The following is a 113,963-nucleotide window of genomic DNA, read 5'->3' on the forward strand; positions in this document are numbered from 1 at the left end:
CCGCCCGCAGGGCGTGACCACGATGGCGGCGGGCCAGTCGGCAGGGACCGACACAGTTGCGGGCGCAGTGGCGATGACTCATGAGCACGACCGGTCGTGAAGTGGGGATGACGCGGTGAGCGTGACACGGCCGGACGCACCGCGTGCCCGAACCCGGACGAATGACCCGTTCGGGTCACCCGTCAGTGGGTCACGCGGTAGGCGTCGAAGACGCCGGGGACCGAGCGGACCGCACGTAGCACGCTGTCGAGGTGCTTGGCGTCGGCCATCTCGAAGGTGAACCGGCTCTTCGCGACCCGGTCCCGGGTGGTGCTCAGCGAGGCGCTGAGGATGTTCACGTGGGTGTCCGAGAGCACCATCGTGATGTCGGAGAGCAGGCGGGACCGGTCCAGCGCCTCCACCTGGATGTTCACCAGGAACGTCGACTTCGCCGTGGGGGCCCAGGCGACGTCGACCAGGCGCTCGCGCTGGGCGGTGAGGCTGGAGGCGTTCGTGCAGTCGCAGCGGTGGACCGAGACGCCGCCGCCCTTGGTCACGAAGCCCAGGATCTCGTCGGGGGGCACGGGCGTGCAGCACTTGGCGAGCTTCACCCAGAGGCCGTCGGCGCCCTTGACGACGACCCCGGTGTCGTCGCCGGAGGCGACCCGGCCGCGGTGGCTGCGACCGGTGATCGTGACCCCCTCGGCGAGGTCCTCCGCCGCCCCCTGGTCGCCGCCGTGCAGGTCGATGACCTTGCGGACGACGGTCTGGGCGCCGAGGTTGCCCTCCCCCACCGCGGCGTACAGCGCGCTGACGTCGGCCAGCTTGAGCTGGACGGCGACCACGGTGAGCGACTCGTGCGAGAGCAGCCGCTTCAGCGGGAGGCCCTCCTTGCGCATGAGCTTGGCGATCTGCTCCTTGCCCTGCTCGATCGCCTCCTCCCGGCGCTCCTTGGTGAAGAAGTGCCGGATCTTCGAGCGGGCCCGCGGCGAGCGGACGAACGTCAGCCAGTCCCGCGACGGCCCGGCGGTGGGCGACTTGGAGGTGAACACCTCGACCACGTCGCCGTTGTCGAGGGTCGACTCGAGCGGCAGCAGCCGGCCGTTCACGCGGGAGCCGATGGTGCGGTGCCCGACCTCGGTGTGCACCGCGTAGGCGAAGTCGACGGGGGTGGAGCCGGTGGGCAGCGCGATCACGTCGCCGCGGGGGGTGAAGACGTAGACCTCGGCGCGGTTGATCTCGAAGCGCAGGCTCTCCAGGAACTCGCCGGGGTCCTCGACGTCGTTCTGCCAGTCGAGGAGCTGCCGCACCCACGTCATGTCGCCGGTGTCGTCCTCGGCGCGGCGGTCGGTGTCGACGCCGTTGCGCCCGTCCTCCTTGTACTTCCAGTGCGCGGCGACGCCGTACTCGGCGCGGCGGTGCATGGCGAAGGTGCGGATCTGCAGCTCGACCGGCTTGCCCTGCGGTCCGATGACGGTCGTGTGCAGCGACTGGTACATGTTGAACTTCGGCATCGCGACGTAGTCCTTGAACCGGCCGAGGACCGGGTTCCACCGGGCGTGCAGCACCCCGAGGGCGCTGTAGCAGTCGCGGTCGTCGTCGACCAGGATCCGGATGCCGACCAGGTCGTAGATGTCGGAGAAGTCCCGGCCGCCGACGATCATCTTCTGGTAGATCGAGTAGTAGTGCTTGGGCCGGCCGGTCACCCGCGCCTTGATCCGGGCCTCCTTGAGGTCGCTCTCGACCCCCGTGATCACCTCGGCGAGGAACTGGTCGCGCGAGGGCGCCCGCTCGGCGACCATCCGGACGATCTCGTCGTAGATCTTCGGGTGCAGGGTGGCGAACGCGAGGTCCTCGAGCTCCCACTTGAGGGTGTTCATGCCGAGCCGGTGCGCCAGCGGCGCGTAGATGTCGAGCGTCTCGCGGGCCTTGCGCTCCTGGGTCTCCTGCTTGACGTAGCGCAGCGTCCGCATGTTGTGCAGCCGGTCCGCGAGCTTGATGACCAGCACCCGGATGTCGCGGCTCATCGCGACGATCATCTTGCGGATCGTCTCGGCCTGCGCGGAGTCGCCGTACTTCACCTTGTCGAGCTTGGTGACGCCGTCGACGAGCCGGGCGACCTCGTCGCCGAAGTCGGTGCGGAGCTGCTCCAGCGTGTACGGCGTGTCCTCGACCGTGTCGTGCAGCAGCGACGCGACCAGGGTCGGCTCGGTCATGCCGATGTCGGCCAGGATCGTGGTCACCGCGAGCGGGTGGGTGATGTAGGGGTCGCCGCTCTTGCGCATCTGCCCGTCGTGCATGCGCTCCGCGACGGCGTAGGCGCGCTCGAGGAGGGCCAGGTCGGCCTTCGGGTGGTTGGCGCGGACCGACCGGAAGAGCGGCTCGAGAACCGGGTTGCCGCCGGTCGGGCGGGCACCGATGCGAGCCAGCCGGGCCCGCATCCGCCGGCCAGACGGCGCACCGGAGGGTTCGGCAGCGGCCCGCTCCGGCTGCTCCGGGCGGCCGGTGTCGACACCGGTGCCGGAGGAGGCGGAGGGCAGGTCCTCGCTCATTCGCCCAGTGTAGGAGGACCGGCCGGACGATGCCGCACCCAGTGCGTCCGTGGGTGCCGTCGGAGGGGCGGTCCTAGACCTGGCCGAGCGCCAGCAGCGGCAGGTCGCCGATCGCCTCGCGCCCGGGGAGGAAGCTCAGCTCAAGCAGCACGGCGGCGCCGTGCGCGACGCCGCCGCAGGACTCGACGAGCCGTCGGGTGGCGGCCATCGTGCCCCCGGTGGCCAGCACGTCGTCGACCAGCAGCACTCGGCTGCCGGGGGCGATCGCGTCGGTGTGGATCTCCAGGGTCGCCTCGCCGTACTCCAGCGAGTAGCTCTCGGTGTGCGTCTCCCGCGGCAGCTTGCCCTCCTTGCGGACCGGGACGAAGCCCACGCCGAGCTCGAGGGCGACCGGGGCGCCGAGGATGAAGCCGCGCGACTCCATGCCGAGCACCAGGTCGACCGCGGTGCGACCGTCGTCGTCGCGGCCGGCCGCCGCGAGCGCGTGCACGACGGCGGTCAGCGCCCCGTGGTCGGCGAGCAGCGGGGTGATGTCCTTGTAGACGATCCCCGGCTCGGGGTAGTCGGGCACGTCGCGGACCAGTCGGGACAGGGCCTCGGTGACGTCGCTCATCGCTTGCCTCGCTTGGCTCGGGTCTGACGGGAGGGCTGGGTGCGCTTCGCCGAGGCGCTGGCCCGCACCGGACGGGCCGGCGCGGGCTCGGGCCGGGACGTGGCGCCTGACGTGCCGCCCGTCTTGGCGGGGGCCTGCGCGGCCTTCCCCGCCCGGGGGCGCCGGGAGCCGGCTCGCTTCTCGGCCAGCCGGATCTCCTTCTCCCCCGACTTCAGCTGCACCAGCAGGGGGGTGGCGATGAAGATCGAGGAGTACGCACCGGCCGCCATGCCCACGAACAGCGCCAGGGCGAGGTCCTTGAGCGAGCCGGAGCCGAGCTGGACCACGCCGACCCAGAGGATCGCCGCCACCGGCAGCAGCGCCACGACGGTGGTGTTGATCGAGCGGACCAGGGTCTGGTTCACCGCCAGGTTGGCCGCCCGGGCGTACGTCGTGCGCCGGGCCCGCAGGTCGGCGGTGTTCTCCCGGACCTTGTCGAAGACCACCACGGTGTCGTAGAGCGAGAAGCCGAGGATCGTGAGCAGGCCGGTCACCGTGGCCGGTGAGACCTCGAAGCCGGACAGCGCGTAGATGCCGACCGTGATCACCACGTCGTGGCCGAGCGCCACCAGCGACGCCACCGAGGCCTTCCACTCGCGGAAGTAGGCCCAGATGAACAGCACGACGAGGACCAGGAAGACGACCAGGCCCAGCACCGCGCGCTCGATGATGTCGCGGCCCCAGCTCGCCCCGATGTTGCTGAGCGACAGGTCGTCGGCGGTGGCGCCGGTGACCTCCTGGATGACGGCGGAGACCCGGTCCACCTCGTCGAGCTCGAGGCTCTCGGTCTGGACCAGGATCGCCTCGGCGCCGCTGGTCGTGACCACCGGCTGCTCCGCGTCCTCGATGCCGAGGGCGGCGATCTCCTCGCGGAGCCGGTCCGCGGTGTCCTGGGTGACCTGGTCGGCCGGCAGGGTGACGGCGTACTCGGTGCCGCCCTCGAACTCGATGCCGAAGTTGAGCCCCTTGGCGAACAGGCCGAACATCGCGATCACGATCAGCACCGCGGAGACGGCGTACCAGGTGCGCCGCCGGCCGACGAAGTCGACCGAGACCTCGCCCTCGTAGAGCGCGCTGCCGAGACGGGAGAAGCGGCTCATCGGGCACCGCCTGCGGCGACGCCGGGCAGTCGGTCGAGGCCGAGGTTCTCCGCGTCCAGGCCCGAGAGCCGGTGGCCGCGGTGGAAGAAGGCGAACCGCCCGAGCCAGGTGACCAGCGGCTTGGTGAAGAAGAAGAACACCACCAGGTCGATCAGCGTCACCAGGCCGAGGGTGAACGCGAAGCCGCGCACCTCGTCGATGGCGAAGATGTAGAGCACCAGCGCGGCGAGCAGCGAGACCGTGTCGGCGGCCAGGCAGGTGTTGCGGGCCCGGAGCCAGCCGGCCTCGACCGCGACCCGCATCGACTTGCCCTCGCGCATCTCGTCGCGGATCCGCTCGAAGAAGACGATGAACGAGTCCGCGGTGATGCCGACGGCCACGATCAGTCCGGCGATGCCGGGCAGCGAGACGGTGAACCCGGCGCCCTGGCTGAGCAGCAGCACCATGCCGTAGGTGATCACGCCGGCGGTGAGCAGCGAGGCGATGACCACGGTGCCGAGGCCGCGGTAGTAGAGCAGGCAGTAGAGCATCACGACGAGCAGGCCGACGACGCCCGCCCAGATGCCGGCGCTGAGCTGGTTGCCGGCCAGCGAGGGGCCGATCGTGTCGTTCTTCGGGTCGTCCTCGAAGGCGACCGGCAGCGCTCCGAACTTGAGGCTGGTGGCCAGGTCGGTGGCGGTCTGCTCGTTGAAGTCACCGCTGATGCTCGCCCGGCCGTCGGTGATCACCGCCTCCATCGTGGGGGCGGAGATGACGGTGCCGTCGAGCACGATCGCGAACTGCTGGCGGCCGTTCACGAGCGCCTGCGAGACGGTGCCGAAGGCGCGGGCGCCGGCGTCGTCGAGCCCGAGCTGGACCTGCCAGTCGATGGCCCGGGCGTCCTGGCCGGCCTCGGCGCTGGTGAGCTGGGTGCCCTCGACCACGGACGGGGAGAGGAGGTACTTCACGCCGTCGTCGTCACAGGTGACCAACGGCTCGCCCGGGCCGTCGTCCGGCCGCTCCTCCAGGGGGCAGGTGGCCTGGCTGAACGCGGTGATCGACGGCTGGCCGGGGGCGTCCTTGAAGGCGAGCGCCTCCTCGACGTCGGCGGGCGCCTGTCGGCCGCCCTCCTGGGTGCCGTCCTGCGGGGAGCCGGTGGGGTCCTCGGTGGGCGTCGTCTCGTCGTCGGCGGCGAGGGCCGGTGCCGGCCGGTTGGCGCTGCCGGTGGGGTCGTCGGGGTTCTGGCCGTCCGGGTTCTGGCCGTCCGGGTTCTGGCCGTCCGGGTTCTGGCCGTCGGGGGCCTGGTCACCCGGGGCCGGCTCCTGCGCCCCGGCGCACGGGCCCTGCCGCACGGTGCTGCAGGCGACCAGGCGGAACCGCAGCTGGGCCTGGCGCCGGACCACCTCGACCAGGGCCTGGTTCGACTCCCCCGGGATCTCGACGACGATGTTGGTGTCGCCCTGGGTGGTCACGTCCGCCTCGGCCACCCCGGACCCGTTGACGCGGCGATTGACGATGTCGGCGGCCTCGTCGAGCGCCTCGGAGCTGACGTCGTCGTCGGCGGCGCGCAGCGTGATCCGCTGGCCGCCCTGGAGGTCGAGCCCGAGGGCGGGCTTCCAGCTGCCGGCGAGCGCGACCAGCCCGAAGAGGACGGCGACGCCGATGCCGAACACCACCAGGGTGCGGCCGGCGGACCGAGATGTGCCGGCCACGCGGTCAGCGGTCCTGGCCGGGTGCCTGCCCCGGGCCGGTGTCGGTGCCGGTGTCGGGGCCGGTCTCGGGGTCGGTCCCGGCCTCGCCCGGCTCGATGGCCTCGTGGTCGGTCAGGGACGCGGCGGGATCGGGGACCCCGACGATGGCCTGGCGGGCGGCGGTGACGACGACGCCGTCGGCGATCAGCAGGCCGACCTTGTCGTCGTCGAGGCTGGCGATGGTGCCGAAGAAGCCACTGCTGGTGATCACCCGGTCCCCCACGGACAGCCCGCGCTGGATGGCCTGCGTCTGCTTCTGGCGCTTGGACGCCGGTCGGATGACCAGCAGCCAGAAGACCAGGAAGATGCCGACGATCGGCAGCAGGGATGCGATGTCTGCCACGGGAATTGACCTCTCGAGGAGTGGATGGACGACCAACCGGGGAGTGTAGCCGTCGTCACTCCTCGAACAGCGTGGCCTCCCCCGGTGCGCCACCGAACGCCGTGGCCGGGGCCGTCAGCCCGAGGTGCCGCCAGGCGGTGGCGGTGGCGACCCGGCCGCGCGGCGTACGCGCCAGCAGCCCGAGTCGCACCAGGAAGGGCTCGGCGACCTCCTCGACGGTCTCGCGCTCCTCGCCGACCGCGACCGCGAGCGTGGAGAGGCCGACCGGGCCGCCGCCGAAGCGCCGGCAGAGCGCGTCGAGGACGCCTCGGTCGAGACGGTCGAGACCCGACGCGTCGACCTCGTACAGCTCGAGCGCCTTGCGGGCCACGTCGTGGGAGACCACCCCGTCGGCACGGACCTGGGCGTAGTCGCGGACCCGACGAAGGAGACGGTTCGCGATCCGCGGCGTGCCGCGAGATCGGGAGGCGATCTCGCGGGAGCCCTCGTCGGTGAGGCGTACCTCGAGGAGGCCGGCGCTGCGGTGCACGATCTGGTCGAGCTCGGCCGGCTCGTAGAACTCGAGGTGCGCGGTGAAGCCGAAGCGGTCACGCAACGGCCCCGGGAGCAGCCCGGCACGGGTGGTGGCACCGACGAGGGTGAAGGAGGGGATCTCGAGTGGGATCGCGGTGGCGCCCGGGCCCTTGCCGATGACCACGTCGACCCGGAAGTCCTCCATGGCCATGTAGAGCATCTCCTCGGCGGCCCGGGACATCCGGTGGATCTCGTCGACGAAGAGGACGTCGCCCTCCTGCAGCCCGGACAGGATCGCCGCGAGGTCGCCGGCGTGGGTGATGGCCGGACCGCTGGTGAGCCGCAGCGGGGCGCCGAGCTCGCCGGCGATGATCATGGCCAGCGTGGTCTTGCCGAGCCCCGGGGGGCCGGAGAGCAGCACGTGGTCGGGAGCCCGGCCGCGGGCGCGGGCGGCGTCGAGCACCAGGCCGAGCTGTTCGCGCACCCGGTGCTGGCCGACGACCTCCGCCAGCGATCGCGGCCGGAGCGCGGCCTCGACGGCCCGCTCGTCGCTGTCCGCGTCGGCGGCGGTGAGCCGGGCCAGGTGCTCCTCTTCGGCAGCGTCGAGGTGGTTCATGGGCTCAGCCCTTCCTCATGGTCTGGAGCGCGGCCCTCAGGAGCGCGCCGACGTCGGGCTCCTTGCCTGCCTGGCCCGCGGCGCCCGCCTGGCCGGCCACGTCGTCGACGGCGCGCTCGGCCTCCTTGGCCGACCAGCCGAGCCCGACCAGGCCCTGGTGCACCTGGTCCCGCCACGGGGCCCCGGTGGAGGGTACGCCGGTGCGGGTGGCCGGCGCGGAGCCGACGGGGGCACCGAGCCTGTCGCGAAGCTCGAGGATGATCCGCTGGGCACCCTTCTGGCCGATGCCGGGGACCGAGGTGAGGGTCTTGACGTCCTCGGCCGCCACGGCCGCGCGCAGGTCGTCGGGGCCGAGGACGGCGAGCATTGCCTGGGCCAGCTTGGGCCCCACGCCGCTCGCGGTCTGCAGGAGCTCGAAGGACGCCTTCTCGTCGTCGTCGAGGAACCCGAACAGCGTGAGGGACTCCTCCCGGACCACCATGCTGGTCGGCAGGGTCGCCTGCTCGCCGGCGCGGAGGGTGGCCAGCGTGCCGGGCGTGCACATCAGCTCGAGGCCCACTCCCCCGACCTCGAGGACGGCGCTGTTCAGGGTGACTCCGGCGACGGTGCCGCTGACGAACGCGATCATGTCCTGCCTTCCTTCGGCTGCTTCCTGTCGGGCGGCTGCTGGGTCATGTCCGGCCGGCTCGCGCCAGGGCGGCGTCGATCCGCGACTGGGCACCGCCGCGCCAGATGTGGGTGATCGCGAGCGCCAGGGCATCCGCGGCGTCGGCCGGGCGCGGCGCCTCCTGGAGGCGCAGCAGGCGGGTGACCATGGCGCCCACCTGGGCCTTGTCGGCCCGGCCACTGCCCGAGACGGCGGCCTTGACCTCGCTGGGCGTGTGCAGCGCCACCGGCAGCCCACGGCGGGCGGCGACGAGCAGCGCGATCCCACTGGCCTGGGCGGTGCCCATGACCGTGCGCAGGTTGTGCTGGGCGAAGACCCGCTCGACGGCGACCGCGTCGGGACGGAGCCGGTCGAGACACTCCTCGACACCGGCCTCGATCGCTACCAGACGTTGCGCGAGCGGGAGGTCCGCCGAGGTGCGGACGACGCCGACGTCCACCAGGGACAGCGGTCGGCCCGGCGAGCCGTCGACCACGCCCCACCCGCACCGGGTCAGGCCAGGGTCGATGCCGAGCACCCGCATGGATCCACCTTCGTCGTCCGAACACCTGTTCGCCCCAACGTATCCGCCGCACTCCCCTCCCACGCCCCCGACACGCGCGCAGCCCTGCGGATGCCCGTCGGGTCGGCCGCGAGCTTCGGCGAGGCCCCTCGGCACGCGGCGTTGCCCCTTGCGCCGGTCTGGCGTGCGGAACGACGTGCAGCGACCACCAGGTTCGGGTGCACCCGGCCCCGGACACGGGGTGCTGCACGTAGTCCTGCCAGGCACCGGGGATCGACGCGGTCCTCGGTGGTTGAGGAGCGAGCGCCAGCGATCTCCGGTGGTTGAGGAGCGAGCGCCAGCGATCTCCGGTGGTTGAGGAGCGAGCACCAGCGAGCGTCTCGAAACCACCCCCAACCACCGGTGGACATGCCACTGTCCCCACCCGATGCCGCCTGGGGTGGGGTGTGGGGCGGTGTCCTCAATGCTCGGGCGGGGAACCAGCCGGGCGGGCCGGGTCGGAGATGTCCAGGGTGCCGGTGCGGTCGCGTCGGAACCGCAGCCCGTGCGGGGAGGTCCACTCGAACACCCCCGGGACCGGGGTGGCGCACCTCCAGGCGCCGTGGGTCTTCAGCCGGTGGTGCCGCCGACACAACGCGCCCAGCTTGCCGGTCGCGGTCTGCCCCGGTGGGCCGTCGGGGTCGTAGGCGACCACGTGGTCGGCATCGCAGGACCGGGCCGGGCGGGTGCACCACGGGAACACACACGTCCCATCCCGCAGCCGGATCGCCTCGCCCATCCGCTCCGGCACCTCGTAGGCATCGACCGGGACCAACCCCTGATGGTCGAGCACCGGCTTGACCACCACCTGGGCATCGGGGTGGGCCAACCAGGCCCGGATCTGGTCGGCGGTCACCGGGGACCGGGACAGCTCACACCGCCCCACCACCCCGCCACGACCCTCTCCGGAGTCGGCGCCGCCGTCGGTGGTGCCGGTGGTGCTGGCCGCGCCACCGCCGGTGGCACGAGTTCCGCTGTGGATGCCGGAGATCGCGTCCGCGGCCAGGTGCAGGTAGAGCACCGCCTGCCGCGGCTTCACCACCCCACCGGTCCGGCCACCGCCGGCACCGGAGGTACGGGTCGGCACAGGCTCGTCGCCGATGCCGCCGCCCGCCGTGCTCTTTGTCTCGCCCGAACCCGCGTCGGTGTCGCCGATGCCGGCGGCGCCTGAGGTGTCGGGGGTGCCAGTGGTGGGGGTGTCGGGGGTGTCGGGGTTGAGGTCCAGGGCCAGCTGGCGGCGGGCCAGCCCACCGAGTGCGGTGGCCCGGCGGGCGTCGAGGTCCTCGGTGGACCCGAGGGCCTTGAGCTGTGCGGCACCGTTGGCGACGGCGGTGTCGAGGTCCAACGCGTCGGCCAGGTCCAGGATCCCGTGGACCTGGCTGGTGCCGTCGAAGGAGACCTGGCCGTGGGTGATCGTCACGTGCCGGCCCGCGACCGCCCGGTCCGCCCGCTCCTGGGCCAGCTGCGGGTCGCACCGGCCGATCGCCTCCGCAACCAGCCGGTCCACCTGGCCGGGGGTGACCTTGTGCGCCACCGGCGTGACCGCCACGTCCACGAACTCCACCGCTGCCGGGGACAGGACGATGGTGGCGGCCGCGACCCGACGGGCCTTCCAGGCGGCCAGCTCACCGGACATCACCCGGGTCCACAGGTTCGGCAACCGGTGCCGCAACTCCAGGGCCTCCCCGATCAGCGCCTTCCCGGACTCGGTGCCCAACCCCACACTCGCGGCGAACTCGGCCACGCAGAACTCCGCCACCGCAGGGGCACCCTCACCTGCCAACGGGAGGCCGGTGTCGCCGAACAACGCCGTCGTGACCGTGGCCGCCGGACCGATGCCCTCCGGGGGATGCAGGTCCGCCCAGGCGCAGGCCTCCACCAGCAGGTCGGCCTCGGCCCGGTCCGCGGTCCGGCGAAGACCCATGGCCCGACCCAACACCGCGTCCGCGGTGTCGGTGCCCGCGGTGCCGGCGGCCGGCATCCCGGGGTTCGGGGTGGTCTTCGTCCTCATGGCAACCACGCTAGCCGTGCCCACTGACAGTCGGCCCGGGGCGAGAACCGGTTGTGCACAAGGGGTTTCGACACGCTCGCCAGGGCTCGCGGCTCAACCAGCGGAGGGGCGCCGGCGGCGGGTTTCGACACGCTCGCTGACACTCGCGGCTCAACCGGCGGCGGGTGTCCGGCGGCGGGTTTCGAGACGGTCGCTGCGCGACCTCCTCAACCGGCGAAGGCGGGCGGGGCGTGGTTTCGAGACGGTCGCTGCGCGACCTCCTCAACCACCGACGGCGCGGCCGGGGCATGTTTCGACTCGCTCGCTGACGCTCGCGGCTCAACCGGCGAGAGGCACCGGCAGTTGGTTTCGAGACGGTCGCTGCGCGACCTCCTCAACCAACGGGGGCCTTGGTTTCGAGACGGTCGCTGCGCGACCTCCTCAACCGGCGGGGCGGCGGACGGGTCAGTCGTCGAGCGAGGCCATGACGTCGTCGGGGACGTCGAAGTTGGCGAAGAGGTTCTGCACGTCGTCGAGGTCCTCGAGCACGTCGATCAGCCGCAGGACGGCGCCGGCCGACTGGGCGTCCTCGAGCTGGACGACCATGTCCGGCACGAACGACGCCTCGGCGGAGTCGTAGTCCAGCCCCGCGGCCTGCAGGGCGGTGCGGACGCCGACGAGGTCGGTCGCCTCGGAGATCACCTCGAAGGCCTCGCCCAGGTCGTTGACGTCCTCGGCGCCGGCGTCGAGCGTCGCCTCGAGGACGTCGTCCTCGGTGACCTTGCGGTCGTCCTGCTCGGTGGGGACCACGACGACGCCCTTGCGGTGGAACAGGAACGAGACCGAGCCCGGGTCCGCGAGGGAGCCGCCGTTGCGGGTCATCGCCGTCCGGACCTCCATGGCGGCGCGGTTCCGGTTGTCGGTGAGGCACTCGATCAGCATCGCGACGCCGGAAGGGCCGTAGCCCTCGTACATGATCGTCTGGTAGTCCGCGCCACCCGACTCGGCGCCCGAGCCACGCTTCACGGCACGGTCGATGTTGTCGTTGGGGACCGAGGACTTCTTCGCCTTCTGGATGGCGTCGTAGAGGGTCGGGTTGCCCGTGGGGTCGCCGCCGCCCATGCGGGCCGCGACCTCGACGTTCTTGATCAACTTGGCGAACAGCTTGCCGCGCTTGGCGTCGACGACCGCCTTCTTGTGCTTGGTGGTCGCCCATTTCGAGTGGCCGGACATTCGCTCTCTTCCCGTGGTGCGTACGTCGTCGCGGAGCCATCGGCGGCGTGCCGCGGTCGGAACCTGCGGTCAGCGCGCCGTGACCAGGTCCACGAACAGCTGGTGGATCCGGGCGTCGCCGGTGATCTCCGGGTGGAACGACGTGGCCAGCAGGCAGCCGCGCCGGACTCCGACGATCCTATCCCCGCCGTCGGCGGTCGCGGCACGGGCGACGATCTCCACGCCGTCGCCGACCTTCTCCACCCAGGGCGCCCGGATGAACGTCGCGGGGAACGTGAACGGCTCGGCCCAGGACGGCGTGAACTCCACCGGCTCCTCGAAGGAGTCGACCTGGCGGCCGAAGGCGTTGCGGCGCACGACGACGTCGAGTCCGCCGAACGTCTCCTGCCCCACGATCCCCGCCTCGATATGGTCGGCGAGCATGATCATCCCCGCGCAGGTGCCGAACGCCGGCAGCCCGTCCCGCAGCGCCGACCGCAGCGGCTCGAACAGGTCGAAGGTCCGCGCCAGCTTGTACATCGTCGTCGACTCGCCCCCCGGCAGCACGATGCCGTCGAGGCCGTCCAGCTCGGCCGGACGGCGTACGGCGCGGCTCGCGACGCCGCACGCCTCGAGCATCGCGCGGTGCTCCCGGACGTCGCCCTGGAGGGCGAGGACGCCGATCGTCGGGCCGGAGCCCACCGGGCTCACCAGCCGCGCTCGGCGAGCCGGTGCGGCTGCGGGATCTCCTCGACGTTGATGCCGACCATGGCCTCACCGAGACCGCGCGAGACCTTGGCGACCACGTCGGGGTCGTCGTGGAAGGTGGTGGCCTTGACGATGGCCTCGGCGCGCTCGGCGGGGTTGCCGGCCTTGAAGATGCCGGAGCCGACGAAGACGCCCTCGGCGCCGAGCTGCATCATCATCGCGGCGTCGGCCGGGGTGGCGATGCCACCGGCGGTGAACAGCACGACCGGCAGCTTGCCGTTGGCGGCGACCTCCTTGACCAGCTCGTACGGCGCCTGCAGCTCCTTCGCCGCGACGTACAGCTCGTCGGCCTCGAGGGCCGCCAGCCGGCGGATCTCGGCGCGGATCGTGCGCATGTGGGTGACCGCGTTGGAGACGTCGCCGGTGCCGGCCTCGCCCTTGGAGCGGATCATCGCCGCGCCCTCGGTGATCCGGCGCAGCGCCTCACCGAGGTTGGTCGCACCGCACACGAACGGGACGGTGAAGGACCACTTGTCGATGTGGTTGGCGTAGTCCGCGGGGGTCAGCACCTCGGACTCGTCGATGTAGTCGACGCCGAGGCTCTGCAGCACCTGCGCCTCGGCGAAGTGGCCGATGCGGGCCTTGGCCATCACCGGGATCGAGACCGCCTCGATGATGCCGTCGATCATGTCCGGGTCGCTCATCCGCGAGACGCCGCCCTGGGCCCGGATGTCGGCGGGCACCCGCTCGAGGGCCATGACGGCCACGGCGCCGGCGTCCTCGGCGATCTTGGCCTGCTCGGCGGTGACGACGTCCATGATCACGCCGCCCTTGAGCATCTCCGCCATGCCGCGCTTGACGGCGGACGTGCCCGTGGTGGGGTTCTGGTTCTCCATACCCCGATCCTACGTCCCGGCGTAGGCCTGCTGACGCACGACCCAGACCCGCTGGACGACGGTGACCGTGCTGGCCAGCGCCAGCGCCCAGAGGGTGAGGTGCATCAGCACCGGCAGACCCAGCAGGGCACCGAGTCCGGTCATCACGAGGATCGCGACGAGCCGGTCGGCGCGCTCGGCGATGCCGACCTTGGCGGTGAAGCCCAGCCCCTCGGCCTTGGACCGGGCGTAGGAGGTCACCCCGCCCATCACCAGGCAGACCAGGGTCAGCACGAGGTAGAGGTCGCTGTCCCCCGGGCCGGCGAAGTAGAGCGCCAGACCGGCGAAGATCGCGCCGTCGCCGATCCGGTCCAGCGTCGAGTCCAGGAACGCCCCGAACTTGTTGGTCTTGCCGGTCAGCCGCGCCATGTGCCCGTCGACAAGGTCGCTGAACACGAACGCCGTGATCACCAGCACGCCGGTCAGCAGCATGCCCTGCGGGAAGAAGATCAGGGCTCCGGCGCTGACCCCGAGGGTGCCGACGACGGTGACCGCGTCGGCGCTCACGCCGAGCCGGATCAGCAGGTGGGCGACCGGGGAGATGACCTTCGTCCAGAAGGCGCGGAAACGTTCCATCATGGCGGGAGCAGGCTACCGGCCCGTGAGCGCGGCGCAGACCTCGGCCACGGCCGTCGGCGCGCCGGCCACCGACCACACGACCCCGCCGGCGGTGACCTGCCGGGTGGTGCCGCCGGCGCCGCGGATCAGCCCGGCGCCCGGGAGCCGGTCGTGGTCGGGCACCGTGTGCTGGAAGAGCACGCCGAAGCGTCCCTGTGCCACGGCCGTCGCGTCGAGGCTCCCGGAGCCGAGCATCCGCAGCGTCGCCGCCCCCGACGCCGCGCGGCGCCAGGCGTCACCGACGACGGTGCCGTGGAAGGGCGGGTGCAGGTACGTCGCGGCTGACGAGGTGGCGAGCGACCGGTCCTCGAGCCGCGGGACCGGCCGGCCGTCCCGGGTCGTGGGCAGCCCGGGCCCGCCGACGTACGTCGTCCGCTCGGCCGGGTGGTGGACGGCGCCGAGCAGCACGTCGTCGGGCCCGGTGAGGGCGATCGCGCAGCACCACCAGGACATCCCGGCGACGAAGTTGTAGGTGCCGTCGACCGGGTCGATCACCCAGGTCCGGCCGCTCGTCCCGGAGTGGGCGGCCCCCTCCTCCCCCACGATCGCGTCGTGGGGCCGGGCCGCGCGGAGCCGCTCGACGACCAGGGCCTCGGCGGCCCGGTCGGCGGCGGTGACCAGGTCGGAGACGGAGGTCTTCTGCTCGGCCTCCAGCCCCTCGGCCCGCATGGCCAGGGCCAGCTCACCGGCCTCGCGGACGACGCCGGCGGCGAGGTCGGCGTCGGCGCGCAGGTCGCTCATGCCGGGCTCAGGCCTGCCATGCCTGGGCCAGCAGCGCCCGGGTCTCGGTCAGCACCTCGGGCAGGGTCTTGGTGCGGCCGATGATCGGCATGAAGTTCTGGTCGCCGGACCAGCGCGGCACGACGTGCTGGTGCAGGTGCGCGGAGATGCCGGCGCCGGCGATCGCGCCCTGGTTCATCCCGATGTTGAAGCCGTGCGCCCCGGAGACCGACCGGATCACCGACATCGCCCGGCGGGTCAGGTCGGCCATCTCGGCCGCCTCCTCGTCGGTGGTCTCGGTGTAGTCGGCGATGTGCCGGAACGGGCAGAGCATCAGGTGGCCGGGCGCGTAGGGGTAGAGGTTGAGCACCGCGTAGGCCAGCTCCCCGCGGTGCACGACGAGCCCCTCCTCGTCGCCCATCGCCGGGATCCGGCAGAAGGGGCACTCCCCCTCGGTGCGGTCGGTGGGCTTGTTCTCCCCGCGGATGTAGGCCATCCGGTGCGGGGTCCACAGCCGCTCGAGGTCGTCGGACTCGCCGATGCCGTCCTGGTGCAGGTCCTCCCCCACGTCAGACCTGCTCGCGCGACTCGACCGCCTCGACGACCCGGGCGATCGCCTCCTCGATCGGCACGCCGTTGTCCTGGCGGCCGTCGCGGTAGCGGAACGAGACGGCACCGGCCTCGATGTCGTCGTCGCCGGCGATCATCATGAAGGGGACCTTCTGGAGCTGGGCGTTGCGGATCTTCTTCTGCATCCGCTCGTCGGAGTCGTCGACCTCGACCCGCAGCCCCGCGGCCCTCATCCGGCGCGCCACGTCGTGGAGGTGGTCGGCATGGCGCTCGGCCACCGGGATCGCCTGCACCTGGACGGGGGCCAGCCAGGGCGGGAAGGCGCCGGCGTAGTGCTCGACGAGCACACCGAGGAACCGCTCCATGGAGCCGAACTTGGCCGAGTGGATCATCACCGGCCGCTGGCGGGTGCCGTCGGCGGCCTGGTACTCGAGCTCGAACCCGCGGGGCTGGTTGAAGTCGTACTGGATCGTCGACATCTGCCAGGTGCGGCCGATGGCGTCCCGGGCCTGCACCGAGATCTTCGGTCCGTAGTACGCCGCGCCGCCCGGGTCGGGCACCAGCTCGAGGCCGGACTCCCGGGCCGCGTCCTCGAGCACCCGGGTGGCCGCCGCCCACTCCTCGTCCGACCCGACGAACTTGTCCAGGTTCGTGTCGTCGCGGGTGGACAGCTCGAGGTAGAAGTCGTCGAGCCCGAAGTCGCGGAAGAGGCTCAGGCAGAAGTCGAGCAGGTGCGTGATCTCGGCCGGCGCCTGCTCGCGGGTGACGTAGGAGTGCGAGTCGTCCATGGTCAGACCGCGCACCCGGGTCAGGCCGTGGACCACACCGGACTTCTCGTTGCGGTACACCGAGCCGAGCTCGAAGAGCCGTAGCGGCAGCTCGCGGTAGGACCGCCCGCGGGAGGAGAAGATCAGGTTGTGCATCGGGCAGTTCATGGCCTTGAGGTAGTAGTTCGACCCCTCCATCTCCATGGGCGGGAACATGCCGTCGGCGTAGTACGGCAGGTGCCCGGAGGTGTGGAACAGCCCCTCCTTGGTGATGTGGGGGGTCGCGACGTACTCGAAGCCCTCCTCGATGTGCCGCTGCTTGACGTAGTCCTCCATCACCCGGCGCAGCACCCCGCCCTTGGGGTGGAAGACGGCCAGGCCGGAGCCGAGCTCGTCGGGGAAGCTGAACAGGTCGAGGTCACGGCCGAGCTTGCGGTGGTCGCGGCGCTCGGCCTCCTCGATCCGGTGCAGGTGCTCCGCGAGCGCCTCCTTGGACTCCCAGGCGGTGCCGTAGATGCGCTGGAGCTGCTTGTTCCGCTCGTCGCCGCGCCAGTACGCCGCGGCCGAGCGCATCAGCTTGAACGCCGGGATCCGCTTCGTGGTCGGCAGGTGCGGGCCACGGCACAGGTCACTCCAGGTCACCTCGCCCCTGCGGTCGAGGTTGTCGTAGATCGTCAGCTCGCCGCCGCCGACCTCGACCGACGCGCCCTCGGCGGCGTCCTCGGCGTTGCCGGTCCCCTTGAGACCGATCAGCTCGAGCTTGTAGGGCTCGTCCTGCAGCTCGGTGAGGGCGTCGGCGTCGGTGGTGACCCGCCGGGAGAACTTCTGGCCCTCCTTGACGATCTTGCGCATCCGAGTCTCGATCTTCTCGAGGTCGGCCGGGGTGAACGGGGTCTCGACGTCGAAGTCGTAGTAGAAGCCGTCCACCACGGGTGGGCCGATGCCGAGCCGGGCGTCGGGGAAGAGGTCCTGCACCGCCTGGGCGAGGACGTGCGCGGTCGAGTGCCGCAGGATGTCGCGGCCGTCGGCGGAGTCGATGGCGACCGCCTCGACGTCCGAGCCGTCGGTGAGCTCGTGGGCGAGGTCGCGCAACTGCCCGTCGACGCGGGCGGCGATCACCTCGGGGGTGTCGGTGAAGAGCTCCCAGGCCCGGGTGCCGGACGTCACCGTCTGCTGCGCCTTCGCGTCGGCGGTGACGACGGTGACCTGGATCTCGGACACGGGGACACTCCTGGAGGATCGGGGCGGCGCGCTGGCACCGGGGCTCTACGATCGTATCCGTACCTCGGGCCGCGCCGCGCCCGGGATTGACCCGCCCCGAAGGAACCGGATTGCTCACCGACAAGCGCCCGTGGCTCATGGCCATGCTGCTGGTCGTGCTCGGGGCCGGCGGCTACGTCGCCCTCGATCGGTCCGGTGTCGTCGACGGGGTCGACGGTGGCAGCGACGGGCCGGTCGGGATCACCATCCCCGAGGAGCCGACCACCCGGGGCTCGGACGAGCCGATGACGACCCGGGTCTCGGTGGAGAACTCCGGCACCCGGGTCAGCGTGGCCGTGCACACGGGCGAGCGACCGTGGTCGGAGAAGCTGGCGGTGACGCTCAACGGGGAGCGGATCGTGCTCCGGCGTGGCGAGCCCGCCCCCGACGGCTCGTGCCGCCCGGAGGTGCGGGCCGTGCGGTCGTCGCTGCTGACCCGGCTGACCTACGACCGTGCCTGCGTCCCGGACCGCGACGACGAGACCAGCGCGCGCTCGGGGACGGTCCGGGCCTCGGTCCGGGTCGACGGCGGCGAGCGGGTGCGAGCGAGGGCGGCGCTGAGCGAGCGGCCGAACGTCGTGATGATCATGGTCGACGACATGCGCACCGACGAGCTGCGCTGGATGCCCAACGTGCGCAAGCTCATCGGCAAGCAGGGAGTCACCTTCACGAACGGCTTCTCGGGCTTCCCGCTGTGCTGCCCGGCCCGGGCCTCGGTGCTGAGCGGGCAGCTCCCCCACAACCACGGCGTGTGGTCGCACCAGCCGCCGTGGGGGTTCTCCTCGTTCGAGGACGCCTCGACGTTCCCGGTGTGGTTGCAGCAGAGCGGCTACACCACGACGTACCTGGGGAAGTACCTCAACGGGTACGGCCGGGAGCCGCGGCCGGGCAACAACACCGGCACGTCGACGCAGTACGTCCCGCCCGGGTGGGACCGGTGGCTCGGCTCCGTGGACGGCGGGATGCCGCCCGGCCACCCCGACGACGGGGGCACCTACCGGTTCTACGACACGACGCTGAACGACAACGGCTTCGGCTACCTGCCGCTGCAGGGCGAGTACCAGTCCCGGGCCTACGCCCGGCTGACCGGCGAGACGCTGGAGGAGCTGTCCGGGCAGGACGACCCGTTCTTCAGCTACGTCTCGTTCACGGCCCCGCACCACGGCGGCCCGCGCGAGTCCGACGACCCCGAGGGGATCGTGACCCCGGCCCGCCCGAAGTCCCTGTGGGGCGCCTTCGACGACGTCATCACCGAGGCGCCGGGGGCGGACTGGGACGACCCGGACCGCAGCGACAAGCCGAAGATCCTGCGCCGCGACCTGTCCGAGGCGACACTGCGGAAGGTGCTCGCGGCGACCCGGCAGCGGGCCGAGGCGCTGACGGTGGTCGACGAGTCGGTCGGGCGGATCATCGGGACGCTGCGCCGGACCGGCGAGCTGGACGACACGATGGTGCTGTTCACCAGCGACAACGGCTACTTCCAGGGTGAGCAGGGCCGGCCGCAGGGCAAGATCCTCCCCTACGAGCCGTCGCTGCGGGTGCCGGTGCTGATGCGCGGCCCGGGCATCCCGCGGGACGAGGTGCGGACCGACCCGTTCCTCTCGGTCGACTACGCCTCCACGTTCGCCGACCTGGCCGACGTCGACCCGACCACCTCGGTCGACGGCCGCTCGCTGCTCGACGTGGCCCGGCTCGGCGACGAGTCGGACGGCGACACGTGGAGCCGGGTGGTGCTGACCGAGACCCAGCCGACCAGGGCGGTCCAGGCCGCGACCGCCGCGGTCGACCCGGTCGGCTCTCAGACCGACGACATGCTGCTGGCGAAGATCTCCGGGCTGCGGACCGGGCGCTACCTCTACACCGAGCACCAGCCGGAGCCCGGGGACGCGAAGCCGGGCATCCTGGTGGAGTTGTACGACGTGCTCGAGGACCCCGAGCAGTACGACAACCTGGCGATCGACCCGGAGTACGCCGACCTGGTCGACGAGCTGTCCGGGGTGCTGGCGAAGGCCCGGACCTGCGTCGGCTCGGAGTGCACCGAGCAGCTGCTGCCGGCGAACCTGCGCTGAGCCTCCCCGGTCCCCTGCCGGTTCACGGGCTACGGCGCGAGACGGCGCCGAGTCGGCAGTTCCTCGGCCGGGCCTATCTCGGTCATGGCCTCCGTCTCGGCGGCCAGCCGGCGTCCGAGCCGCCCGGCCCACGGGGAGGCGGTCATGCCGTGGGCGAAGACGCTGACCAGGACGGTCCAGGCGGCGATCGTGAAGACCAGCTCCCCGCCCTCGGTCTCCAGACCCTCGGCGACGAGCAGTGCGAACAGGATCGAGGCCAGCCCGCGCGGCCCGAACCAGCCGAAGAACAGCCTGGTCTCGATCAGCGTCCCCGAGCCCGTGAGCGAGAGGAACACCGGGACCATCCGGACCACGGTGAGCGACGCCACGACGTACCCGGCGATCTGCCAGCTGAGGTCGCCGAGCACCGGGCCGACCACCGCGGCGCCGAAGATCAGGAAGGTGACCGCGCCGAGGAGCTCGCCCTCGTCCTCGGTGAAGTCCTGGACGCCGTGGCACTGGCGCCGGGCGACCTGGCCGAAGGCGAGGCCGGCGGTGAAGGCGGCGATGAAGCCGTTGCCGTCGAGGACGCCCGCCAGGGCGAACGCGGAGACGGCGATCGCGATCGTGGCCAGCTGCCGGTAGACGCCCTCCACGGCGCCGGCCGAGGCGCGGTGGTCGAGCAGCCGGCCGCCCAGGGCCCCGAGCGCCAGCCCGACGAGCACCCCGAACCCGACCTGTCGGGCGGCCAGCTCGAGCCAGTCACTCGCTCCCCCGACCTCCTCCGCGACCGTGACCGCGAGCAGCACCGTCACGACCGGGACCGCGATGCCGTCGTTGAGGCCGCTCTCGACGTTGAGGGCCTGCCGGATCCGGACCGGCAGCCGGCGGTCGCTCACCACGGCCTGCCCGAGCGCGGCGTCCGTGGGGGCGAGCACGGCGGCGAGCAGGGCGGCCTCGGCGATCCCGAGCTCGGGTACGACGAGGAGCGCGACGCCGGTGCCGGCGAGGATCGTCAGCGGCATCCCGATCCCGAGCATCCGGCCCGGCAGCGTGGCCTGGCGGCGCATGACCCGCAGGTCGATCCGGATGGCGTCGGTGAAGAGCACCAGCACCAGCGTGGCCTCGACCAGGATCGAGACCGCCTCGCCCTCCAGCTCGAGGTCGAACCAGCCGAGGCCACCGACGCCGACGACGAGGCCGATCGTGGTGAACACCATCGGTGCGGTGACCGGGGTCATCGCCAGCCTGCCGGAGACCAGCGCGAACGCCAGGACCGAGAGGGCGATGAGCAGGAGCTCGACCATCTGCCCAGTCTGCACGCAAAAGGCCGCCCGTGGCGGGGCGGCCAGTGACGCGATTCTGGTGGGCGACACTGGGTTCGCATCGCTTCCGACGTTCATCGACGGGCCGCTACCGAGGCCTCCGCGTGCACCGAGGATGACCCCGACCTGCCCGCTGAGTCGGTCGCACAGCTCCGCGCGTACGTCGAGGGCTTGGTCGAACCCCCTCGGGGACCACCTGTCACCGGTCTAGTCGTCTCCGCCGACCGAGTACCCCTGCAGGGCCGGGAGACGATTCTCCGGTCGAAGGCGCCTCCCGCCGGCGCCACCGACCCCTGAGGAGTAACCATGTCCCCCACGTTCTTGGGACGTGCCGTCGCCATCCTGGCAGTGGCCTGTCTCACCTTCGTCGGCCAACCGGCCGTAGCGGCGTCGGGCGCCAAGCATGTCGGCGACGTCCGCGCCAAGGCCATGAAGGTCCGCATCGACAAGCCCAACGGCAACCGTGGCTGGGCGGAGGTGTCCAAGCAGACCCGCGTCGTCCTCAAGAGCCGGGACGGCGAGCGGACCCGTGGTGACCTCAACGACCTCGCCCGCGGCGCCAAGGTCCTCCGCAAGAGGGGCACCAACGGTGAGCTGAGGCGGGTCGTCCTCGCGGCGAGCCCGACCGGCAACGCCGATTGTTCCTTCGACTCCTCCTCCGACGACGGCGACGACGTCTCCAACGACGAGTCGTTCGACTGCTCCAGCGACTACGACGACGGCGTGGTGGACACGAGCGAGGACTGCTCCTACGACGCATCCTCCGATGGTCCGGCCAGCGACTGGTCGATGGACACGTCGTGGGACTGCTCGTTCTCCGAGTCCGACGACCGAGCTGACTCCGACATCGACTGGGACTGCTCCTACTCGGCGTCCGCCGGTGGTTACGAGGACGCTGACGGCGGCGATGTCGACGCCGACCTCGACTTCGACTGCTCGTGGAGTGGCGCAGGCACGGGTTCGGCCCTGTGGGACTGCCGCTTCCTCCCCGGCGTCCTGGGGTTCAAGTGCGTCTCGCCGCAGCTGGGCCAGGAGTTCACGTACACGATCGACACCGAGTCGATGCAGTTCGTGGGCGGCATGGACTTCTCCAAGGATCTCATCACGAAGAAGCCCGGTGACAGGGGTCTGTCGTGCTCGGGCAGCGAGGTCGACGGCTATGACTGCGACTACGACGGCGGCTCGGAGAGCGGGAACTGCGGCGTCGACTGGTCCTTCGACGAGTCCAGAGGCACCGAGGACGGCGATGTCAGCGGCAGTCTCTCCTACGACTGCTCCTGGGACGCCTGACGGCAGCGGCCGCAGGCTCGCGATCGTGGCTCACGCCGCGGCCCGAGCCTGCGATCCGCCCGCTGCCGCGGATCCTTCGAGAGATCGGCAGACGTGGACGCGACAAGGCCCCACACTTCGCAGGTGCCCCCCACACAGTTCGCCCGCCTGCTGGCGGCAGCCTGCTGTGGGGAGCAGTGGGCGTTCACCGACCTGTGGGCCGCCTACGCGCCACGCATTCACGGCTTCGTCCGTGCCCGCGGCTCAGCGGACCCCGAGGCACTGACCAACGACGTCTTCCTCGCCGTGTTCTCCCGGATCGAGCAGTTCAACGGTGGACCGGACGCATTCGCAGCGCTGCTGTTCACCGTGACGCGGCGCCGGCTGGTCGACGAACAGCGGCGTCGAGGGCGACGACCCACCGAGCACGAATGGTGTCCCGAGGAGGACCTGCGCGTCACCGCGAGTGCGGAGGAATCAGTCCTCGACCGGGCAGCAGCAGCCGAGGCACGAGCTCTGCTCCAAGCACTGTCACCAGAACAGCGGGACGTGCTGCTGCTCCGCATCTACGGCGACCTCAGCATCGACCGCACTGCGCAGTCAGGACTCGCGCCGCTCGTCATCACCCGATCCGCACAGTCAGGAGGCGCGCTCATGAGGCCCACGAAGCACGAGCAGTTCGAGCAGCTCCACGAGCTGGCGCTGATCCTGGAGCGCGCTTACCCGGTGACCATGCCGCTGCCGAAGGACGCTTCCCTCGCCTACGTCGACGCCGAACGACTGACCGGACTGCCGCTACCCGCCCCAAGCCTCCCGGATCGGGGCCTCCCGGATCGCGGTCTCCCGTCCGTGGCGTCGGTGCGGGGCCGAGTGGTCCGCTGGCTCGCGGGACTCGGCCTCGTCGGCCAATCCTTGATCGGAACCTCCGTGGCCCTGGCGGCGGTCGGGGGCGCGGGCGTCCTCGACGTGCTGCCGGAGCCGATCCAGCGCGTGTTCGACCAGGCCTTCACGCAGGACATCCCGATCCTGGAGGAGGAGTCCGCCGAGCCGGCCCCCACCGTCCCCGCACCCGAGGACACCCCGGGCGGCCTCGACCAGGACCGAGCTGGCGACCCGCGACTTCGCGAGGATGGCCGGGGCAATCGAGACGGCCGAGGGGACCGATCCGAGGGTCGTGGCACTCCGTCGCCCTCCGACGGCGGCCCCAGCGCGACGGGCACCGGCGGTGCTACAACCTCTGAAGTCCCCGCATCGACCCAGCCCACTCCGCACCAGCCCGGCACCGGGTCCACGAGCCATCCCGACGGTCGCGATAGGGACAAGGACCGCGCTGAGGCGGAGAAGGACGCCGCCGAAGACGCAGCCGGCGACGCCAAGGACGCCGCCGAAGACGCAGCCGGTGACAACAAGGACGCCGCCGAGGATGCGGCCGGTGACGCCAAGGACGCCGCCGAGGAGGAGAGGGACCGCGAGGACCCGGCCGACGACTAGCGCTGCAGCCGCCTCGCACCTCACGGTCATCATCGATTCTTCGGGGCCGCGCAGCTCTTCGGGGTCCTCGCGATCTGGCGCGTAGATGACACGGGGCCGGTTCCCTTCGCGGGAAACCGGCCTCTGCCCTGCGGCTATCTCGGTGGGCGATACTGGGTTCGAACCAGTGACCTCTTCGGTGTGAACGAAGCGCGCTACCACTGCGCCAATCGCCCGCGTGGTGCGCCGGGAACTCTAGCGCAGACCCCCTCGGATCCTGAATCGGGGGCGCCGCGAAAGCTTTCTGTGATTTTCCCGTCATGGTTCCGTCACCGGCTCGTTTACCTGTCAAGAGGGCAACGAGGAGGTGCGAGATGCAGCAGGACCGGAAGACATGCACTGAACACGTCACGCAGACCATTGCGATGGAGTGCGTCGACGTGGACGGGCTGTCCATGACGCTGGCGGCCGAGCTGGGCTACTGCCCGGACGACCCCTACGCCGTGACCGCCACGTTCAAGTCACCTGGGGGGGATGTCTTGTGGACCTTCGCTCGCGACCTGCTCGCTCGGGGACTGACCGACCCGGTCGGGGATGGCGACGTGCACGTGTGGCCGTGCCTCGACACGTCCGGCCGGGCGGTCGTCATCGTCGAGCTGCACTCCCCTGAGGGCGAGCTCCTCGTCCAGGGTTCCACGCACGAGATCACCCGGTTCGTGAACCGGACGCTGGCCCTCGTGCCGGCCGGGCTCGAGTCCGACCGCGTCGACGTCGACCAGCTCATCGACCAGCTGCTCGGAGCCTGAGGGCTCCACACCGGAGCCCGCCCGTCAGGGGTCGGGGCTCTCCGACTCCCGGGCCGCCCAGGTGTGTGCCGCCTCGGTGGTGACCGGTCCCGGCGTGGGGAGGGACCGGCCATCACAGGCGTGCACGCCCTGGACGTCGCGGGTGGTCGAGGCCAGGAAGATCTCCGAGGCCTCCCCCAGCACCTCCACCGGCTCGTCCACCTCGCGGACGTCGCACCACTCCAGCAGCAGCGCCCGGGTCACCCCGGCCAGGCAGCCCGACGCCAGCGTCGGCGTCCGCAGCTCGCCGTCGACGACGTAGAAGACGTTCGTTCCCGTGCCCTCGCACAGGTTGCCCACCGTGTTGGCGAAGATCGCCTCGCTCGCGCCGGCCTCGGCCGCCCGCGCCAGGGCCAGCACGTTCTCCCCGTACGACGTGGTCTTGAGGCCGGCGAGCGCGCCCCGCTCGTTGCGGGGCCAGGGCACCGTGATCACGGCCGTCGTCGGCTCGAAGGGCGCCATCGGGGCCGCGACCACCACCAGCGTGGGGTCGGCGTCGCCGCGGTTGGAGCCGAGGGGCGCCGGGCCGCCGGAGTAGGTGATCCGGATCCGACCCCGAGGCAGCTCGTGGCCGTCGAGCACCGCCTCCACCCCGCGGCGTACCAGCGCGTCGTCGACGGGGGGCAGGCCCAGGCCGCGGGCGCTGCGGGCGAGCCGGTCGAGGTGCCGGGTGAGCGCGAACGGCCGGCCATCGACGACCTTGATCGCCTCGAAGACGGCGTCGCCGACGGTGAACCCGTGGTCGGTCACCGAGATCGCCGGTCCGGCCGGATCCGCCTGCAGCTGCCCGTTCACCCACGCTCGCATGGGGCCAATCTATGCGTCGAACCGCTCGGACACGCGCCGCCCGACCCGGATTTTGCCTCCCCCGGGAGGTCGGCTAGTGTTCTCACGCACGCCCGGTCAACGCCGGGATGCAGGCGGACGTAGCTCAGTTGGTAGAGCGCAACCTTGCCAAGGTTGAGGTCGCGAGTTCGAGCCTCGTCGTCCGCTCGGAGAGGTCTCTCCCCACGTTGGACCTCCACGGTGGGTTGGCCGAGAGGCGAGGCAACGGACTGCAAATCCGTGTACACGGGTTCAAATCCCGTACCCACCTCCACACCAGCACACCACAACTGAAGAGCACGGGCGATTGGCGCAGTGGTAGCGCGCTTCCTTGACACGGAAGAGGTCACTGGTTCAAACCCAGTATCGCCCACCAGCTTCACCGCCCAGGCACATCAGGTCGTGTGCCTCAGAGGGCGCCATAGCCCGGTCTCAGGCACACAACCGATCTCCGGGCAGGATGGCCCCATGGATCTGCTGCTCGTCGGCGCCGGCCACGCCCACCTCTACGTGGTCAAGCACGCCGCGGAGCTCCTGGCCGCGGGCTACCGCGTGACGCTGCTGTCCCCGCGCACCTTCCACTACAGCGGCGTCGCCTCGGCCGCCGCCGCCGGTGAGCTCCCCGCCGACACCGGGCGGATCGACGTCGCGGCGCTCGCCGGTCATGCCGGAGTCGAGCACCACGACGGGGTGCTCGCGGACCTCGACCTGGAGACGCGGACGGCGAGAGCCGGCGACGGGACCGAGCTCACCTACGACGTCATCTCCCTCAACATCGGCAGCGTCGTCGCTCCACCCGACATGACCGTCGACGACGCCGTGCTCCGGGTGAAGCCGCTCAGCGCGCTGGAGAGCCTCGGGGCCCACCTCGCCGACCCCCGGCTCCGAGGAGCGGCGCGGGTCACCGTCGTGGGCGGCGGCTCCAGCGGCGTCGAGCTCGCCGCTCAGCTGGCCTGCCACCCGGCGGTGTCCCAGGTGCGGCTGGTCGAGGCCGGTCGACGGCTGACCCCGGAGCTCCCGGAGGGCGCCGGCAGGCGGCTGGAGCGCCTGATGGGCAAGCGGGGCGTCGAGGTCCGCACCGGCTGCGCGATCACCCACCTCGGCGAGCGGGTGGCCCGCCGCACCGACGGCTCCGAGCTCGACCACGACCTCGCGATCCTCGCCACCGGCCTCGCGGCGCCGCCTCTGGTCGAGGAGCTCGACCTCGGCAGTCGCAACGGCATCCCGGTGCGCGCGACCCTGCTGCACCGTGCCCACGACGACCTGTACGCCGCCGGGGACTGCGCGCACTTCCTCCCGCGGCGACTCCCCCGGGTCGGCGTCCACGGCGTCCGCCAGGGACCGGTGCTGCACGCCAGCCTGCTCGCGCGTCGGGCCGGCGACCCGCTGCCGACGTACCAGCCGCAGGCCAAGGCCCTCGCGGTGCTCGACCTCGGTCAGGGCCTCGGCCTCGCCGCACGCGGCGACCGGTGGTGGCTGGGCCGTTCCGCGCTCTGGCTCAAGCGCCGGATCGACCGCCGTTGGCTGGCGCGCTACCGGACGACATGAGCCGAGGCCCCCGCTAGTCGTCCTCGTCGACGGTGGTGTCCTCGTTGTGGGTCCCTGGCCGCGGCGCCCACGGCAGCTCCTTGGCCGGGCGTACGACGATCAGCCGGTCACCGCGCGCCAGCTGGGTCACGACCGGGTCGAAGTAGCGGTAGACCTTCTCGTCCCGCACCACCGAGATCACCTGGTCCGGCAGCGACTGGGGCTGCTTGCCGACCTCGGTGACCAGCAGGTCGCGCTCGGCGACCTCGAGCCCGGTGCCGTAGGTGAGCAGGTCCTCCATCACCTCGCCCAGCGTCGGCGACACCGAGGAGAGCCCGAGCAGCCGGCCGACCGCCTCGCTGGAGGTGACCACCGCGTCGGCACCGCTCTGGCGCACCAGCGGCACGTTGTCCTGCTCGCGGACCGCCGCCACGATGTAGGCGTCCGGGTTGACCTGCCGCACAGTGAGGGTGGCCAGGATCGTGGAGTCGTCGCGGTCGGTGGTGATGATCACCTGGTTCGCGCGCTGGATGCCGGCCCGGCGCAGCACCTGCCGGCCGGTCGCGTCGCCGGTGACGACGGCGAGGCCGTCCTCGTGCGCGTCGTCGAGCGCCGCCGGGTTGGGGTCGACCACGACGATCGACTCCTTGCGCAGGCCGTTCTGCAGCAGCGTGCCGACGGCCGCCCGGCCCTTCGTGCCGTAGCCGATGACGACGACGTGCTCATCCATGTACTTCCTCCATCTGGCGACCCGGAACATCTCCCGCCCCTGCGAGGCGAGCACCTCGAGCGTGGTGCCGATCAGCAGCACCAGGAAGCCGATCCTGGCCGGGGTGACCACGAACGCGTTGATCAGCCGCGCCCGCTCGGTGACCGGTGCGATGTCGCCGTAGCCGGTCGTGCTCAGCGTGACCGTCGTGTAGTAGACGGCGTCCAGGAAGTCGACCTCGTTGGTCGGGTCGCTGTTGTCGTTGTAGCCGTCGGCGTCGAGCCAGACGATCAGCACCACCGTGACGATGATCCCCAGCGCCAGCAGCACGCGTCGGCCCAGCTGCCACCACGGCGAGTGCTGTGCCTCCGGCAGCGCGATCCGCTCGAAGGCGGACGGACGGGTCTCCTCGGCCACGGCTAGCGGTCGACTTCGCCGAAGATCGCGACCCGGTCGTCCTCGGGCCCCTCGAGGCCCTCGGTCAGGATCGAGACGAAGCGAAACTGGTCGCCCTCCTCCGGACGCGGGGAGTTGCCGGCCCGCTGCCAGATCCCGCAGAGCCGGCCGTCGTCGGCGCCCTCGTGCTCGTCGACGCCGTCACCGACCAGGCACATCCGCTGGGTGCTCGACTCGTAGCTCTCCACGACGCCGATGGTGCGCTCGGGGGTGTCCGGCCCGGCCACGACGCCCACGAGGTAGCCCCCGAGCAGGCAGAGACCCGCCCCCGCGAGGACGACCGGGGTCGGCAGGTTGACGTTTCCCACGCGGAGAAGTGTGACACGCGGGGGTCAGCCCTTCTCGACTCCCCGGGGCGGTTGGCGCGGCGTGTACCGGTCGGCTATCCGCGCGGGCAGCACCCCGCTCAGCCGCCGCAGCAGCTCGGTGCGCGCCCGCTCGGTCGAGTTCTGCGGGAAGACCTCGTCGACGGCGGCGTTCAGCGCGGCACCGATGAGCACCGCGATCGACACCACGTAGAGCCACAGCAGGACGGCGATCGGGGCGGCCAACGGTCCGTAGACCGAGGCCGACTCGGCGGCGGTGACGGTGAGGAACCACCGCAGCAGGTAGGAGCCGAAGATCCAGGCGACCAGGCTGAACGTCGCCCCCGGCAGGTTGTAGCGCCAGGCGGTCCGCACCGGCACCGACACGTGGTAGAGCGTCGCCAGGAAGCAGATGCAGAGCACGATGACGGTCGGCCAGTAGAGGTCGGCCAGGAAGTCGAGCCGCCCTGACAGCGCCGCGCCGACCAGGCTCGGGCCGGCCACCACGAGCGGCAGCGTGATCACGCCCGTGACCAGCCCCATCACGTAGAGGCCGAAGGACAGGGCCCGGGTCTTGACGATCCCCCGGTGGCCGCCGAGGCCGTGCATGATCGTGATGGTGTCGACGAAGACGTTCAGCGCGCGCGACCCGGACCACAGCGCGAGGATGAAGCCGATCGAGATGATGTCGAACCGGCCGCTCGAGAGCACGTCGTCCAGCGTCGGCACGATGATCTTGTCGACCGCGCTGTCGGTCAGCGCCTGGTTGGCCAGGTTGAGCACCGCCTGCCGGATCTCGATCACCTGGTCGTCGCTGAACCGCTCCCCCACGTAGCCGATCGCCCCGGCCAGCGCGAAGACCAGCGGCGGCATCGACAGCACCGCGAAGAACGCCGCCTCCGCGGCCAGCCCGGTCACCCGGTGCCGCATGCACGAGGCCACGGTGCGCACGATCAGCCGCCACAGGAGCCGGGCCGCCGTCCGGGCCAGCCCGTCACGCTCCCTGTCCGCGGCCATGGGGCCTACGGTATCGACATGGACACCGACTTCCGGGTAGCCACCAACCAGGCGCCGCCACTGGCCGGCCACAACGTCGTCACCGCCGACCGGGCCCTGGTCGAGGCGGTCGGTCGGCACGCCGAGCCGGCGGTCGTCGACGACCTCTCCGCCCTCGGCGAGGAGGCCGGCACCGCCGAGGCCCGCGAGCACGGGATGCTCGCCAACCGCTTCCACCCCGAGCTCACGCCGTACGACCGCTACGGCAACCGGATCGACGAGGTCGCCTTCCACCCGTCCTGGCACTGGCTGATGGAGCGGGCCGTCGGCCACGGCCTGGCCGCCACGCCGTGGGAGTCGGACTCCCCGCACGCCCACGTGCGCCGGGCGGCCGGGTTCCTCGCCTGGAGCCAGACCGAGCCCGGGCACGGCTGCCCGATCTCCATGACGTACGCCGCGGTGCCGGCGCTGCGTGCCGACGAGACGATTGCCAAGGAGTGGACCCCGCTGCTGGCGTCCACGACGTACGACCCCGGGCTGCGGCCGGCCGCCGACAAGCGCGGCGCGCTGGCCGGGATGGGGATGACCGAGAAGCAGGGCGGCTCCGACGTCCGCGCCAACCTCACCGAGGCCCGGCCCGCGGGCGACGGCGGCTACACGCTGCACGGACACAAGTGGTTCACCTCGGCGCCCATGAACGACGTGTTCCTCACCCTCGCCCAGGCCGAGGACGGGCTCACCTGCTTCGTGGTGCCCCGGGTGCTCGAGGACGGCACCCGCAACCGGCTCGACGTGGTCCGGCTCAAGGACAAGCTCGGCAACCGCTCCAACGCCTCCTCCGAGCTGGAGTTCCACGGCACCTGGGCGACGCGACTCGGGGACGAGGGCCGCGGCGTGCGCACGATCATCGAGATGGTCGCCGCCACCCGGCTCGACTGCGTGCTCGGCTCGGCCTCGCTGATGCGTCGGGCGCTGGCCGAGGCCTCGTGGCACGTGGCGCACCGCGCCGCCTTCGGCTCACCGCTCGCCGACAAGCCGCTCATGCAGAACGTCGTCGCCGACCTCGCCGTCGAGTCCGAGGCGGCCACCGCGCTCGCGATCCGGCTGGCGGCCGCCGTCGACGGCCGGGACGACCCGCACGAGGCCGCGCTGCGCCGGATCGCCCTGCCCCTGGCCAAGTTCTGGGTGTGCAAGCGCACCCCGGCCATGGTCGCCGAGGCGCTGGAGTGCCTGGGCGGCAACGGGTACGTCGAGGAGTCGGGGCTGCCGCTGCTCTTCCGCGAGTCGCCGCTGAACTCCGTGTGGGAGGGCTCGGGCAACGTCAACGCGCTCGACGTGCTCCGGGCGCTCGGCCGCGAGCCGGAGGTGCTGCAGGCCTGGATCACCGAGGTCGGTCAAGCCCGCGGCGCCGACCCGCGACTCGACCACGCGATCGACCGGGCGCTGGCGCTGCTCGGCGACGCCGGCGCTCTCGAGGTCGGCGCCCGGCGGCTGGCCGGCCAGATGGCCGCCTGCCTGCAGGGCGCGCTGCTGGTGCGCTTCGCGCCGCCCGAGGTGGCCGACGCGTTCTGCGCGAGCCGGCTCGACGGCGGCTATCAGGGGACGTTCGGCACCCTGCCGGGGGCGGACTTCCGGTCGATCGTCGAGCGGACCACCCCGGTCGTCTGACCGGTCGGACACGTCTGGACCGCTGCCGGTCGCGGGCGTTTCGTGCTTCCCGGGCGCCGAGACGCGCGCGTATCGTCGAGCACCAGGGGATGAGGGGGGATCATCATGGGGAGCTCGAGCACGATCTACACGATGGGGACGCTGCTCTCGCGGGCCGCGGAGGCCGGCACCGAGGTGCGGGTGCTGGTCGAGGGCTGCTGGCTCAGCGGGACGCCGGTCGCCCACGACGGGTACGGCGTGCTGCTGGAGACCGTCGACCACCAGCACTCACTCGTGCGGGTGGAGGCGATCAGTGCCGTCACCTACGCCCCGGCACCGTCCCGGCCGGTGCCCGCGCAGCGCCGGCCCGAGTGGGACGTCGCCCCGGCCATGTGACCGGGGGCCGGGCTCAGCCACGCATCTCCTCGACGGTGCGCGAGAGCAGGCAGAACTCGTTGCCCTCGGGGTCGCCGAGCACCACCCAGGAGACCTCGCTCCCCTGGCCCACGTCGACCGGCCGCGCACCCAGGGCGAGCAGCCGGTCCAGCTCCTCGCCGGTCGTCGTGCCCTCGGCGCGGAGGTCGAGGTGCAGTCGGTTCTTGACGGCCTTGCGCTCGGGCACCGCGAACACGTCGATGGTCGGCCACGAGCCGTCGGCCGCGCCGATGCTGATGCCGTCCTCGTCCTCCTCGACGACCTGCCAGCCGAGGGCCCGGCACCAGAAGTCGGCGACCACCCTGGGCTCGAGCGCGTCGATGACGATGGCCGCGAGCCGGCCGGTCACGCGCCCGCGACGCCCTGGTTCTTGGACAGCACCGTGATCCCGTCCTCGACGACGTACCCGGCCGCCCGGTCGGCCTCGGGGTCGACGCCGATCTGCACGCCCGGGGGCACCTCGACGTACTTGTCGAGGATCGCGTTGCGGACCACGGCGCCCTCGCAGACCCGGACCCCGGACAGCAGCACCGAGCCGGTGACCTCGGCCCCCGACTTCACCCACACCCCCGGCGACAGCACGGAGTTGCTCAGCGAGCCACCGGAGACCACCACGCCCGGCGACAGGATCGAGTTGTGCACGACCGGCTGCCGGCCGCCCTCCCCCTCGACCAGCTTGGCGGGAGGGTTCGGGCCGTAGTCGGTGTAGATCGGCCACGCGGAGTTGTAGAGGTTGAACGTCGGCAGCGGCGAGACCAGGTCCATGTGCGCGTCGTAGTAGGAGCGCATCGTCCCCACGTCGCGCCAGTAGTCCCGGTCGCGGTCGATCGAGCCGGCGACCTCGTTGTCCTTGAAGTCGTAGACGCCGGCGTCGCCCCGGGCCACGAACGACGGCATGATGTCGCCGCCCATGTCGTGGCGCGAGCCCTCCCGCTCGGCGTCGGCGGTGACCGCCTCCCGGAGGGCGACGGCGTCGAAGACGTAGTTGCCCATCGAGGCGAGCACCTCGTGCGGGGAGTCCGGCAGCCCGACCGGGTCGGTGGGCTTCTCGAGGAACGCGCGGATCCGGCTCGGGTCGTCCGGGTCGACGTCGATGACGCCGAACTGGTCGGCCAGGCCGATCGGCTGGCGGATCGCCGCGACGGTGGCGCCGCGGCCGGACTCGACGTGCGCCTCCACCATCTGCGCGAAGTCCATGCGGTAGACGTGGTCGGCGCCGACCACCACGACGATGTCGGGCCGCTCGTCGTTGAGCAGGTTCAGCGACTGGAAGATCGCATCGGCGCTGCCGAGGTACCAGCGCTTGCCCACCCGCTGCTGGGCCGGCACCGGGGTCACGTAGTTGCCGAGCAGCGTCGACATCCGCCAGGTGGTGGTGATGTGCCGGTCCAGGCTGTGCGACTTGTACTGCGTGAGCACGACCACCTTGAGGTAGCCGGAGTTCACGACGTTCGACAGTGCGTAGTCGATCAGCCGGTACGTGCCGCCGAAGGGCACCGCCGGTTTGGCCCGGTCGGCGGTGAGCGGCATCAGGCGCTTCCCCTCCCCGCCGGCCAGCACGATCGTCAGGACCTTCTTGCGCGCAGCGGGTGACATGTCACGAACCTAGCGAAGGTTCCGGCCCGCGGGCAGGGGGTGCGCCCAGGTCGAAGGGGAGTAGTTTCACCTCATGCGCGTCGACATCCTCAGCCGTGAGTACCCGCCGGAGATCTACGGAGGGGCCGGGGTGCACGTCGCCGAGCTGGTCCGGGCGCTGCGGGCCCGTCCCGACGTCGACGCCCGGGTGCACGCCTTCGGCGCGGCCCGCGACGAGGCCGGCACCACGTCGTACGCCGAGCCGGCGGAGCTGGTGGACGCCAACGGGGCCCTGCGCACGCTGGGCGTCGACCTGGCCATGGCCCAGGCCTGCGCCGGCGCCGACGTCGTCCACTCCCACACCTGGTACGCCAACATGGGCGGCCACCTGGCCTCGCTGCTGCACGGTGTGCCGCACGTGGTCACCGCCCACTCGCTGGAGCCGATGCGCCCGTGGAAGGCCGAGCAGCTCGGCGGTGGCTACGCCGTGTCCAGCTGGGCCGAGCGGACGGCGTACGAGGCGGCCGCGGCAGTGGTTGCGGTGAGCGGCGCCATGCGCGACGACGTGCTGCGCAGCTATCCCGACGTCGACCCGGGGCGCGTGCACGTGGTGCACAACGGCATCGACACCGAGCTGTGGTCGCCGGCCCCCGACCCCGACCGGGTCCGCGAGCTGGGTGTCGACCCGGACCGCCCGAGTGTGGTCTTCGTCGGCCGGATCACCCGTCAGAAGGGGCTCCCATTGTTCCTGCGCGCGGCGGCCGAGCTGCCGTCCGAGGTGCAGCTCGTGCTCTGCGCGGGCGCCCCGGACACCCGGGAGATCGAGGCCGAGGTGCGTGGCCTGGTCGACGGGCTGGCCGCCGCCCGGGACGGCGTCGTGTGGATCGACGAGATGCTGCCGCGGCGCGACGTGGTCGCCCTGCTCACCCAGGCCACGGTGTTCGCCTGCCCGTCGATCTACGAGCCCCTGGGCATCGTGAACCTCGAGGCGATGGCCTGCGAGACGGCCGTGGTGGCCACCGCGACGGGCGGCATCCCCGAGGTCGTGGTGGACGGCGAGACCGGCTGGCTGGTGCCGATCGAGCAGGCCACCGACGGCACCGGGACGCCGCTGGACCCCGAGCGCTACGTCGCCGACCTGGCCGCGGCACTGGTCGAGGCGGTCTCCGATCCCGACCGGGCCGCGGCGTACGGCCGGGCCGGACGGGACCGCGCCAGGTCCGCGTTCGGCTGGCCCGCGATCGCCGAGGAGACGATGCGGGTCTACCGCTCGCTCAGGTGAGCTCGAGCCCCGGGTAGAGCGGGTGCTTGTCGAGCATCTCGGCGGACGCCGCGCGGGTGCGGTCGGCGACCCCCTCCCCCAGCCGGTACGACGCCTTCGACGGCCCGCCCGCCTTCGTGGTCCCCGGCTCGGTGCCCTCGAGCACGTCCACGACCAGCTCCGCGACCCGGTCGAACTCGTCGTGCCCGAAGCCACGCGTGGTCAGCGCCGGGGTGCCGAACCGGATGCCGGAGGTGTACCAGGCGCCGTTCGGGTCGGCCGGCACCGAGTTGCGGTTGGTGACCACGCCGGCCTCGAGGAGCGCGGACTCGGCCTGCCGGCCGGTGAGGCCGAACGAGGAGACGTCGAGCAGCACCAGGTGGTTGTCGGTGCCGCCCGTGACCAGGGTGGCGCCCCGGCTGGTGAAGCCCTCGGCCAGTGACTTCGCGTTGTCCGCGATCCGCTGGGCGTAGTCGGCGAAGGCGGGCTGGCGCGCCTCGGCCAGGGCCACCGCCTTGGCGGCCATCACGTGCGAGAGCGGACCGCCCAGGACCATCGGGCAGCCGCGGTCGACCGAGGGCGCGTACTCCTCCTGCGCCAGGACCAGGCCGCCGCGCGGACCCCGCAGCGACTTGTGGGTGGTGGTGGTGGTGACGTGCGCGAACGGGACCGGGTCCTCGTCACCGGTGAACACCTTGCCGGCCACCAGGCCGGCGAAGTGCGCCATGTCGACCATGAGCGTGGCACCGACCTCGTCGGCGATCTCGCGCATCTTCGCGAAGTTCACCCGCCGCGGATAGGCGGAGTAGCCGGCGACGAGCACCAGCGGCTTGAACTCCTTGGCCTTGGCCCGCACCGCGTCGTAGTCGAGCAGCCCGGTCCCGGGGTCGGTGCCGTACTGCTGCTGGTGGAACATCTTGCCGCTGATGTTGGGCCGGAAGCCGTGGGTCAGGTGACCGCCGGCGTCCAGCGACATCCCGAGCAGCCGCTGGTTGCCGAACTCGCGGCGCAGCGTCTCCCAGTCCTCGTCGGAGAGCTCGTTGACGTTCTTCGCCGACAGTCGCTCCAGGGCGGGCCCCTCGATCCGGTGCGCCAGGATCGACCAGAAGGCGACCAGGTTGGCGTCGATCCCGGAGTGCGGCTGGGCATAGGCGTACGGCGCCCCGAACAGCTCGCGGGCGTGCTCGGCGGCCAACGACTCGACGGTGTCGACGTTCTGGCAGCCGGCGTAGAAGCGGTGACCGACCGTGCCCTCGGCGTACTTGTCGCTCAACCAGGTGCCCATTGTGAGCAGCACGGCCGGCGAGGCGTAGTTCTCGCTCGCGATCAGCTTGAGCGAGGAGCGCTGGTCGGCGAGCTCCTGGCGGGTGGCCTCGGCGATCCGCGGCTCGACCGAGCCGATCACCTCGAGGGCCTGGCTGTAGGCGGAGCTGATCAGTGCAGAGGTGTCGGTCATGCCGCACAGACTAGTGACCTGGCCCACGGGGGCGCTGGCGGCCCCGCGTGCGGGCCGCCGACGGTCTCACATCACGGACACGCGTCCCACATCACGAGATCCGCGCTTGTGGGTGGGGCGTCCGCACCGTGAGACTGCTCCCATGATCAGCGCCGCAACGCACACCTACCTCGTGGTCCGTCGCCACGTGGACTACGGGCGTACGCGCAGCATGATCTGTTGGCCTCACTGACCACCGGGCCCGAGCAACCCTCGGACCCGGCCGCCCGCCAGACCATTCATCCGATGGACACCCCGGGCGCCGGTCGCAGGCCGACCCGCATGCCCCAGCGTCGAGGCATCGGGGGTTGAGCGATTCGAGCGTCACCTGCCTCGAAGGAACCCGATGAACGACGTCCCCAGCACACCCTCCCCCGCCGTGATCCCGCGCCCCAAGCGCGGTGAGGGCCAGTGGGAGCTCGGCTACCGCGAGCCCCTCAACGCCAACGAGCAGGCCAAGAAGGACGACGACGCCCTCAACGTCCGGGCCCGCATCGAGAACATCTACTCCCGGCGCGGCTTCGCCTCGATCGACCCCAGCGACCTGCGCGGCCGGATGCGCTGGTGGGGGCTCTACACCCAGCGCCGGCCCGGCTTCGACGGCGGCAAGACCGCCACCCTCGAGCCCTGGGAGCTCGACGACGAGTTCTTCATGATGCGGGTCCGCAGCGACGGGGCCCTGCTCGGCGTCGACCAGCTCCGCACCCTCGGCGAGGTCTCCGAGACCTACGCCCGCGGCACCGCGGACGTCACCGACCGCAGCAACATCCAGTACCACTGGATCCGGATCGAGGACGTGCCCGCGATCTGGGAGCGGCTCGAGTCCGTCGGCCTCGAGACCCAGGAGGCCTGCGGCGACTCCCCGCGGCCGTTCCTTGGCTCCCCCGTCGCCGGCATCGCCAAGGACGAGCTGATCGACGGCTCGGAGGCCCTCGCCGAGATCAAGCGCCGGTTCATCGGCAACCCGGACTTCTCCAACCTGCCGCGCAAGTTCAAGACCGCGCTGACCGGGCACCCCAGCCACGACGTCGCGCCCGAGGTCAACGACGTCTCCTTCGTCGGCACCGTCCACCCCGAGCACGGCCCGGGCTTCGACCTGTGGGTCGGCGGCGGGCTGTCCACGAACCCGATGCTCGCCCAGAAGCTCGGTGTCTGGATCCCGCTGGAGGAGGTGGCCGACGCCTGGGAGGGCGTGGCCTCCATCTTCCGCGACTACGGCTACCGCCGGCTCCGCTCCCGGGCCCGCCTGAAGTTCCTGGTCGCCGACTGGGGGGTCGAGACGTTCCGCGAGGTCCTCGAGACCCGCTACCTGGGCCGGGCCCTGGTCTCGAACCCCTCTCCCGAGGTCCCGACCCGGCAGGGCGACCACATCGGCGTCCACGAGCAGAAGGACGGCCGGTTCTACGTGGGCGTCGCCCCGGTCGCCGGCCGGGTCGACGGGTCGACGCTGGTCGGCCTGGCCGACGTCGTCGAGCGGTACGGCGCCGCGGGCGCCCGGCTGACGGCGTACCAGAAGATCGTGGTGCTCGGCGTCGAGCCCGCAGACGTCGAGGCGCTGGTCGCCGACCTGGACGCGATCGGCCTCAGCGCCCGGCCGTCGAACTGGCGACGGAGCACGATGGCCTGCACCGGCCTGGAGTTCTGCAAGCTCGCGATCGTGGAGACCAAGGCCCGGGCCGCAGACCTCGTGGACGTGCTCGAGCAGCGGTTCCCCGAGCTCGACGTGCCGATCACCGTCAACGTGAACGGCTGCCCCAACGCCTGCGCCCGCACCCAGGTCGCCGACATCGGCCTGAAGGGGCAGCTGGTCATGGACTCCGACGGCCGACAGGTCGAGGGCTTCCAGGTGCACCTCGGAGGGGCGCTGGGGCTGGGCGCGAACTTCGGCCGCAAGCTGCGCGCCCACAAGGTCACCAGCACCGGCCTCGACGACTACATCACCAACGTGGTCGGCGCCTTCCTCGCCGACCGGCGAGACGGAGAGTCGTTCGCGGCGTGGGCGGCCCGCGCCGACGACGAGCTGCTCCGCGGCGACCGGGTGCTCGCCGGGACCCCGGCATGAGCGGCCGCGCGGTGCCGTTCCACTGCCCCTACTGCGGTGACGAGAACCTCTGGCCCCACGAGGCCACGCACGGCGCGTGGGAGTGCCGCTCGTGCCTGCGCGCGTTCACCGTGAAGATGCTGGGCCTGATCCGTCCGTCCGGGTCCGGAGGGCCGACCCCGTGACCGCCGCGACCACGGCCGCGGCGCGCGCCTACCGCGGCAGCCACACGCAGGACCGCTCCCCCGAGGAGCTGCGCGAGATCGTCTCCCACGTGGGCGCCGAGCTCGAGCTGGCGCCGGCCGAGCACATCATCGAGTGGGCGGTCGCGACCTTCGGCGACCGGTTCGCGATCACCTCCTCCATGGGGGACGCGGTGCTGGCGCACCTCGCGTCGCGGGTCGCACCCGGCATCGACGTGGTGTTCCTCGACACCGGCTACCACTTCGCGGAGACCATCGGCACCCGTGACGCCGTCGCGACGACATTGCCGGTCAACCTGCTCACGATCACGCCGAAGCAGACCGTCGCCGAGCAGGACGCCGAGCACGGCGCCGACCTCTACGCCCGGGACCCGGACCTGTGCTGCCAGCTGCGCAAGGTCCAGCCGCTGGCCGACGCGCTCTCGGGCTACCAGGCCTGGGCCACCGGGCTGCGCCGGGCCGAGACCCACAACCGGGTGATCGCGCCGGTCGTCGGCTGGGACGCCCGCAAGGGCAAGGTCAAGGTCTCCCCGCTGGCGCGGTGGAGCGACGAGCAGGTCGACCGCTACGTCGCCGAGCACCGGATCCTGGTCAACCCGCTCGTCGACGACGGCTACCCGTCGATCGGCTGCTGGCCCTGCACCCGGCGCGTCGCCCCCGGCGAGGACCCGCGCAGCGGCCGCTGGGCCGGCAGCACCAAGACCGAGTGCGGGATCCACGCATGAACCCCGCACCGCTTCCCGTCCACGCACGACCCACCCCAGCGCGGGCCGACACCGGCGTCGCCCCGCACCGCACCACCACCGAAGGGAGGCCGCACTGATGGCCGCTCCTGCCCTGGTCGCCCTGGCTCACGGAAGCCGGGACCCGCGATCCGCCGCCACCATCAAGTCGCTCGTCGCCGAGGTCCGAGGACTGCGCCCGGACCTGCGGGTCGAGGCCGCCTTCCTCGAGCTGTCCCGACCCACGTTCGGCACCGTCGTCGACCGGCTGGTCAAGGCCGGCCACGAGGAGATCGTGGTCGTGCCGCTCCTCCTCAGCGACGCCTACCACGCCCAGGTCGACGTCCCCGCCGCGATCGCCGAGCAGCTGGAGCGGCACCCGCAGCTGCGGATCCGGGCGAGCGGCATCCTCGGTCTCGAGAACGCCTTCCTCCAGGTGCTCGACGTCCGGATGCGCGAGGCCCTCAAGGACGCGCGGGTGCGTGAGCTCGACGCCCTCGTGCTGGCCGCCGCCGGCTCCAGCAACGCGCTGGCCAACCAGGCGGTCGGTCGGCTGGCCCGGGTCTGGGGCAGCCACCACAAGCTCCCGGTCAAGGCGGCGTTCGCCTCCAGCACGCCCCCGGCGACCGGCGAGGCGGTCCGCGCGTTCCGAGCCGAGGGTCGCCGCCACATCGCGGTCGCCTCGCTGTTCCTGGCGCCCGGCTTCCTGCCGGACCGGGCCGCCGAGCTCGCCGTCGAGGCCGGCGCGGTCGCGGTCTCGGCGCCGCTCGGGGCGCACCCGACGGTGGCCAGGACGATCCTGGCCCGGTACGCCGTCGGCGCGGTCGAGCTGGTGCCCGTCTGAGTGGCGGTCTGAGCGCCCGACCGAGTGCCCGCCCGAGTAACTGCCTGCGCGGCGGGTGCGGTCAGCCGACCAGCGTCGAGAGCAGCCGGTCCAGCTGACGGGCCGGTTCCGCGGTGAGACCACCGTGGACCGGCCCGGGCTGGAGCACGGTGCTGCGCGGAGCCTTGAGGAAGCCGAACCGGGTGCCGACCGGCTGCCGCCCGGCCAGCCCCGCCGCGGCGTCACCGGCGCAGACCCCCTCGACGAAGGCCAGGGCGTCGCACACCTGCTGGGGGTCCAGGCCCGGATCGAGCGCCCGCAGCCGGGAGGCGTCGACGCTCCACGCCACCTCGAGGAAGTCCGCCTCCTGGCAGTGCAGCACCACGCCGACGTTGAGGAACTCCTCTCGGTCGACGCGCGGCACGCAGCGCAGCACGATGTACTGGTAGGGGTACTGGTAGGGATGCTGATAGGGGTGCTGGTGACCCTGCGCCGGACCGCTCATGCCGCACCTCGCGGAAGCCAGGTCCGGCTGCCGAGCCGGGCGAGGAGGAAGTCGAGGTAGGCGGCCCGGACCGCGTCGGCGTCCTCCGCCCCCGGCATCGGGTCCAGCCAGAGGTCCGGCACCTGGGCGAGGACATCACGGAACACCTCGGCGCCCAGCGCGTCCGCGGCCGCCCGGTCCACCTGCGCCAGCAGCTCCGGCTGCGTCTCCAGCACGCGCCCCATCACGTGATCGGCCGGGTCCCACGGCTGGGCCGCGAACCGGTCCGGGTCGCCGGCGCCGCCGTGCCAGCCGTGGTGGAACCACAGGGCGGCACCGTGATCGATGGCCCACAGCTCCCCGTGCCAGACCAGCAGGTTCGGGTTGCGCCAGGTGCGGTCGACGTTCGCGGTGAAGGCGTCCAGCCAGAGGATCCGCGCCCCCAGCTCCCCGGCGTCGGCCAGGTCGCCGTCGACGCCGAACGCCCCCGGCAGGAAGTCCACCCCGAGGTTGCAGCCGATGCTGGCGCGCAACAGGTCCTGCACCTCCTCGTCGGCCTCGTAGCGTGCGATCGCGTCGCCGAGCTCCAGCGCCACCAGTCGCGGCGTCGGCACCCCGAGGCGCTCGGCGATGCCGGCGACCACCACCTCGGCCACCAGCACCCGCACGCCCTGGCCGGCGCCGCGGAACTTGCACACGTAGGTGCCCAGGTCGTCGGCCTCGACGAGCCCGGGGAGCGAGCCGCCCTCCCGCAGCGGGGCGACGTACCGGGTCACCGTGGCCGTAGGGATCATGCGACGGGTTCCTCCGCGACCAGCCTGGCCCGCTGCTCGGCGACGTCGAAGTCGGCCTCCGGCCACTGCAGGTCCAGTCGTTGCAGTGCGCCGAGGAGCAGGTGGCCGACGGCGAGGTTGCGGTACCACTTGCGGTCTCCCGGGATGACGTACCAGGGCGCCACCTCGGTGTGGGTGCGCTCCAGCGCGATCTCGTACGCCTCCCGGTAGGCCGGCCAGACCCGGCGCTCGTCGATGTCCCCGGGGTTGAACTTCCAGTGCTTCGTGGGGTCGTCCAGCCTGGCCAGCAGCCGCTCGCGCTGCTCCTCGGCGGAGATGTGCAGCATGCACTTGACCACCACGGTGCCCTGGTCGACCAGCTCGGCCTCGAAGTCGTTGATGGCGTCGTAGCGACGCTCCAGCTCCGCCGGGTCGGCCAGCTCGCGCACCCGGGCGATGAGGACGTCCTCGTAGTGGGAGCGGTCGAAGACGCCGACGAAGCCGGGCTCGGGCAGAGCCCTGCGGATCCGCCACAGGAAGTCGTGGGCCAGCTCCTCCTCGGTCGGTGCCTTGAAGCTGGTGATCGCCACCCCCTGCGGGTCCACCAGCCCGACCGTGTGTCGCAGCGTGCCGCCCTTGCCGGAGGTGTCCATCCCCTGCAGCACCAGCAGGATCCGGTGCCGGGCGCCGACGGCCCGGGTGGCGAACAGGCGCTCCTGCAGGTCCGCCAGCTCGTCGCCCAGCCCGGCCAGCGCCTTCTTGCCCGCCTTCTTGTCGCCGTCGAAGGCGGGCTTGCCGTGCGGGTCGATGGCGGTCAGGTCCGGTCGGCCGCCGCTGAGCCGGTGGGCCGACTCGAACGCCGCGGCGCCGGTGGGCTGGGAGGAGTCGGTCATGGGCTCACCCTAAGGGCCTCGCCCGGCGTCGGCGCCCGAGCCCGGGGCGCAGGAGCGGGCCGACACGGGTTTGCGACCCGGCGGTGCGGGCACCGGGCAGGAGACCCCCGGCCACCCTCTCGGAGGAACCCCATGACCAGCCCCCACGTCGACCCGCTGCAGGGAGTCGATGCCGTCATCCTCGACCTCGACGGGACCCTCGTCGACTCGGTCTACCCACACGTGGTGGCCTGGCGGCGCGCCCTGCTCGACGTCGGCGTCGACGTGGCCGCCTGGCAGATCCACCGGGCCATCGGCATGGGCGGCGACCGGCTGGTGACCGCGGTGGCCGGCGCGTCGGTCGAGACCGCACTCGGGGACCAGGTCCGCAAGCTCCACGACGAGCACTTCGAGGAGCTGCTGGACCAGGTCACCGCGCTCGACGGTGCCGCGGAGCTGCTCGAGGTCCTGCGCGGACGCGGGCTGCAGCTGCTGCTGGCCAGCTCCGGCGACGCCGGCACCGCCGACCGGCTGCTCGACCTGGTCGAGGGCCACTCCATGATCCGGGTCCGCGTGGCCGGGGGCGACGTCGAGCGCAGCAAGCCGGCGACCGACCTGCTCGACGCCGCGCTCGAGCGGGGCGGTGCGACCCGGGCGCTCGTGGTCGGGGACTCGGTGTGGGACGTCGAGGCGGCCCGAGCCCGGGACCTGCCCTGCGTGGCCCTGCGCACCGGCGGGGTCCCGGAAGCCGAGCTGCTCGAGGCCGGGGCCCTCGACGTGTTCGACGGCCCCGCCGAGCTGGCCAGGCGACTGGCGCCGTCGGGCTGACCCCAGCGTGGCCGTCACTGGGGTTGGCATGACCCACTGGTGCTATGCCGACTGGTCCAGTATGGTCACGAAAGAGCAACGAACACGCCCCCCGGGCGCGTGACCCACACCCGCTGAAGCCATCGGCAGGCATCGTTCGACTCCTTGGAGTGAACACGTGCACCCGACCGCTGAACGCCCCTCTCCCGTCGACACCCGCCCGTCCGGAACCGGGACCACCTCGCTGCCCCGCGCCGAGCGGATCACGCTCACCGACCAGCTCCTGCACCAGGCCGCGGCCACCGACGATCCGGAGCGCCGGCAGCGCAACCTCGACCGGGTCGTGCTGCTCAACATGGGCGTCGCCCGCAGCCTCGCCGGCCAGCACCGCGGCAAGGGGGTCGCCCAGGAGGACCTCGAGCAGGTCGCCTACCTGGCGCTGGTCCGGGCCGCGGCGCGCTTCGACCCGGGCCGGGACCGGGACTTCCTCAGCTACGCGGTCCCGACCGTGCGCGGCGAGCTCAAGAAGCACTTCCGGGACGCCGGCTGGATGGTGCGGCCGCCGCGGCGCACCCAGGAGATCCAGTCGCGCGTGATCCGCACCCGGGACACGCTCAGGCACACGCTCGACCGGACGCCGAGCACCGCCGAGATCGCGGCCGCGCTGGGCGAGCCCGAGCAGGCCGTCCTCGACGCGCTGACCGCGGAGGGGTGCTTCCACCCGACCTCCCTCGACCGCCCGGTCGGGGACGAGAGCGACTCCGGCACGGCGCTCGGCGACCTGCTGGCCCTGGAGGAGGACCGCGACCACGAGGCGGCCGAGGCCCGGCTGATGCTGCGCCCGGTGGTCCGCCGACTGCGCGAGCGGGACCGGCGGATCCTCGCCCTCCGCTTCTACGACGGCCGCACCCAGCAGGAGATCGCCGACGAGCTCGGAGTGACCCAGATGCAGGTGTCGCGGCTGCTGTCGCGGATCCTGCGCAACCTGCGGGACTCGCTCGAGGAGCCGGCCCGGGTCGGATGAGCACGGGACGCCCGAGCACAGGTCCTCGGGCGGACCGGGAGGGGTACGCTCCAGGCATGGCCGCGCCCGACCACCTGCCGTTGGACCACGATCCGGCGGCCTTCTTCGCCCGACTCAGCCACGAGCTGTTCGCCCAGGGCGAGGAGCATCCGACGCTGGAGGCCATCTGCCACGGCTCCCTGGCGGTGCTGCCGGCGGCCGAGTTCTGCGGCATCACCGTCCGCCGTCGCCGCCACCGGCTCGAGACGGTCTGCTCCAGCGACCCGCTCGCCGACGCCTGCGACGAGCTTCAGTACCAGCTCGACGAGGGGCCGTGCGTGGACTCGGCCCGCGAGGACGAGCCGTACCTCGTGCACGAGACCGGCGCCGACCCGCGCTGGCCACGCTGGGGGCCGCGGGTGGCGAAGCTCGGCGTGCACTCGATCGTCAGCGTCCAGCTGACGTCGTCGATCAGGACCGACCCCGACGACCCGCTCGGCGCGATCAACATCTACTCGCGCCGACCGGAGGCGTTCACCGAGGACGACCTCGCGCTGGCCCTGGTCTATGCCACGCACGCCGGCAACGCCCTCGCCTCGGTGCGTCAGGTGAGCGGGCTCCAGGCCGCCATGCACGGCCGGCACCTGATCGGGGTCGCCCAGGGGGTACTGATGCAGCGCTACGAGCTGACGATGGAGCAGGCCTTCGAGACGCTCCAGCGGTACTCCAGCCATGCGAACGTCAAGCTGCGCGAGGTGGCCGAGACCGTGATCGCCGAGGGCAGGCTGCCCTCGGGCTACGAGTCGATGTCCCGGGTCGAGCCGGACCCCGTCTGAGCCGAGCCCGCCGTGGTCCGGTAGGGCAGCCCGACGATCTCCAGCACGTGCTGGGCGATGCTGCCCGCCGCCGCGACCAGGGTCAGTCCGGAGCCGTGCTCCTCGCAGCGGTCCACGACCTCGGACAGTGACCGCACCGCCTCACCACCCAACCGGGTCACGTCGCTCAGGTCCACCACCCCGCTCCGACAGCCGGCCTGACAGCTCTGCAGGAGCACCTCCCGTAGGCCGGTGACCGAGCCCCCGACCAGGTCGCCGCTCACCACGACGCTGTTCCCGCTCAGCTCCCAGTGCGCCAACGTGCTGCCGGCCCCCTGACCGGTCCGCCCGGCCGGACCCGGCACGTCGCCCCGGCTGCCGGAGCGTCTCCGGGCCACCCGGAGCACCTCCGGGCGCCGTCTGAGTCGGTGCCGCAGCCGGACGGTCGTCCCCTCGGGTCGCCGGTCGACGTGGCAGCGATCCACGAGGGACCCCACGACGGCGAGTCCCTGGCCCGACGAGGCGTCGGCACCCTGGTGCCAGTGCCCGGTGTCGGCGACCGAGACCGCCAGCACGCCGTCGGACCCGAGCGCCCCGTGCACCCTGGCCGTGGGCCCGGACGGTGCCGGGCCGTCGGCGTAGGCGTGCTCGGCGGCGTTGGCCACCAGCTCGTCGACGGCGTGCAGCACCGCGACCCGGTCGACCAGGCCGGCCCCGAGGTCGCTGAGCCAGCCGGCCAGCCGGCTCCGCATGCGGTCCGGCCGTACCCCCGCGTCGACCTCGCCGTCGAAGACCGTGGAGTCGGCGCTGCGCCGGACCGCCACCAGGCTGATGTCGTCCTGGTGGTCGGCGCCGGCGACCAGTCGCTCCAGCGTCTCGGTGCACATGCGATCGAGGGCGTCGGGTCCGGCACCGGGCACCTGCCGCCGCCAGGCCTCCCCCGCCACGCTGGCGAGCCCGACGGTCATCTCCCCCACGCCCCGGCGGGGCCCGGACAGCAGCCCGTCGCTGTAGACGAGCAGCACCTCGGACTCGGAGAGCACGGCGCCCCCTTCCGTGCGCGGTCCGCCGGCGCCCAGCGGACGGCCGGCGACCGGGTCGAGGAAGCGGAACCCCCGTGCGTCGTCGACCACCAACGGCGGCGGGTGCCCCGCAAGGACGTAGCGCACCCCGCCGGTGTCAGGGTCGATCTCCGCGACGCCGACGGTCGCACCGGCGGCCTCCGGCCAGGCTCCGGCGAAGGCGTCGAGCCCCTCCACGGCCACGGCCAGCGAGGTGTCCTCGGCGAGCCTGGCCCGGAGTACGGACTGCAGGGTCGACATCGTGGACAGCGCCTCGACGCCGTGCCCGGCGACGTCGCCGACCACGACGGCCAGCCGACCGCTGGGCCGCACGAGGGCGTCGAACCAGTCGCCACCGCTCCCGGACTCGGCGGGGACGTGACGGGCAGCCACGTCCAGCGAGGGCAGCAGCGGCAGCTCCACGGGCAGGAGCACGTCCTGGAGCGCGGCGACCAGGCCCTGGGGCTCGCCGTCCCCGCCCGCCTGTCCCGCCTCCCGCGGCGGGACCTCCGTCACGTCCAGCGCGTAGCCCACCACGCCGTGCACGTCCCCGTCCGGCGTGTGCCACGGCTCCAGCACGACGTCGGTGAGGAAGCGGCGTGATCCGGCCTCCTCGTCGACGAGCCGGACCGGCCAGTCCGGGCCGGTGAAGGGCACGCCGGAGGCGTAGACCTGCTCCGCCTCGTCGCAGTAGCCGGCGCCCGCCAGTGGGGGGACGGTGGCCCTGGCCGGGCTGCCCAGCAGGTCGGCGCCCCACCAGTTGCGGGCCGCCCGGTTCATCGCCACCGCCACCAGGCCGGGGCCGGAGAAGACCGTGATCGGGATCGGGCTCTGCTCGAAGGCGACCGCGCTCGCCTCCGCGCGACCACCAGGACTCTCACGACCCAGCGCCATGCCGAACCTCCGTTCAGGTCGCTGCTCGGGTCGCGGTAACCATTGCGGCCACAATCATGCCGGTGCGTGGCATGCCGACTCACCCTCAGGGGTACCCCGGGTGGGAGGAACCCGAGCCGGGGCGCAGACGCCCGAAGGAGGCCGCATGGACCGCGTCGCCGATCGCAGCGAGTCGCCCGCGGAGAGGTCCGACCGGAACTGGGCGGACCTGCTCCAGGAGCTCAGGGTCTGCCAGACCGGGACCCAGCTGATCGCGGGATTCCTGCTGACGCTGCCCTTCACCGGGGAGTTCTCGGACCTCGACTCCTTCGGCCGCGGTCTCTACCTGGGGCTGGTCCTGCTGGCCGCGGTCACCACGGGGCTGACGCTGACCCCGATCAGCATCCACCGCCGGCTGTTCGGTCAGCAGGTCAAGGAGCGACTGGTCTCCTCCGCGCACGTGCTGGTCCACCTGGTGCTGGGCTGCATCGCCCTGCTGGTGACCGGCATCTGCGTGCTGGTCTTCGACAAGGTCACCGATCGGACCTCGGCGCTGGTGGTCGGTGCCGCGATGCTCACCACGATGGCGCTGCTGCTCGCCGTGGTGCCGCTCCGGGTCTCCCACCGGGCGACCTCCGGCGACCGTTCGGAGTGACCTGCGCGTCGTACGTCGCCCTCGACGTGCCCGCTCAGCGCCCGATCTCGGCCAGCTCGGCGCGCACCACGGCGTAGGCCGTCCCGGGCGAGTAGCCCTTGCGGGCCAGCATCCCGACCAGCCGGCGGGTGGCCCGCTCGGTCTCGACACCCTCGAGGGCGCGCAGCTTCTTGCGGACCAGCGCGCGGGCGGCCGCGTCCTCGTCGTCGGGGTCGATCTCGGCGAGCGCCTCGGCGGCCACCTCGTCGGCGATCCCCTTGCGTCGCAGCTCCACCGCCAGCGCCCGGCGGGCCAGCCCCTTCCCGGGCTGCCGCGAGGCGACCCAGGCGCGGGCGAAGGCGGCGTCGTCGACCAGACCCACCTCCTCGAACCGGTCGAGGAGGCGGGCGGCCAGGTCGTCGGGGACGTTCTTCGAGCGCAGCCGGGTCGCCAGCTCCTGCCGGCTCCGGGCCTGACCGGTGAGCATGTCCAGCAGGATCTTGCGGGCCACGGCCTCCTGGTCCGGCTCGGGGCCGAGCGGGTCGTCGGTGGCCGGTGCCGTCATCGTCAGAAGTCGATGTTGGCCGGCTCGGCCGGCGTCGCGGGCTGGTCGACGACCGGGCCCACCCCGAGCTTCTCGAGGATCCGCTTCTCCAGCTCGTTGGCCAGGTCGGGGTTGTCCTTGAGGAAGTTCCGGGAGTTCTCCTTGCCCTGCCCGAGCTGGTCGCCCTCGTAGGTGTACCAGGCGCCTGCCTTGCGGACCAGACCCGCCTCGACGCCGACGTCGATCAGTCCGCCCTCACGGCTGATCCCCTTGCCGTACATGATGTCGAACTCGGCCTGCTTGAACGGCGGCGCGACCTTGTTCTTCACGACCTTGACCCGGGTCCGGTTGCCGACCATGTCCTGGCCGTCCTTGAGGGTCTCGATCCGCCGGACGTCGAGCCGCACCGAGGAGTAGAACTTCAGCGCCCGGCCACCGGTCGTGGTCTCCGGCGAGCCGAACATGACGCCGATCTTCTCGCGCAGCTGGTTGATGAAGATCATCGTGGTGTTCGAGCCGCTGAGGGCACCGGTCATCTTGCGCAGCGCCTGGCTCATCAGCCTGGCCTGGAGGCCGACGTGGCTGTCGCCCATCTCGCCCTCGATCTCGGCCCGGGGCACCAGCGCGGCGACCGAGTCGATGACGATCAGGTCGAGGGCGCCCGAGCGGACCAGCATGTCCGCGATCTCGAGCGCCTGCTCGCCGGAGTCCGGCTGGGAGACCAGTAGGGAGTCGGTGTCGACGCCGAGGTTCTTGGCGTACTCCGGGTCGAGGGCGTGCTCGGCGTCGATGAAGGCCACGATCCCGCCGGCGCGCTGGGCGTTGGCCACCGCGTGCAGGGCAACCGTGGTCTTGCCGGAGGACTCGGGGCCGTAGATCTCCACGACCCGCCCCCGGGGCAGCCCGCCCAGGCCCAGGGCCACGTCGAGCGAGATCGACCCGGTCGGGATCACCTCGAGCGGCGCCCGGATCTCGTCGCCCAGACGCATCACCGATCCCTTGCCGAACTGCTTCTCGATGTTCGCGAGCGCTGCGTCGAGCGCCTTGCCGCGGTCTCCAGCCATGTCACCCATCCTTGTGAACGTCCCTGGTGCAGGGTCCCTGTGAAGTCTCTGTGCGGTGCCGTACGGCGCCGTTCCGGACGCTAGCCGGAGCCACCGACACCGAGCCAACGGCGCCCGGCCTGCCTGTGGACGACCCCGCCGAGAGCCCGGCCCGACGTGCCGACCAGCCTCTCGCGCAGACCCCACGCTATCCCGAACAGGTGTTCGATCCGCACCCGACACGCGGGCCGGGAGCGAGTTGCCTCGGTAGGCCGGGGAGCCGGGTCAGAGGGCGGGGTCAGAGGGCGGGGTCCGGAGCCGATGCCGGGAGCCGGACGACGAACCGGCAGCCGGGCTCGGCGTTCGCGACCGCGACCTGCCCACGGTGCGCCTCCACGAGACCCTTGACGATCGCCAGGCCGAGCCCGGCACCACGCTCCCCGGGCTGCCCGGACTGGGCCTGGGCCGGCTGGGTCGGCTGGGTCGGCTGGGGTGCGTGCGGCGTCCGGGCGGCGTCCCCCTGCCAGGCCACGTCGAACAGCCGGGGCAGGTCCTCCTCGGGGATGCCGCCGCACCCGTCGGTCACGGCGAGCTCGACCCCGGACCCGGCGTCGCGGCCGTGCACCTCGACCACCCCGTCGGCCGGGGTGTGCCGGATCGCGTTGAGGACGAGGTTCGAGACCACCCGGGAGAGGCCGGCCGGGTCGGCGGTCACCTGCAGGCCCTCGCTCACGCTGCCGCCCAGCCGCACCCCACGGGCCCGGGCGACCGGATCCGCCGCGGCGAGCGCCTCGCTCACGATGTCGCCGACCGCGACCGGCTGCAGGCTCAGCTGGAGCACCCCGGCGTGGATGCGGGAGAGCTCGAAGAGGTCGTCGACCATCCGCACCATCCGGTCCACCTCGGCCCGGATCTGCCGGTGGTAGCGCTCGGGGTCCTCGGCCAGTCCGTCCTCGAGGGCCTCGGTCATCGCCCTCAGCGCCGCCAACGGGCTGCGGAGGTCGTGGGAGACCCAGGAGACCAGCTCGCGACGCGACTCCTCCAGCCGCAGCTCCCGCGAGCGCGACTCCTGCAGCCGCTCGCCGGTCCGGGCCAGCTCCTCGGACAGCTCGCGCAGGTCGGCGGGCAGTCCCGGGTCGCTCACGAAGGTGCCGCTCTCACCGAACCGGACCGCCTCGGCCCGCAGGGTGCGGGACCAGTGCCCGAACGCCGCAGCCACGGTGAGCGCCAGCAGCAGCGCCACCACCCCGGAGACGCCGGCCACCAGCAGGACCACCTCGAAGTCGTGCGCGGAGAGGAACATCGCCCGGGCGGTGCCGACCGTGCCGGCGACCACGGCGGCCACCGCGACCAGGGCCACGAAGGCGGTCAGCACCCGCACCGAGCGCCGGCGCAGGAACCACGCGACGACCAGGGCCACGGCGCCGGTGCCGCCCGCCCACGCGGACACCACGACCACGATGTCGAGCTGGTCCCCCGTCGAGAGGCTCACGCCGCCTCCCACCGGTAGCCGACGCCCCACACCGTGACCAGCCGCACCGGGCGACGGGCGTCGTCCTCGACCTTCTCGCGGAGGCGGCGCACGTGCACGGTGACGGTGGACTGGTCCCCGAACGACCACCCCCACACCTGCTGGAGCAGCTCGTCGCGGGTGTAGGCCACCCCCGGGTGCCGCAGCAGGAACACCAGCAGGTCGAACTCGCGCGAGGTCAGGGCCAGCGGCGTCCCGGCGCGAGCCGCCTCGTGCCGGTCGCAGTCCACGACGAGGTCGCCGTCGTGGAGCATGCCGGTGGCGGCCTCCTCGGCCTCCCCCGCCCGCCGCAGCACCGACTCCACCCGGAGCACCAGCTCGCGGGGGCTGAACGGCTTGGTGACGTAGTCGTCGGCGCCGCGCTCGAGGCCCACCACCCGGTCGGCCTCGGACCCCAGGGCGGTCAGCATGATCACCGGCACGTCGCTGCGCTCGCGGAGCCGCCGACAGGTCTCGAGCCCGTCGGCGCCGGGCAGCATCAGGTCGAGCACGACCAGGTCGGCGCCCTGCTCGCGGTGGGCACGGAGTGCGGTCTCGCCGTCGGGCGCCTCGAGGACGTCGTGGCCGTGGGCGCGGAGGTAGGAGACCACCACCTCGCGGACGGTCGGGTCGTCGTCAACCACCAGCACGCGGGCCACGTGACCTCCTGGCGACGACGCGGAGCCCGGTGGCGGCGGCGACCCCGAGTGCGGTGAGCGCCGCCAGCACCACCCAGCCGGTCAGGTAGTCCCGGTCGAGCAGCGTGGGGTTGTCCGGACGGGCGCCGAAGCGGCCCAGCACCGGGACCGCCAGCAGGGTGGTCGCCCCGAGCACCAGGAACCCGGTCGCCAGCGGCGCCCGGAGCGGGCCGGGCACCCACCGGGCGACCAGCAGGCCGCTCACGATCGTGAGCGGCGCGAGCACGGCGTCGTGGACGAGCACCCCGACCGTCAGCCAGACCGCGATGTCCAGCAGGTCCGCGAGGTCCTGCCCGAGCAGCAGCACCGCGCCGTACGCCGCGACGCCGGCGCCCAGCCCGCCGAGCAGCAGCCGGCCGTTCACACGACCTCCAACCGGTCGACCCACTTGGTCTGGAGCACGCCGGGGCGGTTGGGCGCGATGATCCGGCACGGGTAGCCGTGGTCGATCGCCAGCGGCTCACCCTCCAGCTCCACCGCCAGCAGGGTCAGCGGATGGTCGGCGAAGTTGCCCTGGAGGAGCGAGCTGCGGAACGGCCCGGACTCCTGGAGGGAGTCGACCTTGACGTCGCTGCCTGCCGGCGCGTCGACCAGGTCGAGCAGGTCCCGGACCCGGACCCCGCCCCAGGTGCCGCTGGCACTCCAGCCCTCGACACAGGCGATCGGGAGCTCCTCGCGTCGCTGCGGCATCGCCAGCAGGTCCGCACGGGACAGGACCACCTCCCGGTCCCCGTTGACGACGGTGAGCCGGTAGGAGCTGCTGGTCGCCGAGCCCAGCACGTCGGCGGACTTCGCGGACTTGTTGATCGGGATCCCGGCCGGCCCGTCGCCGGACCGCACGCCGAACACCGAGATCCGGCGCAGCGCCGGGACCGTGCTGCCCGCGGTCGCGAGGACCGCGACGCCGGTGGCCAGCCAGGTGCTGCGCAGCAGCCCGCGACGGGTGAGGACGCCCCGGGACGAAGTGCGACCGGCCTCGGCCGGCTCCTCGCCGGTCGGTGAGCCGCCACCGCCGACTCCCCCGGCACCGCCCCCGTCGCGGTCCTGGTCGGTGGAGTCGACGTCCTCCCCGAGCGCCTTCCGGATCACCGGGAGCTGCACCGCCACGTGGATCACCAGGGAGCCGATCGCGACCCAGGCGATCGCGTAGTGGGTGGACCGGAAGCTGAACGACCACGGGTACCACTGCGCGGCGTTGGCCAGCCCGGTGACCAGCATGAAGATCGCGGAGGCCACCAGCACGCCGATGCTGACCCGCTCCAGCGCGTGCAGCAGCAGGGCGCGCGCGGCCCGCGGCGGTCGGGTGAAGAGCCGGTGGAAGACGGTCCAGAGCTTCACCAGCAGCAGCGGCACGGCCGCCGTACCGGCGGTCACGTGCAGCCCCTGGGTGACCCGGTAGCCCCAGGAGGGGCTGGCCGGGAACGGGATCACCTGGTCGGTGACCTGCGAGGCGTGGCTGATCAGGCCGGTGAGGAACGCCACGGCGAAGCAGACACCGAGCCAGACCCCGACGCGACTGGACACCGCCGGGCTCCGCAGCCGGGAGGAGAAGTCCTGCTCAGAGGGGAGCCGCACCTCGCGCTCCCTTCTCCAGGACCACGAACCAGCGGTCCTCGTGCTCGTGCAGCTCGGCCACCCGCAGTCCGGCGGCGACGGCGACGGCCCCGATGGCGTCGGCGCCCACCCAGGCCCAGTGGAAGGGCTTGCTCGGGCCGTCGTCGAGCTCGAGCCGCATGCGCTGGCGGTCGACGCCGACCCCGTGCTCGGACAGGTCCGCCACGATCCGGCCGTCCGGTGCGACGACCTCGGCCAGGCGGCGCAGCAACGCCACCGGGTCCCCGCCGATGCCGATGTTGCCGTCGGCGAGCAGCGCCGTGCACCAGCGGCCCTCGCCGGGCAACGGCTCGAACACGTCGCGGCGCAGCGCCACCGCGCCGCGCTCCCGGGTCTGGGCCACGGCCTCGGGGACCACGTCGATGCCCAGCACGCAGTGCCCCTCGGCGGCCAGGTGGGCGCTCATCCGGCCGGGTCCGCAGCCGACGTCCAGGGTGGCCCCCACGCAGTGCCGCAGGAGGACCCGGTCGGCAGTGTCCACGTGGCCGTTCCAGCGGTCCACGGGCAGCACCTGCTCGGCCGTCCGGTCGGACTCGCCCGACGGGTCGCCGGACGCCTCGACGCCGTCGATCCCCTCGATGCGGCCGACCACGCGGCACGGGCTCCCCTGGAGCGCGGCCGTGAACGCCTCCGAGAACGAGCGGTGCCTCTCCCCCGCCGGCCGGTCGTCGACCTGATCGCTCATCGGGCCACCGCCAGCTCGGCCCAGGCGGCGGCGAAGGCGCCGTCCGGTGCCTCCTGCGCGACCAGCCGGGCGTCCTCGAGCGTGTCCACGTCGCGCAGCGTCGCCGTCCCGGCCACCCGGAGGCCGGCCCTCTCGAGAGCGGTCCGGGTCGCGGCACCCGTCTCCCGCGTGGACATCGGCACGTCGCGGATGGCCGCCGCCTGGGCCGGGTCGCGCAGGCCCAGCACCCACCAGCCGCCGTCCTCGGCCGGCCCGAGCACGCCGTCGTGCTCCTCCAGCGCCTCCGCGGCGTCGAGCAGCATCCGCTCGGTCACCTGGGGGGTGTCCATGCCGATCTGGACGACCGGGCCGGGCAGGTCGCGGGCCGCGGACTCGTGCGCCTCGACCAGCCGGGCCGCGAAGTCCTCGCCGCGCTGCGGGACCACCGTCCACCCCGCGAGGGCCGCGCGCAGCTCGTCGGCACGCACGCCCTCGGTCAGGTCGCCCGCCAGCGCGAGCCGACAGCGGTCTGCGCCGAAGGCCCTCCGGCACGCGGCCAGTGTGTCGAGCAGTGCCGCGGCGGCCAGCCCGGCCGCCGCCTCCATGCCGATCTCCGCGCCAAGCCTGGTCTTGGCCAGTCCCGGCACCGGGGACTTCGCCAGGAGCAGCGCCCGAGCGCCGCCGCTCACGCGAGCACCTTGGCGAAGTCGCGGGCGGTGCGGACCGTGCCGCGCACGGTGCCGGACACCTTGGAGCGGGTGCCGGCGGCCCGGGGGTGGTAGGCCACGTCGTGCTCGCTGATGCGCCAGCCGGCGCGGGTGGCCCGGTCGAGCAGCTCCACCGGGTAGCCGAACCGGCGGTCGCGGACGTCGAGGTCCAGCAGGGCCTGGCGGCGGCAGACCCGCATCGGCGCGATGTCGTGGACGCCGAGGCCGCCGCGGCGGCGCATGAAGGCCACGATCAACGCGTTGCCGAGCCGGGCGTGCCAGGGCCAGACGCCCCGGCGCACCGGGCGTCGCCGGCCGACCGCCATGTCGGCGCCGTCGCGGACGGCGGCGAGCAGACGGTCGAGGTCCAGCGGGTCGAAGGATCCGTCCCCGTCCATCACCGCGAGGAACACCGCCTCGGACGCCTCGACGCCGGCGTGGACCGCGGCGCCGTACCCGGGCCGGGCCTCGGCGACCACCCTCGCCCCGTGCTCGCGGGCCACCGCGGCCGTGTCGTCGGTCGACCCGTTGTCGACCACGACCACGGACCAGGGCGCCGGCACGAGCGGCAGGAGCTGCCTCAGGGCCGGTCCCTCGTCCCGGCACGGGAGCACGAGATCACAGGTTTCCATGGGACCACCCTATGGACTCGGGCCACAGCGGCGGCATTCTCGACCTTACGGATCGCTGACGGACGATCCGTCCGGCCCGGGTTCGTCGTTGGCGGCTGGTGGCGCCACCTAGGCTCGGGCCCATGTCCACGAAGCCCGCGACCCTGCCCTCGGGCGAGCGGACCGGCCGCCGCCCGTCCGCGGAGACGCTGGGCCTGCTGGTCCCGGTGCTCCTCGTCGCGGTGGCGATCGCGGTGCCGGCCCTCACCGGCTGGGACGTGGGCGCCCGGTCCGACGACCGCGGGCTGGCGCCCACGCACGGCTACTGGGACCCGAAGCTGGGTCCGGGCACGCTCCCGGCCCTGGCCGTCGCGGTGGCCGGCTGGCGGCTGGCCGGCCGCGCCGAGCGGCTGCCGTGGCGCACCCTGCTGCTGACCTCGTACGCCGTCGGGCTGGCCTGGCTGCTCTCGCTGGCGCTGGTCGACGGCCCGTCCGGCCTGACCCGGGTGCTCGGCAACCCGTACGAGTACCTCGAGACCGCCCGCGCGATCACCGACGTCCCGGCGATGCTGGACGAGTTCGTGGACCGGATCCCGTACGCCCACCCGGACAACTGGGTCACCCACGTCGCCGGGCACCCGCCCGCGGCCCTGCTCTTCTTCGTGGCCCTGGACCGGATCGGTCTCGGTGGCGACCTCGCCGCCGCCCTGGTCGTCACCGCGGTCGCGGCCTCGGTCGCCCCCGCGGTGCTGGTCGCGCTGCGGGCGCTGCGCGCCGAGCGGGCCGCCCGCCGGGCGGCGCCGTTCCTGGTGCTGGCCCCGGCCGCGGTGTTCCTCGCGGTCTCCGCCGACGCGGTCTTCACGGCCGTCGCCGCGTGGGGGCTGGCGGCGCTGGCGCTGGGGGCCACCCGGACCGGCCTGCCGGCCAGGGTGGGCTGGTCGGTGCTGGCCGGGCTCCTGCTGGGCAGCTGCGTCCTGCTCTCCTACGGGCTCCCTCTGCTCGGCCTGCTGGCCGTGGCGGTGCTGGTGGTCGCCCGGAGCTGGCTGCCGCTCCCGGTCGCCGCGGCGACCGCCCTGATGCTGGTGCTCGGCTTCGCCGGCTACGGCTTCGCGCTGTGGGAGGCGCTGCCGGTGCTGCGCGAGCGGTACTGGGACGGGATCGCCTCCGAGCGGCCGGCGGCGTACTGGCTCTGGGGCAACCTGGCTGCCCTCACCGTCGCGGCCGGGCCAGCGGTGGGCGCCGGGCTGACCCGGCTCCGCCCGCGGCTCACCTCGGTGTCCTCCGAGGAGGACCGCACCGTGCGCTGGCTGGCCGGGGCCGCCGTGCTCACCGTGCTGGCCGCGAACCTGTCCTTGATGAGCAAGGGCGAGGTGGAGCGGATCTGGCTGCCGTTCGTGCCGTGGCTGCTGATCGCCTGCGCCCTGCTGCCCGGACACTGGCGACGGGTCGCGCTGGGGGTGCAGCTGGTGACGGCACTGCTGGTGCAGCACCTGCTCTACACGAGCTGGTGAGGTCGCCGAGCCCGACGTCCTGACCGCCCGGTCGACCGCGCGACTGACCGCCTGACGGGCGGGTGCGGCTCAGCGCAGCGGGTCGGTCGCGAAGCGGGCCAGGCCGTCGGCGGGGCGCACCGCGGCCCGGAAGCCGAGCCGGTCGGCGGCCAGCTCCGGGGAGGCCACCACGTGCCGCACGTCGCCGCTGCGGAACTGGCCGGTCACCTCGGGCCGGATCCCGGCGCCGTGCCCCTCGGCGACCATGGCGGCCACGTCGGCGATCGACACCGGCTCTCCGGAGCAGACGTTGTAGGACTCCAGCGACCCGGTGTCCGCCTCCCGGACCGCCCGGATCGCGAGCACGTTGGCGGTCGCGACGTCCTCGACGTGCACGAAGTCGCGCATCTGGCCGCCGTCCTCGAACACCCGCGGCGACTCGCCCCGCTCCAGCGAGGAGCGGAACATCGCCGCCACCCCGGAGTACGGCGTGTCCTTGGGCATCCCGGGGCCGTAGACGTTGTGGTACCTCAGCGCGACCGCGGCGGCGTCGGCCTGCCGGGCCCACGCCGCGGCGTAGTGCTCCTGCGCCACCTTGCTGGCCGCGTAGCTGCCGCGCGGGTCGAGCCGGGCGTCCTCGGGGACGGTGCGCCAGTCGAGCGGCGCGCCGCACTCCGGGCACGGGTTCTCGAACCTGCCGGCCTCGAGCGCCGCGACCGGGCGCGGACCGGGGGCCACCTCCCCGTGCTCCGGGCACGCGTAGCGACCCTCGCCGTAGACCACCATCGAGGACGCCAGCACCATCCGGTCGACGCCGGCCTCGTGCATGGCGGCCAGCAGGGCCGCCGTGCCCAGGTCGTTGTGGGCGGCGTACGCCGGCAGGTCGCCCACCCGGACCCCGGCGCCCACCAGGGCGCTCTGGTGGCAGACCACGTCGACGCCGGCCAGGAGGTCCGGCCACGACTCGGCGTCGCGGACGTCGACCCGGTGCGTGCCCTCGGGGAGGCTCGCGCCGTCCCCGTGCGCCTGTGCCAGCAGCGCGTCGACCCGCACCACCTCGTCGCCGGCCTCCTCCAGCCGGCGGGCGATCACGGACCCGATGAACCCGGCGCTGCCGGTGAGCAGGACCCTCACGGGACGTCGTAGGTGAGCTCGAGGTCGTCCGCCCAGGCCGAGCAGGCGCAGCCGGCCGGGTCGGGCAGGTCGGCCAGCACGGTGCCGAGCAGCGCCTTGACCCGCTCGATGCTGTGGCCGAACATCGCGAACACCTCGGCCTGACCCACGCCGCTGCCCTCGTCGACGCCGGCGTCCATGTCGGTGACGACGGCGATCGGGGCGTAGCAGAGCCGCTGCTCGCGGGCCAGCGCCGCCTCCGGGGCCCCGGTCATGTTGATCAGCGACCAGCCCTGGTCGGCGTAGTGCCGGGACTCGGCCCGGGTGGAGAAGCGCGGCCCCTCGACCACCACCATCGTGCCGCCGGAGGTCACCTCGTCCTCGGCCCCCAGCCGGCTCCGCAGCCGGGAGCAGTAGGGGTCCGCGAAGGGCAGGTGCACGGCACCGGTCTCCACGTAGCTGCCGACCCGGCCCCAGGTGCGGTCCACGAGCTGGTCCGGCACCACCAGCTCGCCGGGCTCGACGGCCGGGGAGAGCCCGCCGACCGCGCACGGGGCCAGCACCTGGCGGACCCCCACGCTGCGCAGCGCCCAGAGGTTGGCGCGGTAGTTGATCCGGTGCGGCGGGAAGGCATGGCCGACACCGTGCCGGGGCAGGAACGCCACCCGGCGCTCGCCGACGGTGCCGATGGTCACCGGCCCCGACGGGTCGCCGTACGGCGTCTCGACGTGGATCTCGTCGGCCCCGTCGAGGAAGGAGTAGAACCCGCTGCCGCCGATGACGGCCACGTCCGCAGTCGCTGTGCTCACGCGGTCACTCTGCCATGCCGGCCAACCCGCCCCGACGGGCCGTCAGCGGTCCCGGTCGGGCAGGTCGAGGGTCCGCCACACCTCGGCCCACACCTGCTTCGGCGGGGTGCCGGCGTCCAGCGCCTCCACCGTGGTGCGGCCCAGCGCGGTGATCACGTGCTGCTCGGCCCAGGCCCGGGCGTACGCCGGCCCCAGGGCCGCCTCCATCCGGGCCCAGAACTCGGTGTGCCTCATGTCCGCGGGCCCACGTCGTGGAGGTGGTGGACCACGTCGTGCAGGTGGTAGCGGCCGATCGTCGCGACGGTGAAGGCGCTGCCGTTGCTGCGTCGGCCGGGGCGCTCCCAGCGGTCGCCGACGCCGGCGTAGGTCGCCGCGACCGTCTCGGCCGCGCTGACCAGCTCGTCGGCCACCGTCGTCGGGTCCTGGTCCCAGTAGTCGGCCTCGACGGCGGCGGCGTCCTGGTCCCAGTTGGCGAAGACCGGGTCGTCCTCGCCCAGCATCCGGTGGACCCGCTCGTCGAAGACCCGGTGCACGTCGCGGACGTGGCAGGCGTACTCCAGCGCCGACCAGACGTGCTCGGCCGGGCGGACGGCGGCATCGGGTCCGGACAGGACGTCGGGCCAGGCCGCCGCGTTGGCGCGCAGCGCCCCCGGCAGGTCGTCCACGCCGGCGCCGTCGAAGCCACACTCGGGGCAGCGGGCGTCGATGACCCAGGTCCAGTCCTTCAGGTCGGGCTCGATCGGCATGCGGCCATCCTCTCAGCCGGTCCCGGGCGAGCGCACCTGGACCGGTGGGTCCCAGGCGGTCCAGCGGCCGGTCGCGGGAAGGTCAGCGGCCGGTCAGAGGTCGACCGGGGCGGTCCCGAAGGCCACGTTGAACCGGTCGCACCAGATCACCACGGAGCGCATCCCGCGCAGGTCGGCACCGTCGGGGACCAGGTAGTTCTGGTTGCCGCCGGTGGCCTTGAGCTCGCCCAGGCGGACGTAGCGGCCGTCGTCGTAGGAGCCCCAGGCGCCGCCGCTGGGCTGGTCGGTGACCCACACGTGCAGGTCCGGGCCGTCGCTGGTGTCGAGCCCCTCGAACCGGACGAAGCGCCGGCCGTCGGCCAGCCGCAGGACCCGGACCCGACCGGTGGTGGCGTGCTCGGCGTCCTCGAACCGGCCGGTGGCCAAGACCGAGTCGCGGGGCGTGACCGGCTCCTCGGGTGCCGTCGACTCGGCCACCGTGGCGTCGACCGGCTCGTCGGTGGGCTGCTCGGTCGGCCCATCAGTCGGCCCATCAGTCGGCCCGTCGGTCGCCTCGGCGGGCGTGGCCTCGCTGGTCGGCACCGCCTCGTCGACCTCGCTGCTGGTGAACGCCCGCCACGGCTCGAACGCCCACAGGCCGGCGACCAGCGCCACCGCGAGCAGCGGGGCACCGACCTTGAGCAGCAGGGGACGCATGCTGCGAGCCTAGCCGCGGCCCGGTCGCCGGCCGGTGTCCCGCCCGCCCAGCCGCCTCACCTCGTGTCAGGTCAGCAGCAGCGCGTCGAGCCGGCGGCGGGCGACCAGCAGCCCGACCACGCCCATCGCGACCAGGTAGACCACGGACACCGCCGAGTCCCAGCTCAGCGCCCCGGTGGTCAGCTCGCGGCACAGCACCACCGACCGGTAGAGCGGCGTCGCCTCCACGAGCCACCGCAGCACACCCGGGAAGGCGGTGACCGGGAAGAACGTCGCGGAGAACAGGAACATCGGCATCGTGGCGAGGGAGACGTACTCGAAGTCCTGCCAGCTGCGCATGTAGGTGGTCAGGGCCATCGCCGCCCCGGCGAACGCGAAGCCGACCAGCAGCGTCGCCGGCAGCGCGAGCACCGCCCACCACGAGGAGACCAGGCCCATGCCGGCCATCACGCCGAGGAAGCCGAAGGAGTAGATCCCGCCACGCAGGAGCGACCAGGCCAGCTCGCCGCGGGCCACGTCGAGGGTGGACATCGGGGTGGCCAGGATCTGGTCGTAGAGCTTCTCGAACTTGAGCTTGAAGAAGAAGTTGAACGTGGAGTCCAGCACCGCGCCGTTCATCGCCGAGGCGGCGAGCATGCCCGGCGCCACGAAGGCGGCGTACCCGATGGTCTCGCCGTTGAACTCGAAGGAGTCGATCAGCCGGCCGACCCCGACGCCGATCGAGAACAGGTAGAACACCGGCTCGAGGAAGCCGGTGAGGAAGATGTACCAGGCGGCCCGGTAGCTCAGGTAGTTGCGGTAGAGCAGGATCCGGGTCGCGGCCAGCGCCGAGGGCGTGGGACGCGGCTGGGCGACTCCCGGGACGGTGGCCATCAGTCCCCCAGCCGGCGGGTCAGCCGGCGGACCACCCAGAGGTAGCCGAGGCCGGCCATCGCGAGCAGGTAGCCGAGGTGGACCAGGGCCGGCCCTGCCTCCAGCGTGCCGAGGGTGAACATCCGGGTCAGGTCGACGCCGTGCCACAGCGGGGTGAGCCGGGCCAGCGTCTCCAGCGCCGGGGAGAGGTTGCCGACCGGGAAGAACGCGCCGGAGAACAGGAACATCGGGATGATCCCCAGCCGGAAGACCAGCGCGAACGCCGCCTCGTTGCGCAGACCCGCGCTGAGGCCGTAGATGGGCGTGGCGAAGGCGAGGCCGACCAGGATCTGGGTGAGGAAGGCACCGACCGCGCCGGCCGGCGAGGTGAGCACGCCGAAGGGTGCGAGCACCGCCAGGAACACCCCGGAGACCGTGGCCAGTCGGAACACCAGGAAGCCGAGGTGGGCGTTGACGACGTCGGCCGGACCGAGCGGGGTCGCGGTCATCCCGAAGGCGATCCGGTTCCACTTGACCATGCCCATCACGGGATAGGTCACCTCCCCGACCACCAGCTGCATCGACTGCGCCGCGACCAGCCCGGGCGCGACGAAGGCGAGGTACGACGTGGCGCCCTCGAGGCGCTCCGGCGCGACCTGGATGAAGCCGCCCAGCAGCACCCCCATCGCCAGCACGTAGAACAGGGGCGTGAGGAACGAGGTGATGACGCTCCCCCGCCAGGTGCGGCGGTAGACCGTCAGCCAGTAGTCGGACTGCCGCCAGGCCAGCTCCCAGCGCGAGGGCCGGGCCGAGGTGGCCGGCAGGTCGGGAGCCATCAGTCGACCAGCGTCCGGCCGGTGAGCCGGAGGAACACGTCCTCCAGCGTGGAGCGGCGCACCAGCACCGCGACCGGCGACAGCCCACGCTCGTGCACCCGGGCGATGACCTCCTCGCCGTCGTCGCTGTAGACCAGGAGCCGGTCCGGCAGCACCTCCACCCGCTCGCCGAGGTCCTCGACCTTCGCGGCGAGCGCCTCGTGCTCCCCGACACCGAAACGCAGCTCGGCGACCTCGCGGGTGGAGTGGCCGCGGATCAGCTCGAGAGGCGACCCCTCCGCGACGATCAGCCCCTTGTCCATGACCACGAGCCGGTCGCACAGCTGCTCGGCCTCGTCCATGTAGTGGGTGGTCAGCACCAGCGTCACGCCCTGCTGCTTGAGCCGGAACAGCCGGTCCCAGAGGACGTGCCGGGCCTGCGGGTCCAGCCCGGTGGTGGGCTCGTCGAGGAGCAGCAGGTCGGGCCGGTTGATCAGGGAGCGGGCGATCGTCAGCCGGCGCTTCATCCCCCCGGAGAGGCTCTCGACCTTGGCCTTCCCGCGCTCGGCCAGCTGCACGAACTCGAGCAGCTCGTCGGCGCGGCGGGCCACCTCGGAGCGGGGGATGCCGAAGTAGCGGCCGTAGACGACCAGGTTGTCGCGGACGGTCAGCTCGGTGTCGAGGGTGTCCTCCTGCGGGCACACCCCGAGCCGGGCCCGGATCGCCGGTCCGTCCTCGGCCGGGTCGCGGCCGAGGATCCGCAGGGAGCCGGAGGTGACCGGGGAGACGGCGGCGATCATCCGCATCGTCGAGGACTTGCCGGCCCCGTTGGGCCCGAGGAAGCCGAACGCCTCGCCGCGGCGCACCTCGACGTCGATGCCGCGCACCGCCTCGAAGTCCCCGAAGGCCTTGCGCAGGCCCACGGCCGAGATCATGGACTCGTTCACAGGACCGACCCTAGGGGCAGGCACCGACAGGCAGCCATCGGGATTCCGACGCCCGACCTCGGCCACGGGTGTGCCAACTCACCCGCCCCGGTCCGGCGGCCGGGGGCCCGGGATGGATAGCCTCGCGGACGTGTCCTCCCTCCTGCTCCGCCACGCGCGCCTCGTGCCGCTCGGCCCCGGCGCCGCAGCCCCGGAGGACCCGGTCGACCTGCTGCTCCGCGACGGTGAGGTGGCGGCCGTCGGTCGCGACCTGGCCGCGCCGGCCGGCACCGAGGTGCACGACGCCGAGGGTCGCTGGGTCTCGCCCGGCCTCTGGGACCAGCACGTGCACCTGGGTCAGTGGGCCCAGGTCGCGACCCGGCTCGACCTGAGCTCGGCGCGGTCCCCGGAGGACGCGGTCGCCATCGTCGAGCACCACCTCGCCGTCCAGCCCGGCGTCCCGCTGGTCGGCTGGGGCCACCGCTCGGTGACCTGGCACCGCGAGCCGCTCGTGGAGGACCTCGACCGGGTCGCCCGCGACGTGCCGGTGATCCTCATCAGCGGCGACGGCCACCACGCCTGGCTCAACTCCGCAGGGCTGGCGGTGCTGGACCTGCCGTGGCGCGACGACGTGGTGCGCGAGCAGGAGTGGTTCGCCGCCTACGAGAGGCTCCCCCGGCTGGTCGGCGACGAGGGCACCTCGCCCGCGGCGTACCGAGCCGTGCAGGAGCAGGCCGCCTCCCGCGGCATCGTCGGGGTGGTCGACTTCGAGTTCAGCGGCGGCGCCGCCGAGTGGGCGGAGCGCTGGTCGGTGGCCGGGCTGCTGCGGATCCGGATGGCGACCTACGCCGAGGGGCTGCCGACGGTGCTGGGTGCCGGGCTGCGCACCGGCGACCCCCTGCCCGGCTGCGACGACCGGGCCCTGATGGGGCCGCTGAAGATCATCTCCGACGGCTCGCTGAACACCCGGACCGCCTGGTGCTGCGCGCCGTACGCCGACGGCGACTTCCTCGAGCACCCCTCCGGCGCACCGAACCTCACCGGGCTGGAGCTGCGGGCACTGCTCCGGGAGGCGCACGGGCACGGACTCGAGATCGCGGTGCACGCCATCGGCGACGCCGCGGTGCGGGAGGCGCTCGACGCCTACGAGGAGACCGGGGCCACCGGCTCGATCGAGCACGCCCAGCTGATCGACCCGCGCGACGTGCCCCGGCTCGCCGAGCTCGGCATCCGGGCCAGCGTGCAGCCGGCGCACCTGCTCGACGACCGCGACGTCACCGAGCAGTGCTGGCCGGACCGGTCCGGCCGGAGCTTCGCGCTGCGCTGGCTGCTGGACGCCGGGGTCGAGGTGCGCCTCGGGTCGGACGCCCCGGTCGCCCCGCTGGACCCGTGGCTGGCGATGGCCGCCGCCGTGCACCGCAGCGGCGACGACCGGCCGGCCTGGCACCCCGAGCACGCGCTCACGGCGGCCGAGGCCCTCGCCGCCTCGACGGACGGCTGGGGCACGGTGGCGCCGGGTCACCCGGCCGACCTGGTGCTGCTCGACGCCGACCCGCTGGGCGGCACCGGTGAGCCGGAGAAGGTCGCCCGGCACCTGCTGGAGGTGCCCGCGGCCGCCACCTACATCGGCGGGAACCGGGTCTTCCTGCGGCCCTGACGCGCGGTCCCGGCACGGTTGTGGGTGCCGTCGGGCAGGATGAACGCGTGCCCCCCACCGGAGTGCCGGTCCTCGACCGGTTCAGCGAGCCGACCCGGGCCTGGTTCGCCGCGGCGTTCGCGGCGCCGACCCCGGCCCAGGAGGGTGCCTGGACCGCGATCGGCGAGGGTCGCAACGCGCTGGTCGTCGCGCCCACCGGCTCGGGCAAGACGCTCTCGGCGTTCCTGTGGGCCATCGACCGGCTGGTCTCCAGCACGCCGCCCGAGCAGAAGCAGCAGCGCTGCCGGGTCCTCTACGTCTCGCCACTGAAGGCCCTTGCCGTCGACGTCGAGCGCAACCTGCGCGCCCCGCTGACCGGCATCCGGCACACCGCCGACCGGTTGGGCGTCCCGGTCCCCGACGTCCGGGTGGGGGTCCGCTCGGGCGACACCAGCCCGGCCGAGCGACGCCGGCTGGCGACCACGCCGCCGGACATCATGATCACCACCCCCGAGTCCCTGTTCCTCATGCTCACCTCGCAGGCCCGGGAGTCCCTGCGCGGCGTGGAGACCGTGATCGTCGACGAGGTGCACGCGGTCGCCGGCACCAAGCGCGGCGCCCACCTGGCGCTGACCCTGGAGCGGCTCGACGAGCTGACCGGGCGCCGGTCGCAGCGGATCGGGCTCTCCGCGACCGTCCGGCCCCTGGACGAGGTGGCCCGGTTCCTCGGCGGCAGCGCGCCGGTGGAGGTGGTGGCTCCCGCGTCGGAGAAGCGCTGGGACCTCCAGGTCGTGGTGCCGGTCGAGGACATGACCGAGCTCGGCCAGCCGGTCGAGGAGCTCGACGGCCCGGCCGCCGGCGGCCCGCGGCACACCTCGCTGTGGCCGCACGTCGAGGAGCGGGTGGTCGACCTGGTCGAGGCGCACAGCTCCACCATCGTCTTCGCCAACTCCCGCCGCCTCGCCGAGCGGCTCACCGCCCGGCTCAACGAGATCGCCGCCGAGCGCGCCGGCGTCGAGACGCCCGCCGGCCAGCCGGGGGACGGCACCGAGGCGGGGCGGCCGGCCCAGGCGGAGGGCCAGGCCGGCGCGAGCCTCGGGGCGGCGCCCCTGATCGCGCGCGCCCACCACGGCTCGGTCAGCAAGGAGCAGCGCGCCCTCATCGAGGACGACCTGAAGCGCGGCCACCTCCCCTGCGTGGTCGCCACCAGCAGCCTCGAGCTCGGCATCGACATGGGTGCGGTCGACCTGGTGATCCAGATCGAGTCCCCGCCCAGCGTGGCCAGCGCGCTGCAACGGGTCGGCCGGTCCGGGCACCAGGTCGGGGAGATCTCCCGCGGCGTGCTGTTCCCCAAGCACCGCGGCGACCTGGCTCCCACCGCCGTGGCCGTGGAGCGGATGCGCACCGGGGCCATCGAGTCGCTCTCCGTGCCGGCCAACCCGCTCGACGTCCTCGCCCAGCAGGTGGTCGCCGCGACCTCCATCGAGGACTGGGACGTCGACGCGCTCTACGAGCTGGTCCGCCGCACCGCGTCGTTCTCGGCGCTGCCCCGCAGCGCCTACGACGCGACGCTGGACCTGCTCTCGGGTCGCTACCCCAGCGACGAGTTCGCCGAGCTGCGGCCCCGGCTGGTGTGGGACCGCGTGGCCGGTCGGCTGTCCGGCCGTCCGGGTGCCCAGCGGCTCGCGGTCACCAGCGGTGGCACGATCCCCGACCGCGGCCTGTTCGGGGTCTTCCTGGTCGGTGGCGACGGCCCCGGCAAGCGGGTCGGGGAGCTGGACGAGGAGATGGTCTACGAGTCACGGGTGGGCGACGTGTTCGCGCTCGGCGCCACCAGCTGGCGGATCGAGGACATCACCCACGACCGGGTCCTGGTGACCCCCGCCCCGGGGGTGCCGGGTCGTCTGCCGTTTTGGAAGGGCGACACCCTCGGCCGCCCGGCCGAGCTCGGCGAGGCGGTGGGTGGCTTCGCCCGCGAGCTCGCCGCGCTGCCCCGGGCCGACGCCGTACGCCGGGCGCGGGACCAGGGGCTGGACGCCTGGGCGGCGGACAACCTGGTCGGCTACCTGACCGAGCAGCGCGAGGCGATGGGGGTGGTCCCCGACGACCGCAGCATCGTGGTGGAGCGGTTCCGCGACGAGCTGGGTGACTGGCGGCTGGTCGTGCACTCCCCCTACGGCACCCCGGTGCACGCGCCGTGGGCGCTGGCGATCAACGTGCGGCTGCGCGAGCGGTTCGGCGTGGAGGCCTCCGCGGTGGCCTCCGACGACGGGATCGTGCTCCGGATCCCCGACGCCGAGGCGGACCCGCCGACCGGCGAGGTGGTGGTCTTCGAGGCCGACGAGATCGAGGACCTGGTCACCTCGGAGGTGGGTGGCTCGGCCCTCTTCGCCAGCCGGTTCCGGGAGTGCGCCGCCCGCGCACTGCTCCTGCCCCGGCGGGACCCGGGGCGTCGCTCGCCGCTGTGGCAGCAGCGCCAGCGCTCGGCCCAGCTGCTCGACGTGGCCTCGAGGTACCCGTCCTTCCCGATCGTCCTCGAGGCGGTCCGCGAGGTGGTCCGCGACGTCTACGACCTCCCGGCCTTGGTCACGCTGATGCGCCGGCTCGACCGCCGGGAGGTGCGGGTCCTCGACGTGACGACCCAGACCCCGTCGCCGTTCGCCCGGAGCCTGCTGTTCGGCTACGTCGCCCAGTTCGTCTACGAGGGCGACTCGCCGATCGCCGAGCGTCGGGCGGCCGCCCTCCAGCTGGACCAGGGGCTGCTCGCCGAGCTGCTGGGCCGGGCCGAGCTGCGCGAGCTGCTGGACCCCGACGTGCTGGCCGAGGTCGAGGCCGAGCTGCAACGCGTGGCCCCGGACCGGCGGGCCCGCGACGCGGAGGGCCTCGCCGACCTGCTCCGCCTGCTGGGCCCGCTGTCCCGGCAGGAGGTGGTCGAGCGGTCGGTCGAGGGGGCCGACGTCGACCACTGGCTCTCCGCGCTGACCGGGTCCCGGCGGGTGGTCGAGGTGCGCATGGCCGGCGTCGAGCGGTGGGCGGGGGTGGAGGACGTGGCCCGCCTGCGGGACGGCCTCGGCGTCCCGGTCCCCCCGGGCACCCCGGACGTCTTCGCCGACCCGGTCGAGGACCCCCTCGGCGACCTGGTCGCCCGCTTCGCGCGGACCCACGGCCCGTTCACGACCGCCGAGGTGGCGCAGCGGCTCGGGCTGGGGCCGGCGGTGGCCCGGCAGGCCCTGCAGCGGCTGGCCGGGCAGGGCAGGGTCCTCGAGGGCGAGTTCCGGCCGGCCGGCGCCGGCGCGGAGTGGTGCGACGCCGAGGTGCTGCGCCGGCTCCGGAGACGGTCCCTGGCCCGCCTGCGCAAGGAGGTGGAGCCGGTCGACCCGGAGGTCCTGGGCCGGTTCCTGCCGCCGTGGCAGCACCTGGTCACCGGTGACACCGGCCGCCGTTCGACACTGCGTGGCCTGGACGGGGTGGTCACCGCCGTCGACCAGCTCGCCGGTTGCCCGGTCCCGGCCTCGGCCCTCGAGCCCCTGGTGCTGGCGGCCCGGGTGGCCGACTACGCGCCGGCGATGCTCGACGAGCTGATGGCCACCGGCGAGATCACCTGGGCCGGCCACGCCGCGCTGCCCGGGAGCGACGGCTGGGTGTCGCTGCACCTGGCCGACCGGGCCCCGCTGACGCTGCCGCCCCCCGCCGAGCTGGACCTCGGGGAGCAGCACGCGGCCCTGCTGGCCGCCCTGGAGCCGGGTGGGGCCTGGTTCTTCCGGCAGCTCGCGGACTCGGTGGCCGCCTCGGTGGGCACCGCCGACGACCGGGCCACCTCGGCGGCGCTGTGGGACCTGGTCTGGTCCGGCCGGGTCACCAACGACACGCTGGCGCCACTGCGGGCCCTGGCCCGCTCCGGCTCCGGGTCGCACCGCACCCGGCGGCCGCCGGCCCGCGCCCGGGGGGTCCGGGCGCGGGGCGCCGGCCGGGGCCTGCCGAGCCGGGGCGGGCCGCCCGAGGCCAGCGGCCGCTGGTCCCTGGTGCCCGCCGTCGACCCCGACCCCACGCGTCGGGCGCACGCCGTGGCCGAGGGCCTGCTCGACCGGCACGGCGTGGTCACCAGGGGCGCGGTCCAGAGCGAGCGGGTCCCCGGCGGGTTCGCGGCGGTGTACAGGGTGCTGTCGGCGTTCGAGGAGCAGGGCAGGTGCCGGCGTGGCTACTTCGTGGCCGGCCTCGGCGCCGCCCAGTTCGGCACCGCCGGCGCCGTCGACCGGCTGCGCACCTTCACCGAGGCCCCTCCGGGGGCCAAGCCGTCCGCGGTCACCCTGGCCGCGACCGACCCGGCCAACCCGTTCGGCGCCGCCCTGCCGTGGCCCGAGCGGGCCACCGACGGGGCCGCGGGCCAGTCGTCCGGCCAGTCGTCCGGCCAGGCGTCCGGCCACCGGCCGGGGCGCAAGGCGGGGGGGCTGGTCGTGCTCGTCGAGGGGGCGCTGGCGGTGTACGTCGAGCGGGGCGGTCGCACGCTGCTCACGTTCACCGACGACCCCGAGGCGCTGGGTCCGGCCGCCGAGGCGCTCGCGACCGCGGCGCGTCGCGGTCAGCTGGGCCGGATGACCGTGGAGAAGGCCGACGGCGAGCACGTCCTCGGTGGCGGGGACGGCTCCACCCCGCTCCGGACTGCACTGGGCGCCGCCGGCTTCGTCGCCACACCGCGGGGGCTGAGGCTCCGTGCCTGAGGGGGACACCGTCTGGCGGACCGCGCGCTCGCTCGACCAGGCGCTCAGCGGCGCGACGCTGACCGGCACCGACTTCCGGGTGCCCGAGCTGGCCACGGTCGACCTGGCCGGCCAGGTGGTGCACGAGACCCTCGCCCGGGGCAAGCACCTGCTGACCCGGATCGGCGACGACGTCACCCTGCACACGCACCTGAAGATGGAGGGCTCGTGGCACCTCTACCGCCCCGAGTCGGCGTGGCGACGCCCGGCGCACGAGGCGCGGATCCTGCTGCGCACCCCGCGCTGGAAGGCGGTCGGCTTCGCACTCGGGATCGTGGAGCTGCTGCCCCGCGATGCGGAGGCCGACACCGTCGGGCACCTCGGTCCCGACCTGCTCGGGCCGGACTGGCGAGCGGGCGAGGCCCTCGCCCGGCTCCGCGTCGACGGCGACCGTGCTCTGGTGCAGGCCCTGCTCGACCAGCGCAACCTGGCCGGCCTCGGCAACCTCTACGCCAACGAGTTGTGCTTCCTGGCCGGGGTGCACCCCACCACCCCGGTCTCCTCGGTCCCGCGCCTGGATCGGCTCGTGGACCGCGCCCGGGTGCTGCTGGAGGCCAACAAGGAGCGCAGCGCGCAGACCACCACCGGCAACCTGCGGCACGGCCACCAGCACTGGGTCTACCGCCGGGACCGCAAGCCATGCCTGCGCTGCGGGCAGCGGATCCGGGTGGAGATGACCGGCGCGCCGGGCCGCGAGCGGGCGACGTACTGGTGCCCGCGCTGCCAGCCCGCCTGAGGTGCGCCCACGCGTGCGAGGCTGGGCGCCATGGACCACCACCGGATCGTCTCGCTGCTGCCCTCGACCACCGAGATCCTCTTCGCGATCGGCGCCGGTGACGCGGTCGTGGGCGTGACCTTCGAGTGCGACACCCCTGCCGAGGCGCGGACCCGGACGATCGTCTCCGGCACCACCCTCCCCGAGGGTCTCGACCCGGCGGGCATCGACGAGCACGTCGCGCGTGCGGTGCGCGAGGGCGCCGACCTCTACCACCTCGACCGCGGTGCCCTGAGCGGCCTGTCCGCCGACCTCGTGGTGACCCAGGACCTGTGCGCGGTCTGTGCGGTCGACGTCTCGGTGGTCGACGACGCGATGGCCCACCTCGGGGGCTCGGCCGAGGTGCTCACCGTCGACCCTCACACCCTCGACGAGGTCCTGGAATCGGTGGTCACCCTTGGCGCGGCCACGGGCACCGAGGAGCGGGCGGCGGCGCTGGTGGCCTCGCTCCGCGCGCGGCTGGACGCGGTGTCCCGTCGGGTGGCCGCCGCGGCACGGCCACGCACCCTGGTCCTGGAGTGGACCGACCCACCGTTCGCACCGGGCCACTGGGTCCCGGAGATGGTGGAGCACGCCGGAGGAACCTCGGCCCTGGGCGAGGCCGGACGGGCCTCCCGACGGACCACGTGGTCCGAGGTCGCGGAGGCGGCGCCGGAGGTGGTGGTGTGCGCGCCGTGCGGCTTCGACCTCCCCGCCTCAGCCCGCCTGGCCGAGGACGTCGTGGCCGCCGGCGTCCTGCCCGACGAGGTCCCCGTGTGGGCGGTGGACGCGAATGCGGCGTTCGCCCGGCCCGGCCCGCGGCTCGTCGACGGGGTCGAGACGCTGGCGGGCATCCTGCACCCCGGACCATGGGGTGCGCCGGAGCCCGGGTCCGCGGTGCGGGTCCGGTAGGCCCTGGCGCCGCCGCGGTCAGGCTGCGCGATCAGGCCGCGGAGGCCACCACGTCGCCGGAGCGGGAGCGGACCGTGATCGGGGTCGCCGCGAGCTCGAGCGCCTGCTCCTCCACCGCGATCGCATCGCTGACATCGCGCAGGACGTCGGCCAGCGAGACGTCGAGGGCGCTGCACAGCGAGGCCAGCAGCTCCGAGCTGGCCTCCTTCTGTCCGCGCTCGATCTCCGAGATGTAGCCCAGGCTCACGCGGGCGTCCGCAGAGACCTCGCGCAGGGTCAGGCCCCGGTGCATGCGCTGCGTGCGGAGCACCTCGCCGAGGAGGCGTCGGAAGAGCACCATGGGCCTGTCCTTTCTGCGGTGACCTGCCCAACGCTACCGGGTCGCCGATTCTTCCCGCGCGCCGCTACGCCGTGGGCGCCATCTCCATCACCAGGTCGAGCGCCGCGAGGCAGGCGGCCCGACGCACCCGGGCCCGGTCGCCGGGCAGGTCGTGCCTGCGGACCGCCACCCCCGTGGGGCCGGCCGCGGCCACCCACACGGTGCCGGCCGGCACCCCGTCCTGCTCCCCCGGCCCGGCGACGCCGCTCGTGGCCAGGCCCCACTCCGCCCCCGTGCGGGCCGCGACCCCACGGGCCATCGCCGAGACGCACTCGCCCGAGACCACCCCGTGCCGGGCGATCACCTCCTCCGGAACCCCGAGCAGGGTCACCTTGAGCCGGGTCGCGTAGGCCACCACCCCGCCGACGTACACCTCCGAGGCGCCGGGCACCGCCGTGAGCGTCGCCCCGAGCAGGCCGCCGGTGAGCGACTCGGCGGTGGCCAGGGTGCCGCCCCGCGCGGCCACGGCAGCCAGCACCGTCGCCGCGCGACCCTCCGGGGTACTGGGCTCGTCGAACTCGGCGGGCTCGTCGGGCTCGGCGGGGGTCATGTGGATACCTTGGCATGCATGACGACTCACGAGGCGAGGCAGCCCATCGAGGACTACGCCCTGCTCGGCGACCGGCACACCGCCGCGCTGGTGGGCAAGAACGGGTCGGTGGACTGGCTGTGCCTGCCGCGCTTCGACTCGGCCGCCTCGTTCGCCGCCCTGCTCGGGGACGACACGCACGGTCACTGGCAGATCTGCCCGGTCGAGGACTACACGGTCGAGCGCCGGTACCTCGGCCACTCCGCCGTGCTGGAGACCGTCTTCAGCACCGACTCGGGCCGCCTGCGGCTGGTGGACTCGATGCCCAGCGGCGACGGCCGGTCGGACCTGGTGCGCCGGCTCGAGGGCCTCGACGGCACGGTCCGGGTCCGGCACGAGTGGATCGTCCGTCCCGACTACGGGGCCATCCGGCCGTGGGTGCACCGGCAACGGCTGCAGCGCGAGGGGGCGCCCGACGAGGAGGTCATCGTCGCCACGGCCGGGCCGGACAAGCTGGTGCTCCGCGGGCCGCGCCTCCCCCAGGCCGCCGACAGCCGGCACTGCGACGAGTTCGACGTCTCCCGGGGGGATCGGCTGTCGTTCTCCACCACCTGGATCCCCTCCCACGCGAGCTTCCCGGACCCCCTGCTGCACGGGGACCGGGAGGCCGAGGCCCAGGCCCGGGACGAGGAGTGGGCCGGCCGCTGCCGCACCGACCTCCCGCACCGCGAGCTGGTGATCCGCTCGCTGCTCACGCTCCGCCTGCTCACCCACGAGCTCACCGGCGGCATCGTGGCGGCCCCCACGACGTCCCTGCCCGAGTTCCTGGGCGGCGAGCGGAACTGGGACTACCGGTACTGCTGGCTGCGCGACGCCGCGCTCACCCTGGAGTCGCTGGTGGAGGCCGGCTACACCGCCGAGGCCGAGCTGTGGCGGGGCTGGCTGCTGCGCGCGGTGGCCGGGGACCCCGAGGACCTCCAGATCATGTACACCGTCGACGGCGCCCGGCGCCTCGACGAGCACACCCTCGACCACCTGCCCGGCTATGCCGGGTCCCGCCCGGTGCGGATCGGCAACGGTGCCGCCGGGCAGCGTCAGACCGACGTGCTGGGCGAGGTGATGATCGCCCTCGCCAAGGCCCGCGACGCCGGCCTCGAGTGCGACGACGACGCGCTCGCGCTGCAGCGGGCCCTGGTCGACGACCTCGCCCGGCACTGGCAGGAGCCCGACCACGGGATCTGGGAGATCCGTGGGCCGAAGCGGTCCTTCACCCACTCCCGGGTCATGGTCTGGGCCGCCTTCGACCGGGCGGTGGACGCCGCCGAGCGGCACGGACTGCAGGGTCCGGTCGAGGAGTGGCGCACGCTCCGCGACGAGGTCCGTGCCGAGGTCCTCGAGCGCGGCTTCGACCGGGAGCGCAACACCTTCACCCAGCACTACGACACCTCCGAGGTCGACGCCTCACTGCTGGTGCTGCCGCTGGTCGGCTTCCTCGACGGCGACGACCCACGGGTCCTCGGCACGATCGCCGCTGTCGAGGAGGACCTCATGCGCGACGGGCTGCTCCTGCGCTACCGCACCGAGTCCGGTGTGGACGGGCTCGCCGGCGACGAGCACCCGTTCCTTGCCTGCTCCTTCTGGCTGGTCTCCGCGTACGCCGCGGCGGGACGCCACGACGACGCCCGGGCCCTGTTCGACCGCCTGACCGGGCTCACCAACGACGTCGGCCTGCTCTCGGAGGAGTACGACCCTGCCAGCGGCTGCATGACCGGCAACTTCCCGCAGGCGTTCAGCCACCTGACGCTGGTGCAGGCCGCCTTCCGGCTGGCCGGCTCCGACCCGCAGGACTGAGCCGCCACCACCCGAGATGCGCCGTCGGCGCCTCCACCCGAAATGCGCCGTCGGCGCCCGGGGCGAGACTGCCCCGGACGCCGACGGCGATGTGCTCCCTGTGATCAGCGTCGACGGACGACGCGGATCACCTCCTCCACGGTGCGCGGCTCGAGCAGGTCGTCACCGGAGTAGCTGACGGTGATCGTCTTCCTGCCCTTCGACCCGAACTTCGGCAGGCGCATGCTGGCCCGGCCGTCGTCCAGGGTCCGGCTGCCCAGCACGGTGCTGCCCTTGCTGAACACGATCTCGCCGGTGCCGGTGATGCCGTCGGCCAGGACCTGCACGTTGAGGCGGACCCGCTCCTTGCGGACCTCGATCCGCTTGTCCTTGTGCTTGACCTTGACCTTCGGACGCGCCTTCTGGACGGTCACGGTGGTGCTGCCGCTGGACGGCTCCGTGTAGAGGTCACCGATGTACTCGACGGTGATCTCCTTCTCGCCGACCGTGTCGAACGGACCGACCTCGAGCGTCGCGGAGCCCTCCGACAGCGGGGCCGCCGTGGCGAACTCACCATCGACGTACGCCGCCACGAAGCCGGCCGGGGTGCCCCCGGTCGAGGTCACGGTGACGTCCAGGGACGAGGTCCCCTTCTTCACCTTGAGCACGTCCGGGGTCGCGGTGACCGAGACCTCGGACGCCGCGCGCCGGACCCGGACCTGGACCGGGACCTGCACGGTGGTGCCGGTCGTGGGACCGGTCACCGTGAGCACCGTGGTGCCCACCGGCGTGCCCTCGGGCAGCCGGACGGAGACCTCGGCGGTGCCGTACTCGTCGCTGATCGTCGCGCCCCGGCTGTTGTCCACCGGGAAGGTTCCGAGCAGCTCGCCGTCGAGGGACACCTCGACCTCGTTGTCCTGCAGGTCACCGGCACCGGTCATCGCCAGCGACGAGAGCGAGAAGTCCACGTTCTCGCCGTCGATGTAGAACGGCTCTGTGCGGACCCCGACGACACGCTGGGCGTAGTCGACCGGCAGCGGGCTGTCGCTCGCGAACTCGTCCATGAAGTCGACCATGGCGCTCAGGTCGATCTTGCCGGTGTCCTGCTTGCCGGTGATGTCGGCGAAGGTGCCGAAGTTGTCGCCACCGGCGGCCAGGAAGGAGTTGACCGTCACCGAGTGCACGTCCGAGTCACGGACGATCCGGCCGTCGAGGCGCATCTGGGTGATGCGCGAGCCGGCGTCCGCGGTCGGGTCGTAGGTGTAGGTGAACCCCTCGGACGTGCCGAGCCGCAGGAAGGGCCGCGACGCGCCTGCCGGCTGCCACTGCTCCTCCAGCACGCTGCGGATCTGCGCACCCGTCATGTCCATGTTGACCAGCGTGTTCGCGAACGGCTGGACGTTGGCGGCCTGCTTGAAGGTCACCGTGCGCGGGTAGGCACCGTCACCGGAGCCGACCATGTTGGCCCGCAGACCACCCGGGTTCATGAAGGCGATCTCCGCGGAGCCCGCCTCCGGGGTGTCGGTGGCCCAGCGCTGTGCCTCGGCGACCAGGTTGCCGATCGTCGACTCACCGCCCCGGTTCTCGGCACCGCTCGCCAGCCGGGCCCGGTTGAACGGCCCCGCGATGTCCCCGAGCGGCTCCGCACCCAGCACGTCGGCCTCGGCCACGGCCGCGGTGACGATGTCCCGGGTGGCCGAGTCGGCCGGGTAGTTCGGCGAGGAGTTGCCCTCCTTGAGGTCCAGGATGTTCTGCTCGAGACCGGTCACCTCACCGGTGCCCGGGTCGACCGAGAACAGCAGCTGGTTCAGGTTGGCGCCGTACTGGCCGGCCGAGACCACCGGTCGGGTGGTCACGGCGCGGCCCTCGGTCTCCCAGCCGGGCACGGGCACGGCGTGGTTGTACGCGAGGTGCGTGTGGCCGGAGATGATCGCGTCGACCTCGTCGTTGACGCCGGTGACGATCTCACCGAAGTCGGACGCCGGGTCCACCGCGTCGGCGTACGCCGTGGTGGCCGCACCCTCGTGCACGAGCAGGACGACGATGTCGACGCCCTCGCTCTTCAGGCGGTCGGCCTCACGGTTGGTCGCCTCGACGATGTCCTCGATGACCACGCCCTCGATGCCGGCCGGGGAGACCAGCTCGTCGAGGTGCTCGGTGACCGCGCCGACGAAGCCGACCTGCACGTCACCGAAGTCACGGACCCAGGTGGGCTCGAGCAGCTCGGACTCGGGGGCACCGGGCTTGTGCACGTTGGCACCGATGTACTCCCACTCGGCGCCACCGAACTTGTTGGTGTCGGCGTCGTAGGGCGCCATGACCCGGTTCAGCAGGTCGTCGTAGCCCTGGTCGAACTCGTGGTTGCCCACGGCCGAGACCTCGAGGCCCGCCTCGTTGAGGGCGTCGATGGTGGGCTTGTCCTTGGCGATGAACGACGCGAACGTCGAGGCACCGATCAGGTCGCCCGCGGCGGAGAACACCGTGTCCGGGTTCTCCTGACGCAGCTGCTTCACCGCACCGGCGAGCACCGCGGCACCGGCCTCCTCGCCGAACGCGTTGTTCTCGATGCGCCCGTGGAAGTCGTTGATGCCGAGGATCTGGACCTCGTCCGTGGGGGCCTCGACCGAGAGGCCGACGACCTCCGGGTCGTGGTCGGAGGCCGCGAACTGGTTCGGCTCGTAGAAGTCCGTGGCGTTGTAGTTGTGCCGGCTGTACTGGAAGGCCACCGACTCCGGGGAGTTGATGTTCCAGATGTCGGCCCCGGTGACCATCGCCTCGGCCGCCTCGTTGGCGAGCACGTGGTCCAGGGACCCGGCAAGACCGCTGAAGCTGTAGGTCACCTCACCGGGGGTGTCCGACTCGATCTTGGTGTAGCCGTCGGCGTACAGCTCCTGGAGCGGGTCCTCCATCGTGTAGGAGTTGAAGTCGCCGGTGAGGAAGACCGCCTCGATGCCGCGCTCGGTGGCGAACTCGTCCGCGAAGGTGCTGAGCCCCTGCGCCTGGGCGATCCGGTCCGGGTTGGCGTTGCCCTGGCCGGTGCCGTCGTTGACGCCCGAGCCCTTGGACTTGAAGTGGTTGACGATGACGCCGAACGCGTCCTCGTCGGACGCACCGGCGGCCTTGAACGCCTGGGCCAACGGCTCCCGGGCGTTGCTGAAGTCGGCGTTGCCGACGAGCACCTTCGAGGCACCCACCAGGTCGACCGTCGCCGGCTTGAAGATGAACGCCGTGCGGATCACGTCCTGCTCGGCGAGCTCCGGGAGGTCCTCGGCCGCGGGCGAGGGAGCGTAGTCCCAGGTCCCCTCGCCGGCCTCGGCGTTGAGTGCGTCGACCAGGGCCGAGAGCGCGTCGTCGCGGTCGGTCTCGCCGAGCAGCTTGACGGAGTTCTCGATCTCCTCGAGCGAGACGATGTCGGCACCCAGCAGGTTGATCGCGGTGACGATCTTGGCCTGCTGACGCTCGAAGTCCTCGGCCTCGGCCGCGCCACGCGGGCCGTTCGGGTTGCAGCTGTTGACGCCGACCGGGTCACCGGTGCGGTCGCTGAAGTAGGTGCACGAGCCACCCGCCGCGACGAAGTCCGTGCCCGTGGTGTTGAAGTAGTTCAGCACGTTGAACGTCGCGAGCTTCAGGTTGCCGCCGACCTCGGCCGGGGCCTGGTTCTGCGTGCGGGTGTTCTCGAACGTCGCCACGGCGGAGCCGTCACCGGTCACCTGCTGCTGGGGCTGGAACCGCCACGACCCGAAGCCGTAGGACAGGACCACCGGCGCGTTCAGCGTCGCCTGGGCGCCGACCCGGATCGGGTTCGCCTTGGAGAGCCACGGCAGCGGGGTGTTCCGGTCACTGCCGGTGAGGTAGTTGGTGGTCGAGCCGTCGTCGAGGATCACACCGCGGGCGAGGTTGTCGGCCACCACGGCGTTGATCGCCGCGGTGTCCTGAGCGTCCGCGACGTCGGTCGGCTGGCGCAGCGGGGTGTTCCCGGTGGCCAGTCCGACCTCGGCGAAGGAGTTGGTGTTGAAGGTGTTCGTCACCGTGAAGTCGTCGGTGGGGGCGAGCAGCTCGCCCTCGTGCGCCTCGCGGTCGGCCTCGGTCGTCGGGTAGGCCGCGGCGAGCGGCGTGACCGGGTCGAAGGGGCCCTCGACGGGCACCACGTCGCCGGCGGCGTCCGCGGTGATCTGGGTGACGGTGTTGAACTCGCTGACGGGCCCGGTGACCTCGACGAAGTCGCCGATGCTCAGCGTGCTCTCGTCGACACCGGGGCCGTAGACGAAGATGCCGTCAGAGGCACCCGGGGTGGCGTCGTCCGCCCCGCCGGTGCCCTCGGTCTGGATCGTGAAGCCGTTGAGGCCGCCGGTCGGGTAGGTCGCGGTGACCACGCCCTCGGTGACGACGGTCGCGTCCACGTACGGCGACACCGTGGCGTCGGTGCCCTGGATCTCGGCGATGCTGCCCACGAAGTCCTCCGGCGGAGGCGGCGCGCAGTCGCAGTTCTGGGGCGTCGGCGGGTTCGTGACGGTGAAGTCGGCCGAGTTCACGTCGGTGTCGGCACCGTTGGCGGCGCGGCTCACGGACGACGGGTTCGTGGTGGCCGCGGCGCGGGTCCCCTCGAAGCTGGTGGTGCTCGAGCCCCACCCGACGAAGTCGATCACGTCACTGGAGAACGTGCTGCCCGCGGCGCCGGGCGGCGTGTTGGGGTCGATCGCACCCGGGACCGCGGCGAGGTACACCTGACCGCCCGTGCCCGACAGGTTGATGCTCGACGTGGCGTCCGGGGTGGGCAGTGCCGTGGAGGGCGTGGCGCCCGCTGCTCCGGAGACCAGGTACGACTTGCCGGCCGGCAGGTCGACGGAGGGCAGCGCGAAGATGTTGTTCGACGCACCCGTGCCACCGGCAGAGCGGTACTGGATGCTCTTCCCGCCCAGGGAGATCGCACCCCCGGTCGGGTTGAAGATCTCGACGAAGTCGTTGGTGAAGCTCGAGCCGGAGTTGCCACCCCCGCCGTAGACCTCGCTGATGACCAGGCCGGTGCCGGCGGGGTTGGCCGACGCCGGGGCGGCCAGCGCCAACGGGGTCGCGATCAACCCCAACGATGTGACGGCGATGAGCGCACGCGAGCGCGGTCGCACAGAGCGATACATGGGTCTCCCAGAGTGAGCACGGTTCGCGCGACCAGGGGATGCCGGCGGGATCGTCGGTGGTCGGCTGGCACATCCTGCAACACCGGGAGGCGAATGAACAGGCTTTCCGGGGGGTGACCCGAACAATTTCCTCTGTTGTTACCGAGCCGACGGACGACCGACCGTGCGGCGGTGCCGGCGCAGGTCGCGGACGAACTCGTAGCCCGACCACATCGTCATGCCCACGGCACCGGCCAGCAGCACGAGACCGACCCCGTAGAGGATCTCGCCGGGCACGTCGAGGGCACCGTCGACCTGCAGCAGGGGCAGGCACAGGAAGGCCAGGGCCACGGCCTGGAGGGTGGTCTTGACCTTGCCGCTCTGGGAGGCGGCCATGACCACGTGCTTGGCGATGGACAGCCGCAGGAACGTGACCGTCCACTCGCGGAGCAGCACCACGACAGTGGCCGCCCACATCCACCAGGTGTCCATCACGATGGCGAGCCCGATGAAGGCCATGCCGGTGATCGCCTTGTCGGCGATGGGGTCGGCGATCTTGCCGAAGTCGGTGACCATGTTGCGGGCCCGGGCGATGTCGCCGTCGATCTTGTCGGTGATCATCGCGACCGCGAACAGCCCGAACGCCACCAGTCGCCAGGTCACCGAGTCGCCGCCGTCGTGCAGCAGCGCCCACCCGAAGAACGGCACCATCACGATCCGCAGGCTGGTGAGCACGTTGGGCAGGTTCCAGTTGCTGACGGTCTGCTCGGCCTGGCTCATCGGTCGCCCTCCGGGATTGCGATCAGGTCCACCCCGTCGGTCCCGACCACGCGGGCCGTGAGGATGTCCCCGAGCGCCGGGGCGGCGCCGTCGGAGCCGACCTCGAGCCGGGTGGTGCCGTCGACCTCGGGGCCCTGGTGGGCGGCCCGGCCCTCGACGCCGTCGGTGACCGACTCGACCAGCACCGAGACCAGCTCGCCGATCCGCTCCTCGGCCCGCTGCGCGTTGAGCTCCTCGACCAGGGTCGACACGTGCTCGGTGCGGGCCCGCACCTCGTCCTCGTCCAGCTTGCCGTCGTACGACGCCGCCTCGGTGCCGTCCTCGTCGGAGTAGCCGAACACGCCGGTCACGTCCATCCGGGACTCCTCGAGGAAGTCGCACAGCGTGGCCAGGTCCTCCTCGGTCTCCCCCGGGAAGCCCACGATCACGTTCGACCGGACCCCCGCCTCGGGTGCGATCGCCCGGATCTGCTCCAGCAGACCGAGGAACGACTCCGGGTCGCCGAAGCGGCGCATCCTGCGCAGGACCGACGCCGAGGCGTGCTGGAACGACAGGTCGAAGTAGGGCACGACGCCCGGGGTGTCGGCGATCGCCTCGATCAGGCCGGGCCGGGTCTCGGCCGGCTGCAGGTAGGACACCCGCACCCGCTCGACGCCCTCGACCGCCGCGAGCTCGGGCAGCAGGGTCTCGAGGAGCCGCAGGTCCCCGAGGTCCTTGCCGTAGGAGGTGGAGTTCTCGCTGACCAGGAAGAGCTCCCGGACGCCCTCCGAGCCGAGCCACTGCGCCTCGTGCAGCACGTCGCTGGGTCGGCGGCTCACGAACGAGCCGCGGAAGCTCGGGATCGCGCAGAACGAGCAGCGACGGTCGCAGCCGCTGGCCAGCTTCAGCGGCGCCATCGGGCCGCCCTCGAGCCGGCGGCGGACGGCGCGGGGACCGGTGGCCGGGCCGCCGACGCCGACGTCCTTGGTCGCGGCGGCGTGGCCGGGGACGCTGAGCGCGCTCGCGTCGCGCTCCACCGGGGAGATCGGGAGCAGCCGGCGCCGGTCCTGGGGGGTGTGCGACTGGTGCGTCTCGCCCGCCACGACCGATCGCAGCCGGGCGGCGATGTCGGGGTAGTCGTCGAAGCCCAGCACCGCGTCGGCCTCGGGGAGGGACCCGGCGAGGTCCTTGCCGTAGCGCTCGGCGAGGCACCCCACGGCCACCACCGCTCGGGTCCGGCCGTCCGCCTTGAGGTCGGCGGCCTCGAGCAGCGTGTCGACCGAGTCCTTCTTGGCCGCCTCGACGAAGCCGCAGGTGTTGACCACCACGACCTCGGCGTCCTCCGGGTCGGACGCCAGCCGGAAGCCGTCGGCCTCGAGCCGGCCGGCCAGCTCCTCGGAGTCCACCTCGTTGCGGGCGCAGCCCAGCGTGACCATGGCGACGGAGAGCAGGTCGTCGGACGGGGCGGCGGGAGTTGTGGTCATGACCTGGCGAAGTATGCCCGCTGGGGCACACCTCACGCGAAGTGTGGACGCCGGGACGTGAGCGTCGTCACGCCCGCGGCCGGTCGCGGCGCCTCGGCCCGGCGCCCTCAGCCGGCCCGGTAGGTCTTCCGGGCGGACTGTCCGTCCCGGCCCACGGTGCCCCGGGTCCGGCCGTCGACCGCGACCGCGATCGCACCGGCGTCGGAGGCCTGGACGGTCACCGGTGCCCGGACGTCGATGCGGTGCACCTCGCCGTACTCGACCGGCGCGTCGAAGACCACCTTGCCCCTGCCGTTGCGGACCACGAGGTTGCTGGGCCGCTCCGCGGTGAGCTTGATCGTGACGTTCGTCGGGACGGCCGCCGGCCCGGGCCCCTCGGAGCCGTTCAGCAGCGGCGCCGGGCTCTGGATCTCCGCGGGCGTGTCCATGGCCAGGCGGGCCACCGACCAGGCGAGCACCAGCGCCATGACCACGGCGAGCAGGATCGACCAGTTGGGGCCACCCCGCGTGGACCGGATGCCACCGCTCGCGCCGGTGGCGAGCTCGGCCTCGAAGACCCGGCGCGGGTTGATGGGCGCGTCGGCGTACCGCTCGTCGTAGGAGGCCAGCAGCGGTGCGGCGTCCAGCCCGAGCACCCGGGCCAGCGTCCGCAGGTGGCCGCGGGCGTAGAAGTCCCCGCCGCAGGGAACGAAGTCGTCGACCTCGATGGCCTCGATCACGTGCGGACGGATCCGGGTGCGCTCGGCGAGCCGGTCGACGGTGATCCCGATCCGGGTGCGGGCGGCGACGATCTCCGGCCCGATGACGGGGTCCTCGGCGGGCTCGGCCGCGACGCCGTCGATCACGAGCGGCTCGACGGCGTCCGCGACGCGGGCGAGCGGGCTGACCCGGTCGCCCCAGACCTGGGTGTCCTCCACGAGGCTGACGCTCCCCGGACGGCGCAGCTCGCGGCCCTCGAGGGGCTCCGGCTCCGGCTCGACGACCGAGGCGGTGACCTCGGTACGCCGCCCGGAGCGGGGCTCGCGCAGCGGCAGCGGGGTCCGGCTGGCCGTCGGCCCGACCGGCTCGGTCGGCTCGTGCGACGCGACCGGCTCCTCGTGCTCCGGCTCCTCAGACTCCAGCTGCCGGTCCTCGGCGCTCTCCCGGCGCAGGGGTGCGGCCAAGACGGCGATCAGCGCCGCCATCCGGGGTCGCAGGTCCGGGACGGCGAACCGCTCGCCGCGCTCCGGAGCCGGGGCCTCCTCGACCACGGTGCCGGCCGGCTCGCCGGCCATGCCGGTCGGGCCGGCCATATCGGTCGGGCCGGTCGGGTCGGCTACATCGGTCTGGTCGGTCTCCTCGGTCACGTCGGGCACCAGCTCGACGACCCGGGACGAGCTGCCGGCGAGCCGCCGCAGCGAGGTGGTCAGGTCCTCCTCGAGCCGCGGCACCCGCGTCGAGAGCCCGAGCGGCACCGCGAACGGGGCGCCGTACAGGCGCGAGCTGACCCGGCTCTGCCGTCGACCGGAGGCGTCCAGCTCGGCCAGCACCCGCTCCGGGTTGTGCGGCACCAGCACCAGTCGGCCGTCGCGCAGCAGGCCGCGGCGGGGGGCGTGCTCGACCGAGGCCAGGGCGCCCCAGGGCAGGCCGCGCCAGGCGCGGCCGAGCCGCAGGCGGACACCCTGCCCGTCGGCCACCAGCAACGGCGTGCGGGCGTCGACGAAGGAGTGCAGGTGCAGCGCGCCGATGGCCGCGGTGAACGCGAACAGCACCCAGTCGAGGGCGGCACCGCTGCCGGTGGCCCGGGCGAAGTAGGCGATCGCGACGGCCGAGGAGACCCCGCCGACCAGCGCCGCCAGGCCGGCGTTGCGGCGGACCTCCACCGCCTCGGGGGCGGCGCTGAGGTGGCTGCCGCCGCTCTCCTCCGGCTCGGTGCGGGTGTCGTAGTCGTGGGCCGCGCTCATGCCGTCTCCCCCATGCTGCTCACATCTCCCCCTGGATGGTCGCGATGACCCCGTCGATCTCGTCCGGCTTGACCATGACGTCGCGTGCCTTCGAGCCCTCGCTGGGACCCACCACGCCGCGGCTCTCGAGGATGTCCATGAGCCGACCCGCCTTGGCGAAGCCGACCCGCAGCTTGCGCTGGAGCATCGAGGTGGAGCCGAACTGCGTCGAGACCACCAGCTCGATGGCCTGGACCACGAGGTCGAGGTCGTCCCCGATGTCGTCGTCGAGCTCCCGCTTGCTCTGCTGCGGCACCGTGACGTCCTCGCGGTACGTCGGCTCCAGCTGCGTCTTCACGTGCGCGACCACCTGGGCGATCTCCGCCTCGGTGACCCACGAGCCCTGCACCCGGACCGGCTTGCTGGCGCCCATCGGCAGGAACAGCCCGTCACCCTGGCCGACCAGCTTCTCGGCGCCCGGCTGGTCGAGAATCACCCGGCTGTCGGCCAGCGACGAGGTGGCGAAGGCCAGCCGGGACGGGACGTTGGCCTTGATCAGGCCGGTGACCACGTCGACCGAGGGCCGCTGGGTGGCGAGCACCAGGTGGATGCCGGCGGCGCGCGCCAGCTGGGTGATCCGGACGACGGCGTCCTCGACGTCGCGCGGTGCGACCATCATCAGGTCCGCGAGCTCGTCGACGACCACACAGAGGTAGGGGTACGGCGAGAGCACCCGCTCGCTGCCGGCCGGGAGCTCGACCTTGCCGGCCCGGACCGCCTTGTTGAAGTCGTCCACGTGCCGGAACCCGAAGTTGGCCAGGTCGTCGTAGCGCAGGTCCATCTCGCGGACCACCCACTGCAGCGCCTCCGCCGCCTTCTTGGGGTTCGTGATGATCGGCGTGATCAGGTGCGGGATGCCCTCGTAGGCGTTCAGCTCGACCCGCTTGGGGTCGACCATGATCATCCGGACCTCGTCGGGGGTGGAGCGCATCAGCAGCGAGGTGATCATCGAGTTGATGAACGACGACTTGCCGGAGCCGGTCGCACCGGCGACCAGCAGGTGCGGCATCTTCGAGAGGTTCGCGACCACGAAGCCGCCCTCGACGTCCTTGCCGAGCCCGCACACCATCGGGTGGTGGTCGCCGCGGGCGGTGCCGGAGCGCAGCACGTCGCCGAGCGAGACGATCTCCTTGTCGATGTTGGGGATCTCGATTCCGATGGCCGACTTGCCGGGGATCGGGCTCAGGATCCGCACGTCGGCCGACGCCACCGCGTAGGCGATGTTCTTCGACAGCGCGGTGACCTTCTCGACCTTGATCCCGGGGCCGAGCTCCACCTCGTAGCGGGTGACCGTCGGGCCCCGGGTGTAGCCGGTGACCTGCGCGTCGATGCCGAACTCGTCGAGCACCGAGGTGAGTCGGTCCACGACCTCGTCGGAGGCCTTGGACTTCGCCTTGTGCACCGAGCCGGGCTTGAGCACGTCGCCGTTGGGGAGCGTGTAGGTGATGTCGCCGGAGAGCGCCAGCTGCTCCACGCGCTGCGGGAGCGGCGTGTGCGGGGGCGGCTCGAGGTCGCCCTTGTCCTCACCCTTGTCCTCGGTGGACTCGGGGACTCCGGTCGGGTCGCCCGTCGGGGCCTCCGGGTCCTTCTTGCGGCGTCGCCTGGAGACCTCCCGGTCCTCGAGGACCGGGGTGTCGTAGGCCGGGTCGCCCATGGTCGGGTCGATGTCGTCGGCCCCGCGGCCACGGGCCCGGATCGGCTGGGTCGGCTGCTCGGCGTCCGGGTCCTCGGCGCGGCGGCCGAGCAGGCGGTCCCGGGCGGCGGCCAGCCTGGCCGGGATCTGGTAGACGGGGGTGGCGGTGATCACCAGGATGCCGAAGACCGCGAGCAGGACCAGCAGCGGCACCACGACGTACGCCGATCGCAGCAGGTCCATCAGCAGGCTGGAGACGACGAAGCCGATCGCGCCGCCGGACTGGTGCAGCGCCTCGGTGTCGCCCGAGGTCGGGCGCGGGCTGCCGTTGGCGATGTGGACGATGCCGAGCACGCCGAAGCCCAGTGAGGCCCAGCCGATGACCTGACGGCCGGCCGGGCCGTTGTGCTCGGGGTCGCGCATGTTGCGCCACCCGACGTAGACCAGCAGGAGCGGGACGAACCAGCCGACCTTGCCGACCGAGCCGGCGACGACGGTGCGGGCGGCGTCCATGAACCCGCCCGGCAGCTGCCACCACACGGCGGCGGCGGCCACCACGGACAGGCCGAACAGGAACAGGCCGGCCCCGTCGCGGCGGTGCTCGGGCTCCAGCTCCCGGGCGGTCCTGCCGACCGAGCGGGCCGCGGCGCCCACCGTGTGGGCCACCCCCAGCCAGACGGTGGCGATCCCGCTGCCGAGGGCAGAGAAGAGTCGCGAGATCGGGCCAGGACCGTTGCGGACCGCTCGAGGGGCCGGTCGCTTCGTCCCGGAGGACGTGCGCTTCGGCGTCGGCTTGCGCTTGGCCTGGCTGCCGGTACTCCGGGATCGGGTGCTCGAGCTGCCTCGGCCGGAACTGCTCCGGGACGTGCTCTTGCTCCGCGACCCCGGCGGGGAAGACGTACGGGTCGCCATGCTGGGGACTCTAGGCGATCGTCACTTCCGCCACACGCATCACAGGAGCGTGTCGCCCCGGGATCCGTCCGCGGCGCCCTCCCGGCGGCTCAGGCCTCGATGACCACCGGGATGATCATCGGCCGGCGGCGGTGGGTGTTGGACACCCAGCGCCCGACCACGCGGCGGATCGACTGCTGCAGCTGGTGGGTGTCGTCGACCCGGTCGGCGAGGAGCTTGTCCAGGGCGTCGACGATCGCCGGCTTGACGGCGTCGAAGGTGGCGTCGCTCTCGGCGAAGCCACGGGCATGGATCTCGGGGCCGCCGCTGACCTTGCCGGTCACCGAGTCGATCACCACGATCACCGAGATGAACCCCTCCTCCCCCAGGATCCTGCGGTCCTTCAGCGAGGTCTCGGTGATGTCGCCCACCGACGAGCCGTCGACGAAGACGTAGCCGCAGTCGACCTTGCCGGCGACCCGGGCCCTGCCCTTGACCAGGTCGACGACGATGCCGTCCTCGGCCATCACCACCCGGTCCGCGGGGACCCCGGTCGCCCGGGCCAGCTCCGCGTTGGCGCGCATGTGCCGGATCTCGCCGTGGATCGGCAGCACGTTGCGCGGCTTGACGATGTTGTAGCAGTAGAGCAGCTCGCCGGCGCTGGCGTGGCCGCTGACGTGGACCAGGGCGTTGCCCTTGTGCACGACGTTGGCCCCCCAGCGGGCCAGCCCGTTGATCACCCGGTAGACCGCGTTCTCGTTCCCCGGGATCAGGGAGCTGGCCAGGACGACGGTGTCGCCCTCCTCGATGTGCACGAAGTTGTGGTTGCGCTGCGCGATCCGGCTCAGCGCGCTCATCGGCTCGCCCTGCGACCCGGTGGAGATCAGCACCTGCTTCTCGGGAGCCAGGTTGGCCAGCTCCTTGGCGTCGACCAGCACGCCCGGCGGCACCTTGAGGTAGCCGAGCTCCTTGGCCACGCCCATGTTGCGGACCATCGACCGGCCGACGTAGGCGACCTTGCGCTTGTGCGCGACCGCGGCGTCGAGCACCTGCTGCACCCGGTGGATGTGGGATGCGAAGCAGGCCACGATCAGCCGCTGGTCGCTCTGGTGGAAGACCCGGTCCAGGACCGGGGCGATGTCCTTCTCCGAGGTCGTGAAGCCGGGGACCTCGGCGTTGGTCGAGTCGGTCATGAACAGGTCGACGCCCTCGTCACCGAGCCGGGCGAAGGCCCGCAGGTCGGTGATCCGGCCGTCCAGGGGCAGCTGGTCCATCTTGAAGTCGCCGGTGTGCAGCACCAGGCCGGCGCCGGTGCGGATCGCCACCGCCAGGGCGTCCGGGATCGAGTGGTTGACCGCGACGAACTCGAGGTCGAACGGGCCGAAGCTGACCCGGTCCCCCTCGCGCACCTGGTGGTGCACGGTCTCCTTGAGCCGGTGCTCGCGCAGCTTGGAGCCGAGCAGCGCGAGGGTCAGCTCGGAGCCGACGAGCGGGATGTCGCCGCGCTCGCGCAGCAGGTACGGCGTGGCGCCGATGTGGTCCTCGTGGCCGTGGGTGAGGACCAGCGCCTCGATGTCGTCGAGCCGGTCCCGGATCGAGTCGAAGTCGGGCAGGATCAGGTCGACGCCCGGGTGGTTCTCCTCCGGGAACAGCACCCCGCAGTCGACGACGAGCAACCGGCCGTCGTACTCGAAGACGGTCATGTTCCGGCCGACCTCGCCGAGGCCGCCCAGCGGGGTGATCCGCAGGCCGCCCTTCTTCAGCGGTGCGGGCGCGGACAGCTCGGGGTGGGGATGGGACAAGGGGTGCTCCTGTGGGTTCGGGCGACCGGCTCAGGCCGGCAACAGCCCAGCGGTCATGAGTGAGGTGCGCAGCGCGGCGTACTCGTCCTCGTCCAGCGGGACGAGCGGGCTGCGGACACGGCGGTTGTCGAGGACTTCGAGCAGCTGCAGGGCGGCCTTGGCGGTCGTCGCCCCGTAGTTGGCCACGCCCATCACGGCGTCGATCGCCGGCAGCAGGGCGGTGAACACCCGCAGCGCCTCGGCGGCGTCGCCGGCGGACCAGGCGTCGACCATCGCCCGGAGCTGGTCGCCGGCCGCGTGGCCGACGACGGAGACGAAGCCGACCGCCCCGTGCGCCAGCCAGCCGAGGTTGGCGACGTCGTCGCCGGAGTAGACGGCGTAGCCCAGCTCGGAGAGCAGCACGCCCCGCGGGAAGTCGCCGACCGCGTCCTTGACGGCGACGACGGTGTCCCACTCGGCCACGGTCTCGTAGGTGGGGAGCTCGATCGTGGTGGCCGTGCGACCGGGGACGTCGTAGAGCATCACGGGCACGTCGGTGGCGGCCACGACCTGCCGGAAGTGGTTGAGCACACCCGCCTGGCCGGGCTTGTTGTAGTAGGGCGTGACCAGGAGCAACCCGTCGGCTCCGAGCTTCTCGGCCTGGGTGGCCAGCTCGACCGAGTGCGCGGTGGCGTTGGTCCCGACCCCGGCGACCACGCTGGCCCGCCCGCCGACGGCGTCCTTGACCGCCCGCAGGATCTCGCCGTCCTCGGCCACCGACGTGGTCGGCGACTCACCGGTGGTGCCGGACACGACGACGCCGTCGTGGCCGTGGTCGACGAGGTGCGCAGCGATCCTGGCGGTGCCGTCGAGGTCGACCGAGCCGTCCTCGTGGAAGGCGGTGGCCATCGCGGTGAGCACGCGCCCGAACGGAGCTGGGGTCATGGGCCTCACGGTATCGGTTGCCGGGCCCGGAGGACCACGCAGGATGCCCCGGCTCCGTCACGGGGCGGCTGCCCGGCGGATCACCGCTCAGCGGCTCAGCGCAGCCCGATCCGGTCCAGGGGCGTGGCCCGCACCCGGTCCATGCCGGTCCGCCGTGCCTGCGCGGAGATGCCCTCGACGCTGACCGAGTACTCCGCGTCGAAGTAGGCGGCCGACCACTGGAACGGCTCGCGGTCCCCCGCCTCGAAGGAGGTCCACTGGAGCCCGGCCAGCTCACCGTCGAGCAGCCACTCCTCGCGCGTCGCGCCCGGGTTCGCGCGGTCGTAGTGCCCGAACCGGTCGGCCTCGGGCTCCCAGCGGGTGTAGCGCATCAGGTAGTCGCCGTACCGGCAGGTGAAGACCTCGGCCTTGCCCGCGATCGCGGGGGCCTCGACCGGCTGGCACTGCGCGTCCAACGACGCGAACACCGACGCCAGCCCGGCCCGGCCGCGGGGTCGGGCGCAGTCGGCCGCGGTGGCCACCACGGCGCCGCCCCAACACGTCTGGTCCTCCGAGGGCCGCGCCTGACCGGACTCGCCCGGCGCGGCGGCCGACTCCGCGGTGGTGCCCACGGCCGGCTCCTCGCCCCCGCCCCCGGCCAGCAGCCGGTAGCCACCGACGCCGGCCGCCAGCACCACGACCACCCCCGAGAGCGCCAGCCCGCGCCGGTGTCGCGGGTACTCGACCGCGGGCCCGCCGCCCGGCGCCGTCGCGGTGGTGGGCTCGGCCGGCGGGCGGGGCGGCACGACGAGGGTGGCGTCCGGGTCGCCCGCACGGTCGGGCCCCGCGGCGTCGCCCGCGGGCACCCGAGCCCGCGCCCGGAGCAGGTCGGTGCGCATCTCGGAGGCACCCGGGTAGCGGTCGGCGGGGGCCTTCGCCATGGAGCGCCGCAGCACGTGGTTGACGACGACGAGCCAGTCCGCGTCGCCCTCGAGCTGGGGCACCGGGTCGTGCAGGTGCCGGAAGGCCACCTCGATGTCGGTGCCGCCGGGGTACGGCGCGGCGCCGGTCAGCGTCGCCCAGAGCAGACAGCCGGCCGAGTAGATGTCCGAGGCCTCGGAGGCCGGGACGCCCTCGTGCCGCTCCGGCGCCATGTAGGAGCCGGTGCCGATGATCCCGGACGTGCGGGTGTGGGTGTCGTCGGTGGACCGGGCGATCCCGAAGTCGCAGAGGTAGCAGTGCACGTCGTCGCCGCGCCGCCGGACCAGCACGTTGCCCGGCTTCACGTCCCGGTGCACCAGGCCGACGTCGTGCGCGTCGGCCAGACCCGCGCAGACGTCCGCCAGCACGGCCAGCGCCATCGCCGGGTGCAGGCTCCCCGTCTCCTTGATCAGCGTCCGCAGGTCGCCGCCCGCGACCAGCTGGGTCGCGATGTAGAGCTGGTCCTCGTGCACCCCGGACTCGTGGACCTGGATCACGTGCGGGGAGTCCAGCCGGGCCAGCATCGTGGCCTCGCGCACGAACCGCTCCCGGAACGACGCGTCCTCGGCGAGGTCCCAGGAGAGCACCTTGAGCGCGACCGAGCGGTCCAGCTCGGGTTGGCGGGCCTCGTAAACCACGCCCATGCCGCCGCGACCCAGGACCCGGACGATCTCGTAGCGTCCGAAGCTGTCCCCCTCGCGCGGCGGGTGGCTCACCGTCGCTCCCACCAGACGAGGTCGAATCCCTCGTGTGCCTCCCGCCGGGTCTCCCGCCACTCCCCCGCGTCGAAGGCCGGGTAGTGGGTGTCGCCCGGCGGCGACCGGTGCACCTCGGTCAGCACCTGGTGGGTGGCGTGCGGCATCGCCTGCTCGTAGATCTGGCTGCCGCCGGCGATCACGGTGTCGCCGTCGAGGGCGGCCGCGTGGGTCAGGGCAGCCTCGAGGCTGCGCACGATGATCACGCCCTCCGCGCCCCAGTCCGGGTCGCGGGTGACCACGATCGTGGTCCGGCCCGGCAGCGGTCGCCCGATCGACTCGTAGGTCCGACGGCCCATCACCAGCGTCTGGCCCATCGTGATCGCCTTGAAGTGGGCGAAGTCCTCGGGCAGGTGCCACGGGATCCCGCCGGCGTCCCCGATCACCCGGTTCTCCGCGTAGGCCGCCACCATCACCACGCGGCCGAACCGGCCCGCGCGGCCGGCCCCGTCCCCCCGGCCCGGCCGGTCGGAGGGAGCGGTGGACTCGGGGACCGGGGTCATACCGCGATCGGCGCCTTGATCCCCGGGTGCGGGTCGTAGCCCTCCACCGCGATGTGCTCGAGGTCGAACGCGTCGAGCGCGGTCACGGTCGGGTCGAGGACCAGCCTCGGCAGCGGCCGCGGGTCGCGGGTGAGCTGGAGCCGGGCCTGGTCGAGGTGGTTGGAGTAGAGGTGCGCGTCGCCCAGGGTGTGCACGAAGTCCCCCACCCGGAGCCCGGCCACCTGCGCCACCATGTGCGTCAGCAGGGCGTACGACGCGATGTTGAACGGCACGCCCAGGAACACGTCGGCGCTGCGCTGGTAGAGCTGGCAGGACAGCCGGCCCGGGCCCGGGTCCGACGAGGTCGCGGGGGCGACGTAGAACTGAAACATCGTGTGACACGGCGCCAGCGCCATCTGCGGGATGTCCGCGACGTTCCAGGCGCTGACGATGTGCCGGCGGGAGTCCGGGTCGCGTCTGATCTGCTCCACGACCTGCGCGATCTGGTCGACGTGCCGCCCGTCCGGGGTGGGCCACGACCGCCACTGGTGGCCGTAGACCGGGCCCAGGTCGCCGTCGTCGTCGGCCCACTCGTCCCAGATCGTCACGCCGCGGTCCTGCAGCCACTTCACGTTGGTGTCGCCGCGCAGGAACCACAGCAGCTCGGCGAAGACGCTGCGGGTGTGCACCTTCTTGGTCGTCACCAGCGGGAAGCCGTCCCGCAGGTCGAAGCGCATCTGGTGGCCGAAGACGCTGCGGGTGCCGGTGCCGGTGCGGTCACCCTTCTCCACGCCGTCGTCGAGGACCCGCTGGAGGAGGTCGAGGTAGGGCTGCACGGGAGCGAGCCTACCGCCGTCCGCCGACCTCAGGGATGCAGCGACATCGGGCCGTAGACCAGGCGGTCGGCCTCGTAGAGCGACACCGCGTCGACACCCAGGGCGGCCAGGTCGGACCAGACCTCCCCCACCCAGGACTCGGCGTCGGCCTGGCTGGCGAAGGTGGCGCCGGACAGCTCGCCGGTGATCTCCACCGGGCGGCCGGCGGAGTCCTCGAGCCGCCAGGTCCAGGGGTGCGGGGCCGCGGCGGCAGGCCGGAACGTGGGCGGCTCGTCGGGAAGCTTTGCCATGTGGCGAGACTAACGTCGGGAGCCTTTGACGAACGGCAGGCGCGGTGGCACATTTCGCACTGGTACGTCGCCTCCGCGGCGCACCGTCCACATCCCGCTCCGGGGAAGCCGGTCGAAGTCCGGCGCTGACCCGCAGCCGTGGTCCGTCCACCCTCCGGTGGGCGGAGAGCCGGAATGCCGGATCGGGGTGGCGGCTCCACACAACCGTCGAGGTCTGCGGAACGGAGCCGGGATCGATCTACCCGGTCCCGGTTTCGCCTCTGTGTACCGCACCAGAGAAGGAAACCACCATGCACGCCCCCTTCCGGGCCGCGCTCGCCGCGCTGCTCACCCTGCTCCTGTCCGCCGTTGCCCTCGTGGGCGCCACGACACCGGCCCAGGCGGCGGACGTCTACCGCTACTGGGCCTACTTCACCGTCACCGACGGGGAGTTCGTCGCCCAGGAGACCGGCCCCTCCGGCGCCAAGCCCGCCGACGGCGACGTCGAGGCCTACCGCTTCGCGGCGCCCGCCGACTACACCCAGCCGAACCTGCCCCGCGCCGACCTCTCCGAGGTCGACTTCGAGACGGTGTGCGGCGACAAGACCGCCGAGTCCGGCGACAAGCGCGTCGCCGTGCTCCTCGACTACGGCGTCGAGGAGGACGCCGACGGCGCCGAGGTGCCCGAGCCGGAGGCCCTGTGCGCGGTGGTGCCGGCGAAGGCGAACGGCCTGCAGACCCTCGAGGCGGTGGCCCCGGACCTGCGCACGCAGAAGTCGTCGTTCGGTCCCCTGGTGTGCGGCATCAGCGGCTACCCGGAGACCGGGTGCGCCGACGAGAAGGTGGCCGAGGGCACGCCCGCGGACGCCGGGACGGTCGAGTTCGCCGTCGCCAGCGACGAGACCGGTGACGAGTCCGGCGAGGCCGGCGAGTCCGGCTCCTCGGACAGCTCCGACACCTCGGCCGCCTCCGAGAGCGACGAGGGGTCCAACGCCCTGCTCCTGGCCGGCATCGCGGTCCTCGTGGTGCTGGTCGTCGCCGGCGGCGTCCTGCTCAACCGACGCCGTACCACCGCCTGAGCCCAGCCGATGCGCCCACACCACCGGATCACCCACCCCCGTGCCCTGCACCCGGGTGCCTGGTGGCTGTGGGCGCTCGGCCTGGCGGCGGCCGCCAGCCGGACCGCCAACCCGGTGCCGCTGGTGCTGATCATCGCGGTCACCTGGTTCGTGGTCTCGGCCCGGCGGGGCGACACGCCCTGGGCCGCGTCGTACGCCCTCTTCTTCCGGCTGGCGCTGATCGTGATCGCCATCCACCTGGTCTTCCAGACGCTGCTCTCGGGCAGCACCCAGGGCACCACCGTGCTCTTCTCCCTCCCCGAGATCCCGGTGCCCGACTCCTTCGGCATCCAGCTCGGCGGCGACGTCACGCTGGAGGCGCTGCTGACGGCGTTCTACGTCGCCCTGCAGCTGGCGGCGATCTTCTGCTGCATCGGGGCCGCCAACGCCCTGGGCAGCGCCCGCCAGCTGTTGCGCTACGTGCCGGCCGCCCTCTACGAGATCGGCATCGCCTGCGTCATCGCCCTCACCTTCGCCCCCCAGCTGGCCGGCGACGCCCGCCGGGTGCGGGACGCCGCCCGCCTGCGCGGCGGCAACCGGGGCCGGGTGCGCCGCCTGGGCCGGCTGGCGATGCCGATGCTGGAGGGCGCCCTCGAGCGCTCCGTCGAGCTCGCCGCCGCCATGGACTCCCGCGGCTACGGGCGGACCACGACGACCGACCCCCGGGCCCGCCGCACCACGTCCCTGCTCGTGGTGGCCGGGTCGCTCGGCACCTGCGTGGGCGTCTACGGCCTGCTGGCCGGGACCGCCGACTCCTGGCTCGGGCTGCCGATGCTGCTCGTCGGCGCCGCGCTCGGCGTCCTCGGCATCGCCTCCGGCGGACGACGCACCGGCCGGACCCGCTACCGACCCGACCCCTGGGCCCTGCCGGAGCTGCTGGTCGTCGCCAGCGGCCTCGCCGCGGCCGCCCTCATGTTCTGGCAGGTCCGGGTGGACCCGGGCGTGCTGGTGCTCTCCTCGTCGACGGCGGTGCCGCCGGTGCCCCTGCTCGCGTGTCTCGGGATCGCCCTCGCCCTGCTGCCGGCCGTGCTCGCGCCCCCGCTGCCGATCGCGCCCGCGCGGGTGGCGCGATGATCGTCTTCGACCGGGTCTCGGTCACCTATGCCGGCGCCGCCTCCCCCGTGCTCTCCGAGGTCGACCTGACCATCCCCGAGGGGGAGATGTGCCTGGTGATGGGCCGCACCGGCAGCGGCAAGTCCACGTTGCTGCGGGCCATCAACGGGCTCGTCCCCCACTTCTCGGGTGGCACGCTGCGCGGCACCGTCCAGGTCGACGGCCGCAAGACCAGCTCACACCGGCCTCGGGACCTGGCCGACGTGGTCGGCTTCGTCGGCCAGGACCCGCTCTCGGGCTTCGTCACCGACAACGTCGAGGACGAGCTGGCCTACGCGATGGAGTCCCTCGGCGTCGCGCCGTCGGTGATGCGCAAGCGGGTCGAGGAGACCCTCGACCTCCTGGGCCTGGCCGACCTGCGGGGCCGGCCCCTGGCCCAGCTCTCCGGCGGCCAGCAGCAGCGGGTGGCGATCGGCTCGGTGCTGACCACCCACCCGCGCGTGCTGGTGCTGGACGAGCCGACCTCCGCCCTCGACCCGCTCGCCGCGGAGGACGTGCTGGCGACGATGCAGCGGCTCGTGCACGACCTGGGCCTCACCGTCGTCCTGGCCGAGCACCGGCTCGAGCGGGTCGTGCAGTTCGTCGACCGCATCGTCCACGTCCCCGGCGACGGCTCCCCCGTGGTCGACGGGCCGCCGGCCACGATGCTCGCCGGCACGCCGATCGCCCCACCGGTGGTCGAGCTCGGCCGGGCCGCCGGCTGGGATCCCCTGCCCCTGACCGTGCGGGACGCCCGTCGGCGGTCGGTCGCCCTGCGCGCCGAGCTGGCCGTCGTACCCCCTCCCGAGCACGGCCCGCGGGTCTCGGGCGAGGTGCTGGCCACGACCCGGAACCTGGTGCTGGGCTACCCCCGGCGACCGGTGCTCGAGGACGTCTCGCTCACGGTGTCGGCGGGCGAGGTGGTGGCCCTGATGGGGCGCAACGGGGCGGGCAAGTCGACCCTGCTGCGGGGTCTCGTCGGCCTGCACCGACCCCAGTCCGGCACGATCGACTCGCCTCGCGCCGGGCTGGTGCCGCAGGTCCCCGCCGACCTGCTCTACGCCGCCTCGGTCCGCTCCGAGTGCGAGATGGCCGACCGGGACGCGGACGCCCCCGCCGGGACCACGCGGGCGCTGATGGACCGGCTCACCGACGGCATCGACCCCGACACCCACCCCCGCGACCTGTCCGAGGGCCAGAAGCTCACGCTCGCCCTGGCCATCGTGCTCGCGCAGAGGCCCGCGCTGCTGCTCCTCGACGAGCCGACCCGGGGCCTGGACTACACCGCGAAGCAGAACCTGGTCGCGATCCTGCACGACCTGGTCGCCGACGGGCACGGCGTCGTCTTGGCAACCCACGACGTGGAGCTGGTCGCCGAGGTCGCCACCCGGGTGGTGGTGCTCGCGGACGGCGAGGTGGTCGCCGACGGCGCCGCGCGCGAGGTCGTCGTCTCCTCCCCCGCCTTCGCCCCGCAGGTCGCCAAGATCATGGCCCCCCAGCCGTGGCTGACCGCGCGCGACGTCGCCTCGGCGCTGGCGGCGAGCCGCCGATGAGTGACGTCGCCGTGGTCCGGGTGCACGCCGCAGCCGCCGCCGCGCTGGCGCTGTCCAGCCTGGTCACGCTGGTCGCGTTCGGCTGGCCGTTCGTGTTCCAGCCCGGCAACGGCTTCGAGGGCACCTCGCACAGCACCGACGCCCCCTGGTTCTTCGTGCTGATCCTGCCGCTGCTCGCCGCCATCGTGCTGGCCGAGCTCAACGCAGGGGGCATCGACGCGAAGGCGATCGCCCTGCTCGGCATGCTCTCCTCGGTGGGCGGCGCGATGCGGGCCCTCTCGCCCGGGGTGGCCGGTCTGGAGCCGAGCTTCGCGATCATCATGCTCGGCGGGCGGGTGTTCGGGCGCGGCTTCGGCTTCGTCCTCGGCTGCCTCACGCTGTTCGTGGGGGCACTGATCACCGGTGGCGTGGGCCCGTGGCTCCCGTTCCAGATGATGGCGGCCGGCTGGGTCGGCTTCGCCTCGGGATCGCTGCCGCGGATGACCGGTCGGCTGGAGGTGCTGGCGCTGGCCGTGCTCGGCTTCTTCCTGGGCCTGTTCTACGGGCTGCTGATGAACCTGTGGTTCTGGCCGTTCGGCGTGTACGGCGACGGGCTGAGCTTCGTGCCCGGTGCGGACGCCCTGGCGAACGCCACGAACTACGGGCGCTACTACCTGACCACGTCGGTGGTGTGGGACCTCGGGCGCGGGGTGTTCACGTTCCTGCTGATCCTGGTGGCCGGGCGGCCGCTCCTGCGGGCCCTGCGCAGGGTGTCGCGCCGGGCCGCCTTCGGCGTGCCGGTGCGGTTCGAGCCATGAGCATCCACGTGCTCGGCACCGGGTCCGCCGACGGCTGGCCGAACCCGTTCTGCACCTGCGCCTCCTGTGCCGCCGAGCGCGGGGCCGGACGGGTGCGGGCCCAGACGTCGGTGCTGGTCGACTCGTTCCTGCTCGACTGCGGGCCGGAGACGCCGCGGCTCGCGGAGCGGGCGGGGGTGTCCCTCACCGGGGTCCGGCACGTCCTGCTCACCCACGACCACCCCGACCACTGCGCGCCGGCCTTCCTGCTCTTCCGGTCGTGGGTGAGCGGGGACGAGCCGCTCGACGTCATCGGGCCGGCGTCGGTCGTCGCGGCCTGCCGACCGTGGCTGGCTCCGGACACGCCGGTCCGGTTCGTGGAGGTGGCTCCGGGCGACGTCCTCGACCTGCCCGGCGGGACGGTGCGGGTGGTCGCCGCGGCCCACGGTCCGGACGACGTGCTCTACGACGTGACGGCGCCGTCCGGGCACGTCTTCTACGGCACCGACACCGGGCCACTGCCCGACGTCGAGGCGCTGCGGGACGCGGCGTACGACGTGGTGTTCCTCGAGGAGACCTTCGGCGACCACACCGGTCACGGGACCGCGCACCTGGACCTGCCGTCCTTCGCCGAGCAGCTCCGCCGGCTCCGGGAGGTCGGTGCCGTCACCGACACCACCGACGTCGTCGCGGTGCACCTCTCCCACCACAACCCCCCGACGCCGGAGCTGGCCCGGCGACTGGCCGACTGGGGCGCCCGCGTGGTCGACGACGGCACCCGGCTCACAGCCGGCCAGGCGTCCGCCGCAGACGACGGGGACCCCGGCACGGTGCTGCGCACCCTGGTGCTCGGCGGTGCCCGCAGCGGCAAGTCGCGGGAGGCGGAGCGGATCCTCGCCGACGCCGAGGTCACCTACGTCGCGACCTCCTACCCGCACCCGGACGACCCGGAGTGGGTGGCCCGGGTGGCCCGGCACCGTCAGGAGCGGCCGGCCCGCTGGACCACGATCGAGACGCTCGACCTGGTGGGCCTGCTGGGGCGGGAGGGCGGCCCGATCCTCGTGGACTGCCTGACGCTGTGGCTGACCCGGGTGATGGACGCCCACGACGCGTGGAACGACGACGCCTGGCACCGCGACGGCCGCGAGGCCGTGGCCGCCGAGGTGGACGCGCTGCTCGCCGCCTGGCGCGGCACCCGGCGCCGCGTGGTGGCGGTGTCGAACGAGGTCGGCCAGGGCGTGGTGCCCGACACCGCGTCGGTGCGCCGGTTCCGGGACGAGATGGGGCGGCTCAACGCCCGGCTGGGCGCCGAGACCGAGGACGTGCGGTGGTGTGTGGCGGGCCGGGTGGTCCGGCTGTGAACGCCGTGCGCCTGGCTCTCGGCACGCTGACGGCCGTGCCGGTGGCGGCGCCGGCGTCGGTCGACCGGCGGACCGCCGGCCGGGCGATGCTGCTGGCTCCGGTCGTCGGCCTCGTGCTGGGGCTGCCGCTCGCGGTCGCGGCGGTGCTCCTGGACGACCTGCTCGCTCCCCCGGTCCTCGCCGCGCTGGTCGTCTCGGCGCTCGCGCTCCTCACCCGCGGACTGCACCTGGACGGACTGGCCGACACCGCCGACGGGCTCGGCAGCGGGAGGTCCGGCGCCGAGGCGCTGGCGGTGATGCGACGCTCCGACATCGGCCCGTTCGGGGTGGTGACGCTGGTGCTGGTGCTGCTCCTGCAGGTCACGGCACTCGCCGCCTGCCTGGCCCGCGGCGACGGGGCACTGGTGCTGCTCCTCGCGCTGGTGGTCAGTCGCGGACTGCTGCCCCTGGCCGCCGTGCCCGCCCTGCCCGCCGCGCGGGCCGACGGGCTCGGGGCCACGGTCGCGGGCACCGTGTCCCGTCGGTCGGCCGTGCTGGTCGCGCTCGGCCTGGCGCTCCTCGTCATCGCCACGGCACTCGTCGACGGTCGTCAGGGCATGACGCTGGTGCTGCTGGCCGTCGTACCTGCGCTCGCACTCGCGCTGCGCTGTCGCACCCGCTTCGGCGGCGTGACCGGCGACGTCTACGGCGCCGTGGTCGAGACCGGCTTCACCGCCGCCCTCGTCATCGCCTCCGGCGCCTGAGCACGAACGGTGGCGGGCTGGGCCGTCCGGCTCAGGACTCGCGGACCGAGGGCTCCACGAACGGCGGCTTGACCACGGTGAAGATCTCGCGACGCCCCCGGATGTCCACGCCGACCTCGGCGCCGTCCTCGACGATGCGGGGCATCAGCGCGAGGCCGATCCCCTTCTTCAGCGTCGGCGAGAAGGTGCCGGAGGTGACGTCGCACAGCGGGACGTCCGCGGTCAGCGTGACGCTCATCCCGGGCCGCGGGATGCCACGGCCGGTGGCGAGCAGGCCGCGCAGCAGCACGTCGGAGCCCCGCTCCCGCTCGGCCAGCAGCACCTCCCGGCCCCAGAACGCCTCCTTCTTCCAGCCGCAGGCCCAGCCGACCCGGCCCTGGTTGGGGGTGACGTCGGGCCGCAGGTCCTGCCCGTGCAGCGGGTAGCCCATCTCGGTGCGCAGCGTGTCCCGGGCGCCGAGGCCACAGGGCAGCAGCCCGTGCTCCTCGCCCGCCGCGACGAGTGCGTCCCACAGCGCGAGGGCCCCGTCGTTGTGGACGATCAGCTCGTAGCCCCGCTCGCCGGTGTAGCCGGTGCGGCAGACCACGACGCCGGTGCCGGCGTGCTCGGCCTCGACGAAGGTCATGTAGTCGTGGCCGACCGGGAGCCCCACCGCCGCCAGGGTCTCGTCGGAGCGGGTGCCCTGCACGGCGAGCACGGCGTACGACTCGTGGTGGTCGCTGATCTCGACCCCGTCCGGCGCCTGCTCGCGCAGGCGGCGCACGACCTCGGCGGTGTTGGCCGCGTTGGGGACGAGCAGGATCCGCTCGTCGTCCTGGTAGTAGGCGATCAGGTCGTCGATGATCCCGCCCGTGGCGTCGTCGCAGCAGAGCGTGTACTGCGCCTTGCCCGGCTCGATCCGGCCGAGGTCGTTGGACAGCGTGGCGTTCACGTACGCCGCCGCGCCCGGCCCGGAGACCAGCGCCTTGCCGAGATGGCTCACGTCGAAGATGCCCACCGCCTCGCGAACGGCGGTGTGTTCCTTCACCACGCCGGTGGCGTACTCGAGCGGCATGGTCCAGCCACCGAAGTCGGCGAACTTGGCGCCGAGCGCGACGTGCCGGTCGTGGAGCGGGGAGCGGAGCGGGGAGCGGAGCGGGGCGGACTCGTCGGTCATACGGCCGAACGTATCCCACCCGGACGGCGTGGTTAGAGTGCAGGGCGTGACGACGTACACACTCCGCAACGCCAGCCCTGCCAAGACCCGATGCGATGCCGTCGTGGTCGGGGTCACCTCGAGCAAGAAGGGCCCGGTGGTGGCCACGGGAGGCGGTGACGTCGCCAAGGCGTACGGGCGCAGGCTCGCCCCGCTGCTGGCCACGCTGGGCTTCACCGGCAAGGACGGCGAGACCGCCAAGGTGCCCACGGGCGGGACGATCAAGTCGCCGCTGCTGGTGCTGGTCGGCCTGGGCGAGGAGCGGGCGCTGACCCCCGTCGGCGTACGCCGCGCGGCCGGGGTGGCCGCCCGCACGGTCACCAACGCCGCCTCCGTCGCGATCGCGCTCCCGGCCGACTCGCCCGAGCTGGTGCGGGCGGTCACCGAGGGATTCGCCCTCGGGGGCTACACGTTCACCGAGTACAAGACCGACCCCAAGCCGGGGCGCACCGATGCCGGCGAGGTCGTGGTGCTCAGCGAGCAGGCCCGCAAGAAGGACACCGTCGCCGCGTTCGAGCGGGCCCGCGCGGTCACCGCCTGCGTGGCCGGTGCCCGGCACTGGGTCAACCTCCCGGCCGGCGACCTCACCCCGCCGGTCTTCGCCGACGCCGTCGTCGCCGCCCACAAGGAGCTCACGTCGGGTCGCGGCGCCCCCAAGGTGGGGATCACCGTCTGGGACGAGCAGAAGCTGGCCGCCGAGGGCTGCGGCGGCATCCTGGCCGTGGGCAAGGGCTCGGAGGCTCCCCCGCGTCTGGTCAAGCTGACCTGGGAGCCCAAGGGCGCCACCCGGCACGTGGCACTGGTCGGCAAGGGCATCACCTACGACTCGGGCGGCTACACGATCAAGCCGCCGGCCTCGATGCTGCACATGAAGGAGGACATGGCCGGCGCCGCCACGGTGGTCCAGGCGCTGTTCCTCATCGCGCAGCTGAACCTGCCGGTGCGGGTCACCGCGTGGGCGCCGATGGCGGAGAACATGATCTCCGGCGCCGCCATGCGCCCCGGCGACGTGCTCACGATCCGAGGCGGCACCACCGTCGAGATGACCAACACCGACGCCGAGGGTCGGTTGATCCTGGCCGACGCGCTGGTCCTGGCCGCCGAGGAGAAGCCGGACACGATCGTCGACATCGCCACGCTGACCGGCGCGATGGTCGTGGCCCTGGGCGAGCGGATGGCCGGGGTCATGGGCGCCGACGACGTGGTCGCCGGGCTCCGAGCCGCCGCCGACGCCGCGGGCGAGGCGGTCTGGCCGATGCCGATCCCCGACGAGATGCGGGAGCGGGTCACCAGCAGCAAGGTCGCCGACATCGCCCAGCACGACTGGGTGCGCTGGGGCGGCGGGCTCTTCGCGGCCGCCTTCCTGCGGGAGTTCACCGACGGCATCCCGTGGGGCCACGTCGACATCGCCGGCCCGGGGTTCAACCCCGGCGGTGTGCACGGCTACACCACCTCCGGCGGCACCGGCTTCGGGGTCGCGACGCTGATGGAGTACGTCGCCGCGCAGGCCTGACCGCGCGGCACCCCTCATTGCATCGAGCTCGCCGCCCTGGCCCGACGAGGCTGACAGGCTCTTGTCCGCGAGCCTGACGATTGGCGATACCCGCTAGCCGTTCCGGCCCCGGGCTTGGACAATGGCCGCATGGAGCCTCGCTCCCCTGTGGTCGGGCGGGACGCCGAGCGGGAGTTGCTGGTCTCGGCGTTGCACGACTCCGCCACCGGGACCCCGCGGGCCGTCCTGGTCGCCGGGGAGGCCGGCATCGGGAAGACCCGGCTGGTCGCGGACGTCGCCGACGACGCCGCGGCCGACGGGCACCTGGTGCTGTGGGGACACTGCATGCGCTTCGGTGCGGAGTCCTCGCCGTACCTGCCGATCGGACAGGTGCTCACACAGTGGCACCGGACTGCCGGACCGCAGGAGCGACGCCGGGTCCTCGCCGGTGCCGCGGCGCTGTCCACCATCGCCCCCGCGCTCGGGGGCACAGCAGGGACCGCGCATCCCGACGGCACCAGCCGACTGATCCCGCTGACGGGAGCCGTCGTGGATCGGATCACCGAGGAGAAGCCACTCGTCCTCGTCGTCGACGACCTCCAGTGGGCCGATGCCACCTCCCTGGACCTGCTGGCCTACCTGATCAGCGGCTTCGCACCGGCTCGACGGCTCGCCCTCCTCGCCACCTTCCGAGACACCGACCTCGAGGACGGACACCGGCTGCACGGCTGGCTGGCCGACATGCTCCGCCTGCCGGGCGTCGCGACCACCCGTCTCGAGCGCTTGGACCTGCAGGACACAGAGCACCTCGTGTCCTCACTCCGCGGCGGCACCGGCATCGGCCGGCTCTCCCACGACGTGTTCGAGCGTTCGGAGGGCAACCCCTACCTGACGGAGGTTCTGGTCCGCTCGAACGGTGAGCGGACGACGTCCGCCGCGACCACCGACCTCTCGACGGTCCTGCTCGCCTCCTGGCACCGGCTCACACCCCAGGCGCGGGCGCTCATGCAGTGGCTGGCCGTCGGCGGCCGACCCGTGCGGTTCGCCGACCTCGAGCAGGTCGCGGCCGGGATCGCGGACGACCGGTTCCGGACCTGCCTCGAGGAGGCCCGCGCCGAGGGGATCGTCCGCCTCGTGGCGCCTGGCGTGGTCTGGTTCCACCACCCGCTGCTGGCCGAGGTGATCGCCGACACGATGGGCCCCGGCGAGCTCAGGACCCGCCACGCCCGCTACGTCGACGTACTCGAGGCCGTCTCCGAGGATGTCGCCGCCGACACCCCGGACCATTCACGGGCTGCTCACCTGGCCCTGCACCACGAGGGCGCCGGTCACACGGACGAGGCGCTTCGATGGTCCCTGCTCGCCGCTGACGCGGCCGAGCGGGTGCGTGCCTTCGCCGAGGCGACCGAGCACCTGCAGCGGGTCTGTCGACTCTGGCCCGAGGCGAGCGACCGAGCCCGCGCCGCGGCCGGCGAGCGGGTGCCGATGCTCACCCGCGCCAGCGACAGCGCGCGCAGGAGCGGCGACCATCTCGCGGCCGTCCGGCTGCGTGAGGAAGCCGTGTCCCTCGTCGACGCACGAGCCGAGCCGGAGCTGGCCGTCGAGCTGAGCCTGCTGCTGCCCTGGCTGCGGGTGTCGAGCGGCCTCGACGACATGGTGCGGCAGACGACGTTCCGAGACATGCTGAGCCTGCTCGAGGGTCGGCCGTCCAGCTCCGCGAAGGCGCAGGTCCTGGCCCACGCGAGCTACCTCGCGCGATGGGACGGAGCCCCCGACGCGGCCCGCCTCGCCGAGAGGGCCCTCGCGATGGCCCGGGACCTCGGCTCGGAACGGACGTTGGCCCACGTGATGTCCGCGACGTCACTGCTCCGGGTGGGGGCGCCGGAGTCGCTCGCGGCCATCGAGGAGGCCGTCGCCCTCGCCTGGCGGATCGAGGAGCCCCGGCTGATCGGCATGGCGGAGTTCTGCCGTGCCGACGCCCTCTATGAGCTCGGCAGAGCGACTGAGGCCGCCGACCAGTCGCTCGCGGCCTTCCGGAGGATGGTGGAGCGCGGCTGGTTCCACGACGCCGCCTACGGGCTGAGCGCGACGCCGGCGCTGTACCTGTGCACCCTCGGCCGATGGCCCGAGGCCAGGGCTCAGCTTCGGGAGCTGCTCGGCCGCCGGCAGGCCCCCCGCCCGGCCTCCTGGGTGCGCTCCGTGGCGGCAGTGCTGGCGTTCCGGGCGGGCGAGGCCGACCTGGCCCGAACACACCTCACCCGCTCCCTGGAGCTGGCCAGCGGCCCGCCGGCCCTGGGCGAGCTGAGCCTCCTGGCAGTGCTGGAGCAGCACGCCTTCGACGGCGGTCATGAGCGGGTCCTGGACCTCGTCGAGGCGCAGCTGCCCGAGGCGGTCGGCGCCTCACCCGCCGTGGCCGAGGACCTTCTGGTCCGGGCGGCTCGGGCGGCCGGCGAGCTGGCCTCCTTCCGCGGACACCGGTCCGACGCCGGCCGACGGCTGCACCGGATGGAGAGCCGGGTGGCACCGGAGCGGGGGTGGTTCGCCCGCCGCTCTCGCGAGGACCACGTCAGTCCGGCACTCAGGTGCGTGTACGCCGCCGAGCGGGCCCGCTGCCAGGACGACCGGGGCCCGCTGGTCGGGCTCTGGAGCGCCGCCGAAGTCGCCTGCGCGGAGGCCGGTCTTCCCTGGGATCGGGCGCTGGCCTGCTACCACCTGGGCCAGGCCCTGCTGGAACGGCACGACCGCAGTGGGGCGGCCGGTGCGCTCCGGACCGCGGCGAGCCTGGCCACCGATCTCGGTGCCGCCCCGGTCGTCGCGGACGTCCACGCCCTCGCCGCACAGGCACACCTCTGCCTCGACCGACCGGCGCCTGCCAGCGACCGCGACGGCGCCCAGTGGCCGACCCTCACCCACCGGGAGCGGGAGGTCCTCGCCCACGTCGTCGCCGGCCGCACGTACGCCGAGATCGCCGACGTCCTGGTCATCAGCCCCAAGACCGTGAGCGTCCACGTCTCGAACCTGCTGCGCAAGACCGACACCGCCAACCGCATCGAGCTCGCCGCCCTGGCTCGACGAGCCTGACAGGCTCTACGTTCTGCAGGTTCTGGGCACGTGGAACCTGCAGAACGTAGAGCCTGACGCGCCGACTGTCCCGCTGCGCGAGCCTGACGATTGGCGATACCCGCTAGCCGTTCCGGCCCCGGGCTTGGACAATGGCCGCATGGAGCCTCGCTCCCCTGTGGTCGGGCGGGACGCCGAGCGGGAGTTGCTGGTCTCGGCGTTGCACGACTCCGCCACCGGGACCCCACGGGCCGTCCTGGTCGCCGGGGAGGCCGGCATCGGGAAGACCCGGCTGGTCGCGGACGTCGCCGACGACGCCGCGGCCGACGGGCACCTGGTGCTGTGGGGACGCTGCCTCCGGTTCGCGGCGGACTCGTCGCCGTTCCTGCCGATCGGACAGGTGCTCACGCACTGGCACCGACAGGCTGCGCCGGACGAGCGGGGCCGCGTCCTGGACGGCGCACAGGACCTGGCCGCGATCGCTCCGGCCCTCGGCTCGGCGCCGGGGTCCTCCCAGACGCAGCGGCTGGTCATGCTCGTGGCCACGGTACTGGAGCGGATCACCGAGCAGACGCCGCTCGTCCTCGTCGTCGACGACCTCCAGTGGGCCGACACCACGTCGCTGGACGTCCTCGCCTTCCTGATCGGAGGCTTCGGCCCCGGTGTGCGCATCAGCGTCCTCGGCACCTACCGGGACACCGACCTCGAGGACGGTCACCGGCTGCACGGCTGGCTGGCCGACATGCGCCGCATGCCCGGGGTGGAGCCGATCCGCCTCGACCGCCTCGACCTGCTCGACACCGACCACCTGGTCTCCGCACTGCAGGGTGCCGGCGGCTCGGCGCGGCAGGCAGCGGCGCTGTTCGCCCGCGCGAAGGGCAACCCCTACCTCACCGAGGTGCTCCTCCGGGCCGAAGGCACCGCCGGCTCCCTCACCGGGGGTGCCAGGGAGCTGCCCGAGGTGCTGCTCGCGTCCTGGCACCGTCTGAGCCCTGAGGCGCGGGCGCTCATGCAGTGGATCGCGGTCGGTGGGCGACCCGTCGAGCTCGGGGTCCTGGAGCGACTCGCCCGGGGCCGCGACCTGTCGGTGTCCCGCGTCCGGACGTGTCTGGAGGAGGCGCGTGCCGAGGGCATCGTCCGCCTGACCCCGACCGGGGACGTCTGGTTCCACCACCCCCTGTTGGCCGAGGTGATCGGCGGCACCGTGGCGCCCAGCGACCTGCGTCGGCTGCACGGGGAGTACATCGAGATCCTCGAGGACGCCGGCTCGGTCCCGGAGCACTCCCGGGCCACGCACCTGGCCCTCCACCACGCCGCCGCGGGCAACACCGACGAGGCGCTGCGCTGGTCCCTGCGTGCGGCAGCGGCCGCCCTGGAGCTCCGCGCCCTCGCCGAGGAGGCGGAGCACCTCCAGCGCGCCTGCCGACTCTGGCCCGACGCCGGTCCCGACGCCCGCGCCGAAGCCGGCGACCTGGTACAGCTGCTGATCCGCGCGAGCGACTCCGCCCGGTGCAGCGGTGCCGACGTCGCCGCGGTCCGGCTCCGCGAGCAGGCCCTCTCCCTCGTCGACCAGCACGAGGAGCCCGAGCTCGCCGTGAAGCTGCGGCTGCCGCTGACGTGGCTGCGCATCGTGAGCGGACTGGATCTGGAGCCCTGGCCCCGCGTCGAGCCGGTCGCCGAGACGCTGGCGCTGGTCCGGGACCGCCCAGCGAGCCCGGAGAAGGCCAGGGCCCTCTCCGCCCTCGCGCTCGTCCTGATGTGGTTCGACGACCCGGACGCCCCGGTGCTGTCGGAGGAGTCGGTGCGCATGGCGCGCTCCGTGGGCTCACCGAGCGCCGTCGCCGGGGCCCTGGCCATCCGCGCGCAGATCCGCGCGGGCACGCCCGAGGGACTCGCGGACGCCGAGGAGGCCCTCGACCTGGCGTGGCAGGTCGGGGACCCCCGCCAGATCGGCCTGGTCGCGGTGTGGCACGCACACGCGCTCGCCAGCCTGGGGCGCCTGGCCGACGCGACGGACCGGTCGCTCGCCGCCTTCGGCCGGATGCTGGACCGGGGATGGTTCCACGATGCCGCCTACGGCATCGGCGCGGACCCGGCCCGCTGGCTCTGTGAGCTCGGACGCTGGACGGAGGCGGGGGCGCACCTGCGGGTCCTGATGAGCAGGCGCCAGGCGCCCGGACCCGCGGCGACGGCCAGGGGCGTTGCGGCGATCCTCGCCTACCGCAGCGGCGACCTCCCGACCGCGCGTGCCCACATGGCTCGGGCTCGCGAGCTGTCGCCGGGCTTCCCGACGGAGGACGAGCCGGATCGCCGGGCCGCGCTCGAGGAGGCCCGGTCCGAGGGTGACAACGAGGGCGTCCTCTACCTCGTGGAGTCGTGGATGCCCCACACGCTCGAGCCGGAGCTGCAGTGGACCGGCGAGCTCCTGCTCCGCGCCGCCCGCGCCGCGGGCGATGTGGCCGCACAACCGGGGCGACGCGCGTCCGTGGCGGCCCAGCTGGCCCGGATCGAGGAGCTGGCCGGTGACCGGGCCCGGGAGATCCGCGACTGCGCGGGGGACGACCCGATGCTCAGGGCCGTCGGCCGGCTCTACCTGGCCGAGTCCGCCCGCTGCCGCGACGACCGTGGCCGCGTCGTCGAGCAGTGGGTCACCGCGGTCGAGGCCTGTCGGGCCGCCCACCTGCGGTGGGACGAGGCCCTCGCGACCTACCGGCTGGGCGAGGCGCTGCTCACCCGGGGAGGAAGCCGGGCCAGGGCGGCCGAGTCGCTGCGCACCGCGGCCGCCCTGGCCGCCGAGATGGGGGCCGCTCCCCTCCTCGACGACGTCCGGGCCCTGGCCGGGCAGGCCCACGTCTCGCTCGACCAGCCCGGCGCCGACCTGGATGCGGCCGCGGACGCCTGGCCGCACCTGACCGCACGCGAAAAGGAGGTCCTCGCCCACCTCGGGGCCGGACGTACCTACGCCGAGATCGCCGACGCCCTGGTCATCAGCCCCAAGACGGTCAGCGTCCACGTGTCCAACCTGCTGCGCAAGACCGGCACCACGAGCCGGATCGAGCTCACCGACCTCGCCCGGCGCCGAGCCTCCGGCACCGTGCCGCGGCAGCGCACCAGGACCGCGGAGCGGCGAGCCGGCTCCCCGTGAAGGGGAGGCGGCCCGCCGGAACCCCCGTCAGCCCGGCCCGTCAGCCCGTCAGGCCGGGCTGAACGTCCGGCCCTGCGACCGGTCCTGCTGGTGCCGTCGCGCCCCGATCGCGACGGCACCCGCGCCGAGGGCCAGGCCCGCGGCGACCCCCACTCCGATCTGCACGAGCTCGAGCGCGCCGTCGTCGACGGGCACCTCGATCTCCCGGACGACCGTCGCTCCGCTCTCGCCGACGGGGACGCCCGGGTCGGGGATCGCGGTGGCGGGGCCGGTGAGTGTCAGCGTCAGGAACCCCGCGGCCAGGAGTGCCGGGGGGATCCGGGTGAGAATGCGAGACATGATGTGTCCTTCCAGAGGTGGAACTTTCCGACACCTCGACCCTCGTGGACACCGACGGCTCCGCACATCGGGAGGACCCCCTCAGATGCGGGCCCAGGCTCCTCAGATTCCCCGGCGGGTCAGCCGCGCGACTTCTTGCGCTTGTCGCGCACCGAGACGTCGTTGGTGCCCTCGTGCGCGATCTCGAAGAGCTGGGTGGCCTTGAGCAGCTTGCTCATGGAGGCGTAGCCGTAGTTGCGCGGGTCGAACGACGACTGGTTGCCGATGTGGTTGCCCACGGCGCCGATCCGCGCCCAGCCGCTCTCGTCCGCGGCCGACTTGACGGCGTTGCGGAGCAGGTCGACCAGGGCGGCGTCCTGCTTGAGCTCCGCGGTGGGCGTCCGGTGCGGCGTCTCCCGTGCCGACGGCCGGGCCGACGTCGAGACCTCGGGCTCGTCGTCGGCGTCGTCCTCCTCGTCGGAGACCCCGAGCTGGTCGAGGTAGAGGAAGCGGCTGCAGGCACCCACGAACGGCTCGGGCGTCTTGCGCTCGCCGAACCCGTAGACCGACGCGCCACGGTCACGCAGGTGCATCACCAGCGGCGTGAAGTCGGCGTCGCTGGAGACGATCGCGAAGGCGTCCGGCTCGTCGGTGTAGAGCAGCGCCATGGCGTCGACCACGAGCGCCATGTCGCTGGCGTTCTTGCCGCGGCTGTAGTCGAACTGCTGCACCGGGCGGATCGCCTTGGCGTGCAGCACCTGCTCCCAGCCCTTGAGGCCGGCCTTCTTCCAGTTGCCGTACGCGCGGCGGATGTTGGGCTCGCCGAACCCGGAGAGCTCGTTGAGGATCAGGTCGATCTTGACCGCGGGCGAGTTGTCGGCGTCGATGAGCAGGGCGATGCGAGGCTTGGAGGACACCCGGGAAACCTACTACCCGCGCTCCTGGTCCTTCTGCCGGCGGTTGTAGTCGCGCATCCGCTGCGGCACCCCGACCACCGCCGCGTCGTACGACGGCACCTGGTGCTTGTTGGCGAACCGGTGCGCCCAGTCGACCGACGGCACCCGCCGGCGGGTCCACTCCCCGTCGTGGGCGACGAGCAGCAGCGTGACGTCGCTGACCGCGGTCCGCGGTTCCACGAATCCCTCCACCCCCCGGCGGCTGGAGACGAAGTCGAGCAGGTGCTGCTCGTCCTCGGTGCTGGAGCCGCGCACGGTCGTGGAGCCGGTGCGGGCGGTGTCGCGCCCCGGACGCCGCATCCTGGAGGACCGTCGGAATCGGTCGAACAATGCCATGGCACCAGTGTGACGCACGGGCGGTGTGGACTCCGGCACGGATAGTGCAAAGATGGGCCGAGAATTTCTCGAGGGAGTGGAGGAGAGCGTGACGGAGGCGGCAGCGTCGCAGCCCGACAACGAGTTCGACATCGTGATCCTGGGTGCCGGTTCCGGCGGGTACGCGTGTGCCCTGCGGGCCGCCCAGCTGGGTCAGCGGGTCGCGCTGGTGGAGAAGGGCAACCTCGGCGGCACCTGCCTCCACGTCGGCTGCATCCCCACCAAGGCGCTGCTGCACGCGGCCGAGGTCGCCGACTCCGCGCGCGAGTCCGAGCAGTTCGGCGTGAACGCCACCTTCGAGGGCATCGACATGGCCGGGGTGAACGCCTACAAGGACGGCGTCGTGTCGCGGCTGTTCAAGGGCCTGGCCGGGCTCATCAAGTCCCGCGGGATCACCGTCGTCGAGGGCGAGGGCCGGCTCACCGGCACCAACACCGTCGAGGTCGACGGCGCGACGTACACCGGCAGGCACGTCGTGCTCGCCAGTGGCTCCTACGCCCGCAACCTGCCGGGCCTCGAGGTCGACGGCTCCCGGGTGCTGACCTCCGACCACGCACTCCGGCTGGAGCGGGTCCCGGAGTCGGCGATCGTGCTGGGCGGGGGCGTCATCGGCTGCGAGTTCGCGAGCGTCTGGAGGTCCTTCGGGACTGACGTGACCATCGTCGAGGCCCTCCCCCGGCTCATGGCCGCCGAGGACGAGGCTAGCTCCAAGGTGCTGGAACGCGCGTTCCGCAAGCGGAAGATCGGCTTCCACACCGGCACCCCCTTCGAGTCCGTGGAGCACACGGACACCGGCGTGAAGGTCACCCTCGAGGGCGGGAAGGTGCTCGAGGCCGAGCTGCTGCTCGTCGCCGTCGGGCGCGGACCGACCACCGAGGGGCTCGGGTACGCCGAGGTCGGGGTCGAGATGGACCGCGGCTTCGTGAAGACCGACGAGCGGTGCCGCACGAACGTCGACGGCGTCTACGCGGTCGGGGACATCGTGCCCGGCCTGCAGCTGGCACACCGCGGCTTCCAGCAGGGGGTCTTCGTGGCCGAGGACATCGCCGGCCTGGACCCGGCCCCGATCGACGAGACCGGCATCCCCCGCGTCACCTACTCCGACCCCGAGGTCGCCTCGGTCGGCCTGGACGAGGCCCGGGCACGAGAGGTGCACGGCGAGGTGGAGACGCTGACCTACGACCTCGGCGGCAACGGCAAGAGCCAGATCCTCAAGACCCAGGGCTTCGTGAAGCTGGTGCGGGTCAAGGACGGTCCCGTCGTCGGTGTCCACATGGTCGGCGCCCGCGTCGGTGAGCTCATCGGCGAGGCCCAGCTCATCTACAACTGGGAGGGCCACCCCGAGGACGTCGCACCGCTCGTGCACGCCCACCCGACGCAGAACGAGGCTCTCGGCGAGGCGCACCTCGCCCTGGCCGGCAAACCGCTCCACGCCCACTCCTGACCCGCAGCCCGACCGCAGCTCCACCGCAGCCCGACCGCAGCCCGACCGCAGCCCGACCGCAGCCCGACAGCAGCACCGACCGACAGAGCAGACTCGAGCGAAGGACCACACATGGCCACCGAAGTCACCCTCCCGGAACTCGGCGAATCCGTCACCGAAGGCACCGTCACCCGCTGGCTCAAGCAGGTCGGTGACGAGATCGCGGTCGACGAGCCCCTGCTCGAGGTCTCCACCGACAAGGTCGACACCGAGATCCCCTCGCCGGTCGCGGGCACGCTGCTCGAGATCAAGGCCGAGGAGGACGACACCGTCGAGGTCGGGGCGGTGCTCGCCCTGGTCGGCGCGGACGGTGAGGGTGCGGACAGTGGCGCGGCAGACGAGGGGGGCGAGTCGGACGAGTCGGGGCAGGCCGAGGAGGCCCCGGAGGAGTCCGACGGGGACGAGGAGTCGACGCAGGACGACGCCGCCGAGCAGGAGCCGGCCGCGGAAGAGCAGGCCGACGAGCCGGAGCAGCCGGCCGCCCAGGAGCAGTCGGGCGACTCGGGTCGCGGCTCGGGTGGCGGCTCGGGCACCGCGGTCCGGCTGCCCGAGCTCGGGGAGTCGGTGACCGAGGGCACCGTCACCCGCTGGCTCAAGCAGGTCGGCGACGAGGTCGCGGTCGACGAGCCGCTCCTCGAGGTCTCCACCGACAAGGTCGACACCGAGATCCCCTCGCCGGTCGCGGGCACGCTGCTCGAGATCAAGGTCGAGGAGGACGAGACCGTCGAGGTCGGCGCCGAGCTCGCCGTCGTCGGGTCCGGTGACGCCGGTGGCTCCTCCCAGGAGGAGCAGCCCCAGGAGGCAGAGCCCGAGCCTGAGCCTGAGCCCGAGCCCGAGCCCGAGCCCGCGAAGGCCGAGGAGAAGCCGGAGCCGAAGCAGGAGGAGCCGAAGCAGGAGGAGCCGAAGAAGCAGGAGGCGCCCGAGCCCGCGAAGCCGGCGGCCTCCGAGGGTGACGACTCCGGCGACGGCGGCTACGTCACGCCGCTGGTCCGCAAGCTCGCCTCCCAGCACGACGTCGACCTGGCCTCGGTCACCGGCAGCGGCGTCGGCGGTCGGATCCGCAAGCAGGACGTGCTGGACGCCGCCAAGGCCAAGGAGGCCCCGGCGGCGCAGCCCGCCGCCTCCGGGCAGGCGCCGGCCGCCTCGGGCGCGTCGGCCCCGCCGGCCCCGTCCCCCCTGCGCGGCAAGACCGAGTCGCTGAGCCGGCTGCGGAAGGTGATCGCCTCCCGCATGGTCGAGTCGCTGCAGACCAGCGCCCAGCTGACCACGGTCGTCGAGGTCGACGTGACCTCGATCAGCCGGCTGCGGGACTCGGTGAAGGCGGACTTCGCGGCCCGCGAGGGCGTGAAGCTGTCGTTCATGCCGTTCTTCGCCAAGGCCACGGTCGACGCCCTCAAGGCGCACCCGTCGCTGAACGCCTCGATCGACACCGAGAAGGGCGAGGTCACCTACTACGACAAGGAGAACCTCGCGATCGCGGTGGACACCGAGAAGGGCCTGCTGACCCCGGTGGTCAAGGACGCCGGTGACCTCTCCGTGGCCGGCCTGGCCCGCAAGATCGCCGATGTCGCGGACCGGACCCGCAACAACAAGATCACCCCCGACGACCTGTCCGGCGGCACGTTCACGCTGACCAACACCGGCAGCCGCGGGGCCCTGTTCGACACCCCGATCATCAACCAGCCGCAGGTGGCGATCCTCGGGACCGGCTCCGTGGTGAAGCGGGCCGTGGTCATCGACGACGCCAACCTCGGCGAGACGATCGCGGTCCGGCAGATGGTCTACCTCGCCCTCACCTACGACCACCGGCTCGTCGACGGCGCCGACGCCGCGCGCTTCCTCAGCGACGTGAAGCAGCGGCTCGAGGCCGGCGTCTTCGAGGTCTGAGTGCGATGAGGGTCGTGATCGCAGGGTCGTCCGGGTTCCTCGGGACGGCCCTGCGCCGCACCCTCGACGAGCGCGGCCACGAGACGGTCCGGCTGGTCCGGCGCGAGGCCGGCCCCGGGCAGTCCCGCTGGGACCCCTACGCCGGGACGCTGGACCAGTCGGTGGTCGACTCCGCCGACGTGGTGGTGAACCTGGCCGGCTCGCCGACAGCCGGGAACCCGCACTCCAAGAGCTGGGCGCGCGAGCTCGAGGAGAGCCGGGTCACCACCACCCGGGTCCTGGCGGAGGCGGTGGCCCGCAGCCACGGCAGCGGCCACAGCCCGGCGTACCTCGCCGGCAACGGGATCTCCTGGTACGGCGACCACGGCGACCAGGTGCTCGACGAGGGCGCCGACTCGCGGGGCGAGGCGTTCCTGACGCGGGTCAGCCGGGTCTGGCAGGCGGCGACCGAGCCGGCGGCGGAGGCCGGCGCCAGGCTCTGCCTCCTGCGCACCGCCCCGGTGCTCGACCGGCGCAGTGCGCCACTGAAGCAGCTGCTGCCGCTCTTCCGGCTCGGGCTCGGCGCCCGGCTCGGGGACGGCCGCCAGTTCTTCCCGATCATCTCCCTGCGCGACTGGGTCGGCGCGGTGACCCACCTCGTCGAGGGTGACGGCGAGGGCCCGCACAACCTGTGCTGCCCGATCACCCCGACCAACGGCGAGTTCACCGAGGCCCTGGCCAGGGCCGTGCACCGCCGGGCGTTCCTCTTCGCCCCCGCCCCGGTGCTGGGCGTGGCCGCCGGCCGGATGTCCCCCGAGCTGCTGGGCAGCGTGCGGGCCGAGCCGGCCGCGCTGATGCGCGCCGGCTACGACTTCGCGGACGACGACGTCCGCGACGTGCTGGCGACCGGCCTGGCCGAGGCGCCCGAGGACGGCCCCGGCCCCGCCTGACCCTCCCGCCCCGGGCACCCTGCTCAGCGCGCCTCGCGCACGAGCCACTCCCCCGCACGGCGGACCAGGGTCACCGTGCGCCGGCTGGGCCGGTCGCGCGGCAGCCGCAGGCGCACCGCGGTGCCGACGGCCGTGGCCCCCACCAGACGCTCGGTCACCCGGACCACGACACGGTCCCGGCCACGGCGCAGCACCAGGCCGGAGAGCACCTGCGTGCGCATCCCGGTGACCCGGAGCCCGCGCCGGCTCCAGCGCCGCAGGACGGCCAGGTCGCGGGCGCCGGTGCGGCTGCCGGGCAGGTAGAGGGCCCGGAGCGCGGCGGGGTCCCCCTCGGCGTACGCCGCGGCCCGCCGCAGGTCCCAGGCCGCCAGCGTCGCGAGCGCCACGGGACGCCCCGGTCCTGGCGCGGGCACCCGGGCGGCCCCCTCCACGACGCCCTCGGCGGCCCCCTCGGCGGCCCCGTCAACGGCCTCGCCGGATGGTCGGTCCCCAGAGAGGTCAGCGGCCCGGTCAGCGGGACGGTCAGCGGTCGGGTCCGTCCTCGCTGCGCGGTCGTCCGCGGCGCAGCACCCGAGCAGCCCGAGCGCGAGGACCGGTACGACGACGAGGTCACGGAGGCTCACCCGACCAGCCTGACCGATTCCGGCGGCCGGTGTCGGGCTCCCTCCACAGGCCGCCGTCCGCCGCGGGCCACCCGCCGGGCGTTAGGCTCGACGTCGTGGCACTGGACTTCCGCATCGCCGGCCTGGCCCCGGAGACCGTCGACTACCTCGACGCCTGGGAGCTGCAGCGCCGCGTCCACGCCGACGTCGTGGGCGGCGCCGACGACACCGTCCTCCTGCTCGAGCACCCGCCGGTGTTCACCGCCGGCAAGCGCACCGACCCGCACGAGCGCCCGGCCGACCCCGGTGGCGCCGCCGTGATCGACGTCGACCGCGGCGGCAAGATCACCTTCCACGGCCCCGGCCAGCTGGTCGGCTACCCGATCGTGCGGCTGCCCGACCACGTCAAGGTCGTCGACTACGTCCGCCGCATCGAGGAGGCGCTGATCGGGATCTGCGCCTCCTTCGGGGTCACCACCGCCCGGGTCCCGGGCCGGTCCGGTGTCTGGCTGCGCGCCGACGAGCGGGGCCCCGAGCGGAAGATCGCCGCGATCGGGCTCCGGGTCAGCCGCGGGGTGACGATGCACGGCTTCTCGTTGAACTGCGACGTCGACCTCGGCTGGTACGCACGCTTCGTGCCCTGCGGCATCGCCGACGCCGGCGTCACGTCGCTGAGCGCGGAGCTGGGCCGCGACGTCACCGTGCCGGAGGTGCTGCCGGTGGTGCGCGAGCAGCTCGCGCGCTACCTCGCGTGGGAGGACTACACCGCGACCCCGGACTACGAGGCGCGCCCTGAGCCGCCCCGGATCCGCCTGGTCACCCCCTCCGCCTGAGGACGGCGCGGCGCGCTGGGCGACTCCGGCTCCCCCTGCCACAATCGGGGCACGGCGGGCGACTCGATCCGTCCTGCACCGGGGGTTTGTCGATGAGCGCGCTGGTCATAGAGACGCACGGGCTGCGGAAGGAGTTCCGCAGCCGGCGCGGTGAGATGCGGGTCGCCGTCCGCGACCTGGACCTGGCCGTCCCCGGCGGCGGCGTGCACGGCTTCCTCGGCCCGAACGGCTCCGGCAAGACCACCACGATCCGGATGCTGCTGGGGCTGGCCCAGGCCAGCCGCGGCACGATGGCGCTCTTCGGGGAGCCGGTCCCGGGCCGGCTCCCGTCGGTCATGCACCGGATCGGGGCGGTGGTGGAGTCCCCGAAGTTCTCGCCGATGTTCACCGGCCGACAGAACCTCGCCCTGCTGGCCCGCTCCATCGGTCAGCCCGAGTCGCGGGTCGACGCCGCGCTGGAGACGGTCTCCCTCGCGGGGCGCGAGGACGACCGCTACAAGGCCTACTCGCTCGGCATGAAGCAGCGCCTGGCGATCGCGGCGACCCTGCTCAAGGACCCAGAGCTGCTGATCCTCGACGAGCCCACCAACGGGCTGGACCCGGCCGGCATCCGCGAGATCCGCGACACCATCCGCGAGCTCGGCGAGCGCGGCGTCACGGTGCTGCTCAGCTCGCACATCCTCGCCGAGGTGCAGCAGGTCTGCGACTCGGCCACGATCATCGGCCACGGCCGGATGCTCGCCTCGG

100 protein-coding genes and 4 tRNA genes (2 of these 104 cut by a window edge) are annotated in these 113,963 nt (G+C 73.1%); 39 read left to right on the plus strand and 65 right to left on the minus strand.

The window, feature by feature from the left end; translation table 11 throughout:
• From IE331_RS09050 to thrS, 17 genes are all read right to left on the minus strand, one after another.
• Window positions 1-82 carry the beginning of a lytic murein transglycosylase gene (locus tag IE331_RS09050; RefSeq protein ID WP_192142688.1) on the minus strand. The gene continues 1,286 nt to the left of window position 1, outside the view, so 82 of the gene's 1,368 nt are visible here — the first part of the coding sequence; it begins with the start codon at window positions 80-82; its stop codon lies off the left edge, out of view.
• A gap of 100 nt (window positions 83-182) precedes the next feature.
• A complete protein-coding gene (locus tag IE331_RS09055; RefSeq protein WP_201931493.1) occupies window positions 183-2,531 on the minus strand; it encodes a RelA/SpoT family protein in 2,349 nt (782 codons plus the stop codon).
• Between the two features lie 73 nt (window positions 2,532-2,604).
• The gene (locus tag IE331_RS09060; RefSeq protein ID WP_192142690.1) at window positions 2,605-3,144 is read right to left on the minus strand and encodes an adenine phosphoribosyltransferase; all 540 of its coding nucleotides are present in this window, start codon (window positions 3,142-3,144) and stop codon (window positions 2,605-2,607) included.
• A complete protein-coding gene (gene secF / locus IE331_RS09065; RefSeq protein ID WP_192142692.1) occupies window positions 3,141-4,283 on the minus strand; it encodes a protein translocase subunit SecF in 1,143 nt (380 codons plus the stop codon). Before secF ends, IE331_RS09060 begins: the two co-directional genes overlap by 4 nt.
• Entirely contained in the window at window positions 4,280-5,974 is a 1,695-nt protein-coding gene (gene secD, locus IE331_RS09070; RefSeq protein ID WP_192142694.1) for a protein translocase subunit SecD, read from the minus strand. The genes secF and secD overlap by 4 nt, the downstream gene beginning before the upstream one ends.
• A gap of 4 nt (window positions 5,975-5,978) precedes the next feature.
• Window positions 5,979-6,356: a preprotein translocase subunit YajC gene (gene yajC, locus IE331_RS09075; protein WP_192142696.1), complete on the minus strand. Its 378-nt coding sequence runs from the start codon at window positions 6,354-6,356 to the stop codon at window positions 5,979-5,981.
• A 55-nt stretch (window positions 6,357-6,411) separates the two neighbouring features.
• On the minus strand, window positions 6,412-7,485 hold the full coding sequence (ruvB, locus tag IE331_RS09080) for a Holliday junction branch migration DNA helicase RuvB (RefSeq protein WP_192142699.1): 1,074 nt from the start codon (window positions 7,483-7,485) through the stop codon (window positions 6,412-6,414).
• A 4-nt stretch (window positions 7,486-7,489) separates the two neighbouring features.
• Window positions 7,490-8,113 carry a Holliday junction branch migration protein RuvA gene (gene ruvA / locus IE331_RS09085; protein WP_192142701.1) on the minus strand — a complete coding sequence of 208 codons (624 nt, stop codon included), beginning with the start codon at window positions 8,111-8,113 and terminating at the stop codon, window positions 7,490-7,492.
• Window positions 8,114-8,156: 43 nt separating this feature from the next.
• Window positions 8,157-8,675 carry a crossover junction endodeoxyribonuclease RuvC gene (ruvC, locus tag IE331_RS09090; RefSeq protein WP_192142703.1) on the minus strand — a complete coding sequence of 173 codons (519 nt, stop codon included), beginning with the start codon at window positions 8,673-8,675 and terminating at the stop codon, window positions 8,157-8,159.
• A 439-nt stretch (window positions 8,676-9,114) separates the two neighbouring features.
• Complete coding sequence (locus IE331_RS09095) at window positions 9,115-10,704, minus strand: HNH endonuclease signature motif containing protein (protein WP_192142704.1); 1,590 nt, start codon at window positions 10,702-10,704, stop codon at window positions 9,115-9,117.
• A 444-nt stretch (window positions 10,705-11,148) separates the two neighbouring features.
• Window positions 11,149-11,916: a YebC/PmpR family DNA-binding transcriptional regulator gene (locus IE331_RS09100; protein WP_192142705.1), complete on the minus strand. Its 768-nt coding sequence runs from the start codon at window positions 11,914-11,916 to the stop codon at window positions 11,149-11,151.
• A 69-nt stretch (window positions 11,917-11,985) separates the two neighbouring features.
• A complete protein-coding gene (gene pdxT / locus IE331_RS09105) occupies window positions 11,986-12,597 on the minus strand; it encodes a pyridoxal 5'-phosphate synthase glutaminase subunit PdxT (RefSeq protein ID WP_192143201.1) in 612 nt (203 codons plus the stop codon).
• Between the two features lie 5 nt (window positions 12,598-12,602).
• A complete protein-coding gene (pdxS, locus tag IE331_RS09110; protein ID WP_192142706.1) occupies window positions 12,603-13,499 on the minus strand; it encodes a pyridoxal 5'-phosphate synthase lyase subunit PdxS in 897 nt (298 codons plus the stop codon).
• A gap of 9 nt (window positions 13,500-13,508) precedes the next feature.
• On the minus strand, window positions 13,509-14,117 hold the full coding sequence (pgsA, locus tag IE331_RS09115) for a phosphatidylinositol phosphate synthase (RefSeq protein WP_192142707.1): 609 nt from the start codon (window positions 14,115-14,117) through the stop codon (window positions 13,509-13,511).
• Window positions 14,118-14,129: 12 nt separating this feature from the next.
• Window positions 14,130-14,897, minus strand: a complete 768-nt coding sequence (locus tag IE331_RS09120) for an inositol monophosphatase family protein (RefSeq protein ID WP_192142708.1) — start codon at window positions 14,895-14,897, stop codon at window positions 14,130-14,132.
• Between the two features lie 7 nt (window positions 14,898-14,904).
• Window positions 14,905-15,444: an HIT family protein gene (locus tag IE331_RS09125; RefSeq protein ID WP_318646799.1), complete on the minus strand. Its 540-nt coding sequence runs from the start codon at window positions 15,442-15,444 to the stop codon at window positions 14,905-14,907.
• A 1-nt stretch (window position 15,445) separates the two neighbouring features.
• Window positions 15,446-17,434, minus strand: coding sequence for a threonine--tRNA ligase (thrS, locus tag IE331_RS09130; RefSeq protein ID WP_192142709.1), 1,989 nt, complete (start codon window positions 17,432-17,434; stop codon window positions 15,446-15,448).
• 110 nt (window positions 17,435-17,544) lie between these two features.
• Between thrS and IE331_RS09135 the strand changes: the two genes are divergently transcribed.
• Complete coding sequence (locus tag IE331_RS09135) at window positions 17,545-19,542, plus strand: sulfatase family protein (RefSeq protein WP_192142710.1); 1,998 nt, start codon at window positions 17,545-17,547, stop codon at window positions 19,540-19,542.
• Window positions 19,543-19,571: 29 nt separating this feature from the next.
• On the opposite strand, the gene IE331_RS09140 is transcribed toward IE331_RS09135, so the two are convergent.
• Complete coding sequence (locus IE331_RS09140; protein WP_192142712.1) at window positions 19,572-20,828, minus strand: cation:proton antiporter; 1,257 nt, start codon at window positions 20,826-20,828, stop codon at window positions 19,572-19,574.
• 324 nt (window positions 20,829-21,152) lie between these two features.
• Between IE331_RS09140 and IE331_RS09145 the strand changes: the two genes are divergently transcribed.
• Entirely contained in the window at window positions 21,153-22,136 is a 984-nt protein-coding gene (locus IE331_RS09145; protein WP_192142714.1) for a hypothetical protein, read from the plus strand.
• 123 nt (window positions 22,137-22,259) lie between these two features.
• Entirely contained in the window at window positions 22,260-23,606 is a 1,347-nt protein-coding gene (locus IE331_RS09150; RefSeq protein WP_192142715.1) for an RNA polymerase sigma factor, read from the plus strand.
• 143 nt (window positions 23,607-23,749) lie between these two features.
• On the opposite strand, the gene IE331_RS09155 is transcribed toward IE331_RS09150, so the two are convergent.
• Window positions 23,750-23,821: transfer RNA gene (locus IE331_RS09155), tRNA-Val, on the minus strand.
• A 138-nt stretch (window positions 23,822-23,959) separates the two neighbouring features.
• On the opposite strand from IE331_RS09155, the gene IE331_RS09160 reads away from it, so the two are divergent.
• Window positions 23,960-24,391, plus strand: coding sequence for an SsgA family sporulation/cell division regulator (locus IE331_RS09160; protein ID WP_201931494.1), 432 nt, complete (start codon window positions 23,960-23,962; stop codon window positions 24,389-24,391).
• Window positions 24,392-24,415: 24 nt separating this feature from the next.
• On the opposite strand, the gene IE331_RS09165 is transcribed toward IE331_RS09160, so the two are convergent.
• Window positions 24,416-25,237, minus strand: a complete 822-nt coding sequence (locus IE331_RS09165) for an aminotransferase class IV (protein ID WP_192142716.1) — start codon at window positions 25,235-25,237, stop codon at window positions 24,416-24,418.
• A 113-nt stretch (window positions 25,238-25,350) separates the two neighbouring features.
• Between IE331_RS09165 and IE331_RS09170 the strand changes: the two genes are divergently transcribed.
• From IE331_RS09170 to IE331_RS09185, 4 genes are all read left to right on the plus strand, one after another.
• A tRNA-Gly gene (locus IE331_RS09170) sits at window positions 25,351-25,423 on the plus strand.
• Window positions 25,424-25,455: 32 nt separating this feature from the next.
• A tRNA-Cys gene (locus IE331_RS09175) sits at window positions 25,456-25,529 on the plus strand.
• A 27-nt stretch (window positions 25,530-25,556) separates the two neighbouring features.
• A tRNA-Val gene (locus IE331_RS09180) sits at window positions 25,557-25,631 on the plus strand.
• A gap of 92 nt (window positions 25,632-25,723) precedes the next feature.
• Window positions 25,724-26,803: an NAD(P)/FAD-dependent oxidoreductase gene (locus tag IE331_RS09185; RefSeq protein WP_192142717.1), complete on the plus strand. Its 1,080-nt coding sequence runs from the start codon at window positions 25,724-25,726 to the stop codon at window positions 26,801-26,803.
• A gap of 13 nt (window positions 26,804-26,816) precedes the next feature.
• On the opposite strand, the gene IE331_RS09190 is transcribed toward IE331_RS09185, so the two are convergent.
• Genes IE331_RS09190 through IE331_RS09200 form a run of 3 tightly spaced genes read right to left on the minus strand, consistent with a single transcriptional unit; the run spans window position 26,817 to window position 29,269 of the window.
• A complete protein-coding gene (locus IE331_RS09190) occupies window positions 26,817-27,908 on the minus strand; it encodes a potassium channel family protein (protein WP_201931495.1) in 1,092 nt (363 codons plus the stop codon).
• Window positions 27,909-27,910: 2 nt separating this feature from the next.
• On the minus strand, window positions 27,911-28,255 hold the full coding sequence (locus IE331_RS09195; RefSeq protein WP_192142718.1) for a hypothetical protein: 345 nt from the start codon (window positions 28,253-28,255) through the stop codon (window positions 27,911-27,913).
• Between the two features lie 24 nt (window positions 28,256-28,279).
• The gene (locus IE331_RS09200) at window positions 28,280-29,269 is read right to left on the minus strand and encodes a YihY/virulence factor BrkB family protein (protein ID WP_201931496.1); all 990 of its coding nucleotides are present in this window, start codon (window positions 29,267-29,269) and stop codon (window positions 28,280-28,282) included.
• Window positions 29,270-29,287: 18 nt separating this feature from the next.
• On the opposite strand from IE331_RS09200, the gene IE331_RS09205 reads away from it, so the two are divergent.
• Together IE331_RS09205 and IE331_RS09210 are read left to right on the plus strand one after the other, a co-directional pair.
• Entirely contained in the window at window positions 29,288-30,916 is a 1,629-nt protein-coding gene (locus IE331_RS09205) for an acyl-CoA dehydrogenase family protein (protein WP_192142720.1), read from the plus strand.
• Between the two features lie 105 nt (window positions 30,917-31,021).
• On the plus strand, window positions 31,022-31,291 hold the full coding sequence (locus tag IE331_RS09210) for a hypothetical protein (RefSeq protein ID WP_192142722.1): 270 nt from the start codon (window positions 31,022-31,024) through the stop codon (window positions 31,289-31,291).
• Window positions 31,292-31,304: 13 nt separating this feature from the next.
• Here the strand turns inward: IE331_RS09210 and IE331_RS09215 are convergent, their stop codons facing one another.
• Together IE331_RS09215 and glgC are read right to left on the minus strand one after the other, a co-directional pair.
• A complete protein-coding gene (locus IE331_RS09215) occupies window positions 31,305-31,679 on the minus strand; it encodes a VOC family protein (protein ID WP_192142724.1) in 375 nt (124 codons plus the stop codon).
• A complete protein-coding gene (glgC, locus tag IE331_RS09220; protein ID WP_192142726.1) occupies window positions 31,676-32,926 on the minus strand; it encodes a glucose-1-phosphate adenylyltransferase in 1,251 nt (416 codons plus the stop codon). Before glgC ends, IE331_RS09215 begins: the two co-directional genes overlap by 4 nt.
• 73 nt (window positions 32,927-32,999) lie before the next feature.
• On the opposite strand from glgC, the gene glgA reads away from it, so the two are divergent.
• Window positions 33,000-34,187, plus strand: coding sequence for a glycogen synthase (glgA, locus tag IE331_RS09225; RefSeq protein ID WP_192142728.1), 1,188 nt, complete (start codon window positions 33,000-33,002; stop codon window positions 34,185-34,187).
• Here glgA and IE331_RS09230 read toward each other — a convergent pair.
• Entirely contained in the window at window positions 34,180-35,622 is a 1,443-nt protein-coding gene (locus IE331_RS09230; RefSeq protein ID WP_192142730.1) for a glycine hydroxymethyltransferase, read from the minus strand. The two genes, glgA and IE331_RS09230, sit on opposite strands and share 8 nt — an antisense overlap.
• A 385-nt stretch (window positions 35,623-36,007) precedes the next feature.
• Between IE331_RS09230 and IE331_RS09235 the strand changes: the two genes are divergently transcribed.
• The 4 genes from IE331_RS09235 (at window position 36,008) to IE331_RS09250 (ending at window position 39,471) form a co-directional block, all read left to right on the plus strand.
• Window positions 36,008-37,723, plus strand: coding sequence for a nitrite/sulfite reductase (locus IE331_RS09235; protein ID WP_192142731.1), 1,716 nt, complete (start codon window positions 36,008-36,010; stop codon window positions 37,721-37,723).
• The gene (locus tag IE331_RS09240; RefSeq protein ID WP_192142733.1) at window positions 37,720-37,887 is read left to right on the plus strand and encodes a hypothetical protein; all 168 of its coding nucleotides are present in this window, start codon (window positions 37,720-37,722) and stop codon (window positions 37,885-37,887) included. Before IE331_RS09235 ends, IE331_RS09240 begins: the two co-directional genes overlap by 4 nt.
• The gene (locus IE331_RS09245) at window positions 37,884-38,630 is read left to right on the plus strand and encodes a phosphoadenylyl-sulfate reductase (protein ID WP_192142735.1); all 747 of its coding nucleotides are present in this window, start codon (window positions 37,884-37,886) and stop codon (window positions 38,628-38,630) included. Before IE331_RS09240 ends, IE331_RS09245 begins: the two co-directional genes overlap by 4 nt.
• Before the next feature lie 97 nt (window positions 38,631-38,727).
• The gene (locus IE331_RS09250; RefSeq protein ID WP_192142737.1) at window positions 38,728-39,471 is read left to right on the plus strand and encodes a sirohydrochlorin chelatase; all 744 of its coding nucleotides are present in this window, start codon (window positions 38,728-38,730) and stop codon (window positions 39,469-39,471) included.
• 61 nt (window positions 39,472-39,532) lie between these two features.
• Here the strand turns inward: IE331_RS09250 and IE331_RS09255 are convergent, their stop codons facing one another.
• The 3 genes from IE331_RS09255 to IE331_RS09265 are packed head-to-tail and all read right to left on the minus strand — an operon-like array spanning window position 39,533 to window position 41,600.
• Complete coding sequence (locus tag IE331_RS09255) at window positions 39,533-39,955, minus strand: DUF3037 domain-containing protein (protein WP_192142739.1); 423 nt, start codon at window positions 39,953-39,955, stop codon at window positions 39,533-39,535.
• Window positions 39,952-40,728 (minus strand): HipA family kinase, encoded by a 777-nt coding sequence (locus IE331_RS09260; protein WP_192142741.1) that lies wholly within the window; start codon window positions 40,726-40,728, stop codon window positions 39,952-39,954. Before IE331_RS09260 ends, IE331_RS09255 begins: the two co-directional genes overlap by 4 nt.
• Window positions 40,725-41,600 (minus strand): polyphosphate kinase 2 family protein, encoded by an 876-nt coding sequence (locus IE331_RS09265; protein WP_192142743.1) that lies wholly within the window; start codon window positions 41,598-41,600, stop codon window positions 40,725-40,727. The genes IE331_RS09260 and IE331_RS09265 overlap by 4 nt, the downstream gene beginning before the upstream one ends.
• 132 nt (window positions 41,601-41,732) lie before the next feature.
• Between IE331_RS09265 and IE331_RS09270 the strand changes: the two genes are divergently transcribed.
• From IE331_RS09270 to IE331_RS09280, 3 genes are all read left to right on the plus strand, one after another.
• The gene (locus IE331_RS09270) at window positions 41,733-42,407 is read left to right on the plus strand and encodes an HAD family hydrolase (protein ID WP_201931497.1); all 675 of its coding nucleotides are present in this window, start codon (window positions 41,733-41,735) and stop codon (window positions 42,405-42,407) included.
• Window positions 42,408-42,564: 157 nt separating this feature from the next.
• Window positions 42,565-43,410, plus strand: coding sequence for a sigma-70 family RNA polymerase sigma factor (locus IE331_RS09275; RefSeq protein ID WP_192142744.1), 846 nt, complete (start codon window positions 42,565-42,567; stop codon window positions 43,408-43,410).
• 56 nt (window positions 43,411-43,466) lie between these two features.
• Window positions 43,467-44,225 carry a GAF and ANTAR domain-containing protein gene (locus IE331_RS09280; protein ID WP_192142746.1) on the plus strand — a complete coding sequence of 253 codons (759 nt, stop codon included), beginning with the start codon at window positions 43,467-43,469 and terminating at the stop codon, window positions 44,223-44,225.
• On the opposite strand, the gene IE331_RS09285 is transcribed toward IE331_RS09280, so the two are convergent.
• Window positions 44,186-46,159 carry a SpoIIE family protein phosphatase gene (locus IE331_RS09285; RefSeq protein ID WP_192142747.1) on the minus strand — a complete coding sequence of 658 codons (1,974 nt, stop codon included), beginning with the start codon at window positions 46,157-46,159 and terminating at the stop codon, window positions 44,186-44,188. The genes IE331_RS09280 and IE331_RS09285 overlap by 40 nt on opposite strands.
• Before the next feature lie 145 nt (window positions 46,160-46,304).
• On the opposite strand from IE331_RS09285, the gene IE331_RS09290 reads away from it, so the two are divergent.
• Window positions 46,305-46,793 carry a DUF6328 family protein gene (locus IE331_RS09290; RefSeq protein ID WP_192142749.1) on the plus strand — a complete coding sequence of 163 codons (489 nt, stop codon included), beginning with the start codon at window positions 46,305-46,307 and terminating at the stop codon, window positions 46,791-46,793.
• Window positions 46,794-46,827: 34 nt separating this feature from the next.
• Here IE331_RS09290 and IE331_RS09295 read toward each other — a convergent pair whose 3' ends face one another.
• The 9 genes from IE331_RS09295 to IE331_RS09335 form a co-directional block, all read right to left on the minus strand.
• Window positions 46,828-47,337, minus strand: a complete 510-nt coding sequence (locus IE331_RS09295) for a regulatory protein RecX (protein WP_192142751.1) — start codon at window positions 47,335-47,337, stop codon at window positions 46,828-46,830.
• A gap of 2 nt (window positions 47,338-47,339) precedes the next feature.
• Window positions 47,340-48,380 carry a recombinase RecA gene (recA, locus tag IE331_RS09300; protein ID WP_192142753.1) on the minus strand — a complete coding sequence of 347 codons (1,041 nt, stop codon included), beginning with the start codon at window positions 48,378-48,380 and terminating at the stop codon, window positions 47,340-47,342.
• 277 nt (window positions 48,381-48,657) lie between these two features.
• Window positions 48,658-49,851 (minus strand): sensor histidine kinase, encoded by a 1,194-nt coding sequence (locus tag IE331_RS09305; RefSeq protein WP_318646800.1) that lies wholly within the window; start codon window positions 49,849-49,851, stop codon window positions 48,658-48,660.
• Window positions 49,848-50,528 carry a response regulator transcription factor gene (locus IE331_RS09310; RefSeq protein ID WP_192142757.1) on the minus strand — a complete coding sequence of 227 codons (681 nt, stop codon included), beginning with the start codon at window positions 50,526-50,528 and terminating at the stop codon, window positions 49,848-49,850. The genes IE331_RS09305 and IE331_RS09310 overlap by 4 nt, the downstream gene beginning before the upstream one ends.
• Window positions 50,506-50,931: a hypothetical protein gene (locus IE331_RS09315; RefSeq protein WP_192142759.1), complete on the minus strand. Its 426-nt coding sequence runs from the start codon at window positions 50,929-50,931 to the stop codon at window positions 50,506-50,508. The genes IE331_RS09310 and IE331_RS09315 overlap by 23 nt, the downstream gene beginning before the upstream one ends.
• A complete protein-coding gene (locus IE331_RS09320) occupies window positions 50,928-52,142 on the minus strand; it encodes a molybdopterin-dependent oxidoreductase (RefSeq protein WP_192142761.1) in 1,215 nt (404 codons plus the stop codon). The genes IE331_RS09315 and IE331_RS09320 overlap by 4 nt, the downstream gene beginning before the upstream one ends.
• Entirely contained in the window at window positions 52,126-52,866 is a 741-nt protein-coding gene (locus tag IE331_RS09325) for a class I SAM-dependent methyltransferase (protein ID WP_192142763.1), read from the minus strand. Before IE331_RS09325 ends, IE331_RS09320 begins: the two co-directional genes overlap by 17 nt.
• Window positions 52,863-53,534: a TIGR04282 family arsenosugar biosynthesis glycosyltransferase gene (locus tag IE331_RS09330; RefSeq protein ID WP_201931499.1), complete on the minus strand. Its 672-nt coding sequence runs from the start codon at window positions 53,532-53,534 to the stop codon at window positions 52,863-52,865. Before IE331_RS09330 ends, IE331_RS09325 begins: the two co-directional genes overlap by 4 nt.
• Entirely contained in the window at window positions 53,531-54,184 is a 654-nt protein-coding gene (locus IE331_RS09335; protein WP_192142765.1) for a glycosyltransferase family 2 protein, read from the minus strand. Before IE331_RS09335 ends, IE331_RS09330 begins: the two co-directional genes overlap by 4 nt.
• A gap of 122 nt (window positions 54,185-54,306) precedes the next feature.
• Here IE331_RS09335 and IE331_RS09340 point away from each other — a divergent pair, with 122 nt between their 5' ends.
• A complete protein-coding gene (locus IE331_RS09340) occupies window positions 54,307-55,674 on the plus strand; it encodes a hypothetical protein (protein WP_201931500.1) in 1,368 nt (455 codons plus the stop codon).
• 69 nt (window positions 55,675-55,743) lie between these two features.
• Here the strand turns inward: IE331_RS09340 and IE331_RS09345 are convergent, their stop codons facing one another.
• From IE331_RS09345 to IE331_RS09380, 8 genes are all read right to left on the minus strand, one after another.
• A complete protein-coding gene (locus tag IE331_RS09345) occupies window positions 55,744-56,787 on the minus strand; it encodes an NAD-dependent epimerase/dehydratase family protein (protein ID WP_192142767.1) in 1,044 nt (347 codons plus the stop codon).
• Entirely contained in the window at window positions 56,784-57,575 is a 792-nt protein-coding gene (locus IE331_RS09350; protein ID WP_192142769.1) for an S-methyl-5'-thioadenosine phosphorylase, read from the minus strand. Before IE331_RS09350 ends, IE331_RS09345 begins: the two co-directional genes overlap by 4 nt.
• A gap of 42 nt (window positions 57,576-57,617) precedes the next feature.
• On the minus strand, window positions 57,618-57,809 hold the full coding sequence (locus IE331_RS09355) for a DUF3046 domain-containing protein (protein ID WP_192142771.1): 192 nt from the start codon (window positions 57,807-57,809) through the stop codon (window positions 57,618-57,620).
• Window positions 57,806-58,321 (minus strand): DinB family protein, encoded by a 516-nt coding sequence (locus tag IE331_RS09360; protein ID WP_192142773.1) that lies wholly within the window; start codon window positions 58,319-58,321, stop codon window positions 57,806-57,808. Before IE331_RS09360 ends, IE331_RS09355 begins: the two co-directional genes overlap by 4 nt.
• 93 nt (window positions 58,322-58,414) lie before the next feature.
• Complete coding sequence (locus IE331_RS09365) at window positions 58,415-59,017, minus strand: DM13 domain-containing protein (protein ID WP_192142775.1); 603 nt, start codon at window positions 59,015-59,017, stop codon at window positions 58,415-58,417.
• A gap of 66 nt (window positions 59,018-59,083) precedes the next feature.
• Entirely contained in the window at window positions 59,084-59,890 is an 807-nt protein-coding gene (locus tag IE331_RS09370) for an ABC transporter permease (protein WP_192142777.1), read from the minus strand.
• Complete coding sequence (locus tag IE331_RS09375) at window positions 59,890-60,705, minus strand: ABC transporter permease (RefSeq protein WP_192142779.1); 816 nt, start codon at window positions 60,703-60,705, stop codon at window positions 59,890-59,892. Before IE331_RS09375 ends, IE331_RS09370 begins: the two co-directional genes overlap by 1 nt.
• On the minus strand, window positions 60,705-61,631 hold the full coding sequence (locus IE331_RS09380; RefSeq protein ID WP_201931502.1) for an ABC transporter ATP-binding protein: 927 nt from the start codon (window positions 61,629-61,631) through the stop codon (window positions 60,705-60,707). The genes IE331_RS09375 and IE331_RS09380 overlap by 1 nt, the downstream gene beginning before the upstream one ends.
• A 130-nt stretch (window positions 61,632-61,761) precedes the next feature.
• On the opposite strand from IE331_RS09380, the gene IE331_RS09385 reads away from it, so the two are divergent.
• The 4 genes from IE331_RS09385 (at window position 61,762) to IE331_RS09400 (ending at window position 69,669) form a co-directional block, all read left to right on the plus strand.
• Window positions 61,762-63,267, plus strand: a complete 1,506-nt coding sequence (locus IE331_RS09385) for an amidohydrolase (protein WP_192142781.1) — start codon at window positions 61,762-61,764, stop codon at window positions 63,265-63,267.
• Window positions 63,268-63,329: 62 nt separating this feature from the next.
• Window positions 63,330-67,964: an ATP-dependent helicase gene (locus tag IE331_RS09390; protein WP_192143218.1), complete on the plus strand. Its 4,635-nt coding sequence runs from the start codon at window positions 63,330-63,332 to the stop codon at window positions 67,962-67,964.
• Entirely contained in the window at window positions 67,957-68,739 is a 783-nt protein-coding gene (locus tag IE331_RS09395) for an Fpg/Nei family DNA glycosylase (protein WP_192142783.1), read from the plus strand. Before IE331_RS09390 ends, IE331_RS09395 begins: the two co-directional genes overlap by 8 nt.
• A gap of 30 nt (window positions 68,740-68,769) precedes the next feature.
• Window positions 68,770-69,669 carry an ABC transporter substrate-binding protein gene (locus IE331_RS09400; protein ID WP_192142785.1) on the plus strand — a complete coding sequence of 300 codons (900 nt, stop codon included), beginning with the start codon at window positions 68,770-68,772 and terminating at the stop codon, window positions 69,667-69,669.
• 31 nt (window positions 69,670-69,700) lie between these two features.
• On the opposite strand, the gene IE331_RS09405 is transcribed toward IE331_RS09400, so the two are convergent.
• Together IE331_RS09405 and IE331_RS09410 are read right to left on the minus strand one after the other, a co-directional pair.
• A complete protein-coding gene (locus IE331_RS09405) occupies window positions 69,701-70,009 on the minus strand; it encodes a helix-turn-helix domain-containing protein (RefSeq protein ID WP_192142787.1) in 309 nt (102 codons plus the stop codon).
• A gap of 64 nt (window positions 70,010-70,073) precedes the next feature.
• A complete protein-coding gene (locus tag IE331_RS09410; RefSeq protein WP_192142789.1) occupies window positions 70,074-70,598 on the minus strand; it encodes a CinA family protein in 525 nt (174 codons plus the stop codon).
• Between the two features lie 18 nt (window positions 70,599-70,616).
• On the opposite strand from IE331_RS09410, the gene IE331_RS09415 reads away from it, so the two are divergent.
• Window positions 70,617-72,428, plus strand: a complete 1,812-nt coding sequence (locus tag IE331_RS09415) for a glycoside hydrolase family 15 protein (RefSeq protein WP_192142791.1) — start codon at window positions 70,617-70,619, stop codon at window positions 72,426-72,428.
• Window positions 72,429-72,532: 104 nt separating this feature from the next.
• On the opposite strand, the gene IE331_RS09420 is transcribed toward IE331_RS09415, so the two are convergent.
• The 11 genes from IE331_RS09420 to IE331_RS09470 form a co-directional block, all read right to left on the minus strand.
• Complete coding sequence (locus tag IE331_RS09420; protein WP_192142793.1) at window positions 72,533-77,485, minus strand: ExeM/NucH family extracellular endonuclease; 4,953 nt, start codon at window positions 77,483-77,485, stop codon at window positions 72,533-72,535.
• A gap of 195 nt (window positions 77,486-77,680) precedes the next feature.
• Window positions 77,681-78,301, minus strand: coding sequence for a CDP-diacylglycerol--glycerol-3-phosphate 3-phosphatidyltransferase (pgsA, locus tag IE331_RS09425; RefSeq protein WP_192142795.1), 621 nt, complete (start codon window positions 78,299-78,301; stop codon window positions 77,681-77,683).
• Window positions 78,298-79,764, minus strand: a complete 1,467-nt coding sequence (rimO, locus tag IE331_RS09430) for a 30S ribosomal protein S12 methylthiotransferase RimO (protein ID WP_192142798.1) — start codon at window positions 79,762-79,764, stop codon at window positions 78,298-78,300. Before rimO ends, pgsA (IE331_RS09425) begins: the two co-directional genes overlap by 4 nt.
• A gap of 107 nt (window positions 79,765-79,871) precedes the next feature.
• Window positions 79,872-81,707, minus strand: a complete 1,836-nt coding sequence (locus IE331_RS09435; protein ID WP_192142800.1) for a helix-turn-helix domain-containing protein — start codon at window positions 81,705-81,707, stop codon at window positions 79,872-79,874.
• A gap of 19 nt (window positions 81,708-81,726) precedes the next feature.
• Window positions 81,727-84,291: an FtsK/SpoIIIE family DNA translocase gene (locus IE331_RS09440; protein WP_192142801.1), complete on the minus strand. Its 2,565-nt coding sequence runs from the start codon at window positions 84,289-84,291 to the stop codon at window positions 81,727-81,729.
• An 89-nt stretch (window positions 84,292-84,380) separates the two neighbouring features.
• Window positions 84,381-86,072 carry a ribonuclease J gene (locus tag IE331_RS09445; RefSeq protein WP_192142803.1) on the minus strand — a complete coding sequence of 564 codons (1,692 nt, stop codon included), beginning with the start codon at window positions 86,070-86,072 and terminating at the stop codon, window positions 84,381-84,383.
• A gap of 30 nt (window positions 86,073-86,102) precedes the next feature.
• Window positions 86,103-86,996 (minus strand): 4-hydroxy-tetrahydrodipicolinate synthase, encoded by an 894-nt coding sequence (gene dapA, locus IE331_RS09450; protein ID WP_192142805.1) that lies wholly within the window; start codon window positions 86,994-86,996, stop codon window positions 86,103-86,105.
• A 95-nt stretch (window positions 86,997-87,091) separates the two neighbouring features.
• Window positions 87,092-88,672, minus strand: coding sequence for a serine/threonine-protein kinase (locus IE331_RS09455; protein WP_192142807.1), 1,581 nt, complete (start codon window positions 88,670-88,672; stop codon window positions 87,092-87,094).
• On the minus strand, window positions 88,669-89,214 hold the full coding sequence (locus tag IE331_RS09460) for a dihydrofolate reductase (RefSeq protein WP_192142809.1): 546 nt from the start codon (window positions 89,212-89,214) through the stop codon (window positions 88,669-88,671). Before IE331_RS09460 ends, IE331_RS09455 begins: the two co-directional genes overlap by 4 nt.
• Window positions 89,211-90,029, minus strand: a complete 819-nt coding sequence (locus IE331_RS09465) for a thymidylate synthase (protein ID WP_192142811.1) — start codon at window positions 90,027-90,029, stop codon at window positions 89,211-89,213. Before IE331_RS09465 ends, IE331_RS09460 begins: the two co-directional genes overlap by 4 nt.
• Window positions 90,030-90,058: 29 nt before the next feature.
• On the minus strand, window positions 90,059-90,319 hold the full coding sequence (locus IE331_RS09470; RefSeq protein WP_192142813.1) for a hypothetical protein: 261 nt from the start codon (window positions 90,317-90,319) through the stop codon (window positions 90,059-90,061).
• Window positions 90,320-90,609: 290 nt separating this feature from the next.
• On the opposite strand from IE331_RS09470, the gene IE331_RS09475 reads away from it, so the two are divergent.
• From IE331_RS09475 to cobS, 6 genes are read left to right on the plus strand one after another with little or no spacing between them, the layout of a single operon-like run.
• Entirely contained in the window at window positions 90,610-91,377 is a 768-nt protein-coding gene (locus IE331_RS09475; RefSeq protein ID WP_192142814.1) for an SCO2322 family protein, read from the plus strand.
• Window positions 91,378-91,386: 9 nt separating this feature from the next.
• Window positions 91,387-92,490 (plus strand): energy-coupling factor transporter transmembrane component T, encoded by a 1,104-nt coding sequence (locus IE331_RS09480; RefSeq protein WP_192142815.1) that lies wholly within the window; start codon window positions 91,387-91,389, stop codon window positions 92,488-92,490.
• Window positions 92,487-94,061, plus strand: coding sequence for an ABC transporter ATP-binding protein (locus tag IE331_RS09485; RefSeq protein ID WP_192142816.1), 1,575 nt, complete (start codon window positions 92,487-92,489; stop codon window positions 94,059-94,061). The genes IE331_RS09480 and IE331_RS09485 overlap by 4 nt, the downstream gene beginning before the upstream one ends.
• Window positions 94,058-94,858, plus strand: coding sequence for an ECF transporter S component (locus tag IE331_RS09490; RefSeq protein ID WP_192142817.1), 801 nt, complete (start codon window positions 94,058-94,060; stop codon window positions 94,856-94,858). Before IE331_RS09485 ends, IE331_RS09490 begins: the two co-directional genes overlap by 4 nt.
• Window positions 94,855-96,198: a bifunctional adenosylcobinamide kinase/adenosylcobinamide-phosphate guanylyltransferase gene (locus IE331_RS09495; RefSeq protein ID WP_192142818.1), complete on the plus strand. Its 1,344-nt coding sequence runs from the start codon at window positions 94,855-94,857 to the stop codon at window positions 96,196-96,198. The genes IE331_RS09490 and IE331_RS09495 overlap by 4 nt, the downstream gene beginning before the upstream one ends.
• Window positions 96,195-96,941, plus strand: a complete 747-nt coding sequence (gene cobS, locus IE331_RS09500; RefSeq protein WP_201931514.1) for an adenosylcobinamide-GDP ribazoletransferase — start codon at window positions 96,195-96,197, stop codon at window positions 96,939-96,941. Before IE331_RS09495 ends, cobS begins: the two co-directional genes overlap by 4 nt.
• A 31-nt stretch (window positions 96,942-96,972) precedes the next feature.
• Here cobS and gcvT read toward each other — a convergent pair whose 3' ends face one another.
• Entirely contained in the window at window positions 96,973-98,097 is a 1,125-nt protein-coding gene (gene gcvT / locus IE331_RS09505) for a glycine cleavage system aminomethyltransferase GcvT (protein WP_192142821.1), read from the minus strand.
• Window positions 98,098-98,143: 46 nt separating this feature from the next.
• On the opposite strand from gcvT, the gene IE331_RS09510 reads away from it, so the two are divergent.
• From IE331_RS09510 to IE331_RS09520, 3 genes are all read left to right on the plus strand, one after another.
• Entirely contained in the window at window positions 98,144-99,649 is a 1,506-nt protein-coding gene (locus IE331_RS09510; RefSeq protein ID WP_318646801.1) for a leucyl aminopeptidase, read from the plus strand.
• A 129-nt stretch (window positions 99,650-99,778) separates the two neighbouring features.
• Window positions 99,779-102,709 (plus strand): helix-turn-helix transcriptional regulator, encoded by a 2,931-nt coding sequence (locus tag IE331_RS09515; RefSeq protein WP_192142825.1) that lies wholly within the window; start codon window positions 99,779-99,781, stop codon window positions 102,707-102,709.
• A gap of 139 nt (window positions 102,710-102,848) precedes the next feature.
• Window positions 102,849-105,833 carry a helix-turn-helix transcriptional regulator gene (locus IE331_RS09520; protein ID WP_192142827.1) on the plus strand — a complete coding sequence of 995 codons (2,985 nt, stop codon included), beginning with the start codon at window positions 102,849-102,851 and terminating at the stop codon, window positions 105,831-105,833.
• 48 nt (window positions 105,834-105,881) lie between these two features.
• On the opposite strand, the gene IE331_RS09525 is transcribed toward IE331_RS09520, so the two are convergent.
• The 3 genes from IE331_RS09525 to IE331_RS09535 all read right to left on the minus strand — a co-directional run bounded on the left by IE331_RS09525 (window position 105,882) and on the right by IE331_RS09535 (window position 107,443).
• Entirely contained in the window at window positions 105,882-106,172 is a 291-nt protein-coding gene (locus tag IE331_RS09525) for a hypothetical protein (RefSeq protein ID WP_192142829.1), read from the minus strand.
• Between the two features lie 119 nt (window positions 106,173-106,291).
• Window positions 106,292-107,068, minus strand: a complete 777-nt coding sequence (locus tag IE331_RS09530; protein ID WP_192142831.1) for an NYN domain-containing protein — start codon at window positions 107,066-107,068, stop codon at window positions 106,292-106,294.
• Between the two features lie 12 nt (window positions 107,069-107,080).
• A complete protein-coding gene (locus IE331_RS09535; RefSeq protein ID WP_201931516.1) occupies window positions 107,081-107,443 on the minus strand; it encodes a hypothetical protein in 363 nt (120 codons plus the stop codon).
• 88 nt (window positions 107,444-107,531) lie between these two features.
• On the opposite strand from IE331_RS09535, the gene lpdA reads away from it, so the two are divergent.
• From lpdA to IE331_RS09550, 3 genes are all read left to right on the plus strand, one after another.
• Window positions 107,532-108,926, plus strand: coding sequence for a dihydrolipoyl dehydrogenase (gene lpdA / locus IE331_RS09540; protein ID WP_318646802.1), 1,395 nt, complete (start codon window positions 107,532-107,534; stop codon window positions 108,924-108,926).
• A gap of 111 nt (window positions 108,927-109,037) precedes the next feature.
• The gene (gene sucB, locus IE331_RS09545; protein ID WP_192142835.1) at window positions 109,038-110,852 is read left to right on the plus strand and encodes a 2-oxoglutarate dehydrogenase, E2 component, dihydrolipoamide succinyltransferase; all 1,815 of its coding nucleotides are present in this window, start codon (window positions 109,038-109,040) and stop codon (window positions 110,850-110,852) included.
• A 5-nt stretch (window positions 110,853-110,857) separates the two neighbouring features.
• Window positions 110,858-111,781, plus strand: coding sequence for a TIGR01777 family oxidoreductase (locus IE331_RS09550; protein WP_192142837.1), 924 nt, complete (start codon window positions 110,858-110,860; stop codon window positions 111,779-111,781).
• Between the two features lie 23 nt (window positions 111,782-111,804).
• Here IE331_RS09550 and IE331_RS16520 read toward each other — a convergent pair whose 3' ends face one another.
• Window positions 111,805-112,404 carry a hypothetical protein gene (locus IE331_RS16520; protein ID WP_225579695.1) on the minus strand — a complete coding sequence of 200 codons (600 nt, stop codon included), beginning with the start codon at window positions 112,402-112,404 and terminating at the stop codon, window positions 111,805-111,807.
• Between the two features lie 95 nt (window positions 112,405-112,499).
• Between IE331_RS16520 and lipB the strand changes: the two genes are divergently transcribed.
• Window positions 112,500-113,216, plus strand: a complete 717-nt coding sequence (gene lipB / locus IE331_RS09560; protein ID WP_318646803.1) for a lipoyl(octanoyl) transferase LipB — start codon at window positions 112,500-112,502, stop codon at window positions 113,214-113,216.
• 92 nt (window positions 113,217-113,308) lie between these two features.
• On the plus strand, window positions 113,309-113,963 hold the 5' portion of the coding sequence (locus tag IE331_RS09565; protein ID WP_192142843.1) for an ABC transporter ATP-binding protein. Its footprint extends 296 nt past the window's final position; the window shows 655 of its 951 coding nt (coding positions 1-655); it begins with the start codon at window positions 113,309-113,311; its stop codon lies beyond the right edge, outside the window.

The organism is Nocardioides donggukensis, assembly GCF_014842875.1.
GTDB lineage: Bacteria > Actinomycetota > Actinomycetes > Propionibacteriales > Nocardioidaceae > Nocardioides > Nocardioides donggukensis.

What these genes read in the sequence shown, in the direction of transcription:
- IE331_RS09515 (WP_192142825.1), top strand. Translation starts at nt 99,779, where the DNA reads ATGGAGCCTCGCTCCCCTGTGGTCGGGCGGGACGCCGAGCGGGAGTTG.
- IE331_RS09145 (WP_192142714.1), top strand. Translation starts at nt 21,153, where the DNA reads ATGTCCCCCACGTTCTTGGGACGTGCCGTCGCCATCCTGGCAGTGGCC.
- IE331_RS09210 (WP_192142722.1), top strand. Translation starts at nt 31,022, where the DNA reads ATGGGGAGCTCGAGCACGATCTACACGATGGGGACGCTGCTCTCGCGG.
- IE331_RS09270 (WP_201931497.1), top strand. Translation starts at nt 41,733, where the DNA reads ATGACCAGCCCCCACGTCGACCCGCTGCAGGGAGTCGATGCCGTCATC.
- IE331_RS09200 (WP_201931496.1), bottom strand. Translation starts at nt 29,269, where the DNA reads ATGGCCGCGGACAGGGAGCGTGACGGGCTGGCCCGGACGGCGGCCCGG.
- IE331_RS09095 (WP_192142704.1), bottom strand. Translation starts at nt 10,704, where the DNA reads ATGAGGACGAAGACCACCCCGAACCCCGGGATGCCGGCCGCCGGCACC.
- IE331_RS09325 (WP_192142763.1), bottom strand. Translation starts at nt 52,866, where the DNA reads ATGAGCGATCAGGTCGACGACCGGCCGGCGGGGGAGAGGCACCGCTCG.
- IE331_RS09475 (WP_192142814.1), top strand. Translation starts at nt 90,610, where the DNA reads ATGCACGCCCCCTTCCGGGCCGCGCTCGCCGCGCTGCTCACCCTGCTC.
- IE331_RS09165 (WP_192142716.1), bottom strand. Translation starts at nt 25,237, where the DNA reads ATGCGAGCGTGGGTGAACGGGCAGCTGCAGGCGGATCCGGCCGGACCG.
- dapA (WP_192142805.1), bottom strand. Translation starts at nt 86,996, where the DNA reads ATGACCCCAGCTCCGTTCGGGCGCGTGCTCACCGCGATGGCCACCGCC.
- glgC (WP_192142726.1), bottom strand. Translation starts at nt 32,926, where the DNA reads ATGTCACCCGCTGCGCGCAAGAAGGTCCTGACGATCGTGCTGGCCGGC.
- rimO (WP_192142798.1), bottom strand. Translation starts at nt 79,764, where the DNA reads ATGACCACAACTCCCGCCGCCCCGTCCGACGACCTGCTCTCCGTCGCC.
- IE331_RS09415 (WP_192142791.1), top strand. Translation starts at nt 70,617, where the DNA reads ATGACGACTCACGAGGCGAGGCAGCCCATCGAGGACTACGCCCTGCTC.
- IE331_RS09140 (WP_192142712.1), bottom strand. Translation starts at nt 20,828, where the DNA reads ATGGTCGAGCTCCTGCTCATCGCCCTCTCGGTCCTGGCGTTCGCGCTG.
- pgsA (WP_192142795.1), bottom strand. Translation starts at nt 78,301, where the DNA reads ATGAGCCAGGCCGAGCAGACCGTCAGCAACTGGAACCTGCCCAACGTG.
- sucB (WP_192142835.1), top strand. Translation starts at nt 109,038, where the DNA reads ATGGCCACCGAAGTCACCCTCCCGGAACTCGGCGAATCCGTCACCGAA.
- IE331_RS09495 (WP_192142818.1), top strand. Translation starts at nt 94,855, where the DNA reads ATGAGCATCCACGTGCTCGGCACCGGGTCCGCCGACGGCTGGCCGAAC.
- glgA (WP_192142728.1), top strand. Translation starts at nt 33,000, where the DNA reads ATGCGCGTCGACATCCTCAGCCGTGAGTACCCGCCGGAGATCTACGGA.
- IE331_RS09335 (WP_192142765.1), bottom strand. Translation starts at nt 54,184, where the DNA reads ATGGAAACCTGTGATCTCGTGCTCCCGTGCCGGGACGAGGGACCGGCC.
- IE331_RS09360 (WP_192142773.1), bottom strand. Translation starts at nt 58,321, where the DNA reads ATGCCGATCGAGCCCGACCTGAAGGACTGGACCTGGGTCATCGACGCC.
- pgsA (WP_192142707.1), bottom strand. Translation starts at nt 14,117, where the DNA reads ATGATGGAACGTTTCCGCGCCTTCTGGACGAAGGTCATCTCCCCGGTC.
- IE331_RS09295 (WP_192142751.1), bottom strand. Translation starts at nt 47,337, where the DNA reads ATGACGGCACCGGCCACCGACGACCCGCTCGGCCCCGAGCCGGACCAG.
- IE331_RS09285 (WP_192142747.1), bottom strand. Translation starts at nt 46,159, where the DNA reads ATGGCGCTGGGTCGTGAGAGTCCTGGTGGTCGCGCGGAGGCGAGCGCG.
- IE331_RS09470 (WP_192142813.1), bottom strand. Translation starts at nt 90,319, where the DNA reads ATGGCAAAGCTTCCCGACGAGCCGCCCACGTTCCGGCCTGCCGCCGCG.
- IE331_RS09440 (WP_192142801.1), bottom strand. Translation starts at nt 84,291, where the DNA reads ATGGCGACCCGTACGTCTTCCCCGCCGGGGTCGCGGAGCAAGAGCACG.
- secF (WP_192142692.1), bottom strand. Translation starts at nt 4,283, where the DNA reads ATGAGCCGCTTCTCCCGTCTCGGCAGCGCGCTCTACGAGGGCGAGGTC.
- IE331_RS09405 (WP_192142787.1), bottom strand. Translation starts at nt 70,009, where the DNA reads ATGGTGCTCTTCCGACGCCTCCTCGGCGAGGTGCTCCGCACGCAGCGC.
- IE331_RS09260 (WP_192142741.1), bottom strand. Translation starts at nt 40,728, where the DNA reads ATGATCCCTACGGCCACGGTGACCCGGTACGTCGCCCCGCTGCGGGAG.
- IE331_RS09205 (WP_192142720.1), top strand. Translation starts at nt 29,288, where the DNA reads ATGGACACCGACTTCCGGGTAGCCACCAACCAGGCGCCGCCACTGGCC.
- IE331_RS09485 (WP_192142816.1), top strand. Translation starts at nt 92,487, where the DNA reads ATGATCGTCTTCGACCGGGTCTCGGTCACCTATGCCGGCGCCGCCTCC.
- IE331_RS09535 (WP_201931516.1), bottom strand. Translation starts at nt 107,443, where the DNA reads ATGGCATTGTTCGACCGATTCCGACGGTCCTCCAGGATGCGGCGTCCG.
- IE331_RS09055 (WP_201931493.1), bottom strand. Translation starts at nt 2,531, where the DNA reads ATGAGCGAGGACCTGCCCTCCGCCTCCTCCGGCACCGGTGTCGACACC.
- IE331_RS09230 (WP_192142730.1), bottom strand. Translation starts at nt 35,622, where the DNA reads ATGACCGACACCTCTGCACTGATCAGCTCCGCCTACAGCCAGGCCCTC.
- pdxS (WP_192142706.1), bottom strand. Translation starts at nt 13,499, where the DNA reads ATGGAGAACCAGAACCCCACCACGGGCACGTCCGCCGTCAAGCGCGGC.
- IE331_RS09250 (WP_192142737.1), top strand. Translation starts at nt 38,728, where the DNA reads ATGGCCGCTCCTGCCCTGGTCGCCCTGGCTCACGGAAGCCGGGACCCG.
- ruvC (WP_192142703.1), bottom strand. Translation starts at nt 8,675, where the DNA reads ATGCGGGTGCTCGGCATCGACCCTGGCCTGACCCGGTGCGGGTGGGGC.
- IE331_RS09120 (WP_192142708.1), bottom strand. Translation starts at nt 14,897, where the DNA reads ATGAGCGACCTGCGCGCCGACGCCGACCTCGCCGCCGGCGTCGTCCGC.
- recA (WP_192142753.1), bottom strand. Translation starts at nt 48,380, where the DNA reads ATGGCTGGAGACCGCGGCAAGGCGCTCGACGCAGCGCTCGCGAACATC.
- IE331_RS09550 (WP_192142837.1), top strand. Translation starts at nt 110,858, where the DNA reads ATGAGGGTCGTGATCGCAGGGTCGTCCGGGTTCCTCGGGACGGCCCTG.
- IE331_RS09340 (WP_201931500.1), top strand. Translation starts at nt 54,307, where the DNA reads ATGTCCACGAAGCCCGCGACCCTGCCCTCGGGCGAGCGGACCGGCCGC.
- IE331_RS09525 (WP_192142829.1), bottom strand. Translation starts at nt 106,172, where the DNA reads ATGTCTCGCATTCTCACCCGGATCCCCCCGGCACTCCTGGCCGCGGGG.
- IE331_RS09365 (WP_192142775.1), bottom strand. Translation starts at nt 59,017, where the DNA reads ATGCGTCCCCTGCTGCTCAAGGTCGGTGCCCCGCTGCTCGCGGTGGCG.
- IE331_RS09280 (WP_192142746.1), top strand. Translation starts at nt 43,467, where the DNA reads ATGGCCGCGCCCGACCACCTGCCGTTGGACCACGATCCGGCGGCCTTC.
- IE331_RS09410 (WP_192142789.1), bottom strand. Translation starts at nt 70,598, where the DNA reads ATGACCCCCGCCGAGCCCGACGAGCCCGCCGAGTTCGACGAGCCCAGT.
- ruvA (WP_192142701.1), bottom strand. Translation starts at nt 8,113, where the DNA reads ATGATCGCGTTCGTCAGCGGCACCGTCGCCGGAGTCACCCTGAACAGC.
- IE331_RS09490 (WP_192142817.1), top strand. Translation starts at nt 94,058, where the DNA reads ATGAGTGACGTCGCCGTGGTCCGGGTGCACGCCGCAGCCGCCGCCGCG.
- IE331_RS09060 (WP_192142690.1), bottom strand. Translation starts at nt 3,144, where the DNA reads ATGAGCGACGTCACCGAGGCCCTGTCCCGACTGGTCCGCGACGTGCCC.
- IE331_RS09160 (WP_201931494.1), top strand. Translation starts at nt 23,960, where the DNA reads ATGCAGCAGGACCGGAAGACATGCACTGAACACGTCACGCAGACCATT.
- IE331_RS09355 (WP_192142771.1), bottom strand. Translation starts at nt 57,809, where the DNA reads ATGAGGCACACCGAGTTCTGGGCCCGGATGGAGGCGGCCCTGGGGCCG.
- IE331_RS09375 (WP_192142779.1), bottom strand. Translation starts at nt 60,705, where the DNA reads ATGGCTCCCGACCTGCCGGCCACCTCGGCCCGGCCCTCGCGCTGGGAG.
- IE331_RS09480 (WP_192142815.1), top strand. Translation starts at nt 91,387, where the DNA reads ATGCGCCCACACCACCGGATCACCCACCCCCGTGCCCTGCACCCGGGT.
- IE331_RS09235 (WP_192142731.1), top strand. Translation starts at nt 36,008, where the DNA reads ATGAACGACGTCCCCAGCACACCCTCCCCCGCCGTGATCCCGCGCCCC.
- IE331_RS09290 (WP_192142749.1), top strand. Translation starts at nt 46,305, where the DNA reads ATGGACCGCGTCGCCGATCGCAGCGAGTCGCCCGCGGAGAGGTCCGAC.
- IE331_RS09370 (WP_192142777.1), bottom strand. Translation starts at nt 59,890, where the DNA reads ATGGCCACCGTCCCGGGAGTCGCCCAGCCGCGTCCCACGCCCTCGGCG.
- gcvT (WP_192142821.1), bottom strand. Translation starts at nt 98,097, where the DNA reads ATGACCGACGAGTCCGCCCCGCTCCGCTCCCCGCTCCGCTCCCCGCTC.
- IE331_RS09185 (WP_192142717.1), top strand. Translation starts at nt 25,724, where the DNA reads ATGGATCTGCTGCTCGTCGGCGCCGGCCACGCCCACCTCTACGTGGTC.
- IE331_RS09435 (WP_192142800.1), bottom strand. Translation starts at nt 81,707, where the DNA reads ATGAGCGCGGCCCACGACTACGACACCCGCACCGAGCCGGAGGAGAGC.
- ruvB (WP_192142699.1), bottom strand. Translation starts at nt 7,485, where the DNA reads ATGAACCACCTCGACGCTGCCGAAGAGGAGCACCTGGCCCGGCTCACC.
- IE331_RS09255 (WP_192142739.1), bottom strand. Translation starts at nt 39,955, where the DNA reads ATGAGCGGTCCGGCGCAGGGTCACCAGCACCCCTATCAGCATCCCTAC.
- IE331_RS09265 (WP_192142743.1), bottom strand. Translation starts at nt 41,600, where the DNA reads ATGACCGACTCCTCCCAGCCCACCGGCGCCGCGGCGTTCGAGTCGGCC.
- IE331_RS09100 (WP_192142705.1), bottom strand. Translation starts at nt 11,916, where the DNA reads ATGTCCGGCCACTCGAAATGGGCGACCACCAAGCACAAGAAGGCGGTC.
- IE331_RS09240 (WP_192142733.1), top strand. Translation starts at nt 37,720, where the DNA reads ATGAGCGGCCGCGCGGTGCCGTTCCACTGCCCCTACTGCGGTGACGAG.
- IE331_RS09520 (WP_192142827.1), top strand. Translation starts at nt 102,849, where the DNA reads ATGGAGCCTCGCTCCCCTGTGGTCGGGCGGGACGCCGAGCGGGAGTTG.
- IE331_RS09400 (WP_192142785.1), top strand. Translation starts at nt 68,770, where the DNA reads ATGGACCACCACCGGATCGTCTCGCTGCTGCCCTCGACCACCGAGATC.
- IE331_RS09460 (WP_192142809.1), bottom strand. Translation starts at nt 89,214, where the DNA reads ATGACCCCGGTCCCCGAGTCCACCGCTCCCTCCGACCGGCCGGGCCGG.